We start from the raw sequence: 111,379 nt of genomic DNA, 5'->3' as shown, positions 1-111,379 counted from the left end.
CCTCTGCTGGGAGGCTGGATGTTCCGGGGCTTCACCGCGCCCTTGTCAGGCAGGACCGAGCGCGACCGTACGACGGCCGCCTCCGCGTTGGCGTACATCCGTACCGAGACGGGCAGCGCGGCCGTGCTGCTCGCGGCCACCCTGGTGGCGCTGGTCTGGGCGAATGTCGCGCCCGGCGGCTACGAGTCGGCGTGGGCGACGCACCTGTCCTTCCGCTTCGGGGACCACGGGCTCGGCCTGGACCTGCGGGAATGGGTGAACAGCGGGCTGATGACGCTGTTCTTCCTGGTCGTCGGCCTGGAGGCGCGGCGCGAGTTCGACATGGGCGAGCTGCGCGACCGGCGCCGTATCCCGCTGCCCATGCTGGCCGGGATCAGCGGCATGGCCGTACCGATCGCGATCTACCTCATGGTGAACGCGGGCCGGTCCTCGGTGCACGGCTGGGGCACCGCGATGTCCACCGACACGGCTTTCGCGCTGGGCATGCTGGCGCTGCTCGGCTCGCGGTTCCCCGAACGGCTGCACACCTTCATCCTGACCGTCGCCGTCGTGGACGACTTCCTGGCGCTCGGCGTGATCGCGGTGGCGTACAGCGACCACATCTCGTGGACGCCGCTGATCGTCGGGATCGGCGTCCTGCTGGTGGTGTACGCGGTCCGCAGCGCCGGTGTGCGGCGCGGCGCGGTCTACGGGGTGCTGGGAGTGATCGCCTGGGTGGCGTTCCTGCATTCCGGGGTGGACCCGCTGGTCGTCGGTCTGATCATGGGCCTGCTCTCCTTCGCCTACCCGGCGTCGCGGGACGCGCTGGAGCGGGCGACGGGGCTGTTCCGGTCCTTCCGCGAGCAGCCGACCGCGGAGCTGGAGCGCGAGGCGCGGCTGGGCCTGGCCTCCGCGGTCTCCCCCAACGACCGGCTCCAGCGGCTGTGGCACCCGTGGAGCAGTTATGTGATCGTGCCGCTGTTCGCGCTGGCCAACGCGGGGATCGAGATCAACGGCTCGCTGCTGGCCGACGCCTTCACCTCGCCGATCACGCTCGGCATCCTGCTGGCGTACGGGCTCGGCAAGCCGATCGGCATCGTGGGCGCGTCCGCGCTGGCCACCAGGCTGAGCCGGGGCCGGATGCGGCCGTCGGTCGGCTGGGCGGCGGTGCTGGGCGGCGGTTCCATCGCGGGTATCGGCTTCACGGTGTCGCTGCTGATCGCGACGCTGGCCTTCGACGGGGACCAGCTCGCGCAGGCGAAGATCGGCGTGCTCAGCGCGGTCGTCTTCGCCATGCTCAGCACGACGGTGGTCGCGCTGGTCGCCGGGCGGCTGCCGGAGACGCGCAGGGCGCGTGCCCTGCTGGGCACCGCGGAGTCCGTCGTGGACCTCGTCGAGCCCGTCGACCCGGCCCGCGACCATGTCCGCGGGCCGGTGGACGCGCCGGTGACGATCGTGGAGTACGGCGACTTCGAGTGCCCCTTCTGCGGCCAGGCGGAGACCGTCGTACGCGAGCTGCTCGCCGACTTCGGCGACAGCGTCCGCTACGTGTGGCGGCACCTGCCGCTCAACGACGTGCACCCGCACGCCCAGCTCGCCGCGGAGGCGTCGGAGGCCGCCGCCGAGCAGGGCCGCTTCTGGGAGATGCGGGACCTGCTCTTCGAGCGGCAGGACGCGCTCAAGGTGCGCGATCTGCTGGACCACGCGCGGGAGATCGGGCTCGACGTGGCGCAGTTCAAGGAGTCGCTGCACAAGCGGCACGGCGCGCGGCGGATCGCGAAGGACGTGGAGTCCGCCGACCTGAGCGGGGTGTCGGGCACCCCGACCTTCTTCATCAACGGCCGTCGCCACCATGGCGCGTACGACATCGACAGCCTGTCCGCGGCGGTGATCTCGGCGCGTGAGCGGGCGCTGGTGGAGCAGGGCGGGGCGGAGGCGTAGGGGACCCCCGGACGGGGCCTACGCCGCCGCCTCCGCGGGGGCTCGCGCGCTCCGGGGTCTCAGGGGTGGAGGGAGCGGACCGCGCGGGGGACGCCTGGGGCCTGGTGGCCGCCGCTGGCGATCATCCGCACCTCGCCGTCCGCGCTGATCTCGGCGCGGACGATCCCCGTCTCGTCCTCGTAGACCGGGTAGCCGCCCGCGCCGGATTTCTCGGTCCTGCGTACGACGACGACGTCGTCCTCCACCGCGGGGGCCTGGAACACCAGCTCGTAGATCTCCGGGTAATCCATATAGGACCTCCTGACCCGCCCATCATCTCCCGCGAGGTCCCGGCCCGCCTCTGGGGACCCGGCCGGTACACCGTCGGTCGCGGCGGTGACGCGGAAGCGGGCGCGACATGGTCCCGGAGGGGCTCGGAAGGACGGGTCGAAAGGCGGACAGAGAGGTGAACGCGGACAGAAAGATGAACAACGTGTCACACCGGCCGGTCGAGGGCGCCGGTCCGCTGACACACCGGCCGCCGCTGTGGTTCCCTGGCGTCATGACCCCGCTGCTCGTGATGCGCCGCCACGTGGACTACGGGCGTGTCACGAACATGGCCTGTCCCGCCGTGCGCTGACGTCGCGCTCTCGACGTCCTGCCGCCCGCAAAGGCCGCTGATCAGCCCCTTTCACCACGCAAGGCGCGTTCCCGTGCCGCGCCGTGCCACCGCCGGGTGCCGTCCTCGCCGCCCGCCGTACGGGTCGTCGCGGCGGCGGTCCGCGCGCCGGACACATCCGCACATCCGTACGGCGCGCTCCGCGCGAGCCGAGGGCCGTACGCCATTTCCCAGGGGAGAGCCATGACCCAGCCCATCGACTCCGTGACCGCGGGCACCACCGCGGAGGACACCGCGGCGCGGGACCTGCCGGGGTGGTCGTTCGAGACCCAGCAGGTGCACGCGGGCACCGCGCCCGACCCGACGACCGGCGCGCGGGCGGTGCCGATCTACCAGACGACGTCGTTCGTGTTCCGCGACACGCAGCACGCCGCCGACCTGTTCTCGCTGGCGGAGCCCGGCAACATCTACACGCGCATCCACAATCCGACGCAGGACGCCTTCGAGCAGCGGGTCGCCGCGCTGGAGGGCGGTGTCGCGGCGGTGGCGCTGGCGTCGGGGCAGGCTGCGGAGACGCTGGCGATCCTCACGCTGGCGCGCTCCGGTGACCACATCGTCTCCAGCGCGTCGCTGTACGGCGGCACGTACAACCTCTTCCGTCACACGCTGCCGAAGTTCGGCATCGAGGTGTCCTTCGTGGAGGACCCCGACGACGCGGACGCGTGGCGGGCGGCGATCCGGCCGGAGACGAAGGCGCTGTTCGCCGAGACGCTGGGCAATCCGCGCGGCAATGTGCTGGACGTGCGGGCGGTCGCCGACGTCGCGCACGCGGCGGGTCTGCCGCTGATCGTGGACAACACGGTGCCGACGCCGTTCCTGCTGCGGCCGATCGAGCACGGCGCGGACATCGTGGTGCACTCGGCGACCAAGTTCCTCGGCGGGCACGGCACGACGATCGCGGGCGTGGTCGTGGACGGCGGGACCTTCGACTTCGGCGCGCACGCCGAGCGGTTCCCCGACTTCACCGAGCCCGACCCCAGCTACCACGGTCTCCAGTACTGGCCCGCGCTCGGCCCCGGCGCCTTCGCGGCGAAGCTGCGCGTGCAGCTCCTGCGCGACCTCGGCCCGGCGCTGTCGCCGCACTCGTCCTTCCTGCTGCTCCAGGGCGTCGAGACGCTGTCGCTGCGGCTGGAGCGGCACTCGACCAACGCGCAGGCGCTCGCGGAGTGGCTGGAGGCGCGTGACGAGGTCGCGGTCGTCCACTATCCGGGACTGCCGTCCAGCCGCTGGCACGACGCGGCCCAGCGCTATCTGCCGCGCGGGGCAGGCGCGGTGCTCGCCTTCGAGCTGCGGGACGGCGCGGAGGCCGGAAAGCGGTTCGTGGACGCGGTGTCGCTCTTCAGCCACCTCGCCAACATCGGTGACGTGCGGAGCCTGATCATCCACCCGGCGTCCACCACGCACAGCCAGTTGGACGAGGCGCAGCTCGCCGCCACCGGCACCTCGCCGGGCCTGGTGCGGCTGTCGGTCGGCATCGAGCACATCGACGACCTCAAGGCCGACCTGGAGGCGGGCTTCCGCGCGGCGAAGGGCGCGTCCTGAACACCGCTGCCACCACTGGGGTCCCCCTGCTGCCCGCCACGGGCGCCTGGCAGCCGGGGGACCCGCCGGGGCGCCGGAACTGGCACGCCCTCGACCGGCCGCTGGCTCTGGAGGCGGGTGGCGAACTGCCGGGCGTGCGGCTGGCGTTCGAGACCTGGGGGCGGCTCGCGCCGGACGCGTCCAACGCCGTCCTGGTGCTGCACGCCCTGACCGGGGACAGCCATGCGGCGGGTCCGGCGGGTCCCGGGCATCCGACCGCCGGGTGGTGGGACGCCCTGATCGGACCGGGCCGCGCGCTGGACACCGACCGGTGGTTCGTGGTCGCGCCGAACGTCCTCGGCGGCTGCCAGGGCAGTACGGGTCCGTCCTCGTACGGTCCCGACGGTCGTCGCTGGGGCGGTTCCTTCCCGTTTCTGACGCAGCGTGACCAGGTCGCCGCCGAGGCGGAGTTGGCCGACGCGCTGGGCATCGGGAGCTGGGCGCTGGTGGTCGGCGGGTCGATGGGCGGGATGCGCGCCCTGGAGTGGGCGGTCGGTCGCCCCGAGCGCACCCGCGCCCTGCTGCTGCTCGCCTCCCCCGCCGCGGCGAGTGCCGAGCAGATCGCCTGGGCCGCCGTCCAGTCGCACGCAATCCGCTCGGACCCGCACTGGCGCGGCGGCGACTACCACGACGCGGGTCCGGGCCGCGGACCGCACGCGGGGCTCGGCCTCGCGCGGCGGCTGGCCCACGTCACCTACCGCAGCGAGGGCGAGCTGCGGTCCCGCTTCGGCCGCTCCGCGCAGGACGGCGAGGAGCCCTGGCGCGGCGGGCGGTACGCCGTCGAGTCGTATCTCGACCACCACGCCGCCAAGCTGGTGCGGCGGTTCGACGCGGCCAGCTACGTCGTGCTCACCGAGGCGATGAACGCGCACGACATCGGCAGATCCCGCGGCGGTACGGCGGCGGCCCTGCGCCGCGTGACCGCTACGACCCTGGTCGCCGGAGTCGACTCCGACCGCCTCTACCCCCTCCCCCAGCAGGCCGAGTTGGCGGCGGGCATCCCGCACTCCGACCGGCTGCGGATCGTCGAATCGCCGTACGGGCACGACGGATTCCTCATCGAGACGGATCAAGTGGCCGCGCTCGTCAGAGAACTGACGGCGTGAGGGGCATGGGGTGCTGACGGAAGAACTGCCACATCAGGGCGTCGGCGCTGATCTCACGCGTCGTCGTACCGTTGCCCGCGGAGTCCTGTGGTGATCCCGGCCAGGTGTGACCGCCGTCCGACACCGAGTACAGCTCGACGTCCGCGCCGTCGCGGCAGCCTCCGTAGACGGTCCGCTGGACGTGTGCGGTGGTCTGGGTGGTGGCCGGTCCCGTCGTGCAGCCGTTGAGGGAGGCCCAGCGCTGCTGGGCGGCGGGCACCGAGTAGTGCCAGGCGGCACTGTCGCCGCCGCCGTAGTACGGGTTGGTGTTGTCCTGCTGCCCGTGGAAGGCGATCACCGGTACGGCTCTGCCGGGCGCGCAGGACGCGGCGTCCGGCCGGCTGCCGTCGGCGGGGTCGGGGCGCCCGGCGCGGATGCCCGCCACCGGGGCGATCGCGGCGACCTTGTCGGCCAGCGCGCACGCCAGCGCGGAGGTCATCCGGCCGCCGCCGGAGTAGCCGGTCGCGTACACCCGCGCCGGGTCGACGCAGGCGGAGGGCGTGACCGTGTCGATCACCTGGCGCAGGAATCCGACGTCGTCGCGGGTGCCCTGCGGGGTGACGGAGGGAACGTTCCAGATGAAGCCGCCGCCGCTGGGCACCACCCCGGTGGGCGCGGCGACGACGAAGCCGTTCGCGTCGGCGGTCGGCGCCATGTCGCTGTACGCGAGCTGCCCGGCGCCCGTGCCCTGGCTGCCGTGCAGATCCAGCACCAGGGGCAGCAGCGTGCCTTGGGCGCGAGCCGGGATATGGACGAGGACCTGGTAGGTCGCGCCGCCGAACGACACCGGCGTGCTGTACTGCCCGCTGCCGAGCGCGGGCACGCACTGATCCGGCGCCGTCCCTCCCCCGCCGGGGAGGTTCCACTTCTGCCAGGCGTTGGTGTTGGAGTCCCAGATCTGCAATTGCGTGCCGTTGGCCGTGCTGCCGCCCGGATCATCGAGGAAACGGCCCGACTGGGGATTCCTGAGCTGGCCCGACGCCTGGGCCTGCCACTGCTGCGCACCCGAACCGTTGCACGTCCAGAGCTGGATCTTCGTCCCGTTCGCCGTCCCCTGGCCCGTCACGTCCAGGCACTTGCCCAGCGCCCGGACCGTACCGTCCGAACCGACCGTCCACGACTGCGCGTTGGTGCCATTGCAGTCGTAAAGCTGCACGGGAGTGCCGTCCGCGCTGCTCGCCGACGCCACATCCACACACTTGCCGCCGACACCCGTGATGGGTCCCGTACGAGCGGACGGCGAGGTCGGAGGAGAGGTGGGCGGCGTGCCGGTGGGGACGGTGAACTGGCCCTGGCTGAGGACGCGGGAGGTGTTGAAGGTGGTCTGGAGACCGGCGGCGGTGTTGGCCGAGGTGAGGTAGTCGGACCAGATCATGAACCAGGTCCACAGCGGCTGGGCCGCCAACTGCGCGGGCGTGGGGACCGTACCGACCTCGGCGAGCGAAACCGGCTTGCCGTGGGCCTGGTTGACGATCGCCTGGTACCACTCGGTGCTGGCCGAGCCGTGCACCCACGGGTCGAGGCTGGCGACGTCCACGTACGCGTCACCCGGATAGTAGTCGGCCACATGGGCCGCTCCGCCGTCGATGTCCTTGACGTTCCAGACCCAGATGATGTTGTCCAGGCCCTTGGACTCCAGATAGTCGTGGGTGATCTGGAACAGCCGGGCGCTCCCGGCCGCGCCGGTCTTGCCGCCCCACCAGGCCCAGCCCTCGTTCATCTCGTGCAGCGGACGGAACAGCACGGGGATGCCCGCGTCCTTCAACTGCTGGAAGTACGGCACCACTTGGTCGAGCTTGCGCTTGTAGTCGGTGTTCAGCGTCGAGCCGTCCGTGACGAGCTGGCTCCACTCCGGGTCCGACAGGTGGCTGCCCTTGATGGGGTTGGGGCCGGTGTCGAAGTCGCAGGTCGCCACGTCGGGGCGGCACATGTGCCAGGTCAGGTTGACCAGTGAGCCGTTGGCCCACTCGGTCTTCGCCTGGTCGATCATCGTCTGACGGTTGGCGATGTCGTCCGGCCGGAAGCCGAACTCCCCGCCCCACAGCCCGGCCCACTTCCCGGTGATCGAGTGGGCCTGGGCCGTGTAGGCCGAGGGCTGGCTGAGCGGTTCCTTGTTGTGGACGCCGCTGATCACATGGTTCCCGCTGATCTGGTGCAGGTAGCCGATCACCGCGTCGGGCGTCGAGGCACCGGTCGCCGACGCCTGCGGGGGCGAGGTCGCCAGCCACGCCCCGGCCACCAGCGGCAGCGCGGCGAGCAAGGCGGCCCGCCTGCGGGTGAAGATCTTCGCTCTCATCGGACCCTCTCATGTATCCCATGGGGGTGGAACGTTGCATGCCGCGCGTCCGTGGCAGCGAGATGTCGCGTCATCGCGGCCACGGGAAATCGGCGGAAAGACCAACGCCTGGAAGCTAGAACTCTGGTCTAGGCCATGTCAATGAGTCCGGCACACGTTTTCTAAAACGTGCCAGTAACTCACCAGTAACCAAGGAGGGATCGCGGGGCGCGGCCGGGCACGCGAGAGAGCGCGGGCGGCCCACAGCGCGGGAAGACGTACTCGTACGGACGAGGGACGCGGCGCCGACAGCGGTGGGGCGGCGCGCAGTCACCGGCGATCCGACCTCAACAGCCCGACGACAGCGCGGTGTTACGGCCTGGGCGGCGGCGCTGTCGAACCCCTCGGGACGAGGCCGGGGATCTGGGCCGCGTGGGACGCGGGCTTTTGATGCGTCATCACATCGAAGAGCGTCTCGGTGACGTCGGCGCCGAAGGAGAAGATGTCGTGCCGCATCGCCGAGAGCATGGGCCGGGTGAGCTGGCACAACTGCGAGTCGTCCCAGGCGAGCAGGGACAGGTCCTGCGGTACGGACAGGCCGAATTCGGCGGCCACGCCCAGCGCGGTGACGGCCATGATGTCGTTGTCGAAGACGATCGCCGTGGGGCGCTCGGCGGAGAGCAGGAGCGTACGGCAGGCGCGGCTGCCCTGGTCGGCGGAGAAGTCGGCGACGACGGTCTGCGCCGACAGGCCCAACTCGGCCGCCGTCTCGGTGAACGCGCGGGTCCTGATGGCGCTGTGCCCCAGTTCGGCGGGTCCGCTCACCCGGGCCACCCTGCGGTGCCCGAGCGCCGCCAGGTAGCGGACCGCCTCGACGGTCGCGGCGGCGTCGTCGGTCCACACGGAGGTGAACGGACCGGCGAGCGAGGGGTGTCCGACGGCCACGGCGGGCAGGCCGATCGCGGACAGCGCCGGGATGCGCGGGTCGTCCACCCTCAGGTCGACCAGGATGCTGCCGTTGACCCGGTTGCCCTGCCACCACTCGCGGTGGACCTCGATCTCGTCGTCGGCCTCGACCAGCCGCAGCAGGAGCGAGCAGGAGTGGCGGCCGAGCACGCTCTCGATACCGGAGATGAACTCCATGTAGAACGGTTCGAGGCCGAGCATCCGCGCGGGTCTGGCGATGGCGAGTCCCACGGTGTGCAGCGCCCGGCCGGACAGCGACTGCGCCGCCTGGTTCGGGCTCCAGCCCAGGTCACGGGCGGCCTGGAGGATGCGTTCCTTCGTACTGGACGACACGCCCGGCTTGTTGTGCACGGCGATGGTCACAGCGGACGGCGAGACTCCCGCACGCCGGGCGACGTCCTTGATCGTGGCCTTGCGCCCGCCGCCCGCTGCTGCCGTCTGGCTCACCCGGATGTCCGCCTTCGTCTCGTGGTCGGGCCGTGCCGAGACGCGCCGCACCGGGGCCGGAAGTCGCGGGTCGCGGGGAGTCCCGGCCGAGGGGTGGACCGTACGAGCCGCCTCGTCGGCTCAGCGTACACTCAAACGTTGCATACGCGCCGGTCGGCGCCGGTCGGCGACGGCCAGCGGCCCAAGCAGCACCGGAGCCGGTCGACAGGCCCACGCCCCGGCCGTACGCCGCGACGCGGGCCCGTGGCTCAGCGCGCTCCGGCCGTGGCCGCTCCCGCGATGGCCGCCGCACCGACCAGTCCGGCGTCCCCCCGCAGCGCGGCCCGCTCCACGAGTACCCCGGCTGCGAACGGCAGCGCGGCGTACGACTCCAAGTGGCGGCGCAGCGGCGGGAACAGCACGTCGGCGGCCTCGGCGACGCCCCCGCCGATGACGGCCGCCTCGATCTCCACCAGGGTGGCGACCGCCGCGATGCCCGCGGCCAGGGCCCGCGCGGCGGAGTCGAAGGCCGCCAGCGCGACCGGGTGGCCCCGCCGGGCACCGACGGCCACCGCCGCCGCGTCGGCCGGTCCCTCCTCGGGCCGCCAGCCCTGCTCCAGCGCGCGGCGCGTGATGGACGTGCCGCTCGCCAACTGCTCGACGCAGCCCCGCGATCCGCAGACGCACGGCTCGCCGAGCAGGTCGACGGTGATGTGCCCCAGATGCCCGGCGTTGCCGGTCGGCCCGCTGCGGACAGCGTTGTCAAGAATGAGTCCGGCGCCGACACCGGTCGAGACCACCATGCACAGCGCGTTCCGGTATCCGCGCGCGGCGCCGATCCAGTGCTCCGCCGCCGTCATCGCCACGGCGTCGCCGCACAGCACCACCGGCTTTCCCGCCACGGCGGGGTGCGCCCGTACGCGCTCGACGATCGGGAAGCCGCGCCAGGCGGGGATGTTCACCGGGCTCACCGTGCCCGCCGCGATGTCGACAGGACCCGCGCTGCCGATGCCCAACGCCGTGACCGCGCGCCAGTCCTGATGTGCCGTCAACTCGGCCAGCACCTCGAGGACGGCGCCGAGAACCGCCGAGTCGGCGCCCGCGGGCGTCGGACGCCGGGCCCGGTGCCGTACGCGGCCCTCGGCGTCCACCAGCGCTCCGGCGATCTTCGTCCCGCCGATGTCCAGGGCGGCCAGCAGTCGCCCTCCGACCTCGGGCAGGAGCAAGGACGGCTGCGCGGCATCAGTGGCCATGGGGTGGATCTCCGTTCACGGCAGAGAGACGGGAGACGGGCCGGCCGTGGGAACTGGCCCCATTTAGGCGTGCGTCAGCGCAAAGGAGTCGATCTCGGACCAGCATGCTACTACAGCGTTTTATGGACGACGACACGCCATGCCGTGCCCGCTGCCCTCCTGTCGCGGTCCGGTCCGCGCCCGGTGTCCTCCGCACCGCCCGGTCCGGGCAGACCTCGTCGGCAGCGGGAATCACCGCCGGCCGCGCGCCATGCGGCCGCTCACACGGGGTCCCTCAGACGCGAGGGCTCGGCGGCGCGAGGACGAGGGCCTGGCGGCGCTGATGGACGGTCAGGTAGCGCAGGCCGTGCGGTCCAGCGGTGAACGCGCGCAGCGAGCGGCGCGGGAGCCACACCAAATCGCCGGGGACGAGGGGGACTTGGTCGAGTTCGGTGGTGAGGCGGCCGTCGCCGTCGAGAATGTGGACGAGCACGTCGAGGTCGGGGCCGAGGTGCGGTGCGATGCCCGCGTGCGGCGGGAGTTGGATGATGTTGGAGTCCAAGTCGCGGTCACGCATGCGCAGTTTCCACACCGCGCCGGAGGCGTCGGGCACGCCCGGCGATGCGACGGCCGGGGCGCCCGGCCCGTCCGCGGCATCCGGGAAGGCCGGGGCCGCCGAAACCACCGCGGAGTCCGAAACCACCGGGGAGTCCGGTCGCCGCGCGCCGGTCAGGACGCGGGGCAGCGAGGTCGACGCGAGTTTGCGGATGCGGATCCGCCACTCCCCCGGCGCCTTGTCCTCGTACTGCCAGTCGTGGCCGCCCGGGTGCTCCGTGTCGAACTCCTCGCGCAGGTGGCGGGGGTCGTGGTCGTTGACCAGGACCAGCCAATCCCCTACTGCGAGGGCGTCGTACGCGGCGAAGACGGCGGGGTGCCTGCCGGGCTTGGGCAGCGGACGTACGTCGAGCTCGGGTCCTGGCACGGGCCGCGCCTCTCTCTATTTCTACAAGTGGCGATTGTGTAAACTCTAGCGCATGACGCCTCCCTCCGATCCCACGGACGCCGTGACCGACGCGCCCGCCGGCCGTCGGCGGGCCGTCCTCGACCTGCTCCGGCGATCGGCGGCGCCGCTGAGCATCGCCGACATCGCCCGCCGCCTCGAAGTGCACCCGAACACGGCCCGGTTCCACCTCGACACATTGGTGGGGCACGGGCAGGCGGAGCAGGTCACGGCCGCGCGCACCGGGCCCGGAAGGCCGCCGCTGCTGTTCCGCGCCGCCCCTGGCATGGACCGGACGGGACCGCGCAATTACCGGCTGCTCGCGTCGATCCTCGTCGAGGAGCTGTCGCACAGGCCCCGTCCCACGCAGGCGGCGGTCGCGGCCGGGCGCGCCTGGGGCGGGGAGTTGACCGAGGCACCGGACGCAACGGCCCCGTCGGGCACGGTCACCGAGGCGCGCACGACGGTCACCGAGGCGCGCGCGGTCGAAGGTCTCATCCGCCTGCTCGACGACCTCGGCTTCGCCCCGGAGCGCCCGCCGCGCGGCGCCGTCGACCGGATCGGCTTGCGGCACTGCCCCTTCCTCGACCTGGCGCAGGAGCGGTCGAAGATCGTCTGCCCGATCCATCTGGGCCTGATCCAGGGCGCGTTGGCCGCGATGGAGGCGCCGCTGACCGCCGAGCGGCTGGAGCCGTTCGTGGAACCCGACCTGTGCGTGGTCCACCTCGGCCGGGCGGCACGCCCCGTGGAAGGGAAGGGGCGTTGAGCGCGTCGGCGGCGGCCTCGGTGGCCCTGGTGTTCACCTGGCTCGGGATGGTCCTCGCCATCTCCTTCCTGGAGGCGCCGCTGAAGTTCCGCGCCCCGGACGTCACCGTCCGTATCGGTCTCGGCATCGGCCGCCTGGTGTTCCGCGCGCTCAACTCCGTCGAAGGGGTCTTCGCGGTGGCCCTGCTGACCGTCGCGGTCAGCGGGCCCCTTTCCGCCCGCGCGACGGTCGCGCTGACCGCCGCCGTGGCTCTGCTCGTCCTCCAACTAGCCGTGGTACGGCCCCGCCTGACCCGCCGTTCGAATGCGGTCCTGGCCGGGCAGGACCCGCCGCGCTCCCACGCCCACTACGCCTACATCGGCCTGGAAGCCGCCAAGGTCGCGGCCCTGATCACGGCAGGCACCCTGCTGCTGGCCGGTTGACGCCCGCGAGCCGGTCCCCACGGTGCGGAACCGGCCGCTCAGAAGAGGGCGATCGGGTTGACCGGGACGCCGGTCATGCCGTGGATACGCGGCGGCGCGACGGAGAGCAGGAAGCTGTAGCGCCCCAACTCCGCGCACAGCGCGGCGAGATCGTCGAGCTGTGAGGCGTCGATCAGGGGCATGGCCATCCGGCCGAGTGCCACGCCGTGCAACGGCGACGGCCCGTTCGGATCGAGCGGTGGGAAGGCGTCGCCCCGGTCACCGGTGTAGACGGCGACCTGGCGGTGGTGCATCCAGCGCACCGCGTCGAGGCTGATGCCCGGTGTCGGTGTGCCGGGGACGGGCGTGGCGGGCCAGCCGAGCCGGATCGCGAGGGCGTCGCCCGAGCGCACCTCGACGTTCTGCCGCTTCTCGGCCTCCTCCAGGTCGTGCGAGGTCACCGCGTGACCGGGCGCCAGCCGGCCGTCCACGACCAGGTCGAGCAGCACCCCGCGTGTGACGATGCCCGCGGCGAAGGCCCCCGTCGAAGCGAAGGTCACGCCCGCGGCGGTCACGACCTGGTCCCTCGGACGTCCGGGGTAGACCTGACCGTCGGTCGACCAGTGCGCCAGCGCGTCGATGTGGGTCGAGCCCGCGTGGTGGTTCTGCGTCAGCGTCAGATCGGCCGCCACGGGAACGCCGGTGTAGGACATCATCTGCTGGACCGGGGAGACGTCCACCGTCGTCGGCGCGAACGGGCTGCTGACGATGGGGGTCGGCGTGATCGGCTGCGCCAACGACACCCACCGGCCGGTCCGCACCTCGGCGGCGGCCTGTGCGCGTACGGCGTCGGTGATCAGATTGAGCGTGCCGAGTTCGTCGTCGGAACCCCAGCGGCCCCAGTTGTCCGGAAGTTCCTGCTCGGTCGGATCGGTCACGTGAGCGCTTCCCCTCTTGCGATGTGCGGGAGCCGCGCGATGCGCCGAACTGCCCTTGTTCGCCCCGGCCGGCGCACCACCAGCGGCCAACAGCATACGGTCGACACCCTTTTCACACCTGCCACATCCGGGATCGGACGGACGGGGTGGCAGCGGCGGGGATCGTGACGCTCGAGGCAGCCGTTCCACCCGGGACGCCACCCGCCTCCGCACGGCCCGCGCACCCGCCCGACGGCGGGAACGGGCGGCGGGTCCCGTGACATACCGTCACCCCGATGCGTGCCGTGACGTGCGCCGCCGGGCGTTACGGCGAAGGGTGGGAAGTTCAGGGCGCCGCGCCGGGCGGGGGCTCCGTACCGGAGGTTTGCGCACATGCGGTCCCTGCACCCGTCGCCCGCCCGCTCCGTACCAGCGGACGTACACCGGTCGTGACCGGGGAGGACACCGCGACACCGGCCGTGAGCGAGGAGGACACCGCGACAGCGGCCGCCGGGTCGCCGCCGCGGGTCGCCTGGGCGTGGCCCGGCTTCGCGCGCGGTCTGCTGTACGCGCTGCCGGGCGCCGCGGTGGCGCTGCACGATCCGGGCGCGGGCATGGCGCTGGCGGTGGGCGTGCTCCCCGCCGCCGTCATGCGCATGCCCGCCCGGCGGCGGGCCCGGTTCATGACCGTCGTGGTCGGCCTGTGCACCGGCCTGCCGATGGTGCTGGGGTCGCTGCTGGTGCAGGTGCGGTGGGTCGCGGTGCCCGGCGTGTTCCTGCTGGCGTACGCGTCCGCCGTCGTCGCCGCACGGCGCCCGGCAGGGATGGTGCTGCTCGTGCTCAGCCTGCCCATGGTGGGCGCAGGGCTGAGCTATGACGACGTGTCCCAGGCGCTCGGCATCACCGGGCTGATCGTCGCGGGCTCCGCGTACGCCTGGCTGGTGTCGCTGCTGTGGCCGTCGACCGCGCCGCCCCCCGGGCCGCCGGGCCCGGCGCACTCCGCCGAGCAGGCCAGGATGTACGGTCTGCGGCTCGGCGCGGCCGGGGCCGCCGCGGCGGGCTGCGGTCTGGCGCTGGCGCCGACGCATCCGGGCTGGCCGGTGGTGGCCGCGCTGATGGTCATGCGTCCGCGGCCCCAGATGCAACGGCTGCGGTCCTTCGGCCGGGTGCTGTCGGTGCTGGCCGGTGGCGCGGTCGCGCTCCTGCTGCTCCGCAACGACGCGCCGGACTGGGCGTACGCGGTGACCGCCGCGGCCACGCTCGCGCTCGCCGCGGCGACCCAGGGCAGCCGCTGGTATCTGACCCCCGCCTACTCGACGGTCCTCGTGCTGCTCCTGCTGCTGCACGCGGAGCCCGACCAGGCCCGCGCCCGGGCCGACGAGCGTCTGTGGGCCACGGTCGCGGGCGTGGCCCTCGCGTATCTCTTCGGTCTGCTCCTGCCGAGGATTCTGCGGCTGCCGGCGGTGTCGCGCCTGCTCGGGGCACCGGGACGCGGCTCCGGCTGAGCGCCGTGCCCCTCACCGCGCGGGCGTAGCCTGCTTCGTCTCCTGCGGCGCGGCGATCCGGCCGAGCGAGCGGTCGACCAGGGTGAGGACGAGGAAGACGGCCGCGGCGGCGAGCATGAACAGGGCGAGGCCGTGCAGTCCCGAGGTGGTCGCGCGGCGGCCGAAGAAGGCGCCGGTCGCGGAGGAGGCGACCATGGCGCCCAGATACATGAACGTCCGCAGCAGCCCGGACGACGCGCCCATGCGCGCGGGGTCGGCCTGGAAGTAGAGCGCGTTCTGGTTGGCGAGGCTGACCAGGCCCTGCGGCAGTCCGAGGACGACGGCGACCGCGACCAGCAGCCACACCGCGGCGTGGTCGCCCACGGCCAACAGCATGGCGCAGGCGACGAGTTGGGCCACGGCGCCGACGACCAGCTTGCCGCGCACGACGGCCTTGCGCCCGGTGAGGGTGGACACGACGATGCCGACCGCGAAGGTGGGCAGCAGGAGCAGCCCGGCCGCGGAGGCGCTCAGCCCCCTGCCGTCCTCCAGCCACTGCGTGAAACCGTAGATGAAGGAGTACGAGACGGTGTACGCGACGAAGGTGCGGGCGTAGGTCGCCAGCAGCGGGATGTTGCCCGCGAAGACGCCGACGTCGATGAACGGGTCGGCGGCGCGCCGCTCGCGCAGGGCGAATCCGGTGCCCGCGAGCAGGGTGAGCGCGATGAGCCAGGCCCGGTCGGTGCGGGCGTCCATGAGGAACAGCAGCAGCGACACGAGGGTGGCGGCGAAGAGCAGGACGCCCGCCCAGTCGAGGCGGTTGCGCGGGCGCGGCCCGCCGACGGGGAGCGGGGCGCCGTCGGGGAGCGGGGCGCCGTCGGGGAGCGGGGCGCCGTCGGCGGCGCCCGACGGCGCGATCGCGGTCCTGCCCGGCAGGTGGATCCAACCGAGGACGAGGCAGGCGATCGCGAGCGGGATGTTGATGGCGAAGGTGCTCCGCCAGCCGCCGAGTCCGATGAGCAGGCCGCCGAGGGTCGGGCCGATGACGGCGACGGTCTGGCCGGTCACGGCGAGCGTGGTGAGAACGCCCGCCGGGCTCTTCATCCCGGTGCGTTCGGCCTCGCTGCGGATCAGGTACATGGCGGCCGGATAACCGGCGCAGGTGCCGAAGCCGAGGACGACGCGGGCGGCGACGAGGACGGTGAGGTTCGGGGCGAGGGTGCCGATCACCCCGGCGACGCCGGTCAGCGCGGCCCCGGCGAGGAACAGCCGCTTGGGGCCGTACGTGTCGACCAGCCGTCCGACGAGCGGTTGCCCGATGGAGGTGGCCAGGTAGAGCGCGGAGATGAGCCAGGCCGTCCGGGCGGCGTCGGCGCCGAGGGCGGCGCCGATCGGCGCCAGGGCGACGGCGATGATGGAGGAGTTGATGGGGTTGAGGATCGAGCCGATCATCATCGGCGCGAGCAGCCGCCGGTCGAAGGCGCCCTCGGCCGGTGCGGAGGAGGGTTCCGACCGCTCGGACCGCTGGGGCCGCTCGGGCCGGCCTGGAGCGGCCGGTCCGGCGTCCTGCGCGGCGGGTTGTACGGCGGGTTGTACGGCGGCTGGCGCACCCGACGCGGCGGTCCGTTCCGGCCGTACGGCGGCCTGCTCCGTTCGTACGGCAGGCCCGGCAGGCACGGCGGACGCCTCGGGCTGCTCAGACGGCTCGGACGGCCCCGACTGCCCGGACTGTCCCTGCGGTATCGCGGCCATCAGTTCGTCAGCCTGCCCAACAGGCGCATCGCCTCACTGATCGTGTGCCGCTCCGCGTCGTCGTACTGCTCCTCCAAGGCGCGCGCCAGCCACTCCACGCCCGCCTGCCGAGCGCCCTCCGCGCGCTCGCGGCCCGCCGGGGTCAGCTCGACGATCTGGCGGCGGCCGTCGGCGGGGTCGGGGGTGCGGTGGATCAGTCCCAGCCGCTCGAGTGAGGACAGCGTCGCGGCCATGGACTGCTGCCGTACGTGCTCGGCGTCGGCCAGCGCGGCGGCGGTGACGGCGTCGCCCCGGCTGACGCGCATCAGCACGGACGACTGCGACGGGGTCAGATCCTCCCCGTCCGTCACCTGGAGGATGCGGCGGCGCAGTCTGCCCACCACCACGCGGACGTCCAGGGACGCCTGGAGCATGCCGGGAGCGACCGGCTTCGCTTCACTTTGCATATCGTCAGCCTACACTGTTTAATTCGCACTGTTCAGTTAAGACTGTCTACTTTCTCCGCCGAGAGGACCCGCCCCTCATGTCCGCATCCCGTACCGCCCTGCTGGTCATGGACTTCCAGAACGGCATCGTGCAGCGCATCGCCGACGACTCCGTCGTGGCCGCGGCGGCCCGCGCGGTCGAGGCCGCCCGCGCCGCCGAGATTCCGGTGATCTTCGTACGGGTCGCCTTCCGGCCCGGCTATCCGGAGACCGCCGCCTCGAACCTCTCCTTCAGCGCCCTCAGCCAGGCAGGGGACGCCTTCACCCAGGACAACCCGGCCACCCAGGTGGTCGACGCGCTCGCCCCGCGCGCCGACGAGCCGGTGGCCGTCAAGCGCCGGGTCAGCGCCTTCACCGGCAGCGACCTGGAGGTCCTGCTGCGCGGCGCCGGTGCGGACTCGCTCGTCCTCACCGGCCTGTCCACCAGCGGCGTCGTCCTGTCCACCATCCGCCAGGCGGCCGACCTCGACTACCGCCTGACCGTCCTGTCCGACGCCTGCGCCGACAACGAGCCCGACGTCCACCGCATCCTCATCGAGAAGGTCTTCCCCAAGCAGGCCCAGGTCATGACCACCGACGAGTGGGTCACGTCCCTCTGAGCCGACGGCTGTTGCCCCACCCCGCGGCCTCACGCGCCGGTGCCCGGCCGCGCCGGAGGCTCGGTGTCCGGCGCCCGTGAAGCGCAGGTCACGGGAGAGGTCCGGCGTTCACGGACACGCTCTAGACTGAGCGCTCGCGCGGTCGGCGCGCAGGCGCGGTCCGGAGGGAGAGCGGTGGTGGCGAGGGGCGGGGGCGACTTCGAGGAGTTGCCCGCTGAGGTGCTGACACAGGCCGCCGCGGCCTTCGGCCTGCTGGCCTCGCCCGCGCGGCTGCACCTGGTGTGGACGCTGATGCAGGGCGAGAGCGATGTGACCGCGCTCGCCGAGCGGGTCGGCGGCGCGCTGCCCGCGGTCAGCCAGCACCTGACGAAGCTCAAGCTCGCCGGCCTGGTGCGGTCGCGCCGTGAGGGACGGCACGTGGTGTACCTGGTGGACGACCCGGACGTGGAGACCATGGTGCGGTGGATGCTGCGGCAGCTCGCGGAACGCGGTGGGTACACGACAACGCCTGGGCGCGTCCGTGACCTGGGCGCCTGACAGCGGACCACGTCCCACCGCCTGGGCGGCGCCCGAGCCGGTCGACGGCCTGGAGCAGGGCGCGCCGCCCGGTCACCTCACCGCCCCCGACACGGCGGATCTGCCCACGCTGGAGTTCCTGCGCGTGGTCGGCAGCGGTCCGCGCGGGCTGCTGGAGTCGCAGGCCGACGACCGGCTCGCCCGGTACGGCGAGAACGTCCTTCCCGCGCTGCGCTCCGTCTCCTGGCCGCGCCGCTTCCTGCGCAGCCTGCGCGATCCCTTCACCACCGTGCTGTTCTGCCTCGCCCTGGTGTCGGCCGCCGTCGCCGCCTGGAACACCGCGTGCGTGATCATGGCGCTGGTCACGGTCAGCTGCGTGCTGCGCTCCAGCGGCGAGTACCGCGCCGACCAGTCGGCGTCGGCGCTGCGGGAACTGGTCGCCGCGACCGCGACCGTACGCCGTCGAGCGGACGCGAACAGCGCGCCGGAGACCCGCGAGATCCCCGTCGACCAACTGGTGCCCGGGGATGTCGTCCTGCTCGGCCCGGGGGATCTGGTCCCGGCCGATCTGCGGCTGCTGCGCGCCACCGGGCTCACCGTGCACCAGGCCGCGCTGACCGGGGAGTCCGCGCCCGTCGCCAAGTATCCGGTGGAGAGTCCCGGCCCGACGGGCGACGCGTCGCCCGCCTCCGACGAGGAGCCGGGGGACGGGGCGTCCGGCGACCGCCGGCACCGGCACGGTTCGTCGTCCGCGCAGGAGGCGCCGCACCTGTGCCTCCAGGGCAGCAGCGTCGCCTCGGGCAGCGCGACGGGGGTCGTGACGGCGACCGGCGAGCACACCCGGTTCGCGCGGGGCTTTCGCGGTATGTCGACGCGGCGGCGGGAGAGCGCCTTCGACCGTTCCGTGCACGGCATCTCCTGGTCGCTCATCCGGTTCATGCTGCTGACGCCGCCGCTGGTGCTCATGGCCGACGCGGGTCTGCGCGGGCGCGGTCTGGAGACGCTGCCGTTCGCGGTCGCGGTGGCGGTCGGCCTGACGCCGGAGATGCTGCCGGTCGTGGTGACCACGACGCTGGCCAGGGGGGCGTCCCTGCTCGCCCGTGGCAGCGACGTGATCGTCAAGCGGCTGCCCGCGCTGCACGACCTGGGCGCGATGGACGTCCTGTGCACGGACAAGACGGGCACCCTGACCCAGGACCGGCCGGTCGTCGCCTGCCATGTCGACGGCGAGGGGCACGACAGTCCCGACGTCCTGCACTGGGCGGCCGTCAACAGTCTGTGGACCCTCCAACTCGCCGAGCTGCCCTCGCCCGACGCGCTCGACGAGGCGCTGCTGGACGCGGCGGAGGAGCGCGGCGACGACCTCGACCACGACGCGGTGGCGGCGCTCCCCTTCGATCCCGTACGCCGCTTGGCCACGGTGGTGCTGCGGACACCGGGCAGTCCCGGCACGCACGCGCTGGTCGTGAAGGGCGCGGCGGAGGCGGTGATCGCCCGGTGCGTGCGGCAGCGCGTGGACGGCCGGGACACCGACCTGGACGACGAGGCCCGCGCGCGGCTGCTGTCCATGTGCGCGCAGCGGGCCGAGGGAGGTCTGCGGGTGCTCGCCGTGGCCGCGGCGGAGCGGCCCGCGAAGTCCGGCGCCTCGTCCGTCACGGCGTCGGACGAGTACGGGCTGACGTTCCTGGGCGTCGTCGGGCTGCGGGACGCGGCGGCGGACACCGCGGCCGACGCCCTGACGGCGCTCAGCGGGCGCGGTGTCACCGTGAAGGTGCTCACCGGCGACCATCCGGGCACCGCCGCGCGGGCCTGCGACGAGATCGGACTCGACCCCGGCCTGGTGGTCACCGGCGACACGATCGACGGCCTGGACGACGACGCTCTGGCCGAACTCGCCGAGACCACCACGGTCTTCGCCCGCTGCACCCCCGCGCACAAGGCCCGCGTGGTGCGGGCGCTGCGCGCGGGCGGCCACGTCACCGGTTTCCTCGGCGACGGTGTCAACGACCTGCCCGCGCTGCACGCCGCCGACGTGGGGATCAGCCCGCGTGACGCCACCGCCGTGGCGCGCGAGGCGGCCGACGTGGTGCTCGCGGCGAAGGACCTCACCGCGATCTGCCACGCGATCGTCGCCGGGCGCCGCAGCAGCGGCAACATCGCCACCTATCTGCGGATCGCGCTGTCCTCGAATCTGGGCAACGTCATCGCGATGCTCACCGCCGGGCTGCTGCTGCCCTTCCTGCCGATGCTGCCGATGCAGGTCCTCGTGCAGAATCTCTGCTTCGACGGCGCGCAGCTCGCCTTCGCCTACGACCGGCCGCCGGCCGCCGACATGGCGCGGCCCTCGGCCCTCGAACCCCGCGCCATCCTGCGCTTCGTCACCGGTTTCGGCATCCTCAACGCCATCGCCGACGTGGCGACCTTCGGCATCCTCGCCCTGTCCATCAGGGGATTCGGCACCAGCGCCAGCCAAGAGGCTTTCCAGTCGGGCTGGTTCACCGAGAATCTGCTCACGCAGGCCCTGGTGATGCTGCTGCTGCGCACCGGCCGCACCGCCGCGGAGGGCCGCGCGCCCGGCCCGATCCGGCTGACCACCAGCGCGCTGGCGGCCATCGGCATCCTCGTCCCCCTCTCCCCCCTCGCCCCCGCCCTCGGCTTCACCGCGCTCCCGCTCTTCTATTACGCGCTGCTCGCCGCGGTCCTCATGTCGTACGGGACGGCGCTGGTGATGGCGAAGACGCGGTACGAGGCGCGGACCGCCGCCCGTCAGGGACTGGCGGCGTCGAAGCCGTAGCGCAAAGGGGTGTCCCCGGCGCGGGACGTGCGTCGATAGATGTGCAGCGCGTCCACCCGTACGCCCGTCGTGCCCGCTTCGTCGTCGAGGGGGCACGGACAGCTCACCTGCACCACTCGCGGCCGTCCGGCCACCCGTATCCGCACGCCGTCCGCCGGACCGCCGTCAAGGACCGCGGCTTCCCAGCCGTCGGCGCCGTTCCCTGCTCTCTCCATGCGCGACACTTTATCGATTACGCAATTGGGGAACTGTCGCGGGTGCGGACGTGGCGGGATTCAGGCGACGGGGGGTGGGACCGCCCCCAGGGGGGGTGGAAGGGGCGGCCCCGGCTCGGTGGACCTCAGACGTTGACGCCGAAGTCGGTGGCGATGCCCGCCAGGCCCGAGGCGTACCCCTGGCCGATGGCGCGGAATTTCCACTCCGCTCCGTTGCGGTACAGCTCGCCGAAGACCATCGCCGTCTCGGTGGAGGCGTCCTCGGTCAGGTCGTAGCGGGCGAGCTCGCGCCCGTCGGCCTGATTGACGATACGGATGAACGCGTTGCGGACCTGGCCGAAGCTCTGGCCGCGCTTCTCGGCCTCGTAGATCGACACGGGAAAGACCACCTTGTCGACCTGGAGCGGGACCGTCGCGAGGCTCACCCTGATCTGCTCGTCGTCCCCGTCACCGCCGCCGGTCAGATTGTCGCCGCTGTGCGTGACGGAGCCGTCCGGGCTCTCCAGATTGTTGAAGAACACGAAGTGCCGGTCGCTCAGCACCTTCCCGCCCGCGTCGCACAGCAGCGCGGACGCGTCCAGGTCGTAGTCGGAACCCGTCGTGGTCCGTACGTCCCACCCCAGGCCGACCGTGACGGCCGTCAGTCCGGGGGCTTCCTTGCTCAGAGAGACATTGCCGCCCTTGGACAGAGTCACACCCACGAGCCCTCTCCACCTTCCCGCTTGTTTTCGCGTCCTCTACTGAGAAGAACGAGGATCCGTGCGACGCGGTTCCTTGATTGCGCAATCTTTGAAGTGCTCACAGGTCCAGGCCCGGACCTGCGGCGGAGGTCGGTACCCCCTCGCGACGCGGCGGACGCGTGTGTCGCGGGGCGAGTCCGTACGGTGGCACCGTGCGGTGACGGAAGGCGGCGGGACAGTGGCGGTGGACAAGCCCCGGAAGCGGTGGCCCTGGGTCGTCCTGGCGACCCTGGTGGTCGCCGGATGGGCCGCGGGCGGCCGCGGGCACAGTCCCGACGCCGCCGACCGGTCGGCGGGCGGCGGCTCCGCCCGGCCGAGCAGCAGCGCGCCGAGCGCGTCCGCCGAACCCTCGGCCTCCGCGAGCGACGGTCTCGGGGGGTACGCGCCGCAGGTCAAGCGGTACGCGGCCCGCGCCGGGATCGACCCGCAGGTGCTGATGGCGATCCTCTACAACGAGGACTACAAGCCGCACGACCCGGCCTTCCAACGGGCCTGGCAGAAGCTCAAGCCGGACGCCGCCTTCGGCATCGCGAACATGCACAAGGCCACCTTCGACGAGACCAGGCGGGGCCGCGACTTCGCCGGCCGCGACTGGGACGAGCTGCCCGACGACACCGGCTTGGCCATCGAGTCGGCGGCCTGGTATCTGCACGACCTGGCCGCCCAGCTCCCCGCCCACCGCTCCACCTCCCTGACGGCGAATCAGCTGATCGCGCTCGGCTACAACACCGGCGCGGGCAACATGCTGGCCTTCGCCCGAGGCGTCACCCCCGGGTCACAAGCCCAGTCCTACCTCGACCAGTTGACCTCGAACTGGGCCGCCGCGGGACGGGACGTGCGCGGCTCCGGCTGACCGCGCGGCGGACGCCGAATGCCCGATGCCTCATGCCTGATGGCTGATACCTCATGCCTGGTGCCTCATGCCTGGTGCTGGACTCCGGGTGTCGCGGCTCAGGACACCGGAGGCGTGGCGGGCGCGGTCGCCCGCGACGACCAGGCCGACCACAGCTCGGCGTACCGGCCGCCCGCGGCGACCAGTTCGTCGTGCGGGCCCTCCTCGACGATGCGGCCGTCGTCCATCACCACGACCCGGTCCGCGGTGGCGGCCTGCGTGAGCCGGTGCGCCACCACCAACGCCGTGCGTCCGGCGAGCACTTCGCGCGCGGCGGCCTCCAGCGTGCGGGCGCCCTCGCTGCCCGCCTCGGCCGCCGACTCGTCCAGCACGGCGATCGGCGGATCGGCCAACGCCAGCCGGGCCAGCGCCAGTTGCTGGGACTGCACGGCGGTGAGCGCCATGCCGCCCGACCCGACCCGCGTCGCCGTCTCCTGGGGCAGCGCGCGGACCCACGCCAGGGCGCCCGCCACGTCGAGAGCCGCTGTCAGCGCCGCCTCGTCCGCGTCCGGCCGGGCCAGCAGCAGATTGTCGGCGACCGTACCGGCGAAGACGTGGGTGTCCTGGTCGAGCAGCAGCACGGCGGGCCGCCCCGCCCGCCCGGTGGCCCCGACCGACACGTGACCCGACGTCGGCGGATGGACGCCCGCGACGATCCTCGCCAGGGTGCTCTTGCCCGCGCCGGTCGTGCCGACCAGCGTCACCTGCTCGCCGGGGGCCAGCCGCAGCGAGACGCCGTGCAGCACGGGCCGTCCCGGCAGGTAGGCGTGGTGGATGTCCCGCGCGTCGAGGAGATACGCCGGGCCATGTGCGGCGTCGGCAGCGGACTCCCGCGGCGCGGGTACGGCCGTCACGCCCGGCTCGGCGGCGGGCTCCGGTGCGAGGTCGGCCGCTCCGACCAGCCGGGCGAGTCCCGCCGCCGCCTCCTGCGCGGTCGCCGCGAGCCCCAGCAGCACATTGACGGGGTCGAAGAGCCGGACGAACAGCAGCGCGGCGGCGGTGGCCTCGCCGACGCCCGCGTGGCCGGCGTGCACCAGCCAGTAGCCGGTGCACAGGATCAGCCCGAGGCCGGTGAACTCGGCCGCGTTGAGGCGGCCGTAGAAGCGCGAGCGCAGGGTGACCGCGCGCAGGGCGTAGCCCATCGCGGCGGCCGAGCGGTCCGCGACGCGCTTGGTGTGCCGTTCGGTGAGCCGGAAGGCCCGTACGGTCTCGACGCCCGACACCGATTCGAGGATCTGCCGGGTCCGCTCGCCGCCCGCGACGCGCTGGGCCGCGTAGAGGGGACCCGAGTGGCGCAAGTACCAGCGCATGGTGGCTGTCTGGATCGGCATGGCGCACAGCCCCGCCAGGGCGAACCGCCAGTCGAGGGCGGTCAGTCCGATGACGGTGAAGCCGATGGTCAGCGCGGCGCCCGCGACACTGGGCAGCACGCCGCGCAGCGCGCCCGCCACCAGGGAGGCGTCGTCGCCGATCCGCGCGGCGAGGTCACCCGCGCCGACCTGTTCGACGCGCTGCGCGGGCAGGGCGAAGGCGCTCTCGATGACGCGTTCGCGCAGCCGGGCCAGGGCGGTCTCGCCGACCCGCGCGGTCAGCCGCAGGCCCATCGCGGTCAGTACGGCCTGGGCCAGCACCGCGGCCAGCAGCACGCCCGCGGCTACGTAGACCGGTCCCTCGCCGCGCCGCTGCTGCACCACGTCCACGATCCGGCCGAGCGCCAGCGGCCCGACCAGGCCGACCAGTGCCTCGGCGACGAAGACCGCGGCGGTCAGGAGGGCGAACGCCCTTTGCGGGCGGACGAGTTCGAGCACCGCGCGGCCGGTTCTCGCCGGGGTCGCGACGGGCAGCAGGTCGGCGACGGTGGTCGCTTCCCCGGTCCGCTCGGTCTGCGCGCTCATGCGAACACCGCCGCCCGGTAGGCCGGTTCGGCCGCCGTGAGGTCGGCGTGCCGCGCGCTGGCCACCACCGCGCCTTCGGTGATCAGGACGGTACGCGCGCAGGCCGCGAGCAGCGCGGGGGACGTGGTCACGATCAGTGTCGTACGGCCCGCCCGCTCGTCGGTGACCGTGCGGGCGATCCTGGCCTCGGTGACCGAGTCGATCGCTGTGGTCGGGTCGTCGAGCACGAGGATCGGCGGGTCGGCCGCCAACGCCCTGGCGAGCGCGACGCGTTGACGCTGGCCGCCGGAGAGGAAGGCGCCGCGCTCGCCGACGCGGGTGTCCCCCGCGGCGGGCAGCAGGCCGTCGGGGGCAGGCCGGGAAGGGGTTCCCTCGGGCCCGGAGCCGAGATTGTCGAGGATCGTGCCGTCGAAGAGGAACGGGTGGTGCGGTGCGACGAGGACGCGTTCGCGTATCGCGGCCCCGGTGAGGTCGGTGGCCGCCGTGCCGTCCAGCAGGACGGCGCCGCTCTCGGGCTCCGCCTGTCCGCGCAGGCACGCCATCAGGTCGGCGACGGCGGCCGGGTCCGGCACGACCAGCCCCACGTGCTCCCCGGCCGCGACGCTCAGTTCGACCCCGCGCAGCCGCCCGTAGGTGAGGGCGCGCAGTTCGAGCGCGCCACACGGGTTCGCCGGGGAGTCGGCCTCCGGGGCGTCCTTGGCCGCGGCGGGAGCGCCGGGCGCGCCCGCCGTGTCGAGCACCGCCGTGACGCGTCCGGCGGAGGCGCGGGCGCGGGCGAGGTCGGAGCCGACGGCGATGAGGCCCTGGGTCGGTCCGAGCAGGAACTGGCACAGGCCGGTGCAGGCGATGAGGTCGCCGAGGCTGATCCGGCCCTGGAGGGCGAGCCGCCCGCCGACCAGGGCGACCGCGGTGACCAGGACTCCGCCGAGCAGCACGGCGGCGGCGTCCATCAGCGCCTCGAAACGGGCGGCGGAGATCGTGGCGCGCAGGCTGGTCCGGTTGGCCTCCACGTAGCGGGCGTACGCGGGGCCCTCCGCGCGCAGGCCCTTGAGGACCCGCAGTCCCGCGACGAAGTCGACCGCGGTGCCCGACGCGCGGGCGGCGGCTGCCTGTTCCGCCGCGCCGCGGCGCTCCAGGGGGCGGCCGAGCAGATGCACCGCGACGAGGACGGCGGGCGTGCCGAGCAGCACCAGCAGGCCGAGCGTGACGGACATGCGCAGCAGCAGGGCCGCGCCGAGGACGAGCGCGAACACGCACGCGATCGCCTGGACGACGGACGTGGTGAATCTGCCGACGTTCTGCGCGTCCGAGACGGCGACCGACATCAGGTCGCCGGGCATCCGGTCCCGTACGGCCGTCCCGTCCGGCGCGAGCATCCGGTCGGTGAGCCGTACGCGGACGGCGTGCGCGGAGCGTTCGGCGGCGGCGACGGTGGCGCGGGAGCCGAAGCGGAAGCACAGCGACAGCGCGAGGAAGTCGGCGGCCAGCACGGCGAGCCAGGCCGCCAGCTCCCGGCCGGAGCCGCCGTCCACCGCCCGGTCGATGACGACGCCGACCACCACCGGCACCAGCGCCTCACCGGCCAGATGTCCGCTGCGCAGCAGCACCGCAGCGGTGAGGCTGCCGCGTACGTGGAGCGCCGCGGCGCGCAGCGGGCCGGGGTCGGCGGCGGGGGTGACGGCGGCGGTGGGCGGTGTCTGGGGCATGGCGAGGTGTGCGCTCTTTCCAGGCCCGCGGGGACCTTGGCCGGTGGGTGGTGCGTCGTGCGTACGGCCGCCGGACGGTGGTACGTGCGGCGGCCACCGCGAGGTTACGGGTCGGTCCGGGCTGTCGTAAATGAGCTACGCTGCTGACTTATGTCGCTGAACAGCCATGCCGTCGCCGAGGGTTCGACGCCGCCCGCCCGCGCCGAGGCGCTGCGCGTCGTGAACTTCGACATGGCGCGCGGCCAGCGCTTCGGCGAGCACGAGCACGATGTGCACCAGCTCGTGTGGGCGCCGACCGGTGTCCTGGCCGTGGACATCGGCGCGCACTCGTGGGTGCTGCCGCCGACCTTGGCGCTGTGGATACCGGCGTGGGTGCCGCACACGACGAGCGCGAGCCGCACCGCCCGGATGCGCAGTGTGTACGTGCATCCCGAGAGCTGCCCGCTGGCGTGGTCGCAGCCGACGGTGGTGGCGGTGGGGCCGCTGCTGCGCGAGCTGATCACGCACCTGGCGGACCCGGATCTGGAGCCGGAGCCGAGGGCGCGGGCGGAGGCGGTCATGTTCGACCTGCTGCGGCCGGTGGGGGTGACGACGATCGACCTCCCGATGCCGGTGGACGGCCGGGCCCGCAAGGTGGCCGAGGCGCTGCTGGCGCTGCCCGCCGACCACCGGCCGCTGGAGGACTGGGGGCGCGAGGTCGGGGCCAGCGCCCGTACGCTCGCGCGGCTGTTCAGCTCCGAGACCGGGATGTCGTTCGGCCGCTGGCGCACCAGGGCGCGGCTGCGCGCCGGGCTGGAGCACATGGCGGGCAACCGGCCGCTGGCGGCGGTGGCGCTCCAGGTCGGGTACTCCACGCCCAGTTCGTTCATCGCGGCCTTCCGCCAGGAGACCGGCCGCACACCGGGCGCGTACTTCTCCGCTTCGCCCCGCTGAGACCGGTCCCGCGGCAGCGCCGTCACAGCGAGGTCAGCGCCTTCTCGAAGTCGTCGAGCACGCCGAGCGCGTCCTCGTAGCCGCCGGGCAGGAAGTAGTCGCTGCCGTAGAGGTGGTGGGCCTTGGCGGCGGCGAGCTGCTTGAAGGACTTCTGGGCGAAGAGCTTGGGCCCGAGGTTGGCGGGCTTCCCGTCGTTGGTCGTGTAGTAGAAGATCGCGTCCGCGTCGGAGAGCTTGGCGGTGATCAACTCGTAGGAGACGGGCTGCTGTTCGGCCAGCCGCTGGGTGGCGGTGGCGAACTGCGCGCCCGCCTCCTTGAGGATGCCGCCGATCGGCGACCCCACGCCGTACAGCCACCACTGGCCCTCGTCGAATCCGCCCTGGAGCAGATCCCAGTGGACGCGGCCGAGGACGTCCGCGTGCTTCTGCTTGATCTCGGCGACGCGCTGGGTGTAGCGGCCCTTGAGCTTGTCGAGAGCGGTCGGTACGCCGAGGACCGCCGCCGTCTGGTCGGACATGTCACGCCAGGGCGCCTTGGACTTGGAGAAGGGCAGCAGGACGGTCGGCGCGAGCTCGCTGAGCTGGCTGTACGGCAGGTTGGCCTGGACGTCGATGCCGATGATGAGGTCGGGGCGCAGGGCTGCGACCTTCTCCACCTCGATGGCGCCGCCGACGCCGTTGGAGACCTTGGGGATCTTTCTCCAGCGCTCCAGGTCGCGCTGCGGGACGTACTCCTCCCCCGCGTTGAACAGGCCCGCGGGGGTCAGGCCGAGGTCGAAGATCGCGGACATCGGGAAGTCGTTGATCGCGACGACGCGCTGGGGCTTGTCCGGGATCTCCAGCGGGCCCTTGGCGGAGTCGACGGTACGGGTCGCCTTTCCGCCGCTCTTGCCGCCGCCCTTGGTTCCCGCCGAAGCGCTGTCCGAGGAGCCGGATCCGCCGGATCCGCAGGCGGCGAGGCCGAGGAGCGCGGCGCCCGCCGCGCCCGCGCCGAGCAGGGTGCGGCGGGTCGGACGCGCGAGGCGCGACGAGGAAGGGCCGGGCGGCAGGGACGACATGAGGACCTCCGAGCAGAACTTAGGTTTACCTAACTTTGGTTACCCTAAGCGCGGCTTTCCGGGGTGGATTCTGGCCTCGGCCAGTCGGTGTCGGCAGAAGGTCACCCGCGGCCTCCGGCCGCTCCCGCCGCCGTACGGGCGCGATCTCGCCAACTCCCCCGCGCGGCACGGAATTCCGCACTCCGGTGCGATGACGGAACGGCCGCACGGAGCATCGGCCCGATCGGGCAGGACCGCTCAGGAGTGTCCGTTCGGCGACACAAGATGTCATCCTACGGCCCGTCCGCCGCCGCCGGGCGGCTCGATTCCCCCCAAGGGGCGGCAGAACGACCGCACGGCTTAAGTTAGCCTGCCCTTACTTTCCGCCCGGGTGAGTCCGCCGAGGAGTTGGCCCATGAACGTCTTGCGAGCCCGCAGCGGGCCCGCCCCGGTACCGGCCGACGGGACTCCTCCCGTCCCGGCCGCGACCGGCTCCCCCGCGAACGCGCACGGTTCACCCCGCCGTGATCGTACGGCCGCGCTCGGCGCCGGGCTGATCGTCGCCGCGGTCGTGCTCGCCCTCGCGGTCGGCGCGAGCCTGGCGATCGGCGCCAAGTCCGTCCCCCTGGGCACGGTCCTGGACACCGTCTTCCACCACGACTCCGGCAACGACGACCAGACCATCGTCACCTCGCTGCGGCTGCCGCGTACGGTCGTCGGTCTGATGGCCGGTGCGGCGCTGGGCCTGGCGGGGACGGTGATGCAGGGTCTGACCCGCAACCCGCTGGCCGATCCCGGCCTGCTGGGCGTCAACGCCGGGGCCTCGCTCGCCGTCGTCACCGCGATCAGCGTCTTCGGGATCACCTCCTTCACCGGCTACGTGTGGTTCGGCTTCGTGGGCGCCGCGGCGGCGGCCCTGCTGGTCTACTCGGTCGGCTCGCTCGGCCGGGAGGGCGCGACACCGGTCAAGCTGGCGTTGTCGGGCGCCGCCGTCAGCGCGGGGCTGACCTCCCTCACCACCGCCGTCCTGCTCACCGACACCGCGACGTTCGACCGGTTCCGGTTCTGGGAGGTCGGCTCGCTGGCCGGGCGCGATCTCCCGGTGGCCTACCAGGCGGGACCGTTCCTCCTGGTCGGCGCGGTGTGCGCGCTGGGATCGGGACGGCTGCTCAACACCCTGAGCCTCGGCGACGACACCGCCCGCGGGCTCGGCGCGAACATCGCCGCCGCCCGGATCTTCTGCGCGGTGTCCGTGGTGCTGCTGTGCGGCGCCGCGACCGCGCTCGCCGGTCCCATCGGCTTCGTCGGGCTGACCGTTCCGCACGTCGTCCGCTCCTTCACCGGCCCCGACCACCGCTGGATCCTGCCGTACTCGCTGTTCATCGCCCCGGCCCTGCTGCTGGTCTCCGACGTGCTCGGCCGCATCGTGGCCAGGCCCGGCGAGATCCAGGTCGGCATCGTCACCGCGGTGCTCGGCGCGCCGGTGCTCATCGTGCTGGTCCGGCGCGGAAGGCAGGCGGGGCTCTAGTGAGACCGACCTCCCACCCGCAGACGTCCGTGCCGCCCGGACCGCGGACCCCCGAAGTGCCGACCCCCGAACCGCCGACCGGCCGCGCCGGATCGGACAGCGCCGTTGCGGACGGCGGCGCTTGGGACACCGCCGCTTCGGACCGTGCGATCCGGACGACGGTGCCTGCCGACACCCTGCGCGCGATGCGGGCCGCGCGGCGCCGGCCGAGGGCGCGTACCAGCGCCGTCGCACTCGTCCTCGTGCTGTGCGCCGTCGCTCTGCTGTGCGCCTCGCTGTGCGTCGGCAGCTACTCCGTCCCGCTGTCCGACGTGCTGCGCTCGCTGGCCGGGCGGGGCGACGCGGCCACCGACTTCATCGTGTTGAAGGTGCGGCTGCCGCGGGCCGTCACCGCGGTCGCGGCGGGCGCCGCGTTCGGCCTGTCGGGCGCGGTGTTCCAGACGCTGATCCGCAATCCGCTGGCCAGCCCCGACGTCATCGGGATCACCTCCGGGGCGAGCGCGGCGGCCGTGGTGGCGATCGTCGTGTTCGGGCTCGGCGGCGCGACGGTGTCGGGACTCGCCGTGGCGGGCGCGCTGGCCACCGCGCTGGCGATCTATCTGCTGGCCTGGCGGCGCGGGGTGACCGGCTACCGGCTCGTGCTGGTCGGCATCGGCGTGGCCGCGGGGCTCTCCAGCATCGTGTCCTTCCTGCTGACCAGGGCCGACATCTACACCGCGCAGCAGGCACTGCTCTGGCTCACCGGCAGCCTCAACGGCGCGGACTGGCCGCTCGCCCGCGCCCTGTTGCTGTGCCTGCTGCCGCTGCTGCCCGCGGTCTGTCTGGCGGTGCGTTCGCTGCCGGTGCTCGGGCTCGGCGACGACAGCGCGACCGGCCTTGGGGTACGCGTCGAGCGCAGCCGCCTGGTGCTGATCGGCATCGCGGTCTGTCTGGCCGCGGTCGCCACGGCGGCGACCGGGCCGGTCGCCTTCGTCGCCTTTCTCTCCGGTCCCGTCGCCCGCCGTCTGGTGCACGGCCGGGGTCCCGCGCTGACACTGTCCGCGCTGACCGGCGCGGTCATCATGCTCGGCTGCGACTTCGCCGGGCAGCACCTGCTGGGCCCGACCGAATTCCCGGTCGGTGTGATCACCGGGGTGCTCGGCGCCCCGGGTCTGCTGTGGCTGCTGGCCCGGGCCAACCGGGTCGGGCAGGGAGGATGAGGACAGCGCGATGACGGACACGACAGAGCAGGGCGCGCCCGCGCGGCCGGCCGCCGCGACGGACGGCGTATCCGGCGCGGCGGAGGCGTACGGCAGCGGGGGCGACACGTACGGGAAGCGGGAGGCCGAGGCGAACGGGAAGCGGGAGGGCGACACGCGGGCCGAGACGTACGGGAAGGGCGCGGTGGACGCGCCCAGCACGCTCGCCGCCCGTGACCTGCGGCTAGGCTACGACCAGCGGCCCGTGGTCACCGGCATCACCGCCGACATCCCCGCCGGGCGGGTGACGATGATCGTCGGCCCCAACGCCTGCGGCAAGTCCACCCTGCTGCGCGGCCTCGCCCGGCTGCTCGCTCCGACCTCGGGCGAGGTCCTGCTCGACGGACAGGACATCCACCGCCTGCCCACCCGTCAGGTCGCCGCCCGGCTCGGCATCCTTCCGCAGACCCCGGTCGCGCCGGACGGCATCCGCGTCATCGACCTGGTCGGGCGCGGACGCTATCCGCACCAGGGTTGGTTCCGGCGCTGGACGGCCACCGACGACGAGGCCGTCGCCGAGGCCCTGACCGCCACCGACACCCTCGACCTGGCCGAGCGCTCGGTGGACGAACTGTCCGGCGGCCAGCGGCAGCGCGTGTGGATCGCCGTCGCCCTCGCCCAGCGCACGGGCGTCCTGCTCCTCGACGAGCCGACCACGTATCTCGACCTCCCCCACCAGGTCGAGGTCCTCGACCTGGTCACCGACCTCAACCGGCAGCGCGGCGCCACCGTCGTCACGGTCCTCCACGACCTCAACCTCGCCTGCCGGTACGGCGATCACCTCATCGCGATGAGGGACGGCCGGATCGCCGCGGAGGGCCCGCCCTCGGAGGTCGTCACCGAGGACACCGTCCGCGACATCTTCGGCATGGAGTGCCGCATCGTCACCGACGAGGTCTCGCGGACCCCGCTGATCCTCCCGATCGGCCGCCATCGCGTACACCGGCCGACCGCGACCGACTGACCGCTACCGGCTGACGTACGCGGGCCGGAGCTTCTGCCGGGACGGACCTTCTAGCGGCGGGGCGCGGCGGTCGGCGTACGGGCGGGCGCCACGGGGATGACCGGCGGTACGGGTGACAGCCGCGCCGCGGGCGGGAGCGGCGCGTGCTGCGGGGACGCCCGAAACGCCTGGATCGCGAAGGCGGCGAAGCGCCGGGAGGCCGCGACGCGGGCCGCGGGTGACGGCGCGTGGATGCCGCTGTTGGCCATGAGGACGAGGATCAGGTCGTCCAGCACGAAGTCGGGGCGCAGGCGGCCGGTGGACTTGGCGCGGGCGGCCAGTTCCGCGACCGCCTTCAGCGCGTACTCGCGGCCCGCGTCGAAGTCGACGGCGTGCGGGAACGTCGACATGAAGGCCGCGGTGAAGCCGCGGTCGCGGGCGTGCAGCTCGCAGATCCTCTCGATCACCAGGCAGAGGCCGCGCCAGGGATCCGGGTCGGCGAGCCCTTCGTCCACGATGTCGTGGCAGGCCCGCAACTGACCGGTGAACGCCTCGGTGACCAGCGTCTCCTTGGTCGGGAAGCGGCGGTAGAGGGTGGCGGGGCCGACTCCGGCGCGCCAGGCGATCTCCCGCATCGGCACATTCAGCCCCTCGGTCGCGAACACCTCGCGGGCCGCCTCGAGGATGCGCTCGCGGTTGTCGAGGGCGTCGGAGCGCAGGGTGTGAGGCAATTCGTCGGTCACGCTCTCACTTTAGCCAAACGGACGGCGGCGTCCGTTACCGTCCGAAGCACCAGGTCCGCGGGCCGCCGGGTTCCGGACGGGCGCGGACCACGAGGGCCGGGACCGGCCGTGGACCAGCGCAGGGAGCAGACGGTGAAGGCAGTCGCGATCGAGACGTTCGGCGGCCCCGAGGGCATGGCGGTCGTCGACCTCCCCGCCCCGGCGCCCGCCGCCGGGCAGGTACTGATCGGCGTCGAGGCGAGCGGTGTCGGCGGCGTGGACGCCGTGATCCGCAGGGGCACGCTGGCCTCGTACGGCTTCAAGGAGGGGCACATCCTCGGCAGCGAGGCGGCCGGTACGGTGACCGCGGTCGGCGACGGCGTCGACACGTCGTGGATCGGGCGGCGCGTGTGGGCGTTCACCGGGCTCAGCGGCGGTTACGCCGAGCAGGCGGCCGTCCCGGTCGAGGCGGTCCTCGCGCTGCCCGACGGCCTGTCGGCGGTGGACGCGGTGACACTCGGCAACTCGGGCGCGGTGGCCCATTTCGCGCTGGCCCACGCCCGCTTCGCCCCCGGCGAGTCGGTGCTGGTGCGCGGCGCGGCGGGCAGCATCGGGATCATGACGGTCCATCTGGCGTCCCGCGCGGGCGCCGCCGCGGTGGCGGTCACGACATCGTCGGCCGAGCGGGGCGAGCGGCTGCGCGCACTCGGCGCGACGCGTGTGCTGGACCGCTCGGGCGACACCATGGGCAGCGGTTCCGGTGCCGACGACACTTCCGACGACGCTCCCGGGGGATACGACGTCATCATCGACATCGTCGCGGGCGCGGACCTGCCGTCCTTCTTCGGCCGGCTCCGGCCGAACGGCCGCATGGTGGCCGTGGGCGTGGTCGGCGGGCCGCCGCCCGCCGACTTCGGCATGGCGATGATCGCGGCCTTCCAGAAGTCCCTGTCGTTCGCCACCTTCAGCACCGACACCGTGGCCGCGGCGGATCTGACCGCCGTGCGTACCGCGCAGTTCGCCGCCGCGAGCCGCGGTGAGCTGCCTCTCGCGGTGCACGAGGTGCTGCCGCTGGAGCAGGCCGCGCTGGCGCACCGGAAGATGGACGCGGGCGAGGTGTTCGGCCGGATCGTCCTGACGCCGTAACCCGAACCGCCGTCCGGAGCTGGGCAGTCGCTCGCGGCGCGGGCTCCACAGGCCGCCCGTCCCGTTACGCGCTCATCGGTTGATGCGCTGATCCGCCCAACCGGGCGTGGGAGAGCCGGTTCCGCGCCGCCGCCGTGGCCAGTGGCAGGATCTCCTCATGCAGCATATTTCGTTCGCTCTGCCGCTTTTCGATCCCGGTGCGGGCCAAGGGGCCAGGCAGTTCGCCGAGTTGGGCCTCGCCCTGCTGCTGTCCACCCTGATCGGCGCCGAGCGCGCCACGCAGCAGAAGAGCGCGGGACTGCGCACCCACACCCTCGTCGGTGTCGGCAGCGCGCTGTTCATGGAGGTGTCCCAGCACGGGTTCAACGCCGTGCTGGGCATGCAGGCCGTCTCCTTCGACCCGTCGCGGGTGGCCGCCCAGATCGTCTCGGGCATCGGCTTCATCGGCGGCGGCCTGATCTTCGTACGGCGTGACGCCGTCCGCGGCCTCACCACCGCGGCGACGGTCTGGCTCACCTGCGCGGTCGGCATGGCCTGCGGCGGCGGTCTCCCGCTGCTGGCCATAGGAGTCACCCTCGCGCACTTCCTGGTCGTCCAGGGCTACCCGTGGCTCACCCGCCGGGTCCCGGTCCTCGCCACCCCCGAGCGCACCCGCATCCACCTCGCGTACCGGATCGGCACCGGCGTCCTCACCCGCGTCCTCGAATACACCGCCACCCAGGGCTTCCGCGTCGTCCAGGTCCGCGTCGACCGCGCCGCCCAGCACCCCGACGACGAGAACTGGCACCCCACCGAGGGCGGCACCGCCCTGGTCGCGGTCGACGTCGAGGGCACCGGCAGCCCCGAACACCTGGTCGCGGGCCTGTCCGAGTTCGAGGAATTGCTGAGCGTCTCGTCGGTCGCCGACGAATCCGACGACTGACGGGGACGCGCCCTCGTCCCTGCCCCGACAGCGTGGTGCCCGGCGCCCGTGGACGGTGCCGCCGGGCCGACTCCCGAGCTGAGCCATCGGGCCCACGTCACTGGCCCGCGCCACTGCCCTCGTCACCGACCTCGCCCCTGACCTGCGTCGTTGACAACAGGCAGGCAGATACCTGCATAATGGAGAGGTGAGCCCAGAACCGAGCGAGATGGACCCGGTCTTCAAAGCACTGGCCGACCCGACCAGGCGACTCCTGCTGGACCGGCTGCGGGAACAGAACGGTCAGACGCTGCGTGAGCTGTGCGGGCGTCTCGGCATGGCCCGCCAGTCGGTGACGCAGCATCTCGACCTGCTCGGGCAGGCCAATCTCGTGACCGTGGTGCGCCGTGGGCGGGAGCGGCTGCATTACCTGAATCCGGCGCCCATCCACGACATCGAGGAACGCTGGATCTCGGGGTTCGACAAGCCCCGGCTGCGGGCCCTGAGCACCATCAAGAACCTGGCAGAGGAGTACGCCATGACCGACGAATCCGTATTCGTACCGACCTATGTCTACGTCACCTACATCCGGGCGACGCCCGAGCAGGTGTGGCGTGCCCTCACCGACGCCGATCTGACCGCGCGGTACTGGGGACACGCCAACGTCTCGGACTGGCGGCCGGGCTCGGCCTGGGAGCACCGCCGCGCCGACGGCTCGGGCGCCGTGGACGCCGTCGGCCAGGTGCGGGAGGCCGAGCCGCCCACGCGCCTGGTCCTCACCTTCGAGGACTCCGTCGGCAAGGAGCCGCCGCGCGAGCCGTCGGAGGTCACCTTCCTCGTCGAGCCGCACCAGGACATCGTGCGGCTGACCGTGACCCACGAGAAGCTGGCCAATACGGACATGTTCAACGGCATCTCGCGGGGCTGGCCCGCCGTGCTGGCCAACCTCAAGTCGCTGCTCGAAACCGGTGAGGTGCTGCCGCAGGCGCCCTGGGAGATGTCCCCCACCGCCCGCGCCTGAGCACACCGGGCGCGGGACCCCGGCCACCGGGCACCGACCACCGGGCCGAGGGCACCGGCGGGAAGGGGCCGGTCGCGAGGGCGGCGCGGGACCGGTCAGGAATGGAGAAGCGAATTCCGGCGCCCGCCCGTAGCGTGAATCGCATGGACGCCGAGCCCCAGAACGTCTGGGGAACTCGACACGGAAACACCGGGTCCATGCGGCCCGCGACCACAGGAGCGATCATGACCGGCACCACCACCCAGGGCATCAAGACCGTGCTGCACCCCGTGTCCGACCTGCCGAAGGCGAAGGCGGTGTACTCGGCGCTGCTCGGCATCGAGCCGCAGACCGACGAGTCGTACTACGTGGGCTTCGAGACCGGGGACCAGCACATCGGGCTGGTGCCGGGCGGCGGCCCGCAGGGTCTGACGTCCCCGGTGGTGTACTGGGAGGTGTCGGACATCGAGGCGAAGCTGGCCGAGCTGACCGCCGCGGGCGCCACCGTGAAGGACGCGGCGTCGGACGTGGGCGGCGGCCGGCTGGTGGCCACCGTCACCGACCCCGACGGCAATGTCCTCGGTATCCTCCAGGACCGATGACCGCCGACCCGCGCGAGTCCGGCCACGCGCCGGGTGACGACGCCCGCCGGTCGACCTGACGTCATGGAGAGACGATGAGCACGGCGAAGAAGACGGCCAGGCCGACAGCCGCGGCAACCACCAAGACCGCCAGGACCGCCAAAACCGCCAAGCCTGCCAGGACCGCCGCACCCGCCGGCGCGGACGAGGCCGCCGAAAGCGCCGGGACGACCCGGGCGTCCGCGGTGCGTCCGGCCGACAGCCACGACCTGATCCGTGTGCACGGCGCGCGGGTGAACAATCTGAAAGACATCAGCATCGAGATCCCCAAGCGCCGTCTGACGGTGTTCACGGGGGTCTCCGGTTCCGGCAAGAGCTCGCTGGTGTTCAGCACGATCGCCGCCGAGTCGCAGCGGCTGATCAATGAGACCTACAGCGCCTTCGTGCAGGGCTTCATGCCGACCACGGCACGCCCCGACGTCGACGTGCTGGACGGGCTGACCACGGTGATCACCGTCGACCAGCAGCGGATGGGCGCCGACCCGCGGTCGACGGTCGGCACCGCCACCGACGCGAACGCGATGCTGCGGATCCTCTTCAGCCGCCTCGGCACGCCCCACATCGGCCCGCCCGGCGCGTACGCGTTCAACGTCCCCTCGGTCAGCGCGAGCGGCGCGATCACCGTGGAGCGCGGCTCGAAGACGGCGGTGAAGGCGACCTTCCACCGGACCGGCGGCATGTGCACGCGCTGCGAGGGCCGGGGCACGGTCTCCGACATCGACCTCGCACAGCTCTACGACGACACGAAGTCGCTCTCCGAAGGCGCCATCACCATCCCCGGCTACGGCTCGGACGGCTGGAACATGCGGCTGTACAAGGAGTCCGGCTTCGTCGACCCGGACAAGCCGATCCGCAAGTACACCAAGAGGGAGCTGCACGACTTCCTGCACCGCGAGCCGACGCGGATGAAGATCGCGGGCATCAACATGACGTACGAGGGGCTGATCCCCCGGATCCAGAAGTCGATGCTCTCCAAGGACAAGGAGGCGATGCAGCCGCACATCCGGGCGTTCGTGGAGCGGGCGGTCGCCTTCGCCACCTGCCCCGAGTGCGACGGCACCCGGCTCAGCGAGGGCGCCAGGTCCTCGAAGATCAAGCGGATCAGCATCGCCGACGCCTGCGCGATGCAGATCAGTGACCTGGCCGAGTGGGTCCGCGAGCTGAAGGAGCCCTCGGTCGCCCCGCTGCTGACCGCGCTGCTCCGGACCCTCGACTCGTTCGTGGAGATCGGCCTCGGCTATCTCGCGCTCGACCGGCCCGCGGGCACGCTGTCCGGCGGCGAGGCGCAGCGCGTGAAGATGATCCGGCACCTCGGGTCGGCGCTCACCGACATCACGTACGTCTTCGACGAGCCGACCGCCGGTCTGCACCCGCACGACATCCAGCGGATGAACGACCTGCTGCTGCGGCTGCGGGACAAGGGCAACACGGTGCTCGTCGTGGAGCACAAGCCGGAGACGATCGCCATCGCCGACCATGTGGTCGACCTGGGGCCCGGCGCCGGTACGGCGGGCGGCGCGGTCTGCTTCGAGGGCGGCCTCGACGGGCTGCGGACCAGCGGCACCCTCACCGGGCGGCACTTCGACGACCGGTCCTCGCTCAAGAAGACGGTCCGCGAACCGGCCGGCGCGCTGGAGATCCGCGGCGCGACCACGAACAATCTGCGCGGTGTCGACGTCGATGTCCCCCTCGGCGTGCTGGTCGTCGTGACCGGTGTCGCGGGCTCCGGCAAGAGCTCGCTCATCCACGGCTCGCTGGTCAAGGGCGCGCAGGTCAAGGGCGCCGACGGTACGGCGGTGGTGTCGATCGACCAGGGCGCGATCCGCGGCTCGCGGCGCTCCAACCCGGCGACGTACACCGGGCTGCTCGACCCGATCCGCAAGGCGTTCGCGAAGGCCAACGGGGTGAAGCCCGCGCTGTTCAGCGCCAACTCCGAGGGCGCGTGCCCGACGTGCAACGGGGCGGGCGTCGTCTACACCGACCTGGGGATGATGGCCGGGGTCGCGACCACGTGCGAGGAGTGCGAGGGGAAGCGGTTCGAGGCGTCGGTGCTCGACTACCGCTTCGGCGGGCGCGACATCAGCGAGGTGCTGGCGATGTCGGTGGCCGAGGCCGAGGAGTTCTTCGGCGGCGGCGAGGCGCACACCCCCGCGGCGCACGCCGTCCTGCGGCGCCTGGCCGATGTGGGCCTGGGCTATCTGGGCATCGGCCAGCCGCTCACCACGCTGTCCGGTGGCGAGCGGCAGCGGCTGAAGCTGGCCACGCACATGTCGGACAAGGGCGGTGTGTATGTGCTGGACGAGCCGACCACCGGCCTGCACCTCGCCGATGTGGAGCAACTGCTGGGCCTGCTGGACCGGTTGGTCGACTCCGGCAAGTCCGTCGTCGTCATCGAGCACCATCAGGCGGTGATGGCGCACGCCGACTGGATCATCGACCTGGGCCCCGGCGCGGGTCACCACGGCGGCCGGGTCGTCTTCGAGGGCACCCCCGCCGACCTGGTCGCGGACGCCTCGACCCTCACCGGGGAACACCTCGCGGCGTACGTCGGCGCCTGACGTACCCGTCGCGGGCGCCCGACCTTGCGGTGCGCTCACGCCAACGGCGGCCAGGCGCACCGCGGCTGGCCGAGGGCATGCTCAACACCCGCGATCGAGGCCCGACTCAGCGCCCTTCGCCGGGAGCCGGGCTCGACCCCCTGGACCCGAGCCCGGCACAACGCCCTTGCCCGCAGCGCGGCTCAGCGCCCCTCGCCGGAGAAGGTCTCGCCGAGGATGTCGAAGGCCGAGCCCAGCAGGGCCGGCAGATCCGCGTCCTCGTCCTTGAGCCACTGCTCGTAGGCCGACAGCGAGGCGGCCAGCGCCGCCCAGGCGATCACCTGCGGCCGCATGTCGTCCTCGTCCACCCCGAGCCTGCGGGCCGCGTACTCGGCGATGGCCTGCCGCCAGGTGGCGTACCGCAGCGTGGAGTGCGCGACCAGCGTCGGCACGTTCAGCAGCAGGGACATCCGCAGCCGGTGGTCCTGGACGACGCTGGCCGGGAAGCGGTTGAACTCCACGATGGCGCCGCGCAGCGCCTCGGCCAGCGCCATGTCCGGCGGGGTGCGCTGGAGGTAGCGGCGCATCCGTTCCACCAGCGCGTCGAAGTCGCCCCAGGGCACGTCGTTCTTGGACGGGAAGTAGCGGAAGAACGTCCGGCGGCCGATGCCGCAGGCGGCGGCGATGTCGTCCACCGTCGTCTCGGCGAAGCCGCGCTCGGCGAACAGCTCCAGCGCCACATGGCTCAGCTCGTCCACCGTCGTGGAGGGCTGACGCCCCATGCGAGTGCTGGTCGACGGCGGTTTCGGAGCGTCGGCTGGGGACCTCACGGATTTTCCTTCTTCCATTTGGCACCGGGTGCCATTAGTCTGAACATTATTGAAGGCACGGCGGACGACAACAACCCCGCCTGCGACCATCGCCCGACTGAGGAGCCATGGTATGGAAGAGCTTCAGCTCAAGGAGCCCGGCGAGCCGCGTGCCGCCGACGAGGATGTCACCGCGGATTCCGTGATCGAGGCCGACGACCTGGTCGAAGAGGTCTCGATCGACGGCATGTGCGGCGTCTACTGAGCCGCCCCGCCATGAGCGGCACGGACCGTCCGGTGAACGCCCCGGACCCGGCGCCCGGCATGGATCTCGACCGCCCCTGGGATCTGCACCCGCAGGTCTCGGTCCGGCCGGAACCGTTCGGCGCCCTGCTGTACCACTTCGGAACGCGCAAACTCTCGTTCCTCAAGGACCGGCGACTGCTGTCGGTCGTCCAGTCCCTCAAGGACTCCCCCACGGCACGGGCCGCCTGCTCGGCGGCCGGGGTCACCGAAGCCGACGTGCCGCGGTACGGCCGCGCCCTCGCGACCCTCGCCAGGTCGTCGATGGTGGTGGAAAGGACCCCGTGAGCCCCATGACCACGACGACCACGGATGCCCCCGCCCGCGCTCCCGGCGCCGAACGGCTGGTGGACCTGTTCGAGTACGGACTCGACGCGCCCATCTGCCTGACCTGGGAGCTGACCTACGCCTGCAATCTGTCCTGCACGCACTGCCTGTCCAGCTCCGGCCGCCGCGATCCGCGCGAACTCACCACGGCCGAGGCCGAGGCGGTGATCGACGAGCTGGAACGCATGCAGGTCTTCTACGTCAACATCGGCGGCGGCGAGCCCACGGTCCGCCCCGACTTCTGGCAGTTGGTCGACTACGCCACCGCCCACCACGTGGGCGTGAAGTTCTCCACCAACGGCGTCCGGATCACCCCGGAGGTCGCGGCCCGGCTGGCCGAGAACTCCTACGTCGACGTGCAGATCTCCCTCGACGGCGCGACCGCCGAGGTCAACGACGCGGTCCGCGGCCCCGGTTCGTACGACACCGCGCTGCGCGCCATGGCGAATCTGTCCGCCGCCGGGATGAGGAACTTCAAGCTGTCCGTGGTGTGCACCCGGCACAACATCCCCCAGATGGACGAGTTCAAGGCCATCGCCGACCGGTACGGGGCCCAGCTCCGGCTGACCCGGCTGCGCCCGTCCGGGCGCGGCGCCGACGTCTGGGACGAGCTGCACCCGACGCGTGACCAGCAGCGCGAGCTGTACGACTGGCTGGTGGCGCACGGCGACAGCGTGCTGACCGGTGACTCGTTCTTCCACCTGTCCGCCTACGGGCAGGCGCTGCCCGGCCTGAATCTGTGCGGCGCCGGACGCGTGGTGTGCCTGATCGACCCGGTCGGGGACGTCTACGCCTGCCCGTTCGCGATCCACGAGGAGTTCCTGGCCGGGAACATCCGGCAGCCCGGCGGCTTCACCGAGGTATGGCGCGAGTCCGAGCTGTTCCGCGGCCTGCGCGAGCCCCAGTCGGGCGGCGCCTGCGCCTCCTGCCAGTTCTTCGACACCTGCAAGGGCGGGTGCATGGCGGCCAAGTTCTTCACCGGCCTGCCGCTGGACGGGCCGGACCCGGAGTGCGTGCAGGGCTACGGCGAGGAACTGCTCGCGAACCGTACGCAGCACACACCCGTCCCGAAGTCGTCCGTCGACCACTCACACCGTACTTCCCCCGCACCGCGCCGGGGACCGGTCCCGCTGACCCTCACCCGTCGTGAGGATCTGGACCGGCCGCCCGTCAGCGACTGCGCGGAGGATCCGCTCGCCGGCTTCCGTCCGGTCTGAGCACTCCGGGACCGCCCCACCGGCCCGGCCGCCGGCTCCGGTCACGGAGCCCGGCCACCGTATCGATTCCGCACACCTCGGGGACATCACTCACAGTAATCAACCCGTAACGAAAGGTGCACGCAATGGGGCGTGTAGAAGGAAAGGTCGCATTCATCACCGGAGCCGCGCGCGGTCAGGGCCGCAGCCACGCGGTGCGGCTGGCGCAGGAGGGCGCGGACATCATCGCGGTGGACATCTGCGAGGACGTGCCGAGCGCCGGTTACCCGGGCGCCACCGACGAGGACCTGGCCGAGACCGTACGGCAGGTGGAGAAGCTGGACCGCCGGATCGTGGCCACGAAGGCGGACGTCCGTGACTTCGGGGCGTTGAAGGCCGCCGTGGACGACGGTGTGGCGCAGCTCGGACGGCTCGACATCGTCGCGGCGAACGCCGGGATCGGCGTCATACCCGACACCCTCGACGTACTGGACGCCCAGCGCTGGCGCGATGTCATCGACATCAATCTGACGGGCGTGTGGAAGACCGCGAAGGCGGCGATCCCGCACCTCAAGGCCGGCGGGCACGGCGGCTCGATCATCCTGACCAGCTCGGAGGCGGGCCTGCGCGCGTATCCGCACGCGGGTCACTACGTGGCCGCCAAGCACGGCGTCGTCGGCCTGATGCGCACGCTCGCGCTGGAGTTGGCCCCGGACAGCATCCGGGTCAACAGCATCCATCCGACCCAGGTCGACACGGCCATGATCCAGAACGAGATGACCTACAAGCTGTTCCGTCCCGACCTGGAGCACCCGACCGCGGAGGACTTCGCCGAGGTCTCGCGGTCCGTCATCGCGCTGCCCATCCCGTGGGTGGAGCCGGTGGACATCTCCAACGCCCTGCTGTGGCTGGCCTCGGACGAGGGCCGGTACGTCACCGGGGTCACGCTGCCCGTCGACGGCGGCAACTTCCTCAAGTAGAGCCGCGAGCCAGGCGGTTCGCGGCAGAACGCGACACGGCTCACGGGATCAGCGGGGGTTCACGGGGGTTCGCAGAACGACAGCGTCATCGAAAGAGAAAGAGGTGAACACGCAATGGGGCGTGTAGAGGGAAAGGTCGCACTCGTCACCGGGGCCGCCCGTGGTCAGGGCCGCAGCCACGCGATACGCCTGGCGCAGGAGGGCGCGGACATCATCGCCGTCGACGTCGTGTCGCAGATCGACTCGGTGCCGTACCCGATGGCGACGCCCGACGACCTCGCGGAGACCGTACGCGAGGTGGAGAAGCTGGACCGGCGGATCGTCGCCGCACAGGCGGACGTCCGTGACTTCGAGGCGCTGAAGGCAGCCGTGGACACCGGGGTCGCGCAGCTCGGACGGCTCGACATCGTCTCGGCGAACGCGGGCATCTTCAGCTTCGGCACCATGTCGGAGCTGGACGAGCAGGTGTTCCAGGACATGATCGACGTCAATCTCACCGGTGTGTGGCACACCGCGAAGGCGGCGATCCCGCACATCAAGGCGGGTGGCAACGGCGGTTCGATCGTGCTGACCAGCTCGACGGCCGGGCTGATGGCGATGGAGAACATCGGGCACTACGTCGCCGCCAAGCACGGTGTCGTCGGCCTGATGCGCACGCTGGCGCTGGAGTTGGCCCCGGACAGCATCCGGGTCAACAGCGTGCACCCCACGTCGGTCGACACCCCGATGATCCAGAATTCGGCGACGTACGAGCTGTTCGCGTCCGACCTGCCGGTGGCCGAGCGGACCAAGGAGAATCTCGGCCCGCGCTTCGGTTCGATGAACGCGCTGCCGATCCCGTGGGTCGAGCCGGTCGACATCTCCAACGCGGTGCTGTGGCTGGCCTCGGACGAGGCGCGGTACGTCACCGGCGTCACCCTGCCGATCGACGCGGGCCAGACGGCCAAGTAGCGGGTCTGTCAGCCACGTCGAGCGTAGGGAGCGCGAACGATGACCACACTGCGGACGGTACGGGACGCCGGGGCCGGCTCCGGCGTCGCGGCGGCCGGGGAGCGGATCGCCTCGCGCATCGTCGGCCGCGAGCGCGAGCTGGAACTCGCGCTCGCGACCGTCGGCGCCGGGCGGGATCTCGTCCTGGAGGGCCCGCCCGGCACCAGCAAGACCACCATGCTCAAGGCGATCACCGAGGAGTGGGGCATCCCGCTGGTGTTCGTGGAGGGCAACGCCGATCTGACCCCGGCCAAGCTGGTCGGGCACCACAATCCCGCGCGGGTGCTGCGGGAGGACTACAGCGCCGACAACTTCGTGGCGGGGCCGCTGGTCCAGGCGATGCGCACCGGCGGGTTCCTCTACATCGAGGAGTTCAACCGCGCCCCCGAGGACACCCTCAACACCCTGCTGTCGGCGATGGCCGACCGCGCGGTCGAGGTGCCCAGGGTCGGCCTGGTCACCGCCGAGCCGTCGTTCCGGGTCATCGCCTCGATGAACCCCAGTGACGACATCGGCACCACCCGGCTGTCGGCGGGCGTCAGCGACCGGCTCAACCGGATCGTGGTCGGCTACCAGGACGCCGCCGCGGAGGAGGACATCGTCACGCTGCGCGCCGCGCTGTCCGGTCCGCTCGCGGACCGGATCGTGCCCGACGCCGTCGCGGTGACCCGGGCCACCCGCGCGCACCCGGATCTGCGTCAGGGCAGCAGCGTGCGGGGCGCGATCGACTGCGCGCTGGTCGCCGACGGCCTGATGACGATGCGCGGCCTGAGCGGACCGGACGACGACCGCTACCCGGAGAGCTTCTACGACGCGATGACGGTCTCGCTGTCCGGCCGGATCCGGCTGGACGACGCGGCGGAGACCACCGCGGAACGCGTCCTGCGGGAGATCTGGGAGGACCGCTTCGTGCTGGATCCGGCGCGGGCGGAGCCCGGATGAAGAGCGGTGGAGGCCGACTCGCCCGTACGGCGGCGCGAACCGGCGTCCACGGACCGGTCGCGGCGACCGCTGCGCCGTATCCCCAAGACACTCGACGAGGAGCCGAAGGTGTTCGAAGCGGTGGCGGGCACGGGAGGCACGGTGCTGCGCGCCCGCTCGCGCGGCGCCGGTCCCGCGCGCCCGCGGCCGACCCGCTCGGCGGCCGACTTCACCGACGAGCGGGGGGAGCTGCTCAGCGGCCCGGACGACACCGAGCCGGTGGACCCCGCGGTGCGGGCGCGGGCCCGCGAGATCGCCGCGCGGCTGTCCCTGCCGAAGCCGAAGCGGGCGCGCGGCGGACGGCCGGCCGCTTCGGGGCGGCTGGCCAGCCTCCCGTACCGGCAGCGGGGCAGCGACATCGACCTGGATCCGACGCTGGAACGGCTGGCGGAGCGGCCGGTCCCCGACGACGAGGACGTCTTCGTCTTCGAGCGGGTCCGCGCGCCCCGCTCCGTCGTGCTCGCGGTGGACCTGTCGGGGTCGATGAAGGGCGAGCGGGTACGTACCGCGGCGGCGACCGTGGGCGCGCTCGCGGCCGAGCTGGAGTCCGAGGCACTGGCCGTCGTCGCCTTCTGGTCGGACGCGGCGGTCCTGCTCGAACTGGGCGACCCGGTCAGGCCGATGGAGCTGCTGGACGCGATGCTGCGCATCCCGGCCAGGGGCCTGACCAATGTGGCCTTCCCGCTGGAACTCGCCGCCGCCCGGCTGGCGTCGGTGCCGCGGCGCGGCGCGCGGGTGCTGCTGCTGTCGGACTGCGTCCACAACGCGGGGCCGGACCCGCGCCCGGCGGCGGCCCGGCTGCCGCGGCTGGACGTGCTGCTCGACACGAGCGGTGAGAAGGACGTCGAATTGGGCGCGGAACTGGCCAGGGCCGGGCACGGCACCTTTCACCGCATCCGCACCCACCACGACATCGCACCGGCTCTCAGGGAGGTCTTCCGCACATGAACGGCGCGTGGAGGCACGTTCGCCCGGGGCACGTGAGGAGCGGCTGACCCGCGCCTCAGCGGCGCACGGGCGGCACCTGACGCTCACGGACATGGACCGGCCCCGAAGGACCGGCTCCGAGACGAAGAGGAACACGCAATGAGCAGGAATCCCTGGTTCGAGACCGTCGCCGAGGCGCAGCGCCGGGCAAAGAAGCAACTACCGAGTTCGGTCTACGGAGCCCTGGTCGCGGGCTCGGAGCGCGGCCGGACCGTCGATGACAACATCGAGGCGTTCGCCGAACTGGGCTTCGCGCCGCGGGTGGTGGGCCATCACGCCGAGCGCGACCTGTCGACGACGGTGCTGGGGATCCCGACGTCGATGCCCGTGGTGATCTCGCCGACCGGTGTGCAGGCCGTGCACCCGGACGGCGAGGTGGCCGTCGCGCGGGCCGCCGCGAACCGGGGCGTGATCATGGGGCTCAGCTCCTTCGCCAGCAAGCCGGTCGAGGAGGTCGCCGAGGCGAACGAGAACACCTTCTTCCAGATGTACTGGACCGGCACCCGCGAGTCGATGGTGCAGCGGATGGACCGGGCCAGGGCCGCCGGGGCCAAGGCGCTGATCTCCACGCTCGACTGGTCCTTCTCCAACGGGCGCGACTGGGGCAGTCCTTCGATCCCGGAGAAGCTGGACTTCAAGACGATGCTGAAGTTCGCGCCGAACGTGGCGCCGCACCCGGCCTGGCTGATGCGGTTCCTCAAATCCCGTCGGCTCCCCGACCTCACCGCGCCCAACCTCCGCCCGCCGGGCGGCGCGGCGCCCACCTTCTTCGGCGCCTACTACGAGTGGATGCAGACGGCACCGCCCACCTGGGACGACGTGAAGTGGCTGCGCGAGGAGTGGGGCGGCCCGTTCCTGCTCAAGGGCGTGACGCGGGTGGACGACGCCAAGCGCGCGGTCGACGCCGGGGTCAGCGGGATCTCGGTGTCCAACCACGGCGGCAACAACCTGGACACGACACCGGGCACGATACGGATGCTGCCGTCGATCGCCGAGGCGGTGGGCGACCAGATCGAGGTCGTGCTCGACGGCGGCATCCGGCGCGGCGGCGACGTCGCCAAGGCGCTGGCGCTCGGCGCCCGCGCGGTGCTGATCGGCCGCGCCTACCTGTGGGGGCTCGCGGCCAACGGCCAGGCCGGGGTGGAGAACGTCCTGGACATCATGCGCGGCGGCCTGGACTCCGCGGTGCTGGGCCTGGGCCACTCCTCGGTGCACGAGCTGTCCCCCGACGACCTGGTGATCCCCGACGGCTTCACCAGGACACTCGGCGGCGGACTCGTCGGCCGCGCGGACCGCGCGGGCGCCGCGGAGGCCGCGCCGCGCTCCAAGGACCCGATCCGCTGACATGCCGTCGACACCCGCGAACCGCGCGGGCCCCGGGAGCACGGCAGGACCCGCGGCCCCTTCCGACCTGGCGCACGCCGTCTGGCCGACGGTCCCGTTCGCGCCGCTGGTCCTGGTGCCGCTGGGCTCGACCGAGCAGCACGGGCCGCATCTGCCGCTGGGCACCGACGCCGCCATCGCGCGGGCGGTCGCCGAGCGGGTGGCGGCCGGGGCCCCGCCCGAGTGGCGCACCCTGGTCGCGCCGACCATGGCCTACGGTTCGAGCGGCGAGCACGCGGGCTTCGCGGGCACCGTCTCGATCGGCCGCGAGGCCCTGAAGGCGGTCCTCGTGGAGTCCGTGCGGTCACTGGCGATGTGGGCCGGGCGGATCGTCTTCGTCAACGGGCACGGCGGCAATGTCGCCACGCTCGCCGAGGCGGTCGTCCTGCTGCGCGCCGAGGGTCACCACGTCGCGTGGGTGCCGTGCGTGGCGCCCGACGCGGATCCGCACGCCGGACGGTGGGAGACCTCGGTCATGCTCCACCTGGCGCCCGGGGACGTGCGGACCGCGCAGGCCGTCGCCGGGGACACCCGGCCGCTCGCGGACCTCATGCCCGACCTGGTCGCGGGCGGTGTGCTGGCGGTCTCGCCGTCCGGGGTCCTCGGCGACCCGGCGGGGGCGTCCGCCGAAGAGGGAAAGAAGGCGATGACGTACATGGTCACCACGGCCACCCGGCTGATCGCCGAAGGGTCCGCGGACACCCGCGGCCGACTGGTCGACGCCGAACCGGTGGACGGGACGGTGACCGAATGACCGCGGAACCGGCGGGGAGCGCGCCCGAAGGCGACGGCGGTACGGGTGCGCCGGACGGCAAGCGCGGCGCCGGCGCTCCGGACGGCAGGAGCCGTCCGGGCGCGCCCGGCGGGACGGCGCGGCTGCCCGGCGGCTTCGTGATCGCGCTCAACCGCCACACCCGCGTCATCGACGGCGGCCGTGCCCTGCTCGGCGGCTTCCCGACCCGGCTCGTCCGGCTGACCCCCCGCGCCCGCCCGCTGCTGGCCGACGACCGTACGGTGCGCGTCCGGGACGCGGCGAGCGGCGTCCTCGCCGACCGGCTGCTCGACAACGGCATGGCGTACCCGGTCGCCCGCGACCTGCCGCAGAATCCCGACCCGCGGCACACCTTCGTCGTGCCCGTCCACGAGCGGGCGGCGCAACTCGACCGGCTGCTCACCAGCATCGGCCCCGGCCAGCGCGTCGTCGTCGTGGACGACGGATCGCGGCACGCCGACGACATCGAGGACACCGCCGCCAAGCACGGCGCCCAACTGGTCGTGCTGGAGCGGAACATGGGCCCGGCCGCGGCCCGCAACGCGGGGCTGCGGCTGGTCCGCACCCCCTATGTGGTCTTCGTGGACTCCGACATCGTGCTGCCCCCGGAGACCGTCTCCGTCCTGCTCCGGCACTTCACCGACCCCAAGGTCGGCATGGCCGTGCCGCGCATCACCGGGCTGCCGACCGCCGCGGCCACCGGCTGGATCGGCCGGTACGAGGCCGCCAGGTCCTCGCTCGACCTCGGCCGGGACCCGGCGGCCGTACGCCCGGGGACCCCCGTCTCCTGGGCCTCCACCGCGTGCAGCGTGGCGCGGGTGGACGCGATGGCGGACGGCTTCGACGCGGCCATGCGGGTCGGCGAGGACGTCGACCTGTGCTGGCGGCTGATCGAGGACGGCTGGCGCGTACGGTACGAGCCGTCGGTCCGCGCCGAGCACGAGCACCGCGTACGGTTCACGGACTGGATGCTCCGCAAGGCCGCGTACGGCACGGGAGCGCATCCGCTGGCCGAGCGCCACCCCGAACTCATCGCCCCCGCCGTCCTCGCCCCTTGGGCGGGCGCGCTGTCCCTCGCGCTGCTGGCCCAGCGCCGCTGGTCGCTGCCGGTGGCGGGCGCCGTCTGCGGGGTCACGACCGTACGGATCGCCCGCAAACTCAAGGGCGCCGACCACCCGGTACGGCTGGCCACCCGGCTCACCGCCAACGGCGCGGTCAGCGCCCTGTCCCAGACCGGCGCCCTGCTCACCCGCCACTGGTGGCCGCTGGCCGCCGTCGGCTGCGCGGTCTCCCCCCGGATCCGGCGCGCGGTCGCCGTCGCGTCGGTCGCCGACGTCGCCCTCGAATACCGTCCGGGCGAGGTCGGCCTCGACCCCCTGCGCTACGCCGTCGCCCGCCGCCTGGACGACCTCGCCTACGGCACGGGCGTCTGGCTCTCCGCGCTCAAGGGCCGCTCGACAGCGGCGCTGCGCCCGCGCCTGGGGTCCGGCAAGGGTGCCTCGGGCTGACGCTCACGCGCGGTCGTGGCGGATCGCGTCCGCGACGACCTCGCCGATCAGGACGGCGGTCGCCGCGGGACCGCGCAGGGGAGCGGCCGGAAGGATCGAGGTGTCCGCGACCCGCAGCCCCCGCACCCCGTGGACCCTGCCGTACTGGTCGACCACGGCGTGCCGGTCGTCCGCCGGACCCATGGGCGCGCTCGCGCAGGCGTGCACCGAGGTGCCGATACGGGCCCGGATCCACGCGTCGAGCAGGCCGTCGTCGGCCAGCGTCTCGTGGCCGGGCCCCGCCGTCGAGTCCGGCGCGACGACGGTACGGAAGGCGGGTGCGGCGATCAGTGCCGCGGTCGTCCTGACGGCCTCGCGCAGCCGCCGCCGGTCGTCGGGCGTCCGCAGATAGCCGTAGTCGACGGTCGGCGGCACCGCGGGGTCGGCGGAGACGATCCGCAGGCGTCCGCGCGGTCGCGGGGCCTGCGCGGAGACGAGGAAGGGCAGCGGCGCGCCGGGCAGCGACGTGCGGGCGCGGATCAGGGCCGCCATCGGCGTGAGCGACTGGAGGATCTCCAGGTCGCCCGCCGCGGGGCCGCCGCTCGACACCAGGTGGAGGGCGCCGCCGAGCCAACCGCCGTCGGCGGCGGGCACGTCGCGTACCGGGGTCCACTCCACGACGATCTGCGGGTGGTCGCTGAACGACCCGCCGACGCCGGGGGCGTCCCGCAGCACGGGGATGCCGAGGCGTTCGAGGTCCGCGCGCGGGCCGATGCCGGACAGCGCCAGCAGGTGCGGTGACCCGAAAGCGCCCGCGCACAGCACGACTTCACCCGCCGTGACGGTCTCCCGTACGCCGTCGCGTTCGGTCTCCACGCCGACCGCGCGGCCGTGCTCCACCAGGACTCGGCGGACGGTGCGGTCGCCGAGGACGGTGAGGTTGGGGCGCGCGAGCGCGTCCTGGAGGTAGCCGACGGCGGTGTTGGCGCGTACGCCGTCGACCGCGTTCGACGGCACCGGGCCGAAGCCGGGCGCGCCCTGGTCGTTCTTGTCCGGCTCGGCCGGGAACCCCGACTCGCGGGCCGCCGCGCCGAACGCCGCGGCGGCGGGGTGGTCGAGCGCGGTCCGCCGCACCCGGACCGGGCCGTCCGCGCCGTGGACGGCGGACGCGCCGTAGTCCAGGTCGGCCTCCATCCGGCGCAGGAACGGCAGCATCCGGTCGAAGGACCAGGCGTCGTTGCCCGCCGCCGCCCACCGGTCGAAGTCGTCCCGCCGGGCCCGTACGAAATACCCGCCGTTGACGGTGGTCGAGCCCCCCAGGATCCTGCCGCGGCCGATCGTGTGGGGACGCTCGGGTGTCAGACGCGCCGGATACAGCCACAGCGGCGCCCCCCGCGCCCACGCCCCCGGTACGAGCCGCGCGTCCAGCAACTCCGGCGCGAAGGTTCTCGGCGCGGGCCCCGCCTCGATCAGCGCCACCGTCCGCCCCGCGTCCTCGCTCAGCCGCGCGGCCAACGGCCCCCCGCTCCCGCCTCCCCCGACCACCACGACATCGGCCCGCGCCACCCCGCTCCTCGGACCCACGCCCCGCCCCTTTCCCACCGGTTCACAGCCACCCTAGGCGAGCCCCCCCTCCCGTTCCCGGTCGGCGCTCCCGCCGGGCCCGGTCAGGCGGACGGGCTCCGCGCCGGGGTCTCGCCGAGGGCCGGACCTTCAGCGGTGGGGAGCGGGCGCAGGCCGGGGGCCAGGGCGAGGGTGACGGCTACGGAGGCGGTCGCCATCACGGTCATGGCGGTGGCGGGTGAGGTGCGCTGGGCGACAGCGCCCGCCAGGGTGGCGCCGACGCCCTGGAGGGTGAGCGTGCCGGAGGAGTGGAGGCCGAGGGCGTGGCCGCTGAGGGCGTCGGGGGTGAGGGACATGAGCCGTTCCTGGAGGAGGAGGCTCGCGGAGTAGCCGACGGAGGCGAGGACGACGGCGGTCACGGCGAGCGGCAGGGCGGGGTGGAGGGCGAAGGCGAGGTAGGGGGCGGCGAGCAGCAGCCGCAGCGGGGCGCCGAGGCGTTCGCGCCAACGGCGGGGCAGGAAGCGGCCGGTGAGGGTGTCGCCCGCGAGCATCCCGAGGGCCGCGCTGGCGAAGAGGAGCCCGGCGTGCCGGGGCGCGTAGGGGACGTAGAGGGATTCGCAGCCGACGATGAGCCCGTTGGGCACCCACAGGGCGAGGTAGACGTAGCGGCGGGGCACGGACGACCAGAGCAGGCCGTTGGTGCGCCAGGTGTCGGCGACCGAGGGGCGTCCCGCGGTACGCGGCGGGCGACCGCTCAGGCCGAGCCGGGCGACGGCCGCGGCGGCCAGGTAGAGCGCGGCGCCGGCCAGCAGGGTGCCGCGCGGGGACAGCACGGTGACCAGGACCCCGCCGACGGCGAAGCCGCAGATCTGCGTGGCGCCGACCGACATGTTGAGCACGGACCTGCCGAGCAGATAGCCGTCGCGCTCAAGGATCTCGTTGAGCAGCCCGTAGCGCACTCCGCCGCCCAGTGAGGCGATCAGCCCCTCGCCGAGGAGTACGGCGAAGGCCGCCCACACGGGCAGTCCCGGCACGGCCTGGGCGGCGGTGCACAGGCCGAAGAGCAGGGCGAGCCCGGCCGTCGCGGCGCGCGGCGGCAGCCGGTCGGCGGCCGACAGCAGTGTGGTCGCGCCGACGACCTGGACCAGCGCCGGGCCGAACATCGCCAGGGCGGACAGCAGCGGCGAGCCGGTCGCCGTGTAGATCAGCGTGCCCAGCGCGAGACCGCTCACCGTGGACGCGGCCGTCGACAGCGAGCCGGTCGCGAACAGCGGCGTGAACTCCGGGGCGCGGAAGAGTTCTCGGTAGGTGCGCATGGACGGGGAGTCTCCGCGGCCCGGCCGGCCCGGCGTTAGAGTTTCGCGGGGAGGCGAAACGATGGGCTGGTGGCTGGTCAACGCGGACACCCTCGCGGGAGGCCGTTTCGTCGTCTCCCCGCTGGCCGAGACCGTCGCGAGCCTGCTCGACCTGGCGGGCGGCACGGCCGCGCACCCCGGCGAGAGCGCGTGGCTGCGCGCCCACCGGTCCGCGTACCGGCGCCGCCTGGCCGAGGACCCGGTCGCCGCGCTGATCGTCGGGGCCGGATTCCGGCCGACCTGGATCGCGGACTTCCTCATCCCCCCGCCGCGGGCCGAGGGCGAGCCGTCGATCGAGGCGGAGCTGGACCGTATCCGTACGACCCCGGCCGACGTCGCCCGCGCCGACCTGGCGATATCGCTGGGCGGACCGCTGCCCGCCTGGCTGCCCGAGGCCGAAGTGCCCCGGCGGGCCGCGGATGTGATGCGGTGGGTGTGGACGGAGACGGTCCTGCCGTACTGGCCACGGCGGCGCCGCGTTCTCGAGGCCGACATCGTGGCGCGCACCCGGCAGTTGAGCCAGGGCGGCTGGACGGCGGCGCTGGACGACATGCGGCCGGGGATGCGCTGGCTGGGCGAGGGACGGCTCCAGATCAACGCGTACGACAATCCGCCGCGCGAGATCTCCGGGGCGCGGCTGCTGTTCGTGCCGGTCACCCCGCGCCGCAGCTGGGTCTCCTGGGACCGGCCGCACCGCTACGCCGTGATCTACCCGTGCGCGGGCGTACTGGCCGAGCCGGACCGGCCCTCGGCGCCGGACGCCCTGCGCGCGCTGCTCGGGCCGGGGCGCGCGGCCGTCCTCGTCCTCCTGGACTCCCCCAAGAGCACCACCCAACTGGTCGCGCTCACCGGCCAGGGACTCGGCTCCGTCGGCCGCCATCTGAAGGTGCTCTTCGACGCCGGTCTGATCCGGCGCCGTCGCGCGGGGCGGTCGGTGCTCTACTACCGGACGGACGCCGGGGAGGTGCTGGTGCGCGCCCAGCGACACGAGTGAGCCGTCGTCGCGGAGCGGGCGGGGCGCTCAGGAACGCGTGGCCGTCGTGTCGATCTGTTCCTCGGCCGGGCCGGGGGACGCGGCGGCGGCCGGGAGCGCGGCGCGGCGGCGCGCGTACGGGCCGATGGCCTCGGTGAGTTTGCGGGCGATGGGCTCGGTCCAGCGGGCGGTGAGCGGGCCGAGGACGACCAGGATCAGCACATACGCGGTGGCCAGCGGCCCGATCCGGGGCTCGACACCGACCGCGAGTCCCGCGATGACGATGGAGAACTCGCCGCGCGCGACCAGCGTGCCGCCCGCCCGCCACCGTCCGGCGGGCCGGATTCCGGCCCTGCGCGCCGCGTACCAGCCGGTGGCGATCTTGGTGAGGGTCGTGACGACGGCCAGGATCAGCGCGGGGACCAGGACCGGCGGGATGTCGGCGGGGATGGTGCTCAGGCCGAAGAAGACGAAGAAGACCGCCGCGAACAGGTCCCGCAGCGGGGTCAGGAGATTGCGGGCGCCTTCGGCGACCTCACCCGACAGCGCGATGCCGACCAGGAACGCGCCGACGGCGGCGGAGACCTGGAGCTGCTGGGCGACACCGGCCACCAGCAGCGTCAGGCCGAGCACGACCAGCAGCAGCATCTCCGCGTTGTCCGACGACACCGCGCGGCTGATCAGCCGCCCGTGGCGCAGCGCCACGTACAGGACGATCCCGACCGTGCCGAGCGAGATCAGCAGTGTGAGGGTGCCGCCCGCCAGGCTCACGCCCGCCAGCAGGGCGCTGAGAATCGGCAGATAGACCGCCATCGAGAGGTCTTCGAGGACGAGGACGCCGAGGATGAGCGGGGTCTCACGGTTGCCGAGGCGGCCGAGGTCCCCGAGGACCTTCGCGATCACACCCGACGAGGAGATCCACGTCACTCCGGCGAGCGCGACGGCCGCGACCGGACCCCAGCCCAGCAGCAGCGCGGCCACCGCGCCGGGTACGGCGTTGAGCGCGAAGTCCACCGCGCCCGAGGGGTACTGCGTTTTCAGATTCGTGACGAGTTCCGAAGCGCTGTACTCCAGGCCGAGCAGCAGAAGCAGCAATACGACACCGATCTCGGCGCCGGTGGCCACGAAGTCCTCACTGGCGTGCAGTGGGATGAGCCCGCCTTTGCCGAAGGCCAGCCCCGCGAGCAGATAGAGGGGAATCGGCGAGAAGCCGACGCGTCCCGCGAGGCGGCCGAGGATGCCCAGGGCGAGAATGATCGCCCCGAGCTCGATGAGCATGTCGGTCGTGTCGTGCACAGGCTCTTATCCCCCTGTGATCAGTTCCGCGACGGCGTCCACACCTTCGCGGGTGCCGACGACGACAAGGATGTCGCCGACCGCGAAGCGGAAGTCGGGAGTGGGCGACGGCACGGCGGCCGTCCGGCGGAGCACGGCGACGATCGAGGCGCCGGTACGGGTACGGGCCTGCGTGTCGCCGAGCGTGCGGCCCGCGTACGGCGACCGTTTGCTCACCGTGATGTGCTCGGTGACCAGGTCGATCTCGAAGTGCTGGCGCAGGTGCGCGACCGGGTCGGGCGGGAGCAGTTCGGCGAGCGCGCTCACTTCGTGCGGCTCCAGGACCACGGCGTCCTTGCAGGCGTCGTCGTCCTCCGGGTCGTGGAACGCCAGGGTGCGCCGCCCGTCGTGGTGCACGACCACCGACAGGTGCCGACCGGCGTCGGTGGACACGTCGTAGCGGATGCCCACCCCCGGGAGCGGGGTCTTGCGCGCGTGGACGGTGTGCTGCATTGCGTGCTCCAAGGGGGACGGGACGTGTCGTGTGAACGGCGTCCGGGCCGACCGGTGTTGGTCGGGCGGTCGGGCGGCGCGGCGCGTTCGCCGGGTCGGCGGTGACCGCGGCACCTACCAGGGTCGCGGGCGGACCGACCGAGCCATAGTAAAGGAATGGCAAATGGATTGCGGGGGCGGGATCGGGCACCCCTCGCCGGCCCCCGGCGGGGCGCCCGCGCGGCGGGCCGACGCGCGGGGAAAAGCGGTTGACGGGAGCCGCCGCCGCGAGGTCGTATGACGCCCCATGACCACCCCGCCCATGCACCCTGACCTGCACCCCATCGACGCCGACCTCGTACGGCGGCTGGTGGCCGAACAGTTCCCCCGGTGGGCGGGGCTCGACGTGCGGCGGTTCCCGTCCGGCGGCACGGTCAACGCGATGTACCGGCTCGGCGACGACATGGTGGTCCGTCTGCCGCTCGTGGCGGGCGGGGCCGGGGACGTCGCGCTGGAGCAGGAGTGGCTGCCGCGGCTCGCGCCCCTGCTGCCCGCGGCCGTCCCCGAAGTCCTCGGCGCCGGGGAGCCCGCGCGGGGGTATCCGTGGCCGTGGTCGGTGTACCGGTGGCTGGACGGCGAGCCGCCGGAGGCGGGGGCGCTGAGCGAACCCGTACGCCTGGCGGAGGACATCGCCGGATTCGTGCGGGCGATGCGGGACGTCACGCTGCCGGACCCGCCGGCCGCCTATCGCGGCGAACCGCTCGCCCACCACGACGCGTCGACCCGGTCGGCGATCGCGCGACTGCGCGGGATTCCGCAGGAGGGCGTCGACTGCGACGGCCTGACCGCCGTGTGGGAGGACGCCCTGCGCGCGCCCGACTGGGACGGGCCGCCGGTGTGGGTGCACTCCGATCTGATGCCGGGCAATCTGCTGGTGTCGGGGGGCCGGCTGACCGCGGTGATCGACTTCGGGTGCGCGGGCGTGGGCGATCCGGCCTGTGACCTGTTCCCCGCGTGGAATCTGCTGCCGCCCGACGCGCGGGAGGTCCTGCGCGGCGCGCTCGGCGTCGACGACGCGACGTGGAGGCGCGGGCGGGGCCGGGCGCTCTCCCAGGCGGTGAACGCGCTGCCGTACTACCGCGAGACGAATCCGACGATGGCGCGTAACGCCCGGCATGTGATCCGCGCGGTGCTCGCCCAGGACTGAGCCCCCGGGCCGCTGGGCGCCTGGGCACCCGGCGGCCGAAAGGGCCCCGCACACAGCGACGTCCGGGGCGGCTTCTGCGAACCGCCCCGGACGTCGTGGCCGGGATGTGCGTCAGACGCGGTCAGGCGTCCTCACGCGGTGCCCCGGAGGCACCGTTCTCAGACCAGGTCGAACCGGTCGAGGTCCATGACCTTGGCCCACGCCGCGACGAAGTCGTTGACGAACTTCTCCTTCGCGTCGTCGCTCGCGTAGACCTCCGCCAGGGCGCGCAGCTCGGAGTTCGAGCCGAAGACCAGGTCGGCGCGGGTGCCGGTCCACTTGACCGCGCCGGAGGCGTCGCGGCCCTCGAAGGTGTTCGCGTCCTCCGACGTCGCGCTCCACGTCGTGCCCAGGTCGAGCAGGTTGACGTAGAAGTCGTTGGTCAGCGTGCCGGGGGTCTCGGTGAGGGCGCCGAGGGCGGACTGCTGGTAGTTGGCGCCCAGGACGCGCAGGCCGCCGACGAGGACGGTCAGCTCGGGGGCGCTCAGGTTCAGCAGGTTCGCCTTGTCGATCAGCAGGTACTCGGCGGGCAGCCGGTTGGCCTTGCCGAGGTAGTTGCGGAATCCGTCGGCGGTCGGCTCCAGGGCGCTGAACGACTCGACGTCGGTCTGCTCCTGGGTCGCGTCCACGCGGCCCTGCGTGAACGGCACCTGAATGTCGAACCCGGCCGCCTTGGCGGCCTGCTCGACGCCGACGCCACCGGCCAGCACGATCAGGTCGGCGAAGGAGATCCCCTTACCGCCGCTCTGGGCGGCGTTGAAGGACTCCTGGACACCTTCCAGGGTGCGCAGCACGGTCGCCAACCGGTCGGGCTCGTTGACCTCCCAGCCGATCTGCGGCTGGAGACGGACGCGCGCGCCGTTGGCGCCGCCGCGCTTGTCGCTGCCGCGGAAGGACGAGGCCGAGGCCCACGCGGTGGAGACGAGCTGGGCCACCGACAGCCCGGAGCCGAGGATCTGGCTCTTGAGGGCGGCGATGTCGGAGGCGTCGAGCGGCTCGTGGGTGGCGGCGGGCAGCGGGTCCTGCCACAGCAGCACCTCGGAGGGGACCTCGGGACCGAGGTAGCGCACGACCGGGCCCATGTCGCGGTGGGTCAGCTTGTACCAGGCGCGGGCGAAGGCGTCCGCGAACTCGGCGGGGTTCTCCAAGAAGCGCCGCGAGATCTGCTCGTACGCCGGGTCGACCCGCAGCGCGAGGTCGGTGGTGAGCATCGTCGGGGCGTGGCTCTTGGACGCGTCGTGCGCGTCCGGTACGGTGCCGGCGCCCGCGCCCTCCTTCGGCCGCCACTGGTTGGCGCCCGCGGGGCTCTGGAACAGCTCCCACTCGTAGCCGAAGAGGATCTCGAAGAAGCTGTTGTCCCAGGCGGTCGGGGTGTTGGTCCAGATGCCCTCGAGACCGCTGGTGATCGCGTCGCCGCCCTTGCCGGTGCCGTAGCTGTTCTTCCAGCCGAGGCCCTGCTGCTCGACGGAGGCGGCCTCGGGGTCGTCGCCGACGCTGTCGGCCGGGCCCGCGCCGTGGGTCTTGCCGAAGGTGTGGCCGCCCGCGATCAGCGCGACGGTCTCCTCGTCATTCATCGCCATCCGGCGGAAGGTCTCACGGATGTCGCGGGCCGCGGCCAGCGGGTCGGGCGTTCCGTTGGGGCCCTCGGGGTTGACGTAGATGAGGCCCATCTGGACGGCGCCGAGCGGGTTCTCCAGCTCGCGGTCGCCCGTGTAGCGCTCGTCGCCGAGCCAGGTGGTCTCGGGGCCCCAGTAGACGTCCTCGTCGGGCTCCCAGACGTCCGCGCGACCGCCGCCGAAGCCGAAGGTCTCGAAGCCCATCTGCTCCAGGGCGACATTGCCGGTGAGGATCATCAGGTCGGCCCAGGACAGGCTCTGGCCGTACTTCTTCTTGACCGGCCACAGCAGACGGCGGGCCTTGTCCAGGTTGGCGTTGTCCGGCCAACTGTTGAGCGGGGCGAAGCGCTGCTGGCCCGCGCCGCCGCCGCCGCGGCCGTCGCTGATGCGGTACGTGCCCGCGCTGTGCCACGCCATACGGATCATGAAGGGGCCGTAGTTGCCGAAGTCGGCGGGCCACCAGTCCTGGGAGCTGGTCAGCACCTGCGCGATGTCCTGCTTGACCGCCGCGAGGTCGAGGGTCTTGAACGCCTCGGCGTAGTCGAAGTCCTCGCCGAGCGGGTTGGCCACGGCGGGGTTCTTGGCAAGGATCTTCAAATTGAGCCGCTCGGGCCACCACTGGCGGTTTCCGCCGCCCTGAGTCGGGTGCGGCGCGCGTCCGTGCGCGACCGGGCAGCCACCCCCGCCCTCCGCCTTCGCGTCAGTGACGATTGCATCATGGTTCTCAGACATGGGAATCCTTCCGGACCAGGCGGATCACGGTGCTCAGGAACTGCGGGGAAATGGAACAGTCGGGGCGCTCGGCCCCGGGAGACGACCGCGGTTCGTCGGGCGACAAGTCGAACGACGAGCCAGGGTCATCGGACACGGTCGGGCGGGCGGTGGCCGTGACGCGGGCGGTCCCCACCCTCAGGCCGACGCCGCGCGACTTCACGGCGGTGGTCCCGTCACGTCTCCGTCTCCTGCCCTACTGGGGGCTTCCTGTCCCTTGGTTATCGCCGGAACCGATCCTACGATGGACTGTGTCCAAGTCAAGAAGCGGGCCAAGCTCATATCCCATCAGACTCCGGACGCCCATGAGTAAACTTCGGGCATCCCGCCGAACCTGAATAGGTGAACCGACATGAGTGACCTGCTGGAGCGGCTGCGCGGACGCGGCTGGCGGATGACCTCCCAGCGCCGCGTCGTCGCCGAGGTTCTCGACGGCGACCACGTCCACCTGACGGCCGACGAGGTGCACGCCCGCGCGGCCGGGCGGCTGCCGGAGATCTCGCGGGCCACCGTCTACAACACCCTGGGCGAGATGGTCGCGCTCGGCGAGGTCATCGAGGTCTCCACCGACGGCCGCGCCAAGCGGTACGACCCGAACGCGCACCACGCCCACCAGCACCTGGTGTGCTCGCGCTGCGGCACGATCCGGGACGTCCACCCGACCGGCGACCCGCTGGCGGACCTGCCGCCCGAGGAGCGCTTCGGTTTCACCGTCTCGGCGTTCGAGGTCACCTACCGGGGCGTGTGCCCGTCCTGCGCGTGAGGACCGCGTCTCGGCGCGAATACCGGTAGCCGTCAGTCCTCGGCGGCGGGCAGCGCCGTCGCGACCACCCGGCGGATGGCGGGCAGGTCGACGCTCGCGGCGAGCGCGTCGTCCTCCGGCATGCCCGTGGTCGCGTCCTCGACGTTGAGCAGGGTGCGGAAGACGCGCGGCAGCACGGTGCGGCCGAGCAGGTCCTCGGCGAGGGCGGCGCCGTCCTCGGGTCCCATGCCGTAGTGCTCGACGAGATACGCGGCCAGCCGTTCGTGGGTGGTGGCGAACATGGCGTCGAAGTACGCGCGCGAACTGGCGGGCAGCCACGCGGCGGCGGCGATGCTCAGCCGACAGGTGCGCACCTGCGACTCCCACGTCATGAGCTGGAGGAACCGCCCGCAGAACAGGGTGACGGCCTCCGCGGGGTCCGCGGAGTACGCGTCGGGCGTCCGCAGCCTGCCGAGGTAGAGCTCGCGGACGAGTCCGAGGACGGCGAGGAACAGCTTCTCCTTGTTCTCGAAGTGCGCGTACAGCGACCGCTTGGACGTCCCGGCGCGGGCGGCGACGGCGTCCATCGAGGCGCGCTCGTACCCGGCCTCGAGAAACACGTCCTTGGCCATGAACAGGATGTGGCGCCGCAACTCCTCGCCCCGTCGCTGCTCCCCGCGCTGTCGCGGCCCGCCTTCTTCGGTCATCGGCTTGCACCCTCAAAAGTAAACGGTACGGTAGAGTTTACTTGTTCGAGCGACCTTTTCCCATGCCGCTGGAGTGAACTCATGATCGTCATCACCGCACCTACCGGAAATATCGGACACCAGGTGGTCGACCGCGTCCTCGCCGCCGACGAGCCGGTCCGCGTCGTCGTCCGCGACCCCGCCCGGCTGAGCGCCGACGTCCGCGAGCGCGCGGAGGTGGTCCAGGGCTCGCACGGCGACCCCGAGGCCGTGGCCCGCGCCCTCGACGGCGCCGACGCGCTGTTCTGGCTGCCGCCGCCCAACCCCCACGCGGCCACCCTAGACGAGGTGTACTCCGACTTCGCCCGGCCCGCCGTCGAGGCGATCCGCGCCTACGGCGTCAAGCACGTCGTCAGCATCAGCTCCCTGGGCCGCGGCACCGCGTACGCGGACCGGGCCGGGCATGTGACCGCCACGCTGGCCCTGGACGACCGGCTCGCGGAGACCGGCGCGGCCTTCCGGTCCCTGAATCTGCCCAGCTTCATGGACAATCTGCTCCGCCAGGCCCAAGTGATCAAGGCGCAGGGCGTGTTCTTCAACGCGCTCTCCCCCGACCGCGCGATGCCCACGGTGGCCACCCGCGACATCGCCGCCGTCGCCGCCCGCCTGCTGCTCGACCCCTCGTGGAGCGGCCGGGAGGACGTACCGCTGCTCGGCCCCGAGGACCTGTCGCAGAATGACACGGCCGCCGTGATCGCCGACGTCCTCGGCTTCCCGGTCCGCTACCAGCAGGTCCCGGCGGGGCCGTTCAAGGAGCGGTTCCTCGGCGCGGGCATGTCCGAGGCCATCGCCCAGGGCATGCTGGACATGGCGATCGCCAAGGACGGCGGCCTCGACAACGGGATCACCCGCACCCCGCAGCACGCCGTCGACACCCCCACCACGCTCCGGCAGTGGTGCGAGGACGTCCTCAGGCCCGCGGTCGAGGCCGCCTGACCGACGAGGGTCTCAGGCCGCGTACTGGTGGGAGGAGTACGTGAGATAGCCCGCGTCGCCGCCCTGGTAGTACGTGGCCTCGTCGACGGGGGCCAGCGGCAGGCCGACGCGCAGCCGCTCGACCAGGTCGGGGTTGGCGATGAAGCCGCGGCCGAAGCTGATCAGGTCGGCGCCCAGCGCGAGCCAGTGGTCGGCGTCATCCCGGCCCGTCTGCTTGGGGCCCATCGGCAGCACGGGGTTCATGATGAGGGTGCCGGGCCACGCCCGGCGCAGAGCGGTCAGCACCTCCTCGTCGGCGGTCGCCTCCAGGTGGACGTACGCCGGTGAGAGCGCCGCCAGTTCGGTGAGCAGCGCCGCGTACAGCTCCGGTACGTCGTCCTCCCGGACGCCCCAGAAGGTGGCGCCCGGCGAGAGCCGGATGCCGGTGCGGTCCGCGCCGACGGCCTCGACGGTGGCGGCGACCGCCTCGACGGCGAAGCGGATCCGGTTCACGACCGAGCCGCCGTACCCGTCGGTGCGCAGGTTGGCGTTGGACGAGAGGAACTGCGAGATCAGATAGCCGTTGGCGCCGTGCAGTTCCACCCCGTCGAACCCGGCGTCGACCGCGCGGCGGGCGGCGTCGCCGTACGACCGCGCGTGCTCGGGGATCTCGGCGGTCTCCAGGGCGCGGGGCGTCGGGGCGGGCTGCGGGCCGGTCGGGGTGAACACCTCTCCCACGGCGGCGACGGCCGAGGGCCCGACCGGCAGCGTCCCGATGGTGTCGGGGTGCGAGACCCGGCCGCCGTGCATGAGCTGGGCGAAGATCCGGCCGCCGCTGGCGTGCACGGCGTCGGTCACCGGACGCCACGCGGCGGTCTGCTCGTCGGTGTGCAGTCCCGGCGTGCCCGGGTTGGACTGCCCGATCGCGCTCGGCTGCACACCCTCGCTGACGATCAGCCCGGCGGTCGCCCGCTGGGCGTAATAGGCCGCCATCGACGGTGTCGCCAGCCCGCCCGCCGCGGCCCTGACCCGGGTCATCGGGGCCATGACCAGCCGGTTGGGCAGGGTCAGACAGCCGAGCCGGTAGCTGGTGAAGAGGTTCGTCACGTCGGGCTCCTTCATGCGTAGCGCGTCACTTCCGTATCGCCCGGTCTCCCGGACGCGACTGCTACGCTAAAACCTGACATTGACGTCAGAGGCAAGCTCTGTGACGCAGACCATAGCCCGCCCGGGAGCCACCGCCCGGGCGGTGGGAACAGCCGGGAGGACATCGTGCGGATCGGGGAACTCGCGGCGCGGGCCGGGGTCAGCGTGCGGTCCGTGCGGTACTACGAGGAGCAGGGGCTGCTCACCAGCGTGCGCAGCGGCAGCGGGCAGCGGCACTACACGGACGAGGAGGTCGAGCGCGTCGCCTTCATCCAGCGCCTCTACGCGGCGGGCCTGTCCAGTCGCACCATCGCCGAACTGCTCCCCTGCGTCGACTCCCCCAGCGAGGAGAACTCCGACGCCGCCCTCGACCGGATGGCCCTGGAGCGCGACCGCCTCTCGGCCCATATCGACGACCTCGTCCGCACCCGCGACACCCTCGACGCCCTGATGGTCACGGCGCGGACCCACCGTGACCAGGTCCTCGCGGGGACGGCCACCCCCATGGAGGCGGCCAGGTCCTGCGTGGGGCACGCAGCAGGCTGACCGCCTCCGCGGGGGTCGCGACGACGGGGACGGACTCCGGCGGGGGCGGGCGGCGGACGATCAGGACGGGGATGCCCGCCTCACGGGCCGCCGTGAGTTTGGGGGCGGTCGCGGCGCCGCCGCTGTCCTTGGTGACCAGGACGTCGATCCGGTGCTGGCGCAGCAGCGCCCGTTCGGACTCCAGCGTGAACGGGCCGCGGGCCAGCAGGACATGGACGTGCGGGGGAAGCGGCGGGTCCGGCGGGTCGACCGAGCGTGCCAGCAGGAATGTGGCGGGCGCCGCGGCGAAGGCCGCGAGGTCGCCGCGCCCCGTGGTCAGGAAGGGACGGCTCCCGAGGCCCGGAAGCAGGGCCGCCGCGTCCGCGACGGAGTCGGCCCAGTGCCAGCGGTCGCCGGGACCGGCCGCCCAGCCCGGCCGGCGCAGCACGAGCAGCGGCAGACGTACGGCGCGGGCCGCCTCGGCCGCGTGGGCGCTGATGACGGCGGCGAAGGGATGCGTGGCGTCGACCACCGCGTCCACCCGTTCCTCGCGCAGCCAGCGGGCCAGCCCGTCCGCTCCCCCGAAGCCGCCGATCCTGACCCGGCCGTCCGGCAGCCGGGGCTCCGCGACCCGCCCGGCCAGCGAACTCGTCGTCACCAACCCCGGAACGGCCGCGAGCAGCTCCGCGAGCCGCCGGGCCTCCCCCGTACCGCCGAGGATCAGCACATGCCTCGACTCCGCGCCGGGCGAGGTCACTTGGGGACGCCGCGCCGCAGCAGATAGGTGTCCATGATCCAGCCCTTGCGCGCCCTGGCCCGCGCCCGTACGTCGCTGATCCGTTGCGCGAGGGCGTCGTCCAGCGGTCCGGACAGCAGGATCTCGTCGGGCGTGCCGAGATACGCGCCCCAGTAGATCTCCAGCCCCTGGCCGGTGAAACGTCCGAAGGTCTGGTGGGCGTCCAGCATCACCACCACGTCGTCCACCCCGTCCGGCAGCCCGCCGTCGGCGAGCCTGCGCCCGGTGGTGATCTGCACCGGCCGCCCGACCTGGTTGAGGCCCGTGCGGTGCTTGGCGGCCAGCGACGAGACGCTGCTGACGCCGGGCACGACCGTCCACTCGAACGCGGCGCTCCCCCGGCCGTGCACCTCTTCGAGGATGCCCAACGTGCTGTCGTACAGGGCCGGATCGCCCCAGACGAGGAACGCCCCGCAGCCGTCGTCCGGCAGTTCCGCGGCGATCAGCCGCTCGTAGATGTCGGCGCGGCGCCGTCGCCAGTCGTCAACCGCGTTCGCGTAGCCGGGAGTTGTCCGTTCCCGGTCGCGCTCCGGGTCGCGCGCGACGACCACGCGGTGCGGCCGTACGGCGTGCCGCCGCAGGATCTCCTCGCGCAGCGCGACCAGATCGGCCTTCTCCTCGCCCTTGTCGAGCAGGAAGAACACCTCGGTGCGGCCGATCGCCCGCACGGCCTGGAGGGTGAGCTGGTCCGGGTCGCCCGCCCCGATACCGATGACGAAGATCTGTTTCACGGTCCGGAGTCTCGCACAGCGATCAGGGGCGTATGTCACAACGTCGCAGGCCCGATTGACGTGCCTGTTCGACAGCCCCTACGCTCAATTACGTGATGGCGTGAGGAAGCTGGTGAAAATCCAGCACGGTCGCGCCACTGTGTAGCCGGTCATCGAGGAGGTGGCCGGTGAGTCAGATACTCCGCCGTCACAACGCCCCATTCGATCGAGGGACGCCGAATCCCTGAAGGAGGCCCACCCGTGAGCTCTGTGTCCGCTCCCACCACCACCGCCACACCGGTTGTCCTGCCGGTCTCGAAGGCCGTGATGTGGCTGGTAGGCACCGCGATCCTGGCTTTCGCCGTCTACTACTTCATCGGTGTCGACCAGGGCGCGGTCAGCGTCTTCGGCAAGGACACCCACATCCACGAGTTCGTCCACGACGCCCGGCACTTCCTCGGTTTCCCCTGCCACTGAGTTCGCGCCGACGGAGCCGACAGAACAGACGGACAATTCGACATGGAAAAGAAACTCATCCTGCGCGGCATAGTCGTCGGCGCAGTCGCAGGGCTGCTCGCATTCCTCTTCGCGCGGATCTTCGCGGAGCCGGACATCAGTAAAGCGATCGACTACGAGAGCGGCAGGGACGACGCGCAGGCCGCGCTCGACAAAGCCGCCGGGCTGCCGATGGAGCACGCGGGACACGAGCTGTTCAGCCGCACCGTCCAGGCGGACGTGGGCATCGGCGTCGGCATGATCTTCTTCGGCATGGCCATGGGCGCGCTCTTCGCGGTCGCCTACGCGGTCTGCCTGGGACGCGTCGGCAATCTGCGGGCGCGCAATCTCGCGCTGCTGGTCGCGGGCGGCGGATTCCTCGGCATCTACCTGGTGCCGTTCCTCAAGTACCCGGCGAATCCGCCCGCCATCGGGCACGAGGACACCATCAAGGACCGCACCGGGCTCTATCTGGTGATGGTCGTGTGTTCGCTGGCCTTTCTGGTCGGCGCGGCACTGCTCGGCAGAAGGCTCCAGCCCCGGTTCGGGAACTGGAACGCGACCCTGCTCGCCGGTGCCGCCTTCGTCGTCGCGATCGGCGTGGCGATGGCGCTGCTGCCGCAACTGGGCCACCTGGCGTACAACAAGGAGAATTTCGGCAACCACGCGACGGAGACGCCGCTGCCGCTCACCGACGACAAGGGCCGGATCGTCTATCCGGGATTCCCCGCCGATGTGCTGTTCTCCTTCCGCTTGTACTCGGTGGCCGCGCAGCTCCTGCTGTGGACGGTGATCGGGCTGGCCTTCGGCCCGTTGGCCGAGCGGGTGCTCGCCTCGCGCACCGCCCCCGCCGCGCAGACCGGCAGGACGGACCCGGTCAGCGCGTGAACCGATGAACGACGACGCGCCGCCGCCGTCCGAGCCGCCCGCCGAGGCGTCCCGGACGGCGGATCTCGCGGCCCTCGGCCCGTTCTTCGCCGCCGAGGGGCACCGCGCTGATTCCGATACCGGCGCTCCCTGGCGGTCGATGGCCGAGCTGGCCGACGGCGGACCCGCGCTCGGCGACCGGGTGGCGGGCGTCAGGCGGTATCTCGCGGCGGCGGGCGGCCGGGAGGCGGAGGCCGTGGAACCGCGGGTCGCCGCGTCCGTGGCCCACCTCGGCCTGGTCGCCCGGGTGCTGTCGCCGACGCTGGCCCTCGCGGTCCTGCGCGGCGAGGTCGCGCCGGGCCTGCGGCTCGCCGACCTGCGCTGGCAGCCGGTCCTGGGCGGCCCCTTCCCGCTGTCGCTGCCGCACACGGCTCAGGAAACCGGCCAGGACACGGCTCCCGGCGCGCCCGCGGGAGGGGAGGCCCTGGCCGCCGCCCTCGCCCGCCATCTGCTCGACGGGCCGGTGCGCGAACTGGCCGACGCCTTCGCGCCCTTCAAGGTGTCCCCGCACATCCTGTGGGGCAACAGCGCCTCCGCGCTGAACGGCGCCGCCGGGATGCTCGCCGCGGCGCGCCCCGCCGACGCCGGGCGCGTACGGTCGCTGGCCGCCCTGCTGCTGGACCGGCCGCCGCTGCGCGGTACGAGCACGGGGGCGCGTACGGGCGCACCGGGCGCGCCTTTCCGCCGGCGCAGTTGCTGCCTGATCTACCGGGCCGCGCCGGGGGGCGCGGGCGGGCTCTGCGGCGACTGCGTCCTCGCGCCGGTGGTACCGGCACCCCGCTGAGCTTGGGGCAGGCCAGGGTGGGCATCCTTATTGCCAGTACCTTGCAACAAGGACAGAGGTGCGTCTAGCTTGGCTTCGCCCGCTTCGACAAAGGACTGATGAAATGACCACCGCCACGTCTCCGGACGCACCGGCACCACCAGGGTCCCGCTGGCGCCGCATCGCCGGCTCGATGACCCGCGCCGAGTGGACGAGGGTCGGCGGCATGTTCGCCTTCATCCTCGCCCTGCACGTCATCGGCTGGTTCACGCTGGTGGCGATCGTGGCCCCCGAGCACTACAGCCTCGGCACCAAGTCCTTCGGCATCGGCATCGGCGTCACCGCGTACACCCTCGGCATGCGGCACGCGTTCGATGCCGACCACATCGCGGCGATCGACAACACCACCCGCAAGCTGATGGGCGAGGGCAAGCGGCCCCTGTCGGTGGGCTTCTGGTTCTCGCTGGGCCACTCCAGCATCGTCTTCGGCCTGGCCTTCCTGCTCTCGCTCGGCATCAAGGCGCTCGCCAATCCCGTCGAGGACGACGACTCCCAGCTCCACAACGTCACCGGCTGGATCGGCACCACCGTCTCCGGCACCTTCCTGTACGTCATCGCCTTCATCAACCTGGTGATCCTGGCCGGGATCTGGAAGGTCTTCCGGCAGATGCGCGAGGGCCACTTCGACGAGGCGGCGCTGGAGGAGCAGCTCAACAACCGCGGTTTCATGAACCGGTTGCTGGGCCGGGTCATGAAGTCGATCACCAAGCCGTGGCAGATGTACCCGCTGGGCCTGCTCTTCGGCCTCGGCTTCGACACCGCCACCGAGATCGCGCTGCTGGTGCTCGCGGGCTCCGGCGCGGCGTCCGGGCTGCCCTGGTACGCGATCCTCTGCCTGCCGGTGCTCTTCGCCGCGGGCATGTCGCTGCTGGACACCATCGACGGCTCGTTCATGAACTTCGCCTACGAGTGGGCGTTCTCCAAGCCGGTCCGCAAGGTCTACTACAACCTCACCATCACCGGCCTGTCCGTCGCCGTCGCCCTCATCATCGGCACCGTCGAACTCCTCGGCCTGGTCGCGGACAAGGCGGGGTTCCACGGCGCCTTCTGGGACTGGGTCGGCGGGATCGACCTCAACATCGTCGGCTACGTCATCGTGGGCCTGTTCTTCGCCACCTGGGCCGTCGCCTTCGCCGTCTGGCGGTTCGGCAACATCGAGGAGAAGTGGTCGGCGGGCCTGCGCACCGCCGACCAGCAGGCCGACTGACCGGCGGCCAGCCCACGGCCCACGACGCGTCCGGGGCGGGCCCTAACCGCCCGCCCCGAGCGGCGGCCGGGTGCCGACGACGACGGTCGCGTACAGCTCGTCCGAGTCGGCGACGTGGGCGCGGAGCCCGGCGGCGGTGAAGAGGCCGACCGCCCGCCGGGCCTGCCGCTCGCTCGACTCGACCAGCAGGGAACCGCCGGGGGCGAGCCAGTCGGTGGCCCGCGCGGCGACACGGCGCATGACGTCGAGGCCGTCGGCGCCTCCGTCGAGCGCCATCAGGGCCTCGTGGTCGCGGGCCTCGGGCGGCAGCAGGCCGACCTCTTCGCTCGGTACGTAGGGGACGTTGGCGGCCAGCAGCCCGACCCGTCCGCGCAGGTCGGCCGGGAGCGGCGCGAAGAGGTCACCCTCGTACACCCGCCCGCCGACGCGGGCCACATTGCGGCGGGCGCAGCGCACCGCGGCCGGGTCGAGGTCGGCGGCGTGCAGTTCGACGCCGCCGCCGAGCGCGGTGGCCAGGGCGACGCCGACGGCCCCCGAGCCGCAGCACAGGTCCACGACGACGGCGCCGGGCGCGGCGAGCCCGGCCGCGACCCGGACGAGGAATTCGGTACGGCGGCGCGGTACGAAGACGCCGGGGTCCACGGCGAACCGCTGTCCGGCGAACTCGGCCCAGCCGAGGACGTGTTCGAGCGGCAGACCGTCCGCGCGGCGTGCGACCATCGCGGTGAGTTCTTCGGGGGTCCCGGCCGCCGCGATGAGCAGCCGCGCCTCGTCCTCGGCGAAGACGCAGCCCGCCGCCCTGAGCGCGGCGACGACGGTGGATTCGGGCGACGGTGCGGTGAAGTCCGACATGTAGAGCCTTTCGGGAAGCCCACGGGCACTCCCCCGGCCTCACCTACGTCGGAGAGACCGCTCGGCCGTACGGCGGGAGCACCCGGCCTGCGATACCGGTAATCGGTCCCACCTCCTCGGCTGATCTCGGCTGATCTCCACTGCTGTGGCGGGTCCTGGCCCGCCGCTGACGGCATCGACCCTACCCCACGGCGCGCCGCGCCCGTCGCCCCGAACCCGCGCCCTCGGACGGCGGCGCACTGAACCGCAATGTAACGGTTAAGCATCAGCGCTGAATCAGTCCCTTTACCGGCCCACAACCCAATGCAATAGTGCGGTCGTTCCGCCACTGAATCGCTTAAGTACCGCGCTGTGGAGACGGAGATGGTGCACATGAAGGGCAAGGTACTCGCCGGGTCGCTGCTGGCGACCATGGCGCTGCTCGCCGCGGGTTGCGGTGGCGGGGGCTCGACGTCCAAGGGCGGTACCGCCACCGTGCCCGCCGACCCGTCGGCGGTGTCGGGTGACATCAAGGTCCTCACCCAGCGGACCGACCTCGTGCAGGACGGCACGATGAAGAAGTACGCCGCCGAGTTCAGCAAGCTCTACCCGAAGGTGCGGGTGACCTTCGAGGGGATCACGGACTACGAGGGCGAGGTGAAGATCCGGATGAACACCTCGAACTACGGCGATGTGCTGATGATCCCGGCGGCCATCAAGACCGACGACTACCCGAAGTTCTTCGCCTCGCTGGGCAGCGCCGAGGAGTTGGGAAAGAAGTACACCTTCACCGGCAAGGCCACGGTCGGCGGCAAGGTCTACGGCATCGCGAACTTCGCGAACGCGGCGGGCTTCGTCTACAACAAGGCCGTCTGGCGGCAGGCCGGGGTCACCGACTGGCCGACCACTCCCGACGCCTTCCTCGCCGACCTCAAGGCCGTCAAGGCCAAGACCTCCGCGACGCCGTACTACACCAACTACAAGGACGGCTGGCCGCTGACCGCCTGGACCTCGGTGCAGGGCGCGGCCACCTGCGACGCCAGGGCGGCCGACGAGCCCGCCACCGACCCGGACCCCTGGCGCGCGGGCACCGACCTGAACGTCGGCGACACGCTGCTCTACACCATCGTGCACGACAAGCTCTCCGAGCAGGACCCGACCACCACCAACTGGGAGAACAGCAAGAATCTGCTGGCCACCGGCAAGATCGCCACCATGTGGCTGGGCTCGTGGTCCATCGTGCAGATGCAGGACGCGGCGAAGAAGGCCGGGCGCGACCCGTCCGAGATCGGCTACATGCCCTTCCCCTCCCAGAAGAACGGGACCTTCTGCACCCCGGTGGCGCCCGACTACCAGGAGGCGGTGAACGTCCACTCCAAGAACAAGGCGGCGGCCCGCGCCTGGATCGACTGGTTCACCGACAAGTCCGGCTACGTGCAGACCAATCAGGCCGTCCCCACGCTCAAGGGCGGACCGCTGCCGTCGGCCCTCAAGCCGTTCCAGGACGCCGGTGTGCGGTTCGTGGAGATGTCGCAGGCGCAGAGCGCCAAGGTCACCAGGATCGACAACCAGTCCGAGATCGGCATGACCGACAAGCCCGAGTACCGCCAGCACCTGATCGACGTGGCGCGCGGCGCCGCAGGTGGTGATCTCCCCGGCATCTTCGCCGGCCTCGCCAAGAAGTGGGCGAACGCGCAGAAGACCGCCGCCCTGTGACGCGCGCCCGGGTCTGGCGGACCGTGACGCCGTGGCTGTACCTGGCGGTGCCGCTCGCTCTGCTGATCACGTTCACCTACCTGCCGGTCGGCACCATGATCAGGGACAGCTTCACCGACTGGGACGGGGTCAGCCCCGACCGGAACTACGTCGGGGCCAAGAACTACGTGGAGCTGTTCACCAGACCCGAGCTGTTCCAGGTCTTCTTCGTCAGCGTCTACTACCTGGTGGCGTCGGTGGCGCAGATCGCGCTGGCGCTGTACTTCGCGACCGTGCTCAGCTTCGATCTGCGGTTCCGGAATCTCTTCAAGGGCCTGCTGTTCTTCCCCTACCTGCTCAACGGGGTCGCGATCGGCTTCGTCTTCCTGTACTTCTTCCAGCCGCACGGCACCCTCGACACCGTGCTGAGCGCCTTCGGGGTGCACGGGCACCACTTCTGGCTGGGCAGCGGGCGGACGGCGAACACCTCGCTGTCCGCGGTGTCGGTGTGGCGCTTCATGGGCCTGAACTTCGTGCTGTTCCTCGGCGCGATCCAGTCGATCCCCGGTGAGCTGTACGAGGCGTCGGAACTGGACGGCGCCAACCGCTGGCAGCAGTTCCGGCACATCATCGCGCCGGGCATCAAACCGGTGCTGAGTCTGAGCGCGATCCTGGCGATCTCCGGCTCGCTGTCGGCGTTCGAGATCCCGTACATCATGACCGGCGGCGCGGCGGGCACTCAGACCTTCGTGATCCAGACGGTGAAGCTGGCCTTCGAGTTCAACAAGATGGGGCTGGCCTCGGCGGCGGCCGTCGCCCTGCTGGTGATCATCTTGTTGGTGACCTGGTTGCAGCGCGTCGTGGTGCCCGACGAGAGGAACGATCTCGTATGACCTCGCTGCTCGTCCGCGACACGGCGCAGGCCCCGCCGCCGGAGACCGTCGACCGGCCCGCGCGCACCCGCAGGGTGCTGGTCAGGGCGCTGGTGTACCTCTCGCTCGTGCTGGCCTCCGCGGTGGTGCTGCTGCCGCTGGTCGCGGTGTTCCTGACCTCGCTCAAGACGTCGCGGGAGATGACGGCGGACGGCGGGGCGCTGTCGCTGCCGCACAACTGGCTGAACTACCACAATTATGTGACGGCCTTCCGGGCCGGGAAGATGCTGCGCGCGTTCGGGAACACCGCGTTCATCCTGGTCTTCTCGATCGTGGGCACGGTGCTGATCGGCTCGATGGCGGCGTACGCGATCGACCGGTTCCACTTCCGGCTGCGGCGGGTGGTGATCGCGCTGTTCCTGATCGGCTCGCTGGTGCCGAGCGTGACGACACAGGTGGCGACCTTCAAGATCGTGAACAACTTCGGCATGTACGACAGCCGTTGGGCACCGATCGTGCTCTACATGGGCACGGACATCGTGTCGATCTACATCTTCCTCCAGTTCATCCGGAGCATTCCGGTCTCGCTGGACGAGGCGGCCAGGATCGACGGCGCGAACACCTTCACGATCTACTGGCGGATCATCCTGCCGCTGCTCAAACCGGCCATCGCCACGGTGGTGATCATCAAGGGGATCACGGTCTACAACGACTTCTACATCCCCTTCCTGTACATGCCGTCGGAGAGTCTGGGGACCATCTCGACGTCGCTGTTCCGCTTCAAGGGGCCCTACGGCGCGCATTGGGAGGACATCTCGGCGGGCGCGATCCTGGTGATCGTGCCGACGCTGGTGATCTTCCTGTTCCTCCAGCGGTTCATCTACAACGGATTCACCAGAGGCGCGACGAAGTAGGGACGCAGCGGGAGCGAAGCGGACCGGCGCTCGCCGGTCAGGTCGTACGGGCGGGCGGGGCGGTGCTCTCGCGCGGGGTCAGCACCGGGGTGGCCACCGGTCCCGTCGCGGGTGTGCCGCCCTTCAGCACGGTCAGCAGCCGCCGGGCCACCTCGGCGCCGAAGCCGAAGACGTCATGGCTCATCGCCGACAGCTTCGGCGGGGTGAGCTGGCACAGCTGCGAGTCGTCCCAGGCGACGATTTTGATGGTGGGGCGGCGTCCCGGCTCCCCGGCCGGAGGGCTCACCGCTCGTCGCCCGGCTCCGTGCGCTGGACCGCGGAGTTGACGCAGTACAGCGCCGCGGCGGCGGCTCCGGGCTCCGGCCGGTCCCAGCCGCGTACGGTGATCGTGACGCGCTCGCCGGGCAGCAGGGTGACCAGGCCCCGGTCGGCGTGGGCCGCGGGGTCGAGCCGGTCGGCCTGGAGCAGCAGGTCGCGCAGGAGCGTCCGGGCGGTGACGGTCACTTCGGTGGCGCCGCCGTCGGAGGTGGCCAGCTCCAGGTCCCAGCGGGGCGCGGGGTAGGCGAAGTCCTTGTCCCTGGCCGGGAACCACAGGGCGCGGACGTCCTCGCCGCCGCCGGGTCCTTCGGCCTCGACGGTCAGCAGTTCCTTGGTGCTGTCGCCCGGCGGTACGAGGTCGCGCGGTACGGCGATCTCGGCAACCGTGCGGGCCGTCGCGGTGAACGGCAGCCGGGCTTCGGCGAGTACGGCGCCGTCCACCGCGACCCTGCGCAGGACCGCCGTGCCCGACCAGTCCCGCGCGCTCTGGTTGACCAGGGCCGCGACCAGGCCGTCGGCGCGCTCCTGGACGGTGAGCAGCCGGTCCGCGTAGAGCCGCTTCAGCTCGTGGTAGAGCGGCTTCTCGCGCTCGTCGCCGTCGATCGCGGCCCACGAGGTCACCGGCCAGCAGTCGTTGAGCTGCCAGACGACGGTGCCCGCGCAGGCAGGCCAGTGCGAGCGCCAGTGCTCGATGCCGCACGCGATGGCGCGGACCTGGTTGACCTGCGTCAGGTAGTGCCAGGTGTCGAAGTCGGCGGGGGCCGGGAAGTGGTGGGCCAGGCCGCGGTCCAGCTTGCCGTTGCCGTCGGCGGCCTTCTGGTGGTGCAGCATGCCGGGCGAGTCCGGGGTGAGCGGGTCGTCGGTCAGCGCCCGGCGCAGCGTGGCGTACGCGGGCGGCGCCTGCCAGCCGAATTCGGCGACGAAGCGCGGCACGTCCTCCAGGTAGCCGGTCCAGTCCCGGCGGTTCCACACCTCCCAGGAGTGGGCGGTGCCGTGCGCCGGGTCGTTGGGGTGGTGGTTCCAGGAGCCGGACCAGGGGCTGCCCGCCCAGTAGGGCCGGGTGGGGTCGGTCTCGGCGACCACGCGGGGCAGCAGGCCCAGGTAGTAGCCCTCGCCCCAGGACGCGCCCGCCAGATCCTGCTCCCAGTCCCAGTCACGGAAGCCCCACAGATTCTCGTTGTTGCCGTTCCACAGCACGAGGCTGGCGTGCGGGGCGAGCCGGGCCACGTTCTCCCGCGCCTCGGCCTCCACCTCCGAACGCAGCGGCTGCTCCTCGGAGTAGGCGGCGCAGGCGAACAGGAAGTCCTGCCAGACCAGCAGCCCGGCCTCGTCGCAGGCGTCGTAGAAGTCGTCGCTCTCGTAGATCCCGCCGCCCCAGACGCGGATCAGGTCGACGCCCGCGTCCTTGGCCTGCTGGAGCCTGCGGCGGTAGCGGTCGGGGGTGATCCGGGTCGGGAAGACGTCGTCCGGGATCCAGTTGACCCCGCGGGCGAATATCGGCTCGCCGTTGACCAGCAGGGTGAAGGGGGTGCCCTTCTCGTCGGGGGCGGTGTCGAGGGTGACGGTGCGGAAGCCGATGCGGCGCTGCCAGTGGTCGAGCGCGACGCCGTCTTCGCCGTCGGGGCTCTCGGTCCCGGCGTCGACGAGGGTGACCTCGCAGTCGTACAGCGGCTGGGCGCCGTAGCCGTGCGGCCACCACAGCTCGGGGCCGGGCACCTCGGCGGTGACGGTGCACCGGTCCGCGCCCGCGGGCACGTCGGCCTCGACCCGCGTCTCCCCCACCCGCAGGCGGACGGTCAGCGGACGGTTCAGGCCGGACGCGGTGCGCTCGATCTCCAGCCGGGCCTCGACCCGTCCGGTGCCGTCGGCGGCCACCGTGACCAGCGGGGTGACGCCCGACAGCCGCGCGGTCGACCAGTGTTCGAGCCGCGCGGGCTTCCAGATCCCGGCGGTGACCAGCGTCGGACCCCAGTCCCAGCCGAAGGAGCAGGCCATCTTGCGGATGTACTGGAAGGGCTCGGGGTACGAGTTGGGCCGGTCGCCGACCAGCGCGCGGACCCGTTCCGCCTCGGTGTAGGCGGAGGTGAAGGCGACGGTCAGCGCGGTCTCGCCCGCCGGTCCGTACCGCTCGGTGACGTCGTACCGGTAACCGCGGTGCATGTTGCGCGTGGCGCCGAGGACGGTGTCACCGAGGCGGATCTCGGCCACCGTGTCCAGGCCGTCGAAGACCAGGTCGGTGCGCTCGTGCCCGGTGGCACGCGGCGGCAGCGCCGTCTCGTACGTCCAGTCCGCGCGTCCCACCCACGCCGCCGCGGTCTCGTTCCGGTCCAGGAACGGGTCCTTCAGCAGCCCGGCGGCCATCAGGTCGGTGTGCACGCAGCCGGGTACCTGGGCGGGTACGGTGCCGGACCCGAGCGCGGGCACGGCGTCCGCTCCGGCTCCGGCTGCCGACCCGGACTCGGGAAGGCGCAGCCTCCAGCCGTCGGCGATCGGCGTGACGTCCTTCATCCCTGCTCCTTGCCTGCTGTTGCCTTGCCGCCGGGCGGTTTCCGGCCGGTTGTCGTACCCGTGGCCCGCGGCGCCCAACCTAGCGACCCCGCCGACCGGCTGTCCATTAAACGGTAAAGCACCGCAAGTGCTGATGGGAAGCGGGGTGTTCCCTTGATGTCAGAGGTTTTGCTGAACCGATACAGGGCCGGCCTAGAGCCGGCCCGGAGCCTGTCCGGGGCCGGTGCGGGGCCCGGCGGACCGTGGCGGTGAAAAAACCTCCGCCGGAGGCGATGAGTTTCGGACGCCGCGCCGGTCAACCCCGCACAAGCCGTATCCGACGCTCGGGAGTGATCCGCATGGCCAAGTCCACCACCACCGTCACCGACTACCTCGCCGCCCTGGAGGAGCCGCTGCGCGAAGTCGGCACGAAGGCGCGGGAGATCATCGAGGCCGCGCTGCCGGACGCGCCCGGCGCCATGTGGCACGGCCACCCGGTGTGGAGCCTGGGCGGAGCGCCGGGCGTCGCACCGGTCTGCCTGCTCAAGGCGTACGGCTCCTATGTGACCTTCGGGCTCTGGCAGGGCCAGCAGGTCGAGGACGCCAGCGGGCGGCTGGAGCCGGGCGCGCGGGCCATGGCCTCGGTCAAGCTGCGCGCTCTGGACGACGTGGACGCCGAACTGTTCACGCGGTGGCTCGCCCAGGCCCGCGCGCTGGCCGCGGCGGAGTCGGCCTGAGCGCGGGAGGCCGCGGCACGCGGCGAGGCCGCACCGCGCGAGGAGGCGGCGGTCAGCGCGGGCCGCGCCGGCCGCGCACGGCCAGGGCGACGCAGCCGACCGTCGCCGCCAGGGCCAGCGCGGCGGGCAGCCGTGCCCAGTCGGTACCGGCCACCGGCACCGTCGCGCAGACGAAGGTCAGGACGACGGCCGCCGCCGCGGTCAGGGCAGGGGCCGGGCCGCGGGCGGCGCGTGGCGCGGTCGCGCCCCGCGTCCAGTCGTCGGTGATCAGCAGATACGCCAGGAAGAGGCCCACGACGCAGGCGGCCAGCCAGGTCGGCGGTTCGGTGACCGCCGCGGCCACCACCGACCCCACGGCGAGGACGGTGGAGCGGCGGCGGGCGGCGATCTTCGCCCAGCGCATCGAATTGCGCACCGGCCGCTCGTCCACCATCGGCGCCGCCCACCAGGCGACCCCGGCCACCACGAGCAGCGCCACCTGTGCGCCGAGCGAGTGGCGTACGGCCTCCGGCGCGTCGCACGCCGCGAGCGCGAGCGCCACGGCCAGGCAGCGGGCGGGCAGTTGGGCGGGGAGCCGGATGCGGCGGGCCGCCCGGGCGGAGGCCGAAGGTGCAGAAGGTGCCGAAGGCGCGTCGGCCGAGGGGGCCGGGGCCGCGGGCGTCAGGGCGGGAGCCGAAGGTGCCGCGGGCGCGTCGGCCGAAGGTGCCGCGGGCGTCAGGGGCGAGGGTGCCGGGGCCGCGCCTGGCCGCTCCGCCGTACCGCTCATCGCCTGCCTCCGTGGATACGTGTGCGCACCAGCGGCGCCAGGGCCAGATCGAGGGTCTCGCCGCGCTCGTGGGTGACCACCGCGATGCCGCGCTCCTTCAGCGCGAAGCGCGTCGCGTCCCGCTCGGACCGCCACAGCCGCAGGCCCAGCTCCGCGTTGACGTCGCCGGGTTCGATGTACGGGTCCGCGGTGGCGATCTCGATCACCACCAGGGCGAGGGCCCGCGCGGCTACGCGATGCAGCACGTCGAGGATCCGCTGGTCGGCGAGCGGCGTGAAGACGTACACGATCGCGCCTTCGGGCAGCGCGGGCGGCGGGAGGTTGCTCACGCCCTCGGTGCGGTAGGAGATGTCCTTGCGGACTTCGAGGACGCTCTCGACGATCCGGTAGAAGTAGCCGTCCCCGCTGCCCGGCTGGAGCCATCGGGTCGTGCCGCCCACCGAGACGACGCCGACCCGGTCGTGGGTGCGCAGATAGGCGCGGACCAGTCCGGCCGCCGCGCGGAAGGTCTCGTCCAGCGAGGACGTGCCGGTGACCGGGTCGAGGACGTCGCCGAGTCCGTCGAGCATGACGACGGTGTCGGCGGCGCGCTCCGCGGCGAACTGCTGGAGTTGCAGGGAGCCGCGGCGGGTCGTGGCGGGCCAGTTGATCCGCCGCTGCCGCTCGCCGCGGATGTACGGGTGCACGCCGGTGACCTCGACGCCCTCACCGCGCTGCGCCGCGGTGTGCTCGCCGAGCCGCTGCGGGAGGCGGACCGGGATGGGCGTCATCCCGGCGCGGGACGGCACGGGGAACACCCGCACCTCGCCGAGGTCCGCGCGGACCGTGCGGCGGGCGGTGCCGCCCGCGTCGTAGAGGTCGAGGTCGACGGTACCGAGCGTCCAGCGGCCCCAGCGCTCGGCGGTCAGCCGCAGTTCCACGCGCGAACTGCCCACGGTGAGATGGTCGAGCCGCACACCGGGCCCCAGCGTGACGCCGGGGTCGAGCCGCCCGCGGTCGCCGTCGTACGCGACGGTGATCCTGGCGGTGACGGTCTCGTCCTCGAACAGCCGCCGCGGTTCGACGTCGACCGTGACGTCCATCCGCGCCGTGCGCGTGCCGTACGGGAGTGAGAGCGCGAGCAGCACCAGCGGGCCGGCGGCCAGCGCGAGCAGCCACGGCCGTCCGGTGAGCAGGGCGGCGGCGACGGCGACCGCGGTCACCGTGCCGTACCGCAGGGCGCGTTCGCCCGCGCGCCAGCCGGTCGGCGGCGGTGGCGGTGGCTCCGCGGGCACGGCCCGCCGCTCGCCGGGCGGAGGCTGGGCGCCGCCGAGCGCGCGGGCGACGGCCGCGTGGGGGTCGGTCATGACGCGACGGCGTCACGGGCCGCCAGCGGCAGGGTCTGCGGGGCGGGTACGGACTGCACGATCTCCCGGATCACGTCGTCGGCGTTGATCTGCCGGACCCACAGCTCGGGGCGGAGCGTGACGCGGTGGGCGAGCGCCGGGACCGCCACCCACTTCACGTCCTCGGGGGTGACGTAGTCCCGGCCGTCGAGCACGGCGCGGGCGCGGGCGAGTTGGACCAGCGCGAGGCCGCCGCGCGGTGACGCGCCGACCTGGATGTGCGCGTGGTCGCGGGTCGCGCCGACCAGCGCCACGATGTACTCCAGCAGGTCGTCCTCGACCTCGACCCGCTCCACCGCCGCGCGCATCGCGAGCACTTCCGACGGTCCGCTGAGGGTGCGCAGCTTCGCCTCGGGCGCGGCCCTGTCGATCCTGGACCGCAGCATGTCGGTCTCCTGCGGCGCCGACAGATAGCCCATCCGCACCCGCAGCAGGAACCGGTCGAGCTGCGCCTCGGGGAGCGTGTACGTGCCCTCGTACTCGATGGGGTTGGCGGTCGCGATCACCACGAACGGGTCGGGCAGTTGGCGGGTGCTGCCGTCGATCGACACCTGCGACTCGGCCATCGCCTCCAGCAGGGCGGCCTGGGTCTTGGGCGGGGTGCGGTTGATCTCGTCGGCGAGCAGCAGGTGCGTGAAGACGGGGCCGGGCCTGAAGACCATCTCGCCGCTGTGCTGGTCGTAGAAGGGCGCGCCGGTGACGTCGGAGGGCAGCAGGTCGGGGGTGAACTGGATGCGGCGGAACTCCAGGCCGAGGGTGGTGGCGAAGGATCTGGCCAGCAGCGTCTTGCCGAGTCCCGGCAGGTCCTCGATGAGGACGTGGCCGCCCGCGAGCACGCCGAGCATGACCAGCTCCAGCGGTTCCGGCTTGCCGACCACGGCGGTGCGGATCTCGGCGAGCACCTCGGCGGCCCTCTCACCCGCCCGCCGGGGGCTCAGGGCGTCGGCGTCGTGGTCGGATATGCGCTCGGAGCTGGTCACTGCGGTCCTCACCTTGCCTGGTCGTGGAGCGTCGTGAAACGGGGTACGGGGGCGGGGCGGCGCACGGCGGACGCGCGGAATACGGGCACGGGGCGGCGCACGGCGGACGCGCGGAATGCGGGCGCGGTCACAGCGTCTCCAGCCGGTCGAGCAGCGCCCGCAGTACGGCTTCGGGAATCGCCGGCTGCGGCGGGCCGGTCGTCGGGTCGATCCACGGCCACAGGTCGGGACCGACGATCGCGCGGGCCCGGTCGGGGCTCTTGCGCAGCAGCACCCCGTGCCGCTCGGCGAGCCGGGCCGCGAAGAGCCGCTGCAACTGCGGGCGGAGCGTGGAGTGGAAGTGCAGGGCGCCTTCGGGGCCGAGCGCCTTGCGGACGACCCGCGGCCATTCGCCGAGCGCCGGGGCGCGACCGCCGAGCAGCCGTACGGACTTGCGGTATCCGCTGTCCTGCGCGCCCGCGCCGCCGACGTACCGGGCGACGCCCAGCGCGACGACGGTGATCAGAGCGAGGCCGGTGGCCGCGGCGACGAGGCCGTCGGTGAGCGCGAGCAGCACTTCGGCGGCGACGACGAGGCAGCCGAGCAGGGTCAGCGAGTGGCGTACGGAGCCGGGCGGGCCCGCCGCCCGCCGGAGGCGTTCTTTCACTGTGCGGCCTCCGCGGCTGCTTCGGTGGTCCGCTCCCCGGGACCGCCGCCGTCGCCCGACGCGGCCTCGTCCGGGGCGAGTTGGGCGGCGATCTCGGTGAGTGCCCGCGCGGCGCGGTCCCGGTGGCCGTCGTCCATGGGGTGGGTGGAGTAGCGCGCCTCACGGAAGAGCGCGGTGAGCGCCGCCGCGCTCGGGCCGGCCAACCGGCCTGCCGTGACGGCCCGTTCGAGCAGGTCCTGCGGGCTGTCGGAGGCGCGGCGGGCGATGCCGGAGGCGGCGAGGGACCGTTCCATGGCGGCATAGCAGGCGATGACGGCGGCGCGCGCGTCGGCGTCGTCCCGCAGTGCCCGGCGCCCGGACTCCACGGCCTCGGCGAGCACTTCGTCCTCGTCGTCGGCCTGGTCGTACCCGGGGCCGTCCTGCCGCTCCGCCTCGCCCGACCGCAGATAGCGCCAGAGCAGCACGGCGGCGAGGACGACGGCCAGCACCAGCAGTCCGATGCCGATGCCGATCAGGACGTGCGTCAGCCAGGAGGGGAAGCCGTGGTTGTCCTGGTGCCTCTTGAGCGGACGCGGCGGTGTGGGGGCGCTGGGGGTCGGCGCGGTGGCGTCTCGCCATTTGCGGTCCTTGCCGCCGCCCGAGGTACGGCCGGACGCGTGGAACCGGTGCATGACGAAGATCAGCAGCGGGACGACGAAGGCGGCGCCCAGCAGTGCGGCGCGGACCACGTCCACGAGCCGCTGCCGCAGCGGGTCGGACTCGGCGTCGTCACCGACCTGGAGCACATAGCGGTTGTGGAGCATCAGCGCGCCGATGAACCACGCGAGGCCGAGCGCCACCACGAACACATTGCCGCCGAGCGGTCCGCCGCCCTTGCCGAACGCCTTGCCCTCGGGCCGCAGCACCAGGGCGCTGAGCGCCAGACCCGCGATCACCAGGACGCCGAGCGCCGCCCGTGCCCCGGCGCTCGTCCGCGGCCCTCCCCCGTTCCCCGCCCGTCCCACCGCCACCTCCCCTTGTCGCGGAAGGCAGCTTCGCACACGAGTCCAGGGCTGTCAGCAGGCCCCCCGCCTGGGCGGAGGCGCTGACGGGGGGGCGGGAGCGGGCCGGGGCGTCCTTCAGTAGCGCTGGGCCTGGGCCACGCGCGGGAAGAGCGTCTTGTCGGCGTCCTTCGTGCTGAAGGCGACCGGCTGGGCGTGTTTGCCGGGCTCGACGTCGCGGGCGCCGACGACCGTGGAGTCCACGACGGCGCCGTCGGAGTCGGCGAATTCGACCTTGACGGCGAAGGACGCCTTCGTGTCGGTGGTGTTGGTGATGCTGACCAGGACGGCGTTGAGGCCGCCGGTCCTGGCCTTGGGGAAGCCGGTGAGCTGGACGTCCTTGACGGCGTTGCCCTGCCCGTCGACCTTGGCCAGCTCCGACTTCGCCTCGGCCGCGGCGCTGCCCGCTCCCGCTTCCACCGACGCCTCGAAGCTGGAGGCGGCGGCCTTCGCGGAGGACTGCGCGGCGGAGGCGGTCTGCTGGGCGGCGGAGGCGAGGGAGTCCAGCGGGGAGGGCAGGGTGCCGGAGAAGTTCCCGGTGCTGGGCGGGCCGCCGGGCGTCGTCGCTCCGGTCGAGCTGTTGCCGGAGGAGTTGTCGCAGGCCGACACCAGCGCGAGGCCGCCGGCCGCCATGGCCACCAGCGCCGCCGCGGTCAGTGAGCGCAGGCGGCGCGAGCGGGCCGTACGGGCCCGTCCGTCACCGGTTTCTCCTGCGCGGGTCCCCTCGGTACGACGTCGGCTCACGGGCTTCCCCTCCGGTTTCTGCGCTGGTCACCGGTCGGGCACACGCTCCGGCCGCCCCTCCACCGTGCGGGGTGCCCCGGCGGCGCGCAGCGTGCGCGGTGCCGTACGGGTGACGCGCCGGGCCCGGCGGTGGGGTGTCCGCACCGGCCCTGCGAGGGGGTGCCCGCCGCGGGCCTTGCGCGTTTGCGGGGTCGGCGGGGCGGGCCGAGCATGAGGCCATGACCGATCCGGTGGCGTTCGACGTGGTCAGCGAGGGCTTGGCCGAGGTGCACCGGCGGCTGCTGCCGCTGCGGGACGGCGAGGTGGCGTCGTACATCCCGCAGCTCGCGCTGGCCGACCCGGACGACTTCGGCATCGCGCTGGTGAGCATGGGCGGCCACCGTTACGAGGCGGGCAGGTCACGTACCGAGTTCACCGTGCAGTCGGTGTCCAAGCCGTTCGTGCACGCGCTGGCCCTGTCCGAGCTGGGCCTCGACGAGATGACCCGCTGGGTGGGCAACGAGCCGAGCGGCGACGCCTTCAACGCGATCAGCCTGGAGCACGGCACCGGCCGCCCCGCCAACCCCATGATCAACGCGGGGGCCATCGCGACGACCAATCTCGTACCGGCCGCCTCGCCGGGCGAACGGTCCGCGCGCATCCTCGACGCGCTGAGCGCCTTCGCCGGGCGGCGGCTCACCGTGGACGAGGACGTCTACCGCTCGGAGGCGGCCACCGGCGACCGCAACCGGGCGCTGGCGTATCTCATGCACGCGGCCGGTTCGCTGCGCACCGATCCGGTGGAGGCGGCCGAGGTGTACTTCCGGCAGTGCTCGGTGCTGGTGAACACCGTCGATCTGGCCGTGATGGCGGGGACGCTCGCCAACGGCGGGGTCAATCCGGTGACGCGCGAGCGGGTGGTGGCCGAGCAGGTGGCCGTCGAGGTGCTGTCGGTGATGGCGACCTGCGGGATGTACGACGCGGCCGGTGACTGGCTGGTGCGGGTGGGGCTGCCCGCCAAGAGCGGGGTGTCCGGCGGCCTCGCGGCGGCCAGCCCGGCCCGGTTCGGCATCGCCTGCTACAGCCCGCCGCTGGACCGTACCGGCAGTACGATCCGCGGGGTGGTCGCGCTGCGGGAGCTGTCGCGGCGGTTCGGCATGCATCTGATGCACCACCCGGTGCCGGGCGCGGACACCGTGACGCGGGTCGGCACGGGCGGCAGCGGCGGTACGGGGACCCGGGTCTCCTCCGGGCGGGAGCGGGTGACGGCCGACCGCGACCTGCTGGACCGGGACGGCGACCGGGTGGTGCTGGTGGCCGCGCGCGGCGAGGTGGACTTCCCCGCGGCGGAGCGGCTGCTGCACGCCCTGGCGAGCGCCGTGCCGCTGGTGCCCGGCTGGGTGGTGGTCGACATGGAGCGCGTGACGCACGTCAATCAGGTGGCCGGGCTGATGCTCGGCAACGCCTTCGAGCGGATCTCGGCGGCGGGGCACCAGGTCGCCCTGGTCGGCGCGCCGGACCAGCACTGGGGCGGTGTCGCGGTACGGCACGACAGCGTGGCGGACGCGCTGGCGTGGGCGGAGGACGCACTGCTGTACGAGCTGCGGCCACTGCCCCAGTGAGATATCCATAAAGAGACAAAGGGATTTCATGTCCGGGGGGACTTCGCCGGAAGGGCCTGCCATGCACTCGCCTCTCAGCCCCGCCACCCTCGCCGACCTGCGCCGTCCGCGCCACTACCCCGCCGTCTCCGTGCTGATGCCGACGCACCGCCGGGAGCCGGACAACGCGCAGGACGCCGTACGCCTGCGCAATCTCATCGCACGGGCCAAGGACGAGGTGGAGTCCGACCCCGAGGTGTCCAGGGCCGACCGGATCGATGTGGTCGAGCAGCTGGACAAGGCGCTGTCCGAGGTGGACCTGGTGCACGCCGAGGACGGTCTGGCGATCTTCGCGGCGCCCGGTGAGCACCAGGTGTGGTCGCTGGACCGTTCGGTACCGGAGCGGGTGCTGCTCGCGCAGACGTTCCTGACCCGTAATCTCATCGCCGCGCAGGCGGCCGACCAGCCGTACTGGGTGCTGGCGGTCTCCGCCGACCACGCCACCTTGTGGGGCGGCGGCCGGGAGCGGCTGACCGAGCACACCGCGAGCGGTTTCCCGAAGACCCGGTCGCTGCCCGACACCGACATCGAGCGCGAGGAGCGCATCGGGGACCGGCCCAGCACCTTCAACGACGAGGAGACCCGCCGCTATCTGCGCGAGGTCGCCGACGCCGTCGGTACGGTGCTCACGGCCGAGCCGCGGCCCCTCTACGTCGTCGCGGAGGCCGAGGCCCTCGCCGTCCTGGACGAGGTCAGCCCCGATGCCAAGGAGGCCGTCCGGGTCCTCCAGGGCGGTCTGTCCAAGGGCCCCGCCGAAGCCGTCCGGCAGGCCGTGCTGCCCGCCGTCCGCGAGCGCGCCGACCAGGACGTCTCCGATGTCCTCGCGGAACTCGACGCCGCCCGTGGCCGCCGTACCTTCGCCGCGGGCGTGGACGAGGTCTGGCAGTCCGTCGTCGAGGGCCGCGCCGCCGTCGTCGTCATCGAGGACGACTACCGCACCACCGTCCGCGACGACGCCGACCACCTCGTCCCCGCCACGCCCGAAACCCCGGGCGCCCGTGAGGACATCGTCGACGAGATCGCCGAACAGGCCCTCGACACCGGCGCCCGCGTGCACTTCGTCCCCGACGCGATGCTCAACGGCTCCCACCACATCGCGGCCGTGCTGCGCTACTGACGGCCCGCACGGCCTTTCTACGCCTCGGGCCTCGCCTCATACGCGGTCTCCTGCGCGGTCTCTTGCCCGGTCACTTGCGCGGCCCGCCTCGCCGCTTGCCCGCTCCCCCAGCTCCGGCAGCCGCCGCGCGTCGTGGTGCGGGAACCGCACGGCGGCGCCGCGCTCGCGCGCCTTGGCCTCCGCGGCGCGCAGCGCGGTGTCCGCCAGGTCGGCGTCACCGTGTGCGTGCGGTCCGCCCCTACGAGCGCCTCCGTCAGAAGTCGATTTCCACGTAGTCGATGTCGGTGAACTCGACCAGCAGCCCGTCCGCGCGGCGGCCGCTGTCCTTGAAGTAGACCTCCTGGAGGCCCTCGGCGGCGATGGCCTGGAGCTGCTGTTCGGTGGCGCCGGAGGACTGGGCTTCGAAGAGCCGGGCGGCGTAGGCGGGCGGGAGGTGTTGGGTGATCCGGCGCATGCGGCCGTCGTCGGTGGAGCCGGGGGCGGCGGTGAAGCCGAAGCGGGCGCGGGTCTCGATGACGAGGCCGTCGGAGGTGGCGGCGCGGCGCTGGGCGCGCTGTTTGACACGGGGCTGCCAGTCCTGCCGGACGGCGGCGGCGAGGCGGTCGGCGAGTTCGCGCCGCGGCCGCTTGAGCGTGCCCTTCAGGTAGCGCTCGACGGTGCGCTGGGTGACGCCGAGGCGCTGGGCGACGGCGCGCGTGGAGCCCTTGGCGTATTTGACCAGGAAGCGCATCTGGGCCTGCGCGGACTTGGGGATCGGCCGGGTCTGGGTGTTGGCCGTCGCCTTGTCGAGGCTGTCGCCGATGATGCCCACGCTGTGGTCCTACTCTCCGTCGACGGCGGCGTCGGTGCCCTTGATGTGCCGGGCCGGGTTGTGGCCCTGGTCGAGGAGTTCGACCGCCCACATCAGGTCCTGGGTGCCTTCGTGCTTGACCATGCCGGGACTGACGCCGAGCCGGAATCCGCCGGGCAGCGGCTTGCCCTCCGGCGCGCGCGGCAGGAAGTCCAGCGGCGAGGGGCCGTCCGAGGCGTAGACGGCGCAGTCGGACAGCACGGCGAGCGGGTAGAGCCCGACGGCGGCGAACTTCCGCATTTTGCGGTGCATGTTGACCCGCGCGGAGGAGATCACGGCCGCGCGGATGTCGGGCCGCCAGGTGGGGCGGTCCAGCGCGGACCACCGCTCCCCCGGCCGGTAGCCCGCGCCCTGCGGGCGCTCGCGGAGCTTGCCGATGCCGCCCTTGACGGTCGCCTTGACGGCGGACAGCACGGCGGCCAGGCCCGGATCGGTGTCCTTGTGGACGGCCATCGCGGCCAGGAAGTCCGCCTCGTCCATCCCCGCGGTGACGCCGAGCTGCCCCATCGTGGCGAGGTAGGCGTCCCGCAGCCGGGTGTACCAGGCGTCCAGATACGCGCCGGTCTCCGGCCGTACGTACGCCTCGACGGGCTTGACGTCGTGGCCGAGTTCGACGGCGTAGGCGACGGTCGGGGTGGCGTACCAGGCGGGTCCCTCGGGGCGGGTGCCCTGGGGGGTGAAGGGGCTCGGCAGCCGGGGGTCGAGTTCGATGCCGGAGAGGTCGACGAGCCAGCAGCCGGGCAGCGCCTTGTCGAAGCCGGGGGCGGTGCGGTGGACGGGGGCGCCGAGGCCGACGGTGAGGCGGTTCGCGGCGGCGGCGAAGGCCATGTTGACGTCGATGCCGACCGCGTACGGCCTGGCGCACTCGTCGTCGCCGAGAAGCTGCGGGTCGCGGATCCAGTCGTACGCCTCCTCGTCCAGCACCTGGTCCGGTGTGCGCCGGTGGCCGCGCGGATGGAGCCGGGCCGCCACGGGGTGCTCGTCGGGGGCCTCGGGCGGCGCGGGGTCGACGGCGGCGCCGAGCGCGCCGGCCACCTGCCCCGACACCCACGCGCCGCTCGCCTCGTCCCGTACGGCCCTGGTCGGCGGGCGCAGGCTCGTCATCAGTTCGAGGCCGCAGACGGCGGTCGAGCCGCGCGGGGTGATCACGCGGGTGGCGTACGTGCCGAGGACGCGGGCCACTTCGGCGGGCGGCGCCTGGTCCACGTTCCCCCACGACCGGCTGTCCAGCGCGCCCCAGGGCAGGATCGCGAGCTGTACGCACTGGCGCTGTCCGGCCTGCGCGGGCCGGTAGACGCGTGCCCAGGGGCCGAAGCCGCGCCGGGTGAGCTGCCAGCCCGCGCGGGCGACGCGGCGTACGGCCTCGTGGTCCTCGGGCAGCCGCAGCCCGCGCCGGTCGGCCAGTTCCGCGGGGAGGCCGAAGCGGGTGGTGGCGGACTCGGTGAGGACGACCAGCGGGTCGGCGTCCTTGCCCGAGCGGTGCAGCCGGGCCGCGCCGAGGCGTGCGTCGGTGAGGGCCCACTGCACGAGCGACGGAATGTCGTCCGCCGGGCATTCCAGGACGAGGCCGCCGACGCAGTACGCGCTGCCGTCGCCGTCCACGACGGCCAGCGGTCCGTTGGCGAACCGCGGATCGGCACCGGGCTCGGGGGCACGGACGGAGGCGGGGGCCTGGGGGCGGCGGGCGGGGGCGGCGCGGCGCGGCGGCGGGGCGGGCTGGCGCGCGGGGGCGGCTGCTGGTTCGGGTGCGGGGTCAACGGGGGCCGCGGAACGGGGAGTTGGCGGCGCCACCACGGCGACCGACGCGGGCTCCGGTACGGGCACAGGTACGGGCACAGGTTGCGGCGCCGGCTCAGGAGCCGTGGCGACCGGCGGCGCCGGATGCAGCGCAGCGAGACCGTCCAGCAGCCGTACGTACGCCGCCCGCTTCGGCGACCTCGGCTCGGCGCGGCCGGACTCCCACGCGGTGACCGTCTCGCGCCGCACCTTGAGCGTCTTCGCGATCTGGTCCTGGCTGATCCCGGCCGCCTCACGCAGCCGCTTGCGCTCGGCGGGTTCCGGCAGCGAGTCCTGCGCGGCCACCTGTTCGAGCAGCGCGTCGACCGAAGCGAACAGCTCGCCCTGCTCATTCGACAACCGGACCACCTCCGGCCGTCACCCTAGCCAAACACACACCCGAACACACGCCGGACACACAGTGTCCGGCGATCATGCCGACGCGGCGACCGGCTACGGCTGCCGCGTCACCCCGCTCACCGTGAGCCGTACCGGCAGCGCGCCGCTGCCGATCAGGGCGGCCAGGTCCTCCGCGCGCTTCCGGTCGAAGTCGCCGAAGATCTGCGCCGCGCCGTCGGTGATGGCCTGCTGGACGGCCGGTGCGGACAGCAGGTCGTCGTCGAGCAGGATCGCGAACTGATTGGCGGGCGGCGTTTCCTGGGCCAGCGCCGCGGTGACCGTGCCGAATGTCTTCGCGCCCCGCTCGGTGAAGTTCAGATTCACCATCCACTGGCCGGAGTTCGGTTCGTACGCGGACTTGGCGCTCTTGACGTCCTCGCCGTCGAGCGCGACCGGGCCGAGCAGGTACTTCTGGCCGGTCTTGGCGTCGCAGGCCGGGGTCGGCTCCTCGGGCCTGGACAGCGGGGGCGTGCCGGTGACCGGGCAGGTGAGGGCGTCGAAGCGCTGCCGAATCTCGGCGGACCCCTCCGCGTGATCGCCCTTGACCGCCCGGAAGGCCAGCTCGGCGGTCGCAGCCAACTGCCGCAGCCGGTCGCCGCTGTCGCCGGGCGCGTCGGCGGTGATGACGTTGCCGCGCTGTTCGATACGGGTGCCGGTCAGTCCGAAGGCGGCGGCGCGTTCCTTGAGCCGCCGCACCGTCTCCTGGAGTTGGTCCGCGCTCATCGCCGAGGCGGCGGTGTACGTGGCGACGGTGCGGCCCGAGGCGGTCGACCCCGACGGCTTCACACCGCTGTCGGGGTCGACCGCGTCGGGATCGACGGCGCCGGGGCCGGACGGGCCGGAACGGGCGGCGCCGGGCGAGCCGGGGGACGGCGAGCCCGACGAGCAGGCGGCGAGAGCCGGGCCGAGCGTGATCAGGACGACGGTGAGGGCGACCGTGGACACGGTACGGTGAGGACGCATCCGCCCAGTCTGACGTGTGATCAGCCGCTACGACAGTACGGGCGCGGTCGGCGCCGGCCCCGTCGACGGCCGCCGTACCCACAGCAGGAGGACGACGGAGACGACGGCGGCGAAGGCGCACCAGGTGGAGACGAATTCGGTCCGCCACACCGCCGCGCAGACCGCGGCCCCTACCCCGGTGAGGACGCCGAGCAGCCGCAGCATCCGGTCCGCGCTGAGCAGCAGGGAGCCGACGGTGGCCACCAGATATCCGGCGATGACCAGCGGTACGGCGGGCACGTCCACCGCGTAGCCGACCGTGTGGCCGCGGATGTCGGCGACGGGCGCCCGGTCGATCAGGCAGGCGACGAGCACGACGGCGGTGGCGAGTCCGGCCAGCACCGGTACGGCCAGCCGCAGCCGCCCGCCCGGCGGCGCGGCGGTCAGCACGGCGAGCGGCACATAGGCGGCCAGCAGCGGCAGCGCGATGATCGCCCACGCGAGGGTGGCGGGCCCGGTGCCGCCGCCGCGGTGCCAGACCGCGGCCTCGATGAGCTGATGGGCGCCGAGCACCAGCGGCAGCGCCGCCAGCGGCAGGTCCCGGGCCCGGCGTACGCGCGCGACGCAGGTCACGCCCAGGGCGCAGATCACCGAGCCCGCCGCCAGATCGGCCGTGGCGCTCCAGCACATGAGGTCCCCTCGCGTCGTGCGGTCCGATGATCCGTTGTACGTCCCCGTCACGCTACGACGCCTGCCCTCTTCCGGCCGCGGGACCCCGCCGCGCGGCCGGGGGAAATCACCTCCGGCGGGAATCGCGGGTGAGACGACGAAAAACGGCCCCACGCGCCGAAGCGCGTGGGGCCGTTGACGGTGCTCGGTGTCCGGTGCTCAGTGCTCAGTGCTCAGTGCTCAGTGCTCAGTGCTCAGTGCTCAGTGCTCGAAGCATCGGGCGCTCAGGTACTCCTACGGGACCGCCCGCGCTCAACTCGCGAGCAGATCCCGGGTCCCGGCGGTCCAGGCGCGCGGGCCGGTGAAGCCGTGCGCGCGCCAGCGGGCGGCGCCCCGGCGGCGGGCGGCCGTCGCGTGGTCGGCGTCGGCCGCCGCGCGAACGGTGGCGGCGCGGGCGAGCAGCACGGCGGTGACCGCGGCGATCTCCTCGGGTGTCGCGGTGCCGCGCTCGACACGTACCAGCGTCGTCGGCGCCGGAGCCGCCTCGGGTGCGGCGAGCGGCACCACGGCGGGCGCGGCGTTGATCGTCTCCAGCGCGGGCGGTCCCGGCTGCGCCGGGATGGTCAGCGTGCCGACCCGCACCAGGTGCGGTGCGGCGAGGGTGGGAGCGGTGATGGCGGCGGGCATGGGCGGTGTCCCCTTCGGTCTCGGAACTGCCGGACGGAATGCACGAGTTGCGGGCGGCTGCGCTGACGCACCGTCAAGGGCTGTGCGGAGTACGGCGGGCTACTGCGGCGGGTTGCCGTGCTTGCGGCGCGGCAGGTCCGCGTCCTTCGTCCGCAGCATGGACAGCGACCGGATCAGCACCGACCGCGTGTCGCGCGGGTCGATGACGTCGTCCACCAGGCCGCGTTCGGCCGCGTAGTAGGGGTGCACGAGTTCCCTGCGGTACTCCTCGATCTTCTGGATCCGCATCGCCTCGGGGTCCTCGGCGGCGGCGATCTCGCGGCGGAAGACGACGTTGGCCGCGCCCTCCGCGCCCATGACGGCGATCTCGTTGCTGGGCCAGGCCAGCGCGATGTCGGCGCCGATCGACTGCGAGTCCATGACGATGTACGCGCCGCCGTACGCCTTGCGCAGCACAACCGAGATCCGCGGCACCGACGCGTTGCAGTAGGCGTACAGCAGTTTGGCGCCGCGCCGGATGATGCCGTCGTGTTCCTGGTCGACGCCGGGCAGGAAGCCGGGGACGTCGACCAGGGTGACGATCGGGATGTTGAAGGCGTCGCAGAACTGCACGAAGCGCGCGGCCTTCTCCGACGCCTTGATGTCCAGCACCCCGGCCATCGCCGACGGCTGGTTGGCGACGATGCCGACGGTCTGCCCGTCGAGCCGGGCCAGCGCGCAGACGATGTTGGGCGCCCAGGCGGCGTGCACCTCCATCGAGTCGCCGTCGTCGACCAGTTCCTCGATGACGTCCCTGATGTCGTAGCTGCGGTTGCCGTCGGTCGGCACGATCTCCAGCAGCGCGTCGCCCGGCCGGTCCACCGGGTCCTGTCCGGGGCTGGCCGGGGGCAGTTCGCGGTTGTTGGACGGCAGCAGCGACAGCAGGTAGCGGACCTCGGCGAGGCAGGTGTGCACGTCGTCGTAGGCGAAGTGGGCGACACCGGAGACGCTGGCGTGCACGTCGGCGCCGCCGAGCGCGTCCTGGGTCACCTCCTCGCCGGTGACGGCCTGCACGACGTCGGGCCCGGTGATGAACATCTGCGAGATGCCGCGGACGGCGAAGATGAAGTCGGTCAGGGCCGGGGAGTACGCGGCGCCCCCGGCGCACGGGCCGAGCATCACGCTGATCTGCGGGATCACGCCCGACGCCTTGGTGTTGCGCTGGAAGATGCCGCCGTAACCGGCGAGCGCGGAGACGCCTTCCTGAATACGGGCGCCCGCGCCGTCGTTGAGCGAGACCAGCGGGGCGCCGGCCGCGATGGCCATGTCCATGATCTTGTGGATCTTCTCGGCGTGCGCCTCGCCGAGCGCGCCGCCGAACATCCGGAAGTCGTGGGCGTAGACGAAGACCGTCCGGCCCTCGACCGTGCCCCAGCCGGTGACCACGCCGTCGGTGTGCGGGCGCTTGCCCTCCAGGCCGAAGCCGCTGGCCCGGTGCCGCCGCAGCGCCTCGACCTCGGTGAAGCTGCCCTTGTCCAGGAGCAGGTCGATCCGCTCCCTCGCGGTCAGCTTGCCCTTGGCGTGCTGGCGTTCTGTCGCCGTGGGGTCGGGGCCCTGCCGGGCCAGCTCCTTGAGGTCGCTCAGTTCCTGCAACCGGTCGGGGACCTCGGCGGGAGACTCCGCGTTGGGCATGGCGCTCCACCCTCCCTTGCTCGGGTTCATGTCGATCACTCCTGTGGCCGCCGGACGGCGGCCTGCGGCACGCGGTGCACCCGCGTGCGGGAATCGGCGATCAGCTCCGTGGCGTCCTCGGCGTGGAGGCAGTCGGCGGTCAGTGTGCGGACGACGGTGCGGTAGTGGTGCGGGGTGCGGACGGCCGCCGCGGTGGCATGGCCCGGCGGTCCCGGCACATCGGTGACGGACCATCCGGACGGGCGGTGCGGGCCGCCGCGCCGGCCCGCCGCGGTCCCGAGGTAGTCGGCGGCCAGGTCGCGGCGCAGACCGGTGCCGAGGCCCTTGAGATACGCCTCCTTGCGGGTCCACAGCCGGGCGAAGGCCGCGGGCCTCCTGCGGCCGGGCACAGCGGCCAACTCCGCCTGTTCCGCGGGGTGCAGGTCGGGCAGGCACAGCCGTACGGCGTTGGCCGGCGGCACCCGCTGCACGTCCACGCCGACGGTGGCGCCCGCGAGGGCGACGACCGCGACCTGGTGGCTGTGCGACAGCGAGAAGTGCGGCCAGTCGGGCACGGGACCGCGCGGGCGGTCGAGCAGCACCGGGCGGCCGTGCGGGCCGCCGCAGCAGGGGCAGCGGTCCCGGCCGAGCCGCAGCGCCCGCGGCGGGAGGCCGGTGTAGGCCGACAGCAGGCGGCGCAGGGCGACGTGGGCGGAGAGGTAGCGCACCCGGTCGCCCGTACGCAGCAGGCCCGCGGCGCGCTCGCGTTCGTCGTCGTCCAGTTCCCCGACCGGCAGCGGCGCCGGGTCGGTGTGCGTCCAGGGCCGGGGCAGCACCCAGATGTGCAGGTCGCCCGGCGCGACGGTCAGAGCCGGTGCGGTGGCGGCCCCCGTACGGTCCACCGCGCCGCTCACCGCGCGGTGCGCGCCGCTGCGGTGAGCCGCGGCCTCTCCGCCGGGGTGTCGAAGACGGCCCCGGCGACGGCGCCGACCGGGGCCGTCTGCGGGACGCTCTGCGGTACGGGGGTCACCAGCCCGGCCAGCAGCGCCGCCACCTCGGTGACCGAGTCGTCCCGCAGCAGGTCCGCGGCGGGGACGTCGACGCCCAGCGCCGAGACGAGCCTGCGGCGCAGCGCCAGCGCGGTGATCGAGTCGACGCCCTGGCTGCGCAGCGACCGGTCGGTGCTGATCCGGTGGGCCGGGGGCACATGAAGATACGGCTCCAACTGACGGCAGATGTAACGCTCGATGATCCTGGTCCGCACGTCGATGCCCGCGGCACGCAGGACGTGCGGGTCGGGAAGCCCCCTCAGGTGCAGGGGGACCGTCTGTTCCATCACGGCATACCGCCTTCCATCGGTAGTGCACGGACCGGCGCCGCCGTTGCGCTGTGGCGCGGCGGTTCACCGGCAGGTTCGAGAACGTGCCGCGCGGACGGCTCCGCGGGGCACGGGTCGCTCCGCGCGGTGGCGGAGCATCGGCCCGCGGCGGTCGTCCGGGACCGGGCCCGCGGCCCTCGTGGGGACGGGCGCGGTACGGACGGGGCGCGTACGGGCGGGGGTGCGGGGGCCTCGGGGCACCGTGCGCGCGCTGGCGTCACGCGCCGGTCGTCGGGACGGCCGGGGTCTCGGGCGACCGGCTGTCGGTCTCCCGCGCGCGCCCGGCCTCCCGATCACCGTCGCCCTCGCGCTCCGCCCGGTCCCCGCCGTCCGCCCGGTCCCCGCCGTCCGCCCGGTCGCCGTCGTCCCCTCGGCCCGGACGGGGCCGGTCAAGCAGCATGGCGACCGCCGCCGCGGCCAGCGAGACGATGCCACCCGCGTAGAGTCCTGATCTGGCGCCCCAGTGCTCGGTGAGCCAGCCGACCGCCAGCGCGCCCAGCGGGGTGGTCCCCTGGAGGATGAGCGCGTAGATGGCCAGCACCCGCCCGCTGAACGCCGGGTCGGCGCCGAGCTGGATGCGGTGGTTGGCCGCCTGGGCGAAGTAGAGCGTGGTGAAGCCGGTGACCGCGAGCAGCAGCAGCTCGCTCAGGTAGTTCGGCGCCCAGCCCGCCGCGGTCTCGGCCGCGCCGAAGGCCAGCGCGGAGCCGGTCACCAGCCGTCCGCTCGGCCGGGTCGTACGCGAGGTGGTGACCAGCGCCGCCAGCAGTGATCCGGCCGCCAGCGCCGTGGTGAGCAGTCCGAAGGAGGCCGCGGAGGTGTGGAAGACCGTCTTGGCCACCAGCGGCAGCGTGAGCTGGAAGTTGAACCCGGCCAGGCCGATGACGGCGACCAGGGCGAGCGGCAGCAGCAGGTCGGGGCGGCTCGCGGTGTAGCGCAGGCCGTCGATCACGCGGGCGCGGGCTGCGCCCGGCGGCCCGCGGTGCAGTTCGGCGGGCCGCATCATCCGCAGCGCGACGACCGTGGCCAGATAGCTGACGGCGTTGAGCAGGACGACGGGTCCGGTGCCGAGCCAGCCGACGAGCAGGCCGCCGAAGGCGGGCCCCGCCACCCGTGCGACGTTGAAGTACGCCGCGCTCAACGCCGAGGCGTTGGGCAGCAGTTCGGGGCCGACCATCTCGCGCACGAACGACATGCGGGTGGGGATCTCCACGGCGCTCGCGGTGCCGAGGCCGAGGGCGAACAGATACAGATGCCACAGCCGCAGCGTCCCGGTGAGCATCAGGGGCGCGAGCAGGGCGGCGAGCACACCGCAGACCAGGTTGGCGGCGACGAGCAGCGCGCGCTTGTCGTGGCGGTCGGCGAGCCGCCCGCCGTACAGCGCGAGGAGCAGGACCGGGGTGAACTGAAGGGCCGTCACCAAGCCGAGCGCGGTGGGTGAGTTGTCGGTGAGCGAGAGGACCGCCCAGTCCTGCGCGACCACCATCATCCAGGTGCCGGCCGCCGAGACGACCTGGCCGAGCGCGAAGAGCCGGAAGTTGCGGACGGCCAGCGACCGGAAGGGCCCGCCCGCGGACCGCCGTGCCCCGCCCTTCGGTTGGCGGAGGGCGCCGGCCCTCGAACGGTCGGCGCCCTCCGGTCGGAGGCTGGAACTCACGCGCCCGTCTCGGGCGCGCCGAACCACCGCTGGAGCGCCTCGGCCAGGCCGTCCTCACCGCCCGTCGAGACCCAGGCGACATGTCCGTCGGGCCGGAGCAGGACCGCGGTGGCCCCCGCCAACTCCCGTGCGGACAGCCCCTCGGGCTCGGCGACCGTGCCGCTGACGGTCAGGACGCGGCTCTTCCAGGGCGCGGCGACCGCGCGCACGGCCGCCGCGTCGGCGAGGTCGACGAGCACGCCCTGCGCGGTGTGCAGCAGTTCCGTGGTGTCGGTGCCGCCGCCGTCGGTGTCGACCTTCAGCGGGGTCAGCCGGCGTCCGGTCAGCGGGTGGTCGTCGTCCTTCGCGCCGAAGTCGTAGCGGATGTCGAGGCCGCTGACGGTGCCCGCGAGGTGCCGCTTGACCTCGTCGTACTCGATCAGCTCGGCGAACATCTCGCGGATCGGGTCCATTTCGGGACCGCCGACGTAGACCATGCCCTGGGTGGCGGTGTTCATCATCAGCCGCTCACCGACCCGGTGCCGCTCGGCGTGGTAGGTGTCGAGAAGACCCTCGGGCGCCCAGCCGGTGACGACCGCGGCCAGCTTCCAGCCGAGGTTGGCCGCGTCCTGCACGCCGGTGCTCAGGCCCTGGCCGCCCGCGGGCAGGTGGATGTGGGCGGCGTCGCCCGCCAACAGCACGCGCCCGCGGCGGTATTCGGTGACCAGCCGGTTGGCGTCGGTGAACGAGCCGACCCAGTCGGCGGTACCGGCGCTGATGTCCTCGCCCGTGATCCGCTGCCAGGCACCTGCCACTTCGGCGAAGGTCGGCTCCTCGGTGCGGTCCGGCGGCGGGGTGCCGTTCTCGACCACGATGACCCGGTCGACGTTCTCGCCCAGCGGCGCGGCCATGATCATGCCGCCGGGCAGCCGCTCGCCGAGGAATCGCGGGCGCAGCCCGCAGCCGACCACGTCGGCGAGGTACATGCCGCGGGTCGGGTCGGTGCCGGGGAAGTCGAAGCCGACGGCCTTGCGGACCGCGCTCTTTCCGCCGTCGCAGCCGACCAGGTACGAGGCGCGCAGGTGGCGTACGCCGTCCGCGGTCCCCGCGGTGAGGGTCACCGCCCCTTCCCCGTCGGCGACTTCGAGGAATTCCCAGCCGCGGCGGATGTCGGCGCCCAGGCCCACGGCCCACGCCTCCAGCACGGACTCGGTGAGCGACTGCGGGATGCCGCGGGCGCCGAAGTGCGCGCCCTCCAGCACCGTGTAGTCGAAGACCAGGCCGCCGAAGTGGCCGACCGGGGAGATCTCCAGAGTGCCGTCGGGGCCGCCGAAGGCGGGCAGCAGCCCGCGCTGGTCGAACACCTCCATGGCGCGGGCGGTGAAGCCCAGGCCGCGCGACTGCCCGGTGGGTTCGTCCAGGCGTTCCACGACGATCACCCGGGCGCCGCCCAGCAGCAGTTCACCGGCGAGCATCAGCCCGGTGGGCCCCGCCCCCACGATGATCACATCGGTGTCCAGGGCAGCGGCTCCGCCCGCGTCCGTGCTGTCCCTCTCGTGCACCTTCTCGTCCACCTTCTCGTCCACGTCTGACTCCTGTCTGAAAGGAAGTTGCCTCCGGCGAACGGGGCCACGGGCAGGGACGCGCCGCCGGACGGCCCGTCAGGAGGCGTCCGGCGGCGCTGTCGCGGGTGCGGTACGTCTGCGATGCGTACGGCGGGGGGCCCTGCGTACGGCGGCGCTCGACGACCTGGGTACGGCGAGGGCTCAGCGCGCGAAGAGCTGCGCGATGTGCGCGGGCGCGTCCGTACCGGCCCATTCGACGGCGCTCTGGATCACCGCCGGGGTGGCCTCGAAGCACCTGTTGTCGGGCGAGCCCAACTCGAAGGGGGCGGGGAGGAATTCGGACGTCCGCAGCCGCTCGAAGAGCTGGGCCGCGCCGGCCTTGGCCTCCAGCGTGCCCGCCTCGACCTGCTGGCAGATGGAGCGGGTGAAGCCGAGCAGCTCCGATATGTCCTGGCCGACCGGGGCCGGGAGTCCGGGCACATCGCGCTTCTCCAGGTCGCGGAAGACCTGCTCGTCGCGCTCGGGGTCGGCCATGAAGGTGCGGTACGCCCGGTCGATGGTGACCGTCGGCAGGATGCTGGTCGACTCCCACACCCGGATGACCGCGTTCCACAGGTCGTAGTCGCGGAAGCCGACGAAGGAGCAGTAGACGAGGTCGTCGTGGATGTCGAACAGGCCCTGCTGGAGGCTGTCGACATACGCGAACCGCTCGACGGACCAGTCGCCGTCCTTGGACGCCTCGATCAGCCGCCAGGCGAGGGCGTTGACGACCTCGAGGGTGTTGGTCAGGCCGCGCGAGTACAGCGCGTCGATGAATCCGGCGGCGTGCGCGGTCAGACAGTAGCGCTCGCCGACGGTCTGCGTCGCGGAGTACTGGAGCCGGCCGGTGGCCACCCACGGGCGTACGGCGGTGGCATCGGTGAACTGCTCGGCGATCTCGGGGTACCGCTCCAGGAACTGGTCGAACTGCTCCTGCGCGGAGACGCCGGGCTCGGCGGGGAATTTGCGCTCGTCCAGTTGCAGGCCCACGCTGCACAGCGGGTTGAGGGCGCCGTCGTGGTTGTCGAACGGGATCACCCAGAGCCAGCCGCCGTCGAAGACGTGGTGCAGGGTGCCGTTGTGCCAGGGGCTGGGCTGCTTGTGCGAGCGGGCCGCCTTCGCGTCGTCGAAGGGTGTGACGCCGACCATGTGCGTGAACAGCGAGCGCGAGTGCGCCCTGGCGCGGGTCGGGGTCTCGCGCAGCCCGAACTTCTCCGCGACCGGCGACCGGAAGCCGCTGCCGTCGATGAGGTAACTGGCGTGGAATTCCTCGCCCTTGTCGGACCTCAGCAGCACCCCGTGCTCGGGGAACACCTCGATGTCGGCGATCTTCGTGGCGACCTTGGGCACCGCGCCGTACTTCACGGCGAGGTTGAACAGATAGGCGTCCACGTCCTGCCGGAACAGGTGCGTCTCGGTGCGCTGCCACTCGGGCACCACGAGCTGGTTGATCTGCTCGGGGTCCTGCGGCTGCCCTTCGACGTGGTAGACGAAGCCGAAGTTCTGCTTGCGCCCGCACGACGGGGCGATCTTCTCCTGGATGCCCTTGAAGCTGGCCAGCGGCTCGATCTCGGGCACCTGGTAGCGCTCGGCGATGATCCGGGTCATCGACGAGGTGTACGGGATGGTGGACTCCCCCACCGCGAAGCGCGGGTGCACGCCCGCGTCGATGAGCAGGACCTTCACCCCGTTGCGGGCCAGCACCGAGCCCAGCAGACCGCCGGCCATTCCCGCGCCGAGGATCGCCACATCGAACTTCTCATTGGACTGGGCCTGTTGGGCGGTTGTGTTCATGCTGCTTCGTCCCTCCCGGGTAGGAATGTGTCGGGGCACGCGAAAACGTCCCCGGCTCCCGGTGCGGGAGAGGGGACGTCACGGGGTCGGTGCGGTGCTGCTGCTCGCCGCGCTGTCGCGGGGCGGTGCGGTCAGTCCAGGGTGCGCAGCACGACGGCGGAGTTGAAGCCGCCGTGGCCGCGGGCCACCACCAGCGTGGTGCGCAGTTCCGCGGTGCGCGGCGACAGGACCAGATTGAGGTCGTAGCCGGGGGACGGCAGATCGTCCGCGGTCGGCGGGATCAGGCCCTCCTCCATGGCGAGCAGGGCTGCCGCCAGGTCCAGCGGCGCGGCCGTGCCCGGGTAGCGGCGCCCGGTCATGGTGCGGGGCGCGGTGACGGGTACGGCGTGCACGCCGAACACCGCGGTGACGGCGGCCGATTCGGCCGCGTCGAGGCCGGGGACGAACACCGCGTCCACCTCGCCTGGGACGGCTCCCGCGTCGCACAGGGCCAGTTCCACCGCGCGCCGCAGGCCCGGTTCGCGTCCGCCGCTCGGGTCGGGGTCGAAGGTCGCGCCGTATCCGGCGACCTCGCCGTAGATCTTGGCGCCGCGGGCCAGGGCCGCGTGCGCGGTCTCCAGTACCAGCAGCGCTCCGCCGCCGGGCCGGGCGGCGGGCGGCGGGGTGTGCGCGCTCCAGGTGGCGGGGCAGACCGGCGCGTCCACACCGCCGGAGACGATGAGCCGTCCGCCCTGCCGGATCTGCCGCCGGGCGTGCGCCACGGCGTCCAGGCCCTTCATGCCGTCCCTGATCGAGATCTGGCCGCTGCTGACGGCGTAGAACCAGGCGAAGGAGCGGTACGCGCCGCTCTGCCGCCCGGCCTGGCCGCGCGGTCCGCCGGTGCCGGTGCCGGCCCGGAAACGGGCGCCGAAGCCGGGCCCGCGGCCCTCGCCGTACCGCCCGCCGGGAGCCGCGGCGGCGGCAGCCGCGGCGGTGACGGCCGTCACCGCGTCGGGGCCGAAGTCGGGCAGGTCCTGCGGGCGGATGCCCGCGTCGGCCAGCGCCCAGTCCGCTGCGGCCAGCGCGAGCCGGGCCATCCGATCGGCCTGCGGCGCGGGCCTGCCCCACAGTTGGTCGCCCGGAGCGGGGTCGAGGAGGGCGGCGGTCTGCCAGGCGGGTTCGCCCGCCGTACGGGCCTCGCCGTGCCGTCCGGCGCCGCGCCCGCTCCCGCACGCCTGCGCCCAGTAGTCGCGGGCGCCCAGTCCCACGGGCGAGACGATGCCCAGACCTGTCACCACCACAGCGCCGGTCACGGCACCCTCCGCAGCAGCTCGGCCGCGCCGGGCACCCGCCCGGTGCGGCGGGCGGGCGGGGCCGGTCGGGCCCGCTCCACGATCGCCGTGCTGTCCATGGCCACGCCTTTCCGCAGTGCCCGAGCATGGACACCGCGCCCGAGCATGGACACCGCGCCCGGTGGCGCGGTGCCCGCCGATTCCGGCCGTTCAGGCGCCCGGTCGTCGGTGCCCGGGTCCGGTCAGACCTTGAACAGCTCCTTCTTCGCGTAACCGCGCTGCCAGATCAGCTTGTTGACGACGCGCAGCGGCGGCGGGAAGGACCCGAGGAACCGCTTCTGGTCGTCCGGCGTCGCGTCGTCGATGACCCAGGGGATGTAGACGCTGACGCCGCTGATGCCGAGGTTCTTGGCGTTGGCGAGCCCGAAGGTGCGCCATTCGGCGGGCGACAGCACGTCCTGGATCAGCGGCAGCGCGGCCTCCTCCTCGTGCGTGAAGTGGCCGTCCATCACCTGGTAAAGGTCCTCGATCAGCGCGGCCAGGTCGCCTCCGCCGCCCTTGATCGCGGTGTCCACCGCTTCGATGCGCGGGCCCAGCTCGGCGTGCTCCTCTTCCATTTCCTTCATCAGCCGCTGATCGTCGGGACGGTCGGCGATCTTGGCCTCCACCTGCGGCCACAGCGCCCGGTCCTCGACCGCGTGGTGGTTGTGGAGCTGGTGATTGAAGTTGTCCCACCCCGCGCGCACCTGCGGCGCCGTCGCCTGACCGGCGGCCACCGCGGTCGCCAGCCGGCGCAGGTCGCGTCGGAACGCCTTGTGCGTCGCATACATGACGGTGAAATCGATGTCCACGTTCGGGTCTTTCGACTCGGCCACGACGGCCCACCACTTTCTTCGTACGAATGTCGTTATCGGCCCCCCGGGGATCGGGATGACCGCTCGGAGCCTCGACGGTCCGGAGGCTCCCCTCCGGGCCCGGCGTCCGGGCCACCGCCAGACCGTGTCCGGCCCCGCGGATAAAGAGCTTCGGGCCACGGTCGATGTGACATCGTGGCACCGTGTGATCATTCCAGCACTCATGGAGATCGGTGGGTCGCGCCGGAATATCGCAGGTGAAAGAGACGCGCGTCACATTTCGCGGCGCGAGTGTCACGCTTTCGGGTCCGCGGTACCTCATAGGTGAAACGCATCACGGGAGGCTCACATCGTGTCCGACACTCCGGCTCAGCTCCCCTCGGCTGCTGGTGACCGCGCGACCGAGGTGTTCGTCGGCCATCGGGAACTCCTGTTCTCGGTGGTCTACAACCTGCTCGGCAGTGTCTCCGACACCGAGGACGTCCTCCAGGAGACCTGGCTGGCCTGGGCCCGCCGGGTCCGCCAGCCGGACGCCGAGGAGATCGACAACCCGCGCGCGTACCTGGTGCGGATCGCGGTCAACCAGGCGCTCGCCCGGCAGGCGACGATCAGCCGTCGCCGCGAGACGTACATCGGCCCCTGGCTGCCCGAGCCGCTGCTGACCCGTACGCCCGACGCCCTCGACAGCCCGCAGGGCGCGCAGGCCGTGGACGCCGCGGAGTCCGCGCTGCGCACCGAGTCGGTGTCCATGGCGCTGCTCGTGGTGCTGGAAACGCTGACGCCGCTGGAGCGGGCGGTCTTCGTCCTGCACGAGGTGTTCGGCTACGCGCACACGGAGATCGCCGAGATCCTGGGACGCAGCCCGTCCGCGATCCGGCAGCTCGCGCACCGGGCCCGCGAGCACGTCCAGGCCAGGCGGCCCCGCTACCAGGCCGATCCGCACCTCCAGCAGCAGGTCACCGAGCGGTTCGTGGCCGCCGCGCTCGGCGGCGACATCGCCGAGCTGATGAGCCTGCTCGCGCCGGACGTGACGATGTGGACCGACGGCGGCGGCAAGGTCCGCTCCGCGCTCCGGCCGGTCAACGGCCGGGACAAGGTCGCCCGCTTCCTCAACGGCTACGCCACCAGCCGACTGCCCGAGTCGCTGGACATCCGCTACCAGCAGGTCAACGGCGACCCGTCGGCCGTCGTCTTCTCCGGCGACTCGCCGTACGCGGTCATGGTCATGGATCTCAACCCGAGCAACGACCAGATCACCGACATCTACCTGGTCACCAACCCCGACAAGCTCTCCCGGGTCCGGCTCGACGAGAGCGGTGAGCCGACGGGCGCGCCGCGGCTCGCGCCGGACACGGTGCCCGAGCCGGAGCTGGACCCCGAGCAGGAGGACGCGCACCCCCGGGACGCCGGACGGCGCGCGGACACCCCCTAGGCCCGGGAGCCGCCGGGTGAATCCCCCGGACCGGCCGCCCCCCGTCACCCGACGGCGCGCAGGGCGCCGGTCACCCGGCGGCTCCCGACCCCCGTCGCGAGGACGGTGCGCGACGGTACGGACTACTGCGGCGCGCTGACCGGCGGGCCGCCGTGCGGTCCGCCCTGCGGCCGGGCGGCGGTGATGCCGTGCCGCTCGCCGACCGCCTTGATCGTGTCCCAGTCGGGCCGCTCGGGGCGGGTCAGCACCTCGCTCAGCTCCTCGAAGAACAGCTCGATGCCGCCGGGCGTCATCGTGCAGAGCATGAGCCCCGTGGTCTCGCCCACGTTGAAGAAGGAGTGCCACACGCCGCGCGGGCCGTGCACCATCGTCCCGGCGGGCGCCTTGTGGATCTCCTCGCCGACCTTGACCTCGAATTCGCCCTCGAGGACGTAGAAGGACTCGTCGGTGTCATGGTGCACATGCCACACCGAGCCCTCCCCCGCGGGCATCCGGACCTCGTAGAACGAGGAACGGCCGCTGGTGTCCGAGCCGCGCAGCAGGAAGCGGGTCTCCTCGCCTCCGCCGTATGTGATCGGTACGACGTCCTCCAGTCGGACGACCTTGCCGGAATCCACGCCCATCACACCCTCCACCGGTCGAATTCGGGAACTCGCAGAAACGTCAGGAACACGAACAGCGCGGATCACCTCGGATCCACGCGGAAGACCGCGGGGCGTCGCGAAATACCGCCGTGCGACGCACCGCCGTGCCAAGGAGACAGGGAACGGGCGGGGCGGTCAGCCGTCGATGATGGGGTGCACGCCGCGCAGTTCCTCCTCCAGCGCGCCGAGCCAGCCGCGGAAGAAGACCAGCGGCTCCTGGTGCTGCCGGGGCACGCCCAACTCGACCACGCGGCCGAGGAAGATCGTGTGGTCGCCGCCGTCGAACTCCTCGACCAGGTGGCAGGACAGGAACGCCAGCGCCTCGCTGAGCACCGGAACGCCCGTCACCGACGGGTGGTTGGCCACGTCGTGGATCTCCGCGGTGCCCTTGCCCGCGAAGGCGCGGGCCACGCCCTCCTGCTGCCCCTGGAGGAAGTTGACGACGAATTTCCCCGACTCCCGCACGACGGACCGCAGTCGGGACTCGTTGTGCAGGCAGAACAGCACCAGCGGCGGGTCGAGGGAGACCGAGGTGAACGAGTTCACCGTGGTGCCCTCGGCGTTGCCGTCCTCGCCGCTGGTGATCACCGTCACGCCGGTCACGAACATCCCGCACACCGTCCGCAGTGACCGGCCGTCCACCGGGTGCGCCTGGTGCAGTGACATCAGTCTGCTCAACGGGGCCGGTTCGCCCACCCGTTCATCCGGCGGCGCCACCGTATTTCCGGCGGCGACGGTCCCGGCCGCCACCGCGTTCGACGACATCGCACCTGCCATCGTCCACACCTCCCACACCACAGAGCCCGACAACGCGATTCAGGCGCCGCACCCGGACGTCAGGGGACGGTCGCCATGGTCGTTCGGAGAGAATCAAAGAGAATCAGGGAGAATCCGCGAGATTCGTGAAGATTCGTAGAGATTCCGAGAGAAAGGACCGCGCCGGGGGCTTTCGCCGACACCGCACCGGATCCTGACTACCAGGTTCTTCGGTCCGCCGGTCCGTCACAAGATCCCCGGCTTCAGGTCTCGGTCAGGAACCACAGATGCACCGCCCGACCTTCCGGAAAGGGCCAGGCGCGTGTCAGAGGAGTGTCAGATCCGGCGGTCGGCGGACGAGAGCCGGCCGAGGGCGGTCCGGCAACCGACGTCCGGCCGGGGGCGGTTGGCCGTCAGACCGCGCGGCCGAGCGCGGTGAGCATCTGCCGTCCGCCGGGGCCGAGCGGGAAGCAGTTGGTCCTGGCGAGCCCGGCGCGCAGCGCGAGGCTCCCGCCGAAGGACGCGAGGTCGGCGTCGGGCGCGGTCACGACCAGCGCCACGCCGAACCGGCCGCCGACGGCGACGACACGCTCGGCGAGCCGGGTGGCCTCCAGGTCGTCGGCGAAGACGAGTCGGCAGTCCTCGACGGCGAGCACGATGCCCTGCCAGGTGTCGGTGGGGTCGGGGACCGGGCCGTGGTGGCGGGCGCGGTCGGCGATCACCGCCACCGCGTCGCGCAGCAGGTCCACGGTCTGCTCGCGGGTGGCGGCGGTACGGGCGGCGGCCTCGGCGATCGGCGCCGGGGTGTCGTGCCGGCCGCCGGGGTCGGCCAGCCACAGCGTGAACTCCTCGCGGCGCGCGGCCTCGTAGAGCACCATCAGCAGGAAGCTGCTCTTGCCGCTGCCGGGCGCGCCGCAGATCAGGCCGCTCTCCATGCCGGAGCCGGGGGTGTTGAGCTGCCAGTAGGCGGGCTCGCCGGTCGCGCCGACGCCCACGCGGTGCCGTCCGGTGGTCTCGTCGTAGGTCGGGCCGGGATAGCGCGGGCCGCGCTGCTGGGGCGCGGTGTCGCGGGCGGCCCTGTTCTCGGCCTCGCTGAGCGCGGACTCCAGGACGCGGCGGGCGCGGTCGGCGACCTCGGGGTCCACGGCTCCGGTCGCCACGGCGGTGTCGTGCTCGGCGACGGCGAGCAGGCGGCGCCTGGCCCGGTCGTCGCCCGCGGCTCCCGCGTCGACCACCAGCCGGGCGGCGCGCTCGCACAGATCGGCGGCCCTGGCATAGGCGCGGGCGTCCTCCGGCCGTTCGAGTCGCGTGTCGACCGCGGTGCGGTAGCAGGTCCTCGCGGTCGTCTGGAGGCGGCCGAGGTCGGCTCCGAGGGCGATCAGGACGAGCTGGGCGTGGACGATCTGCACGGCTTCCGCGTGCGAGAGCATCCTGGGCCCCGTCTCCGTCCCGACCGTCTCCCCCGAGCCGCCGTCGGCCTCGCGTAACAGGCAGTCGGTGCCGTGCGTCCACGCGTGGACGACGTCTTCCACGGCCTGCGACCGGTCCTCTGCGAACGACACGGCAATTCCCCTTCGCGTCACTGGTGTTGCGCCTGTGCCCTACGGTACGGGGCGGTAGCGTCACCCAACAGCGCGCCAGGGGGTCAGTAGCCGGTCAATGCCGTGCCGCCGTCCACGGTGCCGATGGCGATGTGCGGCTGCGCCGCGGGCCGCAGCCACGCGAGGATCCGGCTCATCGCGTCGGCGGGTACCGAGACGCAACCGGCCGTCGCGCCGCTGCCGTTGACGTGCAGGAAGATGCCGGCGCCGCGGCCCTTGACCGGCTTGGCGTAGTTGAAGTCGATCAGGACGGCGTGCGCGTACTGCCCGGGGTAGTCGGCCAGGCGCTCGGACTCGGTGCCCCGGCAGTCCTTCGGCAGCGGGTCGACCCAGCGGTTGTAGGAGGTCGACTGGGTGTCCTCGCACCACCAGGCGGTCGGGGTGACCGCGCGGTACGGCAGGGCGGTGCCCGCGGGCGCGGCGGCGTTGCCGAAGGCGAGCGGCAGGCCGTAGAGGCCGGTGGGCGTGGTGCTGGTGTTCTGGGTGCGGGTCGCGCCGTCGGCCAGGCCGTGGGCGCCGAAGCGGGCGGGTGCGGTGCCGACGGCCTTCCAGCCGCCGCTCTGTTTCTCCCACCAGGTGAGGGTGCCGCTGGTGGAGCCGAGGGTGGGGGCGCTCGCGGTGACGAGCTGGGTGCCGCCGCCGGTGTCCTTCATGATCTGCGGGAGGTTCGCCACGGGCCGGGGCTGCGCCGTACCCGAGCCGGGAGCGGGACCGGCGCCGGCGCCGCCGACCGCGAGCGTGGTGGCGAGGGCTGCGGCGGTGACCAGAGTGGTCGGGGTCAGTGGGCGCACGGGGTCTCCTCGGTGCGGTGGTGGCGGATGAGCGCCAGCCGGGTGTGTGCGGGGTGTGGATGGGCAGCAGCTAAGCATGACCGTTGTGGTAATCGGCCGTATGGAGAGCATTGTCAGCTCCGCGACCACGGTCCTTCGCGAGGAGGGTTTCGACGCGCGTGGCGTCACCGGCGCGCGCGACGCCGTCTCCCTGATCGGCGCGGGCGGTGTGACGGCGCTGGTGATCGGCGGCGGTGTGGGCCCGCTGGCCGCGCGTCGGCTGCGGAAGGCCGCCGCCGCGCACTCGGTGACGGTGATTCGGGGCGGCCTGCGCGGCCAGGACGTGCGCGGTTACGTACGGCAGCAGATCGTTCCCCAACTGCGGGCCGCCGGTTCCTGACGGCCCGCGGCGTCCCGCGAACGCCCTGCGACCGTCAGCCGGTCGTCGTGGGAGCCCCGGCCGGGTCAGCCTCAGGGGCGTCCGGCGTCAGGTCGATCACCCAGTCGTGGCACGTGATCGGGTTGCCCTTGGGGTACTCGAAGTCGGCCTCGCCCAGCAACGTGAATCCGGCCTTGCGGCAGACGGCGTTCGACGCCGGGTGGCTGACCTTGGGGAAGGCGTGCAGGTGGCGGTGGGCACCGGCGGCTCTGGCCGCCTCGGTCACCGCGCGGGCGGCGTCCGCCGCCAGGCCCCGGCCCTGGAACTCCGGGAGGATCGCCCAGCCGGTCTCGTAGACCTTCCCGCCCCGCCACGTCTGTTCCCAGAAGCCGATGGAACCGGCGACCTCGCCGTCCGGGACGAGCACCACGCGGTACATCCTGCCGCCGGTCTTCTCGATGTCCTGGTAGCGCTGGTGCCGGGAGAGCAGTTGCTCCTCGGTCTCCGGTCCGCCGAGGTGCTCGGTCATCTCGGGTGTGTTCGTCCTGCGGAGCAGCCACAGGTCGTCCGCCGACCAGGGCTCGATGCGAATTCGCGGCTCATGTGCGTCGTTCATGTCCGCACCGTACGACGAGGGTCTGACAGTCGGCCCCCGAGGCGGGCCGGCGCGGGCCGGGCACAGGCGGGAACGAGCCCGGAGCGGGTTCGGGGCGGGCCCGGAGCGGGTCCGGACATGGAGGAGCCCCGGCCGGGACGGGGGGACCAGGCCGGGGCAGTAAAGGGTGAAGAACGTGTGCGAACGTCTTCACATTATTAGTTTAACACTCAATGAGCGAAGTCAAAGCCACTCGGCGCGGACGTGGACCGCGCCGGGTCCTCGGGGGCCGAGGCGACCGCGGGAGCGGACACGGGAGCGTGCAGCGGGGCGGCCGGGGCGCGGGAGCCGCCGAGCAGATCGCAGAATTTCCTGGCGTCCGCGGGCAGGTCACGGCGCCAGGCCATGGCCACGACCGGGGCGAGCAGGACGAGGGCCGCGCGCAGCGAGCTGGTGACCGACAGCCGCACCAGCGTGCCGTCGGCGTGCGGGGCGAGCTCGAAGCCGTACACGGGCACCTGGGTGCCCAGCGGGCACCACATACGCTGGCCGCGGAAGACTATCCGGCGGCCCGGTTCGAAGGCGGCGCAGACCAGCCGGTGCGGTCTGCGCCGTCCGGGGTAGCGGTAGCGGTACTCCGCGTTCACACCCGGCGGGACCGGCGCTGAGTCGACGAAGGCCACCCCCGAGCTCCACAGGGCGAGATTGCGGGCGTCGGCGAGGAAGTCGAAGACCTCCGTGGTCGGCCTCGACACGAACACGTTCGTGGACACGCTCGGCATCACAAACCTCCCCGGTAGCGGCGTGGGCGGCGAGCCGTCGCGGGTACGCCGACCGCACCCGTGGGGTGCGCGGCTCCGGCGCGGGACCGCCGCCTGTTTCACTCCTCTCGCACAGCGTGCCCCGCAAAGGTGCACATGTCGTGGCAATGCGCCCATTGGAGTGAGAACGCTGCGTGCCGGGGGATGAAACCGCAGGCCGGAGGCCGATAGCCTGGCGCGCGTGGAAGAGCAGAAGCTGCCGGCGCACTTCGAGCGCGGCACGGACGGACCGAAGGTCATCCTCGCCGGACTGGACGGCTCCGACACGTCGTGGCGGGCCGCCGCGTACGCGGCGGGGCTCGCGCGGCGGCAGCACGCGCTGCTCGCCCTGGTCTACGTGCAGCCGTACATGCCGACCGGCGCCGCCCTCGGGGTCCCGGTGTCGGAGGTCGACACCGGGATCGCCGAGCAGCTCATGGCGGAGATCCGCGACTCCGTCGAGCGGTTGCAGGGGACGTTCACGGTGCGGTGGGAGTTCCACACCTTCCGCGGCGACCCCTACAACGGCCTGACCACGGCCGCGGAACAGCTCACCGCGGACGCGGTCGTGGTGGGCGCCTCGGAGCGCGCCGGGCACCGGTTCGTCGGCTCGGTCGCCGTCCGGCTCGTGAAAGCCGGACGGTGGCCGGTCACGGTCGTGCCGTAGCCGCGGTCGCGCCCGCGGTCGATACCGGCGCGGCGGGGGCGTACTTGTAGCCGACCCGGCGCACCGTCACGATGCTGGCGCGGTGCTCCGCGCCGAGCTTGCGGCGCAGCCGGGCGACGTGGACGTCGACCGTGCGGCCGTCGCCGACATGCCCGTATCCCCAGACCGTGGTCACGAGCTGGTCGCGCGAGTGCACCCGGTGCGGGTGCGCGACGAGGTGCGCGAGCAGTTCGAACTCCAGGTAGGTCAGGTCGAGTTGGCGACCGTCGACCGCGGCGGTGCGGCGCTCGTCGTCGATGCTGATCGGCACCTGGGACAGCGGGTCGGAGGTCTCCGCCCGGCCGGTGCGGAACTCGGGGGCCGGGGCGGGGACGGCGGTCGGGACCTGCTCGGCCGGGACGAGCACCAGGTAACCGACCATCGGGGCGCCGCCGGGGATGGTGGGCAGCACATGCCCCGGCGCGGGCAGCCAGGTGGCGCCGGGCGGCAGGAAGTCCGGTGCGGGCGGCACCTCGTCGGGGCGTACGGCGCGCAGTCGCTGCCGGTTGACGGCCGGAGCGCCGCCGGAGGAGGGCGCGCCGCCCGGTCGGGCGGGCAGCGTGGAAAGGGAGTGGACGTTCGGCAGGTTCGACATGATTCGGCTCTTTCGCGCGATGGGGTCGTCAGGACGCCGTATTGCGCGGGGACCGGTGGCTGCGGGCAGCGGCTCGGAGGCCGGTGCGGCGGGGTCAGCTCAGGACGCGGGTCCGCGCGGGGGTCGCGCGGCAACACCAGCGGTCGAAGTGGTGCTCCTGCCGGGACGGCCAGAAGGGTTCGAGGTCGTCGCGACCTGTCCCGGAGTCAGTAGTGCTGGCCATGTGTCCTATTGAACCAGACGACGTGCGCGTGCGGTGACCGCCCGGACACACTGGTGCCGCTTTGCCCGCATTCCGGCCACTGGCCTGGGCGCGCGCTCCGGGTCGGCGCGCGGGCCGACCCGGAGCGCGGACGGCTCGGGGCGCGGGTCTACCCTGGGCAGCCGGACCATAAGGAGTACCCCCATGCATACCCACATGGATCTCGGCGCGTTCCACGACGTCACGACGTTCGCGATGTCGAATTCGCCCGGCCCCGGTCCGGTGATGCGCAGCATCATCGTCGTCTCGGTGGTCGGTGTGGTGTTCCTCGCCTGGTTCCTGTTGCGCGGTTACCGCAACGACGGGGACTAGTCACGCGGGGCCGCGCCGGGCGGCGGCGGTCATCTCGCGCGCAGGCCGTACGCGACCTCGTAGGCGTACAGCCAGGTCAGCGGCCCGACGGCGCCGTCCGCCGGGCCGAGCGCGGCGACGTAGTGCCGCTGGAGGGCCTTGACCTTGGTCAGGTCGAGCGCGGTCATGGTGCGGGACGGGCCGACCTTGTACGGCGGGCCCCAGTTGCCGCGTTGCAGCCAGGTCTGGAGCAGCAGGGTGTGGTCGCTGACCGCGCCGAGGACGAAGTACTCACGGCCGGGGAACGCGGGCGCCGGGTGCGTGGTGGCGATCGGGCGCACTCGGTAGGAGGCGACCGCCGTGCCGCCGCGCGGGTCGGCGGGGTCCGCGGTCGGCGGGCAGATCCCGTCGGGGAAGCGCGGCGCGAAGTAGCCGGTGACGCGCTGGGCGTGACGCAGTTCACGGTGCGACCACACGCCGTTGCCCTGGCCCCGGTCGGTGGCCCCGGCCTTCACGCTGTTGCCGCCCTTGGTGTGGACGTAGCGCTCGTCGAAGCCGGTGACGATCTCGGTGTGCCCGCCGCCGTCCAGATTCACCCAGGCGCCGATGCTCGGGTACGCGGACCAGGCGCCCTTGCGTCGGGCCCATGTGCTGAACGCGGTCACGTTGTCGGTCTTCGGGACGGCCTGGTCGAGACCGACGTCGTGGTACATGTCCCAGTCGAAGATCACGCACCAGGAGACGCGGTTCTCTCCGTACTCCTTGCCGAATTCGGTGTCGTTGTCCCAGCCGTCGGCGCCGCTCCAGTGCTCGTAGACGCGTTCCGGGACCGCCATGACGTGTTCGATGAGTCGTTTCCACTGCGGGTCGGCCATCGGCCCTCCCCGGGGCTTGCGCCGGAAATCGGCGCGTATCGGATGATGTACACCCTGCCCAACGAGGGGGTGGCCGCCGGGACATGCGTCAGGGGCGGACACCCCCGGCGTCCGCCCCTGAGCCCTGTGCCGTCGCGCCGCCTCAGCGCAGCGGCATCCCGGACAGCGTGCGGGCGATGACCAGACGCTGGATCTCGCTGGTGCCCTCGAAGATCGTGTAGATCGCGCTGTCGCGGTGCATGCGCTCCACCGGGTACTCGCGGGTGTAGCCGTTGCCGCCGAGGATCTGGATGGCCTGGGCGGTGACCTTCTTGGCGGTCTCGCTGGCGAAGAGCTTGGACATCGAGCCCTCGGCGGAGGTGAAGGGCTTGCCCGCCGTCGCCATCCAGGAGGCGCGCCAGACCAGGAGGCGGGCGGCGTCGATCTGGGTGCGCATGTCGGCGAGCTGGAAGGCGACGCCCTGGTTGTCGATGATCGGGCGGCCGAACTGCTCGCGGCCGGTGGCGTATTCGAGGGCGTATTCGTACGCGGCGCGCGCCGTGCCGACGGCCATGGCGCCGACCGCCGGGCGGGAGGCCTCGAAGGTGGCCATCGCCGCGTTCTTCACCCGCTCGCCGCCATGGGCCGACTTGGCCCGCTCGCGGGCCCGTGCCAGCCGCTCGTCGAGCTTGTCCTTGCCGCCGAGCAGGCAGTCGCCGGGAATCCGTACGTCCTCCAGGACGACCTCGGCGGTGTGCGAGGCGCGGATGCCGTGCTTCTTGAACTTCTGCCCCTGGGACAGGCCGGGGGTGCCGGGGGGCACGATGAAGGAGGCGTGGCCCTTGGTGCCCAGCTCCGGGTCGACCACGGCGACGACGACGTGGACGTTGGCTATACCGCCGTTGGTGGCCCAGGTCTTGGTGCCGTTGAGCACCCACTCGCCGGTGGCCTCGTCGTAGACGGCGCGGGTGCGCATCGCGGAGACGTCGGAGCCCGCGTCGGGCTCGGAGGAGCAGAAGGCGGCGAGCTTGACGTCGTCGGCGTCGCCGTACATCTGCGGGACCCAGGTGCCGATCTGCTCCTCGGTGCCGTTGGCGAGGACGCCGACGGCGGCGAGTCCGGTGCCGACGATGGACAGGGCGATGCCCGCGTCACCCCAGAACAGCTCTTCCATGGTGAGCGGGATGCCCAGGCCCGTGGGGTCGAAGAACTGCTGGGCGTAGAAGTCCAGCGAGTACAGTCCGATCTTGGCGGCCTCCTGGATGATGGGCCACGGGGTCTCCTCGCGCTCGTCCCATTCGGCGGCGGCCGGGCGCATCACGTCGGCGGCGAAGCCGTGGATCCAGTCGCGCACGGACTGCTGGTCGTCATTGAGTTCGAGCGTGAAGTCGCCCATCTTCCCCTCCACGTGCCAGTTACTAGCGGTAACAGCAGTCTGTTACCGACCGGTAGGCCATGTCAACTCATTCCGCCGCGCGCGGGGGGCGGCTGGCGGGGTGTTACGTTGCGCTGACCACCAGCAATCGAACAATTGGGGAGGCGCGGGTGGACACCGGCCAGCGGCAGGACCAGCGGACGGCCACGGAGCGGCGCCGGGCGGAGCTGCTCGAAGCGGCCGACCGCGTCGTCCTGCGGGACGGGCCCGAGGCGTCCATGAACGCCATCGCCGCCGAGGCGGGCATCACCAAGCCGATCCTCTACCGGCACTTCGGCGACAAGAGCGGCCTGTACCGGGCGCTGGCCAAGCGGCACACCGACGCGCTGCTGGCCACCCTGCGGGCCGCGCTGGACTCCCCCGGCGACCGCAGGGACCGCGTCGAGGCCACCTTGCACGCGTATCTGTCCGCCATCGAGGCCCACCCGCAGGTCTACCGCTTCCTGATGCACCCGGCCGAGGCGCCCGCCGACGGCGACAAGGGACTGGACGCCGGACGGCACTCCGTACCGCTGCTGCGCCGCATGGGCGAGGACCTGGCCGAGGTGATCGCCGAACGCCTCGACCTCGGCCCCGACTCGGAGCAGCTCGCCCGCGCCTGGGGACACGGCATCGTCGGCATGATGTACGCGGCGGGCGACTGGTGGCTCGGCGAGCGGCCGTTCTCCCGCGACCTGCTGGTCAGGCACCTGGCCGACCTGCTGTGGGGCCGCCTCGCGGCGGCCGGCGACCGGGCGGGCAGCCCGGGGCTGTGACGCGGTCGGCGGATCAGGAACCGCGAGCGGGCCGCACCCGTCCCCACAGACAGCGCCGGTGGCGCGGATGCCCCCGGTGCGCGTGGAGTTCGGCGCACGGTCCGACCGGGGCGGCGCGGTGCGGTCCGGGGGCCCGGAGTCGATAGGCTGAGCCGGGACCGAACCTTGTCGGCCGCCCAAGTGGCGCTCGGAGGCGTACAACCAGCCGCCACGGGGCAGCGGGGCCGGTCGCAGTCGAGGAGGAAGAGAGACGATGGCAGGCAACTCGGAGCCGCTGTCGCCGCGGGCGAAACTGGC

Annotated in this window: 107 protein-coding genes and 1 riboswitch (1 of these 108 cut by a window edge); of the genes, 51 read left to right on the top strand and 56 right to left on the bottom strand. The window is 72.8% G+C overall.

Annotated elements, in window-relative coordinates:
* The first annotated feature begins 18 nt into the window (after nucleotides 1–18).
* Complete coding sequence (gene nhaA, locus ACIO6U_RS24330; RefSeq protein ID WP_401722139.1) at nucleotides 19–1,920, top strand: Na+/H+ antiporter NhaA; 1,902 nt, start codon at nucleotides 19–21, stop codon at nucleotides 1,918–1,920.
* 59 nt (nucleotides 1,921–1,979) lie between these two features.
* Here nhaA and ACIO6U_RS24325 read toward each other — a convergent pair whose 3' ends face one another.
* Nucleotides 1,980–2,210, bottom strand: a complete 231-nt coding sequence (locus ACIO6U_RS24325) for a DUF6296 family protein (protein WP_355340867.1) — start codon at nucleotides 2,208–2,210, stop codon at nucleotides 1,980–1,982.
* Nucleotides 2,211–2,383: 173 nt separating this feature from the next.
* Here ACIO6U_RS24325 and ACIO6U_RS24320 point away from each other — a divergent pair, with 173 nt between their 5' ends.
* The 3 genes from ACIO6U_RS24320 (at nucleotide 2,384) to ACIO6U_RS24310 (ending at nucleotide 5,265) form a co-directional block, all read left to right on the top strand.
* Complete coding sequence (locus ACIO6U_RS24320) at nucleotides 2,384–2,539, top strand: hypothetical protein (protein ID WP_355340870.1); 156 nt, start codon at nucleotides 2,384–2,386, stop codon at nucleotides 2,537–2,539.
* A 222-nt stretch (nucleotides 2,540–2,761) separates the two neighbouring features.
* Entirely contained in the window at nucleotides 2,762–4,120 is a 1,359-nt protein-coding gene (locus ACIO6U_RS24315; RefSeq protein WP_401722135.1) for a bifunctional o-acetylhomoserine/o-acetylserine sulfhydrylase, read from the top strand.
* Entirely contained in the window at nucleotides 4,117–5,265 is a 1,149-nt protein-coding gene (locus tag ACIO6U_RS24310) for a homoserine O-acetyltransferase (RefSeq protein WP_355341326.1), read from the top strand. The genes ACIO6U_RS24315 and ACIO6U_RS24310 overlap by 4 nt, the downstream gene beginning before the upstream one ends.
* On the opposite strand, the gene ACIO6U_RS24305 is transcribed toward ACIO6U_RS24310, so the two are convergent.
* From ACIO6U_RS24305 to ACIO6U_RS24290, 4 genes are all read right to left on the bottom strand, one after another.
* Entirely contained in the window at nucleotides 5,246–7,600 is a 2,355-nt protein-coding gene (locus ACIO6U_RS24305; protein ID WP_401722132.1) for a glycosyl hydrolase, read from the bottom strand. The genes ACIO6U_RS24310 and ACIO6U_RS24305 overlap by 20 nt on opposite strands.
* 351 nt (nucleotides 7,601–7,951) lie before the next feature.
* Complete coding sequence (locus tag ACIO6U_RS24300) at nucleotides 7,952–8,992, bottom strand: substrate-binding domain-containing protein (RefSeq protein WP_391118126.1); 1,041 nt, start codon at nucleotides 8,990–8,992, stop codon at nucleotides 7,952–7,954.
* A 248-nt stretch (nucleotides 8,993–9,240) separates the two neighbouring features.
* A complete protein-coding gene (locus tag ACIO6U_RS24295; protein ID WP_401722128.1) occupies nucleotides 9,241–10,224 on the bottom strand; it encodes an ROK family protein in 984 nt (327 codons plus the stop codon).
* 274 nt (nucleotides 10,225–10,498) lie between these two features.
* The gene (locus ACIO6U_RS24290; RefSeq protein WP_401722125.1) at nucleotides 10,499–11,185 is read right to left on the bottom strand and encodes a DUF2249 domain-containing protein; all 687 of its coding nucleotides are present in this window, start codon (nucleotides 11,183–11,185) and stop codon (nucleotides 10,499–10,501) included.
* A gap of 52 nt (nucleotides 11,186–11,237) precedes the next feature.
* Between ACIO6U_RS24290 and ACIO6U_RS24285 the strand changes: the two genes are divergently transcribed.
* Both ACIO6U_RS24285 and ACIO6U_RS24280 read left to right on the top strand, forming a co-directional pair.
* Nucleotides 11,238–11,969 carry a helix-turn-helix transcriptional regulator gene (locus tag ACIO6U_RS24285; protein ID WP_401722122.1) on the top strand — a complete coding sequence of 244 codons (732 nt, stop codon included), beginning with the start codon at nucleotides 11,238–11,240 and terminating at the stop codon, nucleotides 11,967–11,969.
* A 47-nt stretch (nucleotides 11,970–12,016) separates the two neighbouring features.
* Complete coding sequence (locus ACIO6U_RS24280) at nucleotides 12,017–12,391, top strand: hypothetical protein (protein ID WP_401722270.1); 375 nt, start codon at nucleotides 12,017–12,019, stop codon at nucleotides 12,389–12,391.
* Between the two features lie 38 nt (nucleotides 12,392–12,429).
* Here the strand turns inward: ACIO6U_RS24280 and ACIO6U_RS24275 are convergent, their stop codons facing one another.
* Complete coding sequence (locus ACIO6U_RS24275; protein ID WP_401722119.1) at nucleotides 12,430–13,308, bottom strand: cyclase family protein; 879 nt, start codon at nucleotides 13,306–13,308, stop codon at nucleotides 12,430–12,432.
* A gap of 428 nt (nucleotides 13,309–13,736) precedes the next feature.
* Here ACIO6U_RS24275 and ACIO6U_RS24270 point away from each other — a divergent pair, with 428 nt between their 5' ends.
* A complete protein-coding gene (locus ACIO6U_RS24270; RefSeq protein ID WP_401722116.1) occupies nucleotides 13,737–14,792 on the top strand; it encodes an FUSC family protein in 1,056 nt (351 codons plus the stop codon).
* Between the two features lie 12 nt (nucleotides 14,793–14,804).
* On the opposite strand, the gene ACIO6U_RS24265 is transcribed toward ACIO6U_RS24270, so the two are convergent.
* Together ACIO6U_RS24265 and ACIO6U_RS24260 are read right to left on the bottom strand one after the other, a co-directional pair.
* Nucleotides 14,805–16,226, bottom strand: a complete 1,422-nt coding sequence (locus ACIO6U_RS24265; protein WP_401722267.1) for an MFS transporter — start codon at nucleotides 16,224–16,226, stop codon at nucleotides 14,805–14,807.
* A 296-nt stretch (nucleotides 16,227–16,522) separates the two neighbouring features.
* Nucleotides 16,523–16,969 carry a MarR family transcriptional regulator gene (locus tag ACIO6U_RS24260; protein ID WP_355340900.1) on the bottom strand — a complete coding sequence of 149 codons (447 nt, stop codon included), beginning with the start codon at nucleotides 16,967–16,969 and terminating at the stop codon, nucleotides 16,523–16,525.
* 77 nt (nucleotides 16,970–17,046) lie between these two features.
* Here ACIO6U_RS24260 and ACIO6U_RS24255 point away from each other — a divergent pair, with 77 nt between their 5' ends.
* The 3 genes from ACIO6U_RS24255 to mgtA all read left to right on the top strand — a co-directional run bounded on the left by ACIO6U_RS24255 (nucleotide 17,047) and on the right by mgtA (nucleotide 20,917).
* Entirely contained in the window at nucleotides 17,047–17,607 is a 561-nt protein-coding gene (locus tag ACIO6U_RS24255; protein WP_355340903.1) for a cysteine hydrolase, read from the top strand.
* A 177-nt stretch (nucleotides 17,608–17,784) separates the two neighbouring features.
* Entirely contained in the window at nucleotides 17,785–18,144 is a 360-nt protein-coding gene (locus tag ACIO6U_RS24250; RefSeq protein WP_391161906.1) for a metalloregulator ArsR/SmtB family transcription factor, read from the top strand.
* Nucleotides 18,128–20,917 (top strand): magnesium-translocating P-type ATPase, encoded by a 2,790-nt coding sequence (mgtA, locus tag ACIO6U_RS24245; protein ID WP_401722111.1) that lies wholly within the window; start codon nucleotides 18,128–18,130, stop codon nucleotides 20,915–20,917. The genes ACIO6U_RS24250 and mgtA overlap by 17 nt, the downstream gene beginning before the upstream one ends.
* On the opposite strand, the gene ACIO6U_RS24240 is transcribed toward mgtA, so the two are convergent.
* Nucleotides 20,890–21,132 carry a hypothetical protein gene (locus tag ACIO6U_RS24240; RefSeq protein ID WP_355340909.1) on the bottom strand — a complete coding sequence of 81 codons (243 nt, stop codon included), beginning with the start codon at nucleotides 21,130–21,132 and terminating at the stop codon, nucleotides 20,890–20,892. The genes mgtA and ACIO6U_RS24240 overlap by 28 nt on opposite strands.
* Before the next feature lie 125 nt (nucleotides 21,133–21,257).
* Nucleotides 21,258–21,833: a TerD family protein gene (locus tag ACIO6U_RS24235; protein WP_391044947.1), complete on the bottom strand. Its 576-nt coding sequence runs from the start codon at nucleotides 21,831–21,833 to the stop codon at nucleotides 21,258–21,260.
* A 223-nt stretch (nucleotides 21,834–22,056) separates the two neighbouring features.
* On the opposite strand from ACIO6U_RS24235, the gene ACIO6U_RS24230 reads away from it, so the two are divergent.
* The gene (locus ACIO6U_RS24230; protein WP_401722107.1) at nucleotides 22,057–22,725 is read left to right on the top strand and encodes a lytic transglycosylase domain-containing protein; all 669 of its coding nucleotides are present in this window, start codon (nucleotides 22,057–22,059) and stop codon (nucleotides 22,723–22,725) included.
* A gap of 98 nt (nucleotides 22,726–22,823) precedes the next feature.
* On the opposite strand, the gene ACIO6U_RS24225 is transcribed toward ACIO6U_RS24230, so the two are convergent.
* Nucleotides 22,824–24,659, bottom strand: coding sequence for an ABC transporter ATP-binding protein (locus ACIO6U_RS24225; protein ID WP_401722104.1), 1,836 nt, complete (start codon nucleotides 24,657–24,659; stop codon nucleotides 22,824–22,826).
* Nucleotides 24,656–26,365 carry an ABC transporter transmembrane domain-containing protein gene (locus ACIO6U_RS24220; RefSeq protein WP_401722101.1) on the bottom strand — a complete coding sequence of 570 codons (1,710 nt, stop codon included), beginning with the start codon at nucleotides 26,363–26,365 and terminating at the stop codon, nucleotides 24,656–24,658. The genes ACIO6U_RS24225 and ACIO6U_RS24220 overlap by 4 nt, the downstream gene beginning before the upstream one ends.
* A 150-nt stretch (nucleotides 26,366–26,515) precedes the next feature.
* Here ACIO6U_RS24220 and ACIO6U_RS24215 point away from each other — a divergent pair, with 150 nt between their 5' ends.
* Nucleotides 26,516–27,298, top strand: a complete 783-nt coding sequence (locus ACIO6U_RS24215; RefSeq protein WP_355340924.1) for a helix-turn-helix transcriptional regulator — start codon at nucleotides 26,516–26,518, stop codon at nucleotides 27,296–27,298.
* 22 nt (nucleotides 27,299–27,320) lie between these two features.
* On the opposite strand, the gene ACIO6U_RS24210 is transcribed toward ACIO6U_RS24215, so the two are convergent.
* Nucleotides 27,321–28,355, bottom strand: coding sequence for an ABC transporter substrate-binding protein (locus ACIO6U_RS24210; RefSeq protein ID WP_355340927.1), 1,035 nt, complete (start codon nucleotides 28,353–28,355; stop codon nucleotides 27,321–27,323).
* Between the two features lie 394 nt (nucleotides 28,356–28,749).
* On the opposite strand from ACIO6U_RS24210, the gene ACIO6U_RS24205 reads away from it, so the two are divergent.
* From ACIO6U_RS24205 to ACIO6U_RS24195, 3 genes are all read left to right on the top strand, one after another.
* Nucleotides 28,750–29,862: an iron chelate uptake ABC transporter family permease subunit gene (locus ACIO6U_RS24205; RefSeq protein WP_391044954.1), complete on the top strand. Its 1,113-nt coding sequence runs from the start codon at nucleotides 28,750–28,752 to the stop codon at nucleotides 29,860–29,862.
* 161 nt (nucleotides 29,863–30,023) lie between these two features.
* Complete coding sequence (locus tag ACIO6U_RS24200; protein WP_401722096.1) at nucleotides 30,024–31,061, top strand: FecCD family ABC transporter permease; 1,038 nt, start codon at nucleotides 30,024–30,026, stop codon at nucleotides 31,059–31,061.
* A gap of 184 nt (nucleotides 31,062–31,245) precedes the next feature.
* Nucleotides 31,246–32,064, top strand: a complete 819-nt coding sequence (locus ACIO6U_RS24195) for an ABC transporter ATP-binding protein (protein ID WP_401722264.1) — start codon at nucleotides 31,246–31,248, stop codon at nucleotides 32,062–32,064.
* 50 nt (nucleotides 32,065–32,114) lie between these two features.
* Here the strand turns inward: ACIO6U_RS24195 and ACIO6U_RS24190 are convergent, their stop codons facing one another.
* On the bottom strand, nucleotides 32,115–32,786 hold the full coding sequence (locus tag ACIO6U_RS24190) for a TetR/AcrR family transcriptional regulator (protein WP_401722093.1): 672 nt from the start codon (nucleotides 32,784–32,786) through the stop codon (nucleotides 32,115–32,117).
* A 132-nt stretch (nucleotides 32,787–32,918) separates the two neighbouring features.
* On the opposite strand from ACIO6U_RS24190, the gene ACIO6U_RS24185 reads away from it, so the two are divergent.
* The 5 genes from ACIO6U_RS24185 (at nucleotide 32,919) to ACIO6U_RS24165 (ending at nucleotide 39,011) form a co-directional block, all read left to right on the top strand.
* Entirely contained in the window at nucleotides 32,919–33,911 is a 993-nt protein-coding gene (locus tag ACIO6U_RS24185) for a zinc-binding dehydrogenase (RefSeq protein ID WP_401722090.1), read from the top strand.
* A gap of 157 nt (nucleotides 33,912–34,068) precedes the next feature.
* A complete protein-coding gene (locus ACIO6U_RS24180; protein ID WP_355340942.1) occupies nucleotides 34,069–34,833 on the top strand; it encodes an MgtC/SapB family protein in 765 nt (254 codons plus the stop codon).
* A 208-nt stretch (nucleotides 34,834–35,041) separates the two neighbouring features.
* Nucleotides 35,042–35,833, top strand: coding sequence for an ArsR/SmtB family transcription factor (locus ACIO6U_RS24175; protein ID WP_401722262.1), 792 nt, complete (start codon nucleotides 35,042–35,044; stop codon nucleotides 35,831–35,833).
* 224 nt (nucleotides 35,834–36,057) lie between these two features.
* On the top strand, nucleotides 36,058–36,414 hold the full coding sequence (locus tag ACIO6U_RS24170; protein ID WP_391045635.1) for a VOC family protein: 357 nt from the start codon (nucleotides 36,058–36,060) through the stop codon (nucleotides 36,412–36,414).
* 74 nt (nucleotides 36,415–36,488) lie between these two features.
* Entirely contained in the window at nucleotides 36,489–39,011 is a 2,523-nt protein-coding gene (locus tag ACIO6U_RS24165; RefSeq protein ID WP_401722085.1) for an ATP-binding cassette domain-containing protein, read from the top strand.
* A 182-nt stretch (nucleotides 39,012–39,193) separates the two neighbouring features.
* Here the strand turns inward: ACIO6U_RS24165 and mftR are convergent, their stop codons facing one another.
* A complete protein-coding gene (gene mftR, locus ACIO6U_RS24160; RefSeq protein WP_355340949.1) occupies nucleotides 39,194–39,772 on the bottom strand; it encodes a mycofactocin system transcriptional regulator in 579 nt (192 codons plus the stop codon).
* Between the two features lie 160 nt (nucleotides 39,773–39,932).
* On the opposite strand from mftR, the gene mftA reads away from it, so the two are divergent.
* The 10 genes from mftA (at nucleotide 39,933) to mftF (ending at nucleotide 49,226) form a co-directional block, all read left to right on the top strand.
* On the top strand, nucleotides 39,933–40,064 hold the full coding sequence (gene mftA / locus ACIO6U_RS24155; protein WP_188281158.1) for a mycofactocin precursor MftA: 132 nt from the start codon (nucleotides 39,933–39,935) through the stop codon (nucleotides 40,062–40,064).
* 11 nt (nucleotides 40,065–40,075) lie between these two features.
* Nucleotides 40,076–40,390, top strand: coding sequence for a mycofactocin biosynthesis chaperone MftB (gene mftB, locus ACIO6U_RS24150; RefSeq protein ID WP_391044977.1), 315 nt, complete (start codon nucleotides 40,076–40,078; stop codon nucleotides 40,388–40,390).
* A 5-nt stretch (nucleotides 40,391–40,395) separates the two neighbouring features.
* Entirely contained in the window at nucleotides 40,396–41,646 is a 1,251-nt protein-coding gene (mftC, locus tag ACIO6U_RS24145) for a mycofactocin radical SAM maturase (RefSeq protein ID WP_401722080.1), read from the top strand.
* A gap of 125 nt (nucleotides 41,647–41,771) precedes the next feature.
* Nucleotides 41,772–42,605, top strand: coding sequence for a mycofactocin-coupled SDR family oxidoreductase (locus ACIO6U_RS24140; protein WP_401722077.1), 834 nt, complete (start codon nucleotides 41,772–41,774; stop codon nucleotides 42,603–42,605).
* Nucleotides 42,606–42,719: 114 nt separating this feature from the next.
* Nucleotides 42,720–43,556: a mycofactocin-coupled SDR family oxidoreductase gene (locus ACIO6U_RS24135; protein WP_401312733.1), complete on the top strand. Its 837-nt coding sequence runs from the start codon at nucleotides 42,720–42,722 to the stop codon at nucleotides 43,554–43,556.
* Between the two features lie 39 nt (nucleotides 43,557–43,595).
* Nucleotides 43,596–44,537 carry a MoxR family ATPase gene (locus ACIO6U_RS24130; protein WP_355340964.1) on the top strand — a complete coding sequence of 314 codons (942 nt, stop codon included), beginning with the start codon at nucleotides 43,596–43,598 and terminating at the stop codon, nucleotides 44,535–44,537.
* Nucleotides 44,538–44,543: 6 nt separating this feature from the next.
* The gene (locus ACIO6U_RS24125; RefSeq protein WP_401312736.1) at nucleotides 44,544–45,524 is read left to right on the top strand and encodes a VWA domain-containing protein; all 981 of its coding nucleotides are present in this window, start codon (nucleotides 44,544–44,546) and stop codon (nucleotides 45,522–45,524) included.
* Between the two features lie 138 nt (nucleotides 45,525–45,662).
* Complete coding sequence (gene mftD, locus ACIO6U_RS24120) at nucleotides 45,663–46,907, top strand: pre-mycofactocin synthase MftD (RefSeq protein ID WP_401722074.1); 1,245 nt, start codon at nucleotides 45,663–45,665, stop codon at nucleotides 46,905–46,907.
* A 1-nt stretch (nucleotide 46,908) separates the two neighbouring features.
* Nucleotides 46,909–47,700: a mycofactocin biosynthesis peptidyl-dipeptidase MftE gene (gene mftE, locus ACIO6U_RS24115; protein ID WP_401722071.1), complete on the top strand. Its 792-nt coding sequence runs from the start codon at nucleotides 46,909–46,911 to the stop codon at nucleotides 47,698–47,700.
* On the top strand, nucleotides 47,697–49,226 hold the full coding sequence (gene mftF, locus ACIO6U_RS24110; RefSeq protein ID WP_401722069.1) for a mycofactocin biosynthesis glycosyltransferase MftF: 1,530 nt from the start codon (nucleotides 47,697–47,699) through the stop codon (nucleotides 49,224–49,226). The genes mftE and mftF overlap by 4 nt, the downstream gene beginning before the upstream one ends.
* Before the next feature lie 3 nt (nucleotides 49,227–49,229).
* Here the strand turns inward: mftF and mftG are convergent, their stop codons facing one another.
* A complete protein-coding gene (mftG, locus tag ACIO6U_RS24105; protein ID WP_401722066.1) occupies nucleotides 49,230–50,789 on the bottom strand; it encodes a mycofactocin system GMC family oxidoreductase MftG in 1,560 nt (519 codons plus the stop codon).
* An 83-nt stretch (nucleotides 50,790–50,872) separates the two neighbouring features.
* Complete coding sequence (locus tag ACIO6U_RS24100; RefSeq protein ID WP_401722063.1) at nucleotides 50,873–52,084, bottom strand: MFS transporter; 1,212 nt, start codon at nucleotides 52,082–52,084, stop codon at nucleotides 50,873–50,875.
* A gap of 61 nt (nucleotides 52,085–52,145) precedes the next feature.
* Here ACIO6U_RS24100 and ACIO6U_RS24095 point away from each other — a divergent pair, with 61 nt between their 5' ends.
* Nucleotides 52,146–53,117 carry an ArsR family transcriptional regulator gene (locus ACIO6U_RS24095; protein WP_391045001.1) on the top strand — a complete coding sequence of 324 codons (972 nt, stop codon included), beginning with the start codon at nucleotides 52,146–52,148 and terminating at the stop codon, nucleotides 53,115–53,117.
* Between the two features lie 27 nt (nucleotides 53,118–53,144).
* Here the strand turns inward: ACIO6U_RS24095 and ACIO6U_RS24090 are convergent, their stop codons facing one another.
* Nucleotides 53,145–54,392, bottom strand: a complete 1,248-nt coding sequence (locus ACIO6U_RS24090) for a cation:proton antiporter (RefSeq protein WP_401722060.1) — start codon at nucleotides 54,390–54,392, stop codon at nucleotides 53,145–53,147.
* Between the two features lie 6 nt (nucleotides 54,393–54,398).
* A complete protein-coding gene (locus ACIO6U_RS24085; RefSeq protein WP_188281150.1) occupies nucleotides 54,399–54,884 on the bottom strand; it encodes a cation:proton antiporter regulatory subunit in 486 nt (161 codons plus the stop codon).
* 286 nt (nucleotides 54,885–55,170) lie between these two features.
* On the opposite strand from ACIO6U_RS24085, the gene ACIO6U_RS24080 reads away from it, so the two are divergent.
* Entirely contained in the window at nucleotides 55,171–56,070 is a 900-nt protein-coding gene (locus tag ACIO6U_RS24080; RefSeq protein ID WP_401722057.1) for an aminoglycoside phosphotransferase family protein, read from the top strand.
* A 158-nt stretch (nucleotides 56,071–56,228) separates the two neighbouring features.
* Here ACIO6U_RS24080 and katG read toward each other — a convergent pair whose 3' ends face one another.
* Nucleotides 56,229–58,457: a catalase/peroxidase HPI gene (katG, locus tag ACIO6U_RS24075; protein ID WP_401722055.1), complete on the bottom strand. Its 2,229-nt coding sequence runs from the start codon at nucleotides 58,455–58,457 to the stop codon at nucleotides 56,229–56,231.
* A 391-nt stretch (nucleotides 58,458–58,848) separates the two neighbouring features.
* On the opposite strand from katG, the gene ACIO6U_RS24070 reads away from it, so the two are divergent.
* Entirely contained in the window at nucleotides 58,849–59,259 is a 411-nt protein-coding gene (locus ACIO6U_RS24070; protein WP_188281148.1) for a Fur family transcriptional regulator, read from the top strand.
* 32 nt (nucleotides 59,260–59,291) lie between these two features.
* On the opposite strand, the gene ACIO6U_RS24065 is transcribed toward ACIO6U_RS24070, so the two are convergent.
* Complete coding sequence (locus tag ACIO6U_RS24065; protein WP_355340998.1) at nucleotides 59,292–59,945, bottom strand: helix-turn-helix domain-containing protein; 654 nt, start codon at nucleotides 59,943–59,945, stop codon at nucleotides 59,292–59,294.
* An 81-nt stretch (nucleotides 59,946–60,026) separates the two neighbouring features.
* On the opposite strand from ACIO6U_RS24065, the gene ACIO6U_RS24060 reads away from it, so the two are divergent.
* A complete protein-coding gene (locus tag ACIO6U_RS24060) occupies nucleotides 60,027–60,920 on the top strand; it encodes an NAD(P)H-binding protein (RefSeq protein ID WP_401722051.1) in 894 nt (297 codons plus the stop codon).
* 12 nt (nucleotides 60,921–60,932) lie between these two features.
* Here ACIO6U_RS24060 and ACIO6U_RS24055 read toward each other — a convergent pair whose 3' ends face one another.
* Nucleotides 60,933–62,006: an alkene reductase gene (locus tag ACIO6U_RS24055; RefSeq protein ID WP_401722048.1), complete on the bottom strand. Its 1,074-nt coding sequence runs from the start codon at nucleotides 62,004–62,006 to the stop codon at nucleotides 60,933–60,935.
* 165 nt (nucleotides 62,007–62,171) lie between these two features.
* Between ACIO6U_RS24055 and ACIO6U_RS24050 the strand changes: the two genes are divergently transcribed.
* Complete coding sequence (locus ACIO6U_RS24050; RefSeq protein ID WP_391161936.1) at nucleotides 62,172–62,591, top strand: MerR family transcriptional regulator; 420 nt, start codon at nucleotides 62,172–62,174, stop codon at nucleotides 62,589–62,591.
* Here ACIO6U_RS24050 and ACIO6U_RS24045 read toward each other — a convergent pair.
* Both ACIO6U_RS24045 and cobF read right to left on the bottom strand, forming a co-directional pair.
* Entirely contained in the window at nucleotides 62,500–63,327 is an 828-nt protein-coding gene (locus ACIO6U_RS24045; RefSeq protein WP_401722045.1) for a cobalt-precorrin-6A reductase, read from the bottom strand. The two genes, ACIO6U_RS24050 and ACIO6U_RS24045, sit on opposite strands and share 92 nt — an antisense overlap.
* A complete protein-coding gene (gene cobF, locus ACIO6U_RS24040; protein WP_401722042.1) occupies nucleotides 63,324–64,097 on the bottom strand; it encodes a precorrin-6A synthase (deacetylating) in 774 nt (257 codons plus the stop codon). Before cobF ends, ACIO6U_RS24045 begins: the two co-directional genes overlap by 4 nt.
* Nucleotides 64,098–64,152: 55 nt before the next feature.
* Nucleotides 64,153–64,301: riboswitch (cobalamin riboswitch) on the top strand.
* A 102-nt stretch (nucleotides 64,302–64,403) separates the two neighbouring features.
* Here cobF and ACIO6U_RS24035 point away from each other — a divergent pair.
* The 4 genes from ACIO6U_RS24035 to ACIO6U_RS24020 all read left to right on the top strand — a co-directional run bounded on the left by ACIO6U_RS24035 (nucleotide 64,404) and on the right by ACIO6U_RS24020 (nucleotide 67,528).
* Entirely contained in the window at nucleotides 64,404–64,553 is a 150-nt protein-coding gene (locus ACIO6U_RS24035; protein WP_188281174.1) for a CbtB-domain containing protein, read from the top strand.
* Nucleotides 64,554–64,595: 42 nt separating this feature from the next.
* Nucleotides 64,596–65,459, top strand: coding sequence for a CbtA family protein (locus tag ACIO6U_RS24030; protein ID WP_401722039.1), 864 nt, complete (start codon nucleotides 64,596–64,598; stop codon nucleotides 65,457–65,459).
* Nucleotides 65,460–65,463: 4 nt separating this feature from the next.
* Entirely contained in the window at nucleotides 65,464–66,282 is an 819-nt protein-coding gene (locus ACIO6U_RS24025) for a (2Fe-2S)-binding protein (RefSeq protein ID WP_401722036.1), read from the top strand.
* A 103-nt stretch (nucleotides 66,283–66,385) separates the two neighbouring features.
* Complete coding sequence (locus ACIO6U_RS24020; RefSeq protein ID WP_401722033.1) at nucleotides 66,386–67,528, top strand: HoxN/HupN/NixA family nickel/cobalt transporter; 1,143 nt, start codon at nucleotides 66,386–66,388, stop codon at nucleotides 67,526–67,528.
* A 42-nt stretch (nucleotides 67,529–67,570) separates the two neighbouring features.
* Here the strand turns inward: ACIO6U_RS24020 and ACIO6U_RS24015 are convergent, their stop codons facing one another.
* Nucleotides 67,571–68,380, bottom strand: coding sequence for a putative protein N(5)-glutamine methyltransferase (locus tag ACIO6U_RS24015; protein WP_391045042.1), 810 nt, complete (start codon nucleotides 68,378–68,380; stop codon nucleotides 67,571–67,573).
* 372 nt (nucleotides 68,381–68,752) lie between these two features.
* Between ACIO6U_RS24015 and ACIO6U_RS24010 the strand changes: the two genes are divergently transcribed.
* The 3 genes from ACIO6U_RS24010 to ACIO6U_RS24000 are packed head-to-tail and all read left to right on the top strand — an operon-like array spanning nucleotide 68,753 to nucleotide 71,840.
* On the top strand, nucleotides 68,753–70,075 hold the full coding sequence (locus ACIO6U_RS24010; RefSeq protein ID WP_401722029.1) for an ABC transporter substrate-binding protein: 1,323 nt from the start codon (nucleotides 68,753–68,755) through the stop codon (nucleotides 70,073–70,075).
* Nucleotides 70,042–70,947 carry an ABC transporter permease subunit gene (locus tag ACIO6U_RS24005; protein WP_391118052.1) on the top strand — a complete coding sequence of 302 codons (906 nt, stop codon included), beginning with the start codon at nucleotides 70,042–70,044 and terminating at the stop codon, nucleotides 70,945–70,947. Before ACIO6U_RS24010 ends, ACIO6U_RS24005 begins: the two co-directional genes overlap by 34 nt.
* Nucleotides 70,944–71,840 (top strand): carbohydrate ABC transporter permease, encoded by an 897-nt coding sequence (locus tag ACIO6U_RS24000; RefSeq protein WP_401722025.1) that lies wholly within the window; start codon nucleotides 70,944–70,946, stop codon nucleotides 71,838–71,840. Before ACIO6U_RS24005 ends, ACIO6U_RS24000 begins: the two co-directional genes overlap by 4 nt.
* Before the next feature lie 37 nt (nucleotides 71,841–71,877).
* Here the strand turns inward: ACIO6U_RS24000 and ACIO6U_RS23995 are convergent, their stop codons facing one another.
* Nucleotides 71,878–72,126 carry a substrate-binding domain-containing protein gene (locus tag ACIO6U_RS23995; protein WP_401722022.1) on the bottom strand — a complete coding sequence of 83 codons (249 nt, stop codon included), beginning with the start codon at nucleotides 72,124–72,126 and terminating at the stop codon, nucleotides 71,878–71,880.
* Nucleotides 72,123–74,666, bottom strand: coding sequence for a glycoside hydrolase family 2 protein (locus ACIO6U_RS23990; RefSeq protein WP_401722019.1), 2,544 nt, complete (start codon nucleotides 74,664–74,666; stop codon nucleotides 72,123–72,125). Before ACIO6U_RS23990 ends, ACIO6U_RS23995 begins: the two co-directional genes overlap by 4 nt.
* 338 nt (nucleotides 74,667–75,004) lie before the next feature.
* On the opposite strand from ACIO6U_RS23990, the gene ACIO6U_RS23985 reads away from it, so the two are divergent.
* Nucleotides 75,005–75,382 (top strand): DUF1801 domain-containing protein, encoded by a 378-nt coding sequence (locus ACIO6U_RS23985; protein ID WP_401722016.1) that lies wholly within the window; start codon nucleotides 75,005–75,007, stop codon nucleotides 75,380–75,382.
* A gap of 52 nt (nucleotides 75,383–75,434) precedes the next feature.
* On the opposite strand, the gene ACIO6U_RS23980 is transcribed toward ACIO6U_RS23985, so the two are convergent.
* The 6 genes from ACIO6U_RS23980 to ACIO6U_RS23955 all read right to left on the bottom strand — a co-directional run bounded on the left by ACIO6U_RS23980 (nucleotide 75,435) and on the right by ACIO6U_RS23955 (nucleotide 80,943).
* Nucleotides 75,435–76,148: a hypothetical protein gene (locus tag ACIO6U_RS23980; protein ID WP_401722013.1), complete on the bottom strand. Its 714-nt coding sequence runs from the start codon at nucleotides 76,146–76,148 to the stop codon at nucleotides 75,435–75,437.
* Nucleotides 76,145–77,494, bottom strand: coding sequence for a DUF58 domain-containing protein (locus ACIO6U_RS23975; RefSeq protein ID WP_355341042.1), 1,350 nt, complete (start codon nucleotides 77,492–77,494; stop codon nucleotides 76,145–76,147). The genes ACIO6U_RS23980 and ACIO6U_RS23975 overlap by 4 nt, the downstream gene beginning before the upstream one ends.
* Complete coding sequence (locus tag ACIO6U_RS23970; protein ID WP_391045062.1) at nucleotides 77,491–78,513, bottom strand: AAA family ATPase; 1,023 nt, start codon at nucleotides 78,511–78,513, stop codon at nucleotides 77,491–77,493. Before ACIO6U_RS23970 ends, ACIO6U_RS23975 begins: the two co-directional genes overlap by 4 nt.
* Before the next feature lie 127 nt (nucleotides 78,514–78,640).
* The gene (locus ACIO6U_RS23965; protein WP_355341048.1) at nucleotides 78,641–79,159 is read right to left on the bottom strand and encodes a hypothetical protein; all 519 of its coding nucleotides are present in this window, start codon (nucleotides 79,157–79,159) and stop codon (nucleotides 78,641–78,643) included.
* Nucleotides 79,156–80,163 carry a DUF4129 domain-containing protein gene (locus tag ACIO6U_RS23960; protein WP_401722008.1) on the bottom strand — a complete coding sequence of 336 codons (1,008 nt, stop codon included), beginning with the start codon at nucleotides 80,161–80,163 and terminating at the stop codon, nucleotides 79,156–79,158. Before ACIO6U_RS23960 ends, ACIO6U_RS23965 begins: the two co-directional genes overlap by 4 nt.
* A 114-nt stretch (nucleotides 80,164–80,277) precedes the next feature.
* Nucleotides 80,278–80,943: a hypothetical protein gene (locus tag ACIO6U_RS23955; RefSeq protein WP_391045067.1), complete on the bottom strand. Its 666-nt coding sequence runs from the start codon at nucleotides 80,941–80,943 to the stop codon at nucleotides 80,278–80,280.
* Nucleotides 80,944–81,161: 218 nt separating this feature from the next.
* Here ACIO6U_RS23955 and glsA point away from each other — a divergent pair, with 218 nt between their 5' ends.
* Together glsA and ACIO6U_RS23945 are read left to right on the top strand one after the other, a co-directional pair.
* Nucleotides 81,162–82,544 carry a glutaminase A gene (gene glsA, locus ACIO6U_RS23950; protein WP_401722004.1) on the top strand — a complete coding sequence of 461 codons (1,383 nt, stop codon included), beginning with the start codon at nucleotides 81,162–81,164 and terminating at the stop codon, nucleotides 82,542–82,544.
* Nucleotides 82,545–82,605: 61 nt separating this feature from the next.
* Nucleotides 82,606–83,700: a chemotaxis protein gene (locus tag ACIO6U_RS23945; protein ID WP_391045072.1), complete on the top strand. Its 1,095-nt coding sequence runs from the start codon at nucleotides 82,606–82,608 to the stop codon at nucleotides 83,698–83,700.
* 253 nt (nucleotides 83,701–83,953) lie between these two features.
* Here the strand turns inward: ACIO6U_RS23945 and tpg are convergent, their stop codons facing one another.
* The 13 genes from tpg to ACIO6U_RS23880 form a co-directional block, all read right to left on the bottom strand.
* Nucleotides 83,954–84,511: a telomere-protecting terminal protein Tpg gene (tpg, locus tag ACIO6U_RS23940; protein ID WP_355341067.1), complete on the bottom strand. Its 558-nt coding sequence runs from the start codon at nucleotides 84,509–84,511 to the stop codon at nucleotides 83,954–83,956.
* A 9-nt stretch (nucleotides 84,512–84,520) separates the two neighbouring features.
* Nucleotides 84,521–86,686 (bottom strand): telomere-associated protein Tap, encoded by a 2,166-nt coding sequence (gene tap / locus ACIO6U_RS23935; protein WP_401722001.1) that lies wholly within the window; start codon nucleotides 86,684–86,686, stop codon nucleotides 84,521–84,523.
* A 93-nt stretch (nucleotides 86,687–86,779) separates the two neighbouring features.
* Nucleotides 86,780–87,688 carry a preprotein translocase subunit SecD gene (secD, locus tag ACIO6U_RS23930; RefSeq protein WP_401721998.1) on the bottom strand — a complete coding sequence of 303 codons (909 nt, stop codon included), beginning with the start codon at nucleotides 87,686–87,688 and terminating at the stop codon, nucleotides 86,780–86,782.
* A 27-nt stretch (nucleotides 87,689–87,715) separates the two neighbouring features.
* The gene (locus ACIO6U_RS23925; RefSeq protein WP_355341076.1) at nucleotides 87,716–88,357 is read right to left on the bottom strand and encodes a DUF6629 family protein; all 642 of its coding nucleotides are present in this window, start codon (nucleotides 88,355–88,357) and stop codon (nucleotides 87,716–87,718) included.
* A 291-nt stretch (nucleotides 88,358–88,648) separates the two neighbouring features.
* Nucleotides 88,649–89,023, bottom strand: coding sequence for an acyl-CoA carboxylase subunit epsilon (locus tag ACIO6U_RS23920; RefSeq protein ID WP_401721994.1), 375 nt, complete (start codon nucleotides 89,021–89,023; stop codon nucleotides 88,649–88,651).
* Nucleotides 89,024–89,122: 99 nt separating this feature from the next.
* On the bottom strand, nucleotides 89,123–90,694 hold the full coding sequence (locus tag ACIO6U_RS23915; RefSeq protein WP_355341348.1) for an acyl-CoA carboxylase subunit beta: 1,572 nt from the start codon (nucleotides 90,692–90,694) through the stop codon (nucleotides 89,123–89,125).
* 35 nt (nucleotides 90,695–90,729) lie between these two features.
* Nucleotides 90,730–91,575: a 4'-phosphopantetheinyl transferase superfamily protein gene (locus tag ACIO6U_RS23910; RefSeq protein ID WP_391161958.1), complete on the bottom strand. Its 846-nt coding sequence runs from the start codon at nucleotides 91,573–91,575 to the stop codon at nucleotides 90,730–90,732.
* Nucleotides 91,576–91,583: 8 nt separating this feature from the next.
* A complete protein-coding gene (locus ACIO6U_RS23905) occupies nucleotides 91,584–92,009 on the bottom strand; it encodes an acyl carrier protein (protein ID WP_355341083.1) in 426 nt (141 codons plus the stop codon).
* Between the two features lie 259 nt (nucleotides 92,010–92,268).
* Nucleotides 92,269–93,705, bottom strand: coding sequence for an MFS transporter (locus ACIO6U_RS23900; protein WP_401721990.1), 1,437 nt, complete (start codon nucleotides 93,703–93,705; stop codon nucleotides 92,269–92,271).
* Entirely contained in the window at nucleotides 93,702–95,204 is a 1,503-nt protein-coding gene (locus ACIO6U_RS23895; RefSeq protein ID WP_391045638.1) for an FAD-dependent monooxygenase, read from the bottom strand. The genes ACIO6U_RS23900 and ACIO6U_RS23895 overlap by 4 nt, the downstream gene beginning before the upstream one ends.
* A gap of 246 nt (nucleotides 95,205–95,450) precedes the next feature.
* Nucleotides 95,451–97,082, bottom strand: coding sequence for a tryptophan 7-halogenase (locus tag ACIO6U_RS23890; RefSeq protein ID WP_391118013.1), 1,632 nt, complete (start codon nucleotides 97,080–97,082; stop codon nucleotides 95,451–95,453).
* A 131-nt stretch (nucleotides 97,083–97,213) separates the two neighbouring features.
* Nucleotides 97,214–98,374 (bottom strand): beta-ketoacyl synthase N-terminal-like domain-containing protein, encoded by a 1,161-nt coding sequence (locus ACIO6U_RS23885; RefSeq protein WP_401721987.1) that lies wholly within the window; start codon nucleotides 98,372–98,374, stop codon nucleotides 97,214–97,216.
* A 221-nt stretch (nucleotides 98,375–98,595) separates the two neighbouring features.
* Nucleotides 98,596–99,228 carry a hemerythrin domain-containing protein gene (locus ACIO6U_RS23880; protein WP_401721984.1) on the bottom strand — a complete coding sequence of 211 codons (633 nt, stop codon included), beginning with the start codon at nucleotides 99,226–99,228 and terminating at the stop codon, nucleotides 98,596–98,598.
* Between the two features lie 331 nt (nucleotides 99,229–99,559).
* On the opposite strand from ACIO6U_RS23880, the gene sigJ reads away from it, so the two are divergent.
* A complete protein-coding gene (sigJ, locus tag ACIO6U_RS23875; RefSeq protein ID WP_401721981.1) occupies nucleotides 99,560–100,639 on the top strand; it encodes an RNA polymerase sigma factor SigJ in 1,080 nt (359 codons plus the stop codon).
* A 122-nt stretch (nucleotides 100,640–100,761) separates the two neighbouring features.
* Here sigJ and ACIO6U_RS23870 read toward each other — a convergent pair whose 3' ends face one another.
* The 4 genes from ACIO6U_RS23870 to ACIO6U_RS23855 all read right to left on the bottom strand — a co-directional run bounded on the left by ACIO6U_RS23870 (nucleotide 100,762) and on the right by ACIO6U_RS23855 (nucleotide 104,407).
* On the bottom strand, nucleotides 100,762–101,262 hold the full coding sequence (locus ACIO6U_RS23870) for a cupin domain-containing protein (RefSeq protein WP_355341098.1): 501 nt from the start codon (nucleotides 101,260–101,262) through the stop codon (nucleotides 100,762–100,764).
* 156 nt (nucleotides 101,263–101,418) lie between these two features.
* Entirely contained in the window at nucleotides 101,419–102,060 is a 642-nt protein-coding gene (locus ACIO6U_RS23865; RefSeq protein ID WP_401721978.1) for a flavin reductase family protein, read from the bottom strand.
* Nucleotides 102,061–102,452: 392 nt separating this feature from the next.
* Nucleotides 102,453–103,601, bottom strand: a complete 1,149-nt coding sequence (locus ACIO6U_RS23860; protein WP_355341104.1) for a hypothetical protein — start codon at nucleotides 103,599–103,601, stop codon at nucleotides 102,453–102,455.
* Nucleotides 103,602–103,684: 83 nt separating this feature from the next.
* Nucleotides 103,685–104,407: a L,D-transpeptidase gene (locus ACIO6U_RS23855; RefSeq protein WP_401722260.1), complete on the bottom strand. Its 723-nt coding sequence runs from the start codon at nucleotides 104,405–104,407 to the stop codon at nucleotides 103,685–103,687.
* 100 nt (nucleotides 104,408–104,507) lie between these two features.
* On the opposite strand from ACIO6U_RS23855, the gene ACIO6U_RS23850 reads away from it, so the two are divergent.
* Nucleotides 104,508–104,810 carry a hypothetical protein gene (locus ACIO6U_RS23850; protein ID WP_355341107.1) on the top strand — a complete coding sequence of 101 codons (303 nt, stop codon included), beginning with the start codon at nucleotides 104,508–104,510 and terminating at the stop codon, nucleotides 104,808–104,810.
* 34 nt (nucleotides 104,811–104,844) lie between these two features.
* On the opposite strand, the gene ACIO6U_RS23845 is transcribed toward ACIO6U_RS23850, so the two are convergent.
* A complete protein-coding gene (locus tag ACIO6U_RS23845; protein ID WP_401721974.1) occupies nucleotides 104,845–105,405 on the bottom strand; it encodes a GNAT family N-acetyltransferase in 561 nt (186 codons plus the stop codon).
* Between the two features lie 209 nt (nucleotides 105,406–105,614).
* A complete protein-coding gene (locus ACIO6U_RS23840; RefSeq protein ID WP_401311188.1) occupies nucleotides 105,615–106,157 on the bottom strand; it encodes an SRPBCC family protein in 543 nt (180 codons plus the stop codon).
* 229 nt (nucleotides 106,158–106,386) lie between these two features.
* Between ACIO6U_RS23840 and ACIO6U_RS23835 the strand changes: the two genes are divergently transcribed.
* Nucleotides 106,387–106,851, top strand: a complete 465-nt coding sequence (locus ACIO6U_RS23835; protein WP_355341116.1) for a universal stress protein — start codon at nucleotides 106,387–106,389, stop codon at nucleotides 106,849–106,851.
* Here ACIO6U_RS23835 and ACIO6U_RS23830 read toward each other — a convergent pair.
* Nucleotides 106,835–107,485, bottom strand: coding sequence for a winged helix-turn-helix domain-containing protein (locus tag ACIO6U_RS23830; protein WP_355341119.1), 651 nt, complete (start codon nucleotides 107,483–107,485; stop codon nucleotides 106,835–106,837). The two genes, ACIO6U_RS23835 and ACIO6U_RS23830, sit on opposite strands and share 17 nt — an antisense overlap.
* 94 nt (nucleotides 107,486–107,579) lie before the next feature.
* Complete coding sequence (locus ACIO6U_RS23825; RefSeq protein ID WP_262928374.1) at nucleotides 107,580–107,708, bottom strand: hypothetical protein; 129 nt, start codon at nucleotides 107,706–107,708, stop codon at nucleotides 107,580–107,582.
* A gap of 183 nt (nucleotides 107,709–107,891) precedes the next feature.
* Here ACIO6U_RS23825 and ACIO6U_RS23820 point away from each other — a divergent pair, with 183 nt between their 5' ends.
* Nucleotides 107,892–108,059: a hypothetical protein gene (locus tag ACIO6U_RS23820; protein WP_355341375.1), complete on the top strand. Its 168-nt coding sequence runs from the start codon at nucleotides 107,892–107,894 to the stop codon at nucleotides 108,057–108,059.
* Between the two features lie 29 nt (nucleotides 108,060–108,088).
* Here the strand turns inward: ACIO6U_RS23820 and ACIO6U_RS23815 are convergent, their stop codons facing one another.
* The gene (locus ACIO6U_RS23815) at nucleotides 108,089–108,913 is read right to left on the bottom strand and encodes a hypothetical protein (protein WP_401721969.1); all 825 of its coding nucleotides are present in this window, start codon (nucleotides 108,911–108,913) and stop codon (nucleotides 108,089–108,091) included.
* A 142-nt stretch (nucleotides 108,914–109,055) separates the two neighbouring features.
* Nucleotides 109,056–110,288 (bottom strand): acyl-CoA dehydrogenase family protein, encoded by a 1,233-nt coding sequence (locus ACIO6U_RS23810; RefSeq protein WP_355341126.1) that lies wholly within the window; start codon nucleotides 110,286–110,288, stop codon nucleotides 109,056–109,058.
* 149 nt (nucleotides 110,289–110,437) lie between these two features.
* Here ACIO6U_RS23810 and ACIO6U_RS23805 point away from each other — a divergent pair, with 149 nt between their 5' ends.
* The gene (locus tag ACIO6U_RS23805; protein WP_188282467.1) at nucleotides 110,438–111,082 is read left to right on the top strand and encodes a TetR family transcriptional regulator; all 645 of its coding nucleotides are present in this window, start codon (nucleotides 110,438–110,440) and stop codon (nucleotides 111,080–111,082) included.
* Nucleotides 111,083–111,335: 253 nt separating this feature from the next.
* Nucleotides 111,336–111,379: the start of a MurT ligase domain-containing protein gene (locus ACIO6U_RS23800; RefSeq protein ID WP_355341129.1), read on the top strand. It continues 1,195 nt past the right edge of the window; only the first 44 of its 1,239 coding nucleotides appear in the window; it begins with the start codon at nucleotides 111,336–111,338; the stop codon falls past the right edge of the window.

The sequence above is a fragment of the Streptomyces sp. NPDC087422 genome (assembly GCF_044744145.1).
Taxonomy (GTDB): domain Bacteria; phylum Actinomycetota; class Actinomycetes; order Streptomycetales; family Streptomycetaceae; genus Actinacidiphila.
This window is presented reverse-complemented; position numbering and strand designations above follow the sequence as displayed.

Excerpts from the sequence above, each read along its gene's own strand:
- nhaA (WP_401722139.1), top strand. The coding sequence starts at position 19 with ATGTTCCGGGGCTTCACCGCGCCCTTGTCAGGCAGGACCGAGCGCGAC.
- ACIO6U_RS24325 (WP_355340867.1), bottom strand. The coding sequence starts at position 2,210 with ATGGATTACCCGGAGATCTACGAGCTGGTGTTCCAGGCCCCCGCGGTG.
- ACIO6U_RS24320 (WP_355340870.1), top strand. The coding sequence starts at position 2,384 with ATGAACAACGTGTCACACCGGCCGGTCGAGGGCGCCGGTCCGCTGACA.
- ACIO6U_RS24315 (WP_401722135.1), top strand. The coding sequence starts at position 2,762 with ATGACCCAGCCCATCGACTCCGTGACCGCGGGCACCACCGCGGAGGAC.
- ACIO6U_RS24305 (WP_401722132.1), bottom strand. The coding sequence starts at position 7,600 with ATGAGAGCGAAGATCTTCACCCGCAGGCGGGCCGCCTTGCTCGCCGCG.
- ACIO6U_RS24295 (WP_401722128.1), bottom strand. The coding sequence starts at position 10,224 with ATGGCCACTGATGCCGCGCAGCCGTCCTTGCTCCTGCCCGAGGTCGGA.
- ACIO6U_RS24285 (WP_401722122.1), top strand. The coding sequence starts at position 11,238 with ATGACGCCTCCCTCCGATCCCACGGACGCCGTGACCGACGCGCCCGCC.
- ACIO6U_RS24280 (WP_401722270.1), top strand. The coding sequence starts at position 12,017 with ATGGTCCTCGCCATCTCCTTCCTGGAGGCGCCGCTGAAGTTCCGCGCC.
- ACIO6U_RS24265 (WP_401722267.1), bottom strand. The coding sequence starts at position 16,226 with ATGATGATCGGCTCGATCCTCAACCCCATCAACTCCTCCATCATCGCC.
- ACIO6U_RS24260 (WP_355340900.1), bottom strand. The coding sequence starts at position 16,969 with ATGCAAAGTGAAGCGAAGCCGGTCGCTCCCGGCATGCTCCAGGCGTCC.
- ACIO6U_RS24255 (WP_355340903.1), top strand. The coding sequence starts at position 17,047 with ATGTCCGCATCCCGTACCGCCCTGCTGGTCATGGACTTCCAGAACGGC.
- ACIO6U_RS24240 (WP_355340909.1), bottom strand. The coding sequence starts at position 21,132 with ATGGAGAGAGCAGGGAACGGCGCCGACGGCTGGGAAGCCGCGGTCCTT.
- ACIO6U_RS24225 (WP_401722104.1), bottom strand. The coding sequence starts at position 24,659 with ATGAGCGCGCAGACCGAGCGGACCGGGGAAGCGACCACCGTCGCCGAC.
- ACIO6U_RS24220 (WP_401722101.1), bottom strand. The coding sequence starts at position 26,365 with ATGCCCCAGACACCGCCCACCGCCGCCGTCACCCCCGCCGCCGACCCC.
- ACIO6U_RS24215 (WP_355340924.1), top strand. The coding sequence starts at position 26,516 with ATGTCGCTGAACAGCCATGCCGTCGCCGAGGGTTCGACGCCGCCCGCC.
- ACIO6U_RS24210 (WP_355340927.1), bottom strand. The coding sequence starts at position 28,355 with ATGTCGTCCCTGCCGCCCGGCCCTTCCTCGTCGCGCCTCGCGCGTCCG.
- ACIO6U_RS24205 (WP_391044954.1), top strand. The coding sequence starts at position 28,750 with ATGAACGTCTTGCGAGCCCGCAGCGGGCCCGCCCCGGTACCGGCCGAC.
- ACIO6U_RS24180 (WP_355340942.1), top strand. The coding sequence starts at position 34,069 with ATGCAGCATATTTCGTTCGCTCTGCCGCTTTTCGATCCCGGTGCGGGC.
- ACIO6U_RS24175 (WP_401722262.1), top strand. The coding sequence starts at position 35,042 with ATGGACCCGGTCTTCAAAGCACTGGCCGACCCGACCAGGCGACTCCTG.
- ACIO6U_RS24170 (WP_391045635.1), top strand. The coding sequence starts at position 36,058 with ATGACCGGCACCACCACCCAGGGCATCAAGACCGTGCTGCACCCCGTG.
- ACIO6U_RS24165 (WP_401722085.1), top strand. The coding sequence starts at position 36,489 with ATGAGCACGGCGAAGAAGACGGCCAGGCCGACAGCCGCGGCAACCACC.
- mftR (WP_355340949.1), bottom strand. The coding sequence starts at position 39,772 with ATGGGGCGTCAGCCCTCCACGACGGTGGACGAGCTGAGCCATGTGGCG.
- mftA (WP_188281158.1), top strand. The coding sequence starts at position 39,933 with ATGGAAGAGCTTCAGCTCAAGGAGCCCGGCGAGCCGCGTGCCGCCGAC.
- mftB (WP_391044977.1), top strand. The coding sequence starts at position 40,076 with ATGAGCGGCACGGACCGTCCGGTGAACGCCCCGGACCCGGCGCCCGGC.
- mftC (WP_401722080.1), top strand. The coding sequence starts at position 40,396 with ATGACCACGACGACCACGGATGCCCCCGCCCGCGCTCCCGGCGCCGAA.
- ACIO6U_RS24140 (WP_401722077.1), top strand. The coding sequence starts at position 41,772 with ATGGGGCGTGTAGAAGGAAAGGTCGCATTCATCACCGGAGCCGCGCGC.
- ACIO6U_RS24135 (WP_401312733.1), top strand. The coding sequence starts at position 42,720 with ATGGGGCGTGTAGAGGGAAAGGTCGCACTCGTCACCGGGGCCGCCCGT.
- ACIO6U_RS24130 (WP_355340964.1), top strand. The coding sequence starts at position 43,596 with ATGACCACACTGCGGACGGTACGGGACGCCGGGGCCGGCTCCGGCGTC.
- mftD (WP_401722074.1), top strand. The coding sequence starts at position 45,663 with ATGAGCAGGAATCCCTGGTTCGAGACCGTCGCCGAGGCGCAGCGCCGG.
- mftE (WP_401722071.1), top strand. The coding sequence starts at position 46,909 with ATGCCGTCGACACCCGCGAACCGCGCGGGCCCCGGGAGCACGGCAGGA.
- mftF (WP_401722069.1), top strand. The coding sequence starts at position 47,697 with ATGACCGCGGAACCGGCGGGGAGCGCGCCCGAAGGCGACGGCGGTACG.
- ACIO6U_RS24100 (WP_401722063.1), bottom strand. The coding sequence starts at position 52,084 with ATGCGCACCTACCGAGAACTCTTCCGCGCCCCGGAGTTCACGCCGCTG.
- ACIO6U_RS24095 (WP_391045001.1), top strand. The coding sequence starts at position 52,146 with ATGGGCTGGTGGCTGGTCAACGCGGACACCCTCGCGGGAGGCCGTTTC.
- ACIO6U_RS24085 (WP_188281150.1), bottom strand. The coding sequence starts at position 54,884 with ATGCAGCACACCGTCCACGCGCGCAAGACCCCGCTCCCGGGGGTGGGC.
- ACIO6U_RS24080 (WP_401722057.1), top strand. The coding sequence starts at position 55,171 with ATGACCACCCCGCCCATGCACCCTGACCTGCACCCCATCGACGCCGAC.
- katG (WP_401722055.1), bottom strand. The coding sequence starts at position 58,457 with ATGTCTGAGAACCATGATGCAATCGTCACTGACGCGAAGGCGGAGGGC.
- ACIO6U_RS24070 (WP_188281148.1), top strand. The coding sequence starts at position 58,849 with ATGAGTGACCTGCTGGAGCGGCTGCGCGGACGCGGCTGGCGGATGACC.
- ACIO6U_RS24065 (WP_355340998.1), bottom strand. The coding sequence starts at position 59,945 with ATGACCGAAGAAGGCGGGCCGCGACAGCGCGGGGAGCAGCGACGGGGC.
- ACIO6U_RS24060 (WP_401722051.1), top strand. The coding sequence starts at position 60,027 with ATGATCGTCATCACCGCACCTACCGGAAATATCGGACACCAGGTGGTC.
- ACIO6U_RS24035 (WP_188281174.1), top strand. The coding sequence starts at position 64,404 with ATGTGGCTGGTAGGCACCGCGATCCTGGCTTTCGCCGTCTACTACTTC.
- ACIO6U_RS24030 (WP_401722039.1), top strand. The coding sequence starts at position 64,596 with ATGGAAAAGAAACTCATCCTGCGCGGCATAGTCGTCGGCGCAGTCGCA.
- ACIO6U_RS24025 (WP_401722036.1), top strand. The coding sequence starts at position 65,464 with ATGAACGACGACGCGCCGCCGCCGTCCGAGCCGCCCGCCGAGGCGTCC.
- ACIO6U_RS24020 (WP_401722033.1), top strand. The coding sequence starts at position 66,386 with ATGACCACCGCCACGTCTCCGGACGCACCGGCACCACCAGGGTCCCGC.
- ACIO6U_RS24015 (WP_391045042.1), bottom strand. The coding sequence starts at position 68,380 with ATGTCGGACTTCACCGCACCGTCGCCCGAATCCACCGTCGTCGCCGCG.
- ACIO6U_RS24010 (WP_401722029.1), top strand. The coding sequence starts at position 68,753 with ATGAAGGGCAAGGTACTCGCCGGGTCGCTGCTGGCGACCATGGCGCTG.
- ACIO6U_RS24000 (WP_401722025.1), top strand. The coding sequence starts at position 70,944 with ATGACCTCGCTGCTCGTCCGCGACACGGCGCAGGCCCCGCCGCCGGAG.
- ACIO6U_RS23990 (WP_401722019.1), bottom strand. The coding sequence starts at position 74,666 with ATGAAGGACGTCACGCCGATCGCCGACGGCTGGAGGCTGCGCCTTCCC.
- ACIO6U_RS23985 (WP_401722016.1), top strand. The coding sequence starts at position 75,005 with ATGGCCAAGTCCACCACCACCGTCACCGACTACCTCGCCGCCCTGGAG.
- ACIO6U_RS23980 (WP_401722013.1), bottom strand. The coding sequence starts at position 76,148 with ATGAGCGGTACGGCGGAGCGGCCAGGCGCGGCCCCGGCACCCTCGCCC.
- ACIO6U_RS23975 (WP_355341042.1), bottom strand. The coding sequence starts at position 77,494 with ATGACCGACCCCCACGCGGCCGTCGCCCGCGCGCTCGGCGGCGCCCAG.
- glsA (WP_401722004.1), top strand. The coding sequence starts at position 81,162 with ATGACCGATCCGGTGGCGTTCGACGTGGTCAGCGAGGGCTTGGCCGAG.
- ACIO6U_RS23945 (WP_391045072.1), top strand. The coding sequence starts at position 82,606 with ATGCACTCGCCTCTCAGCCCCGCCACCCTCGCCGACCTGCGCCGTCCG.
- secD (WP_401721998.1), bottom strand. The coding sequence starts at position 87,688 with ATGCGTCCTCACCGTACCGTGTCCACGGTCGCCCTCACCGTCGTCCTG.
- ACIO6U_RS23925 (WP_355341076.1), bottom strand. The coding sequence starts at position 88,357 with ATGTGCTGGAGCGCCACGGCCGATCTGGCGGCGGGCTCGGTGATCTGC.
- ACIO6U_RS23920 (WP_401721994.1), bottom strand. The coding sequence starts at position 89,023 with ATGCCCGCCGCCATCACCGCTCCCACCCTCGCCGCACCGCACCTGGTG.
- ACIO6U_RS23915 (WP_355341348.1), bottom strand. The coding sequence starts at position 90,694 with ATGCCCAACGCGGAGTCTCCCGCCGAGGTCCCCGACCGGTTGCAGGAA.
- ACIO6U_RS23905 (WP_355341083.1), bottom strand. The coding sequence starts at position 92,009 with ATGGAACAGACGGTCCCCCTGCACCTGAGGGGGCTTCCCGACCCGCAC.
- ACIO6U_RS23890 (WP_391118013.1), bottom strand. The coding sequence starts at position 97,082 with ATGAACACAACCGCCCAACAGGCCCAGTCCAATGAGAAGTTCGATGTG.
- ACIO6U_RS23870 (WP_355341098.1), bottom strand. The coding sequence starts at position 101,262 with ATGGGCGTGGATTCCGGCAAGGTCGTCCGACTGGAGGACGTCGTACCG.
- ACIO6U_RS23865 (WP_401721978.1), bottom strand. The coding sequence starts at position 102,060 with ATGGCAGGTGCGATGTCGTCGAACGCGGTGGCGGCCGGGACCGTCGCC.
- ACIO6U_RS23850 (WP_355341107.1), top strand. The coding sequence starts at position 104,508 with ATGACCGTTGTGGTAATCGGCCGTATGGAGAGCATTGTCAGCTCCGCG.
- ACIO6U_RS23845 (WP_401721974.1), bottom strand. The coding sequence starts at position 105,405 with ATGAACGACGCACATGAGCCGCGAATTCGCATCGAGCCCTGGTCGGCG.
- ACIO6U_RS23830 (WP_355341119.1), bottom strand. The coding sequence starts at position 107,485 with ATGTCGAACCTGCCGAACGTCCACTCCCTTTCCACGCTGCCCGCCCGA.
- ACIO6U_RS23825 (WP_262928374.1), bottom strand. The coding sequence starts at position 107,708 with ATGGCCAGCACTACTGACTCCGGGACAGGTCGCGACGACCTCGAACCC.
- ACIO6U_RS23820 (WP_355341375.1), top strand. The coding sequence starts at position 107,892 with ATGCATACCCACATGGATCTCGGCGCGTTCCACGACGTCACGACGTTC.
- ACIO6U_RS23815 (WP_401721969.1), bottom strand. The coding sequence starts at position 108,913 with ATGGCCGACCCGCAGTGGAAACGACTCATCGAACACGTCATGGCGGTC.
- ACIO6U_RS23810 (WP_355341126.1), bottom strand. The coding sequence starts at position 110,288 with ATGGGCGACTTCACGCTCGAACTCAATGACGACCAGCAGTCCGTGCGC.